This window comes from Paenibacillus sp. FSL R5-0341 (assembly GCF_037975235.1).
GTDB classification, from domain to species: domain Bacteria; phylum Bacillota; class Bacilli; order Paenibacillales; family Paenibacillaceae; genus Paenibacillus; species Paenibacillus amylolyticus_A.
Genome location: NZ_CP150241.1, coordinates 922,747 through 1,038,089 on the forward strand (window position 1 = coordinate 922,747; position 115,343 = coordinate 1,038,089).

The 115,343-nt window shown below is 45.8% G+C and carries 80 protein-coding genes, 3 rRNA genes, 1 pseudogene and 2 riboswitches (2 of these 86 only partly in view); of the genes and pseudogenes, 62 read left to right on the plus strand and 22 right to left on the minus strand.

The window, feature by feature from the left end; translation table 11 throughout:
- From MKX75_RS04200 to MKX75_RS04280, 17 genes are all read left to right on the plus strand, one after another.
- On the plus strand, positions 1-2,637 hold the 3' portion of the coding sequence (locus tag MKX75_RS04200; RefSeq protein WP_076333353.1) for an SDR family NAD(P)-dependent oxidoreductase. Its footprint begins 1,140 nt before the window's first position; 2,637 of the gene's 3,777 nt are visible here — the last part of the coding sequence; its start codon lies off the left edge, out of view; its stop codon occupies positions 2,635-2,637.
- Positions 2,638-2,661: 24 nt separating this feature from the next.
- Complete coding sequence (locus MKX75_RS04205) at positions 2,662-7,155, plus strand: SDR family NAD(P)-dependent oxidoreductase (protein WP_076333352.1); 4,494 nt, start codon at positions 2,662-2,664, stop codon at positions 7,153-7,155.
- Positions 7,152-8,369, plus strand: a complete 1,218-nt coding sequence (locus tag MKX75_RS04210) for a beta-ketoacyl synthase N-terminal-like domain-containing protein (RefSeq protein ID WP_076333351.1) — start codon at positions 7,152-7,154, stop codon at positions 8,367-8,369. Before MKX75_RS04205 ends, MKX75_RS04210 begins: the two co-directional genes overlap by 4 nt.
- A 14-nt stretch (positions 8,370-8,383) precedes the next feature.
- Positions 8,384-9,109, plus strand: coding sequence for a thioesterase domain-containing protein (locus MKX75_RS04215; RefSeq protein WP_076333350.1), 726 nt, complete (start codon positions 8,384-8,386; stop codon positions 9,107-9,109).
- 14 nt (positions 9,110-9,123) lie between these two features.
- A complete protein-coding gene (locus tag MKX75_RS04220; RefSeq protein WP_076333349.1) occupies positions 9,124-10,719 on the plus strand; it encodes a non-ribosomal peptide synthetase in 1,596 nt (531 codons plus the stop codon).
- Positions 10,697-11,353: a hypothetical protein gene (locus tag MKX75_RS04225; RefSeq protein ID WP_139331954.1), complete on the plus strand. Its 657-nt coding sequence runs from the start codon at positions 10,697-10,699 to the stop codon at positions 11,351-11,353. The genes MKX75_RS04220 and MKX75_RS04225 overlap by 23 nt, the downstream gene beginning before the upstream one ends.
- 11 nt (positions 11,354-11,364) lie before the next feature.
- Positions 11,365-12,036, plus strand: coding sequence for a 4'-phosphopantetheinyl transferase superfamily protein (locus MKX75_RS04230; RefSeq protein ID WP_076333347.1), 672 nt, complete (start codon positions 11,365-11,367; stop codon positions 12,034-12,036).
- 160 nt (positions 12,037-12,196) lie between these two features.
- Complete coding sequence (locus MKX75_RS04235; RefSeq protein WP_254847956.1) at positions 12,197-12,898, plus strand: accessory gene regulator B family protein; 702 nt, start codon at positions 12,197-12,199, stop codon at positions 12,896-12,898.
- Positions 12,879-13,028, plus strand: coding sequence for a cyclic lactone autoinducer peptide (locus MKX75_RS04240; RefSeq protein WP_303048975.1), 150 nt, complete (start codon positions 12,879-12,881; stop codon positions 13,026-13,028). Before MKX75_RS04235 ends, MKX75_RS04240 begins: the two co-directional genes overlap by 20 nt.
- Positions 13,029-13,280: 252 nt before the next feature.
- The gene (locus MKX75_RS04245) at positions 13,281-14,624 is read left to right on the plus strand and encodes a GHKL domain-containing protein (RefSeq protein WP_076333345.1); all 1,344 of its coding nucleotides are present in this window, start codon (positions 13,281-13,283) and stop codon (positions 14,622-14,624) included.
- Between the two features lie 30 nt (positions 14,625-14,654).
- The gene (locus tag MKX75_RS04250; protein ID WP_076333344.1) at positions 14,655-15,389 is read left to right on the plus strand and encodes a LytTR family DNA-binding domain-containing protein; all 735 of its coding nucleotides are present in this window, start codon (positions 14,655-14,657) and stop codon (positions 15,387-15,389) included.
- Between the two features lie 699 nt (positions 15,390-16,088).
- Positions 16,089-17,641, plus strand: a 16S ribosomal RNA gene (locus MKX75_RS04255).
- A gap of 311 nt (positions 17,642-17,952) precedes the next feature.
- A 23S ribosomal RNA gene (locus MKX75_RS04260) occupies positions 17,953-20,878 on the plus strand.
- A gap of 138 nt (positions 20,879-21,016) precedes the next feature.
- Positions 21,017-21,133 (plus strand): 5S ribosomal RNA (gene rrf, locus MKX75_RS04265).
- The 16S, 23S and 5S rRNA genes sit together here, the layout of an rRNA operon.
- Before the next feature lie 184 nt (positions 21,134-21,317).
- The gene (locus MKX75_RS04270) at positions 21,318-21,941 is read left to right on the plus strand and encodes a deoxynucleoside kinase (RefSeq protein WP_076333091.1); all 624 of its coding nucleotides are present in this window, start codon (positions 21,318-21,320) and stop codon (positions 21,939-21,941) included.
- Positions 21,938-22,594, plus strand: coding sequence for a deoxynucleoside kinase (locus MKX75_RS04275; protein WP_076333090.1), 657 nt, complete (start codon positions 21,938-21,940; stop codon positions 22,592-22,594). The genes MKX75_RS04270 and MKX75_RS04275 overlap by 4 nt, the downstream gene beginning before the upstream one ends.
- Before the next feature lie 278 nt (positions 22,595-22,872).
- The gene (locus MKX75_RS04280; protein ID WP_062837550.1) at positions 22,873-23,355 is read left to right on the plus strand and encodes a hypothetical protein; all 483 of its coding nucleotides are present in this window, start codon (positions 22,873-22,875) and stop codon (positions 23,353-23,355) included.
- 499 nt (positions 23,356-23,854) lie between these two features.
- Here MKX75_RS04280 and MKX75_RS04285 read toward each other — a convergent pair whose 3' ends face one another.
- The 7 genes from MKX75_RS04285 to MKX75_RS04315 form a co-directional block, all read right to left on the minus strand.
- Positions 23,855-24,598 (minus strand): MerR family transcriptional regulator, encoded by a 744-nt coding sequence (locus tag MKX75_RS04285; protein WP_339168540.1) that lies wholly within the window; start codon positions 24,596-24,598, stop codon positions 23,855-23,857.
- 166 nt (positions 24,599-24,764) lie between these two features.
- Complete coding sequence (gene thiE, locus MKX75_RS04290) at positions 24,765-25,430, minus strand: thiamine phosphate synthase (RefSeq protein WP_076333087.1); 666 nt, start codon at positions 25,428-25,430, stop codon at positions 24,765-24,767.
- Positions 25,430-26,242: a bifunctional hydroxymethylpyrimidine kinase/phosphomethylpyrimidine kinase gene (gene thiD, locus MKX75_RS04295; RefSeq protein ID WP_076333086.1), complete on the minus strand. Its 813-nt coding sequence runs from the start codon at positions 26,240-26,242 to the stop codon at positions 25,430-25,432. Before thiD ends, thiE begins: the two co-directional genes overlap by 1 nt.
- Entirely contained in the window at positions 26,239-27,051 is an 813-nt protein-coding gene (gene thiM, locus MKX75_RS04300; protein WP_076333085.1) for a hydroxyethylthiazole kinase, read from the minus strand. Before thiM ends, thiD begins: the two co-directional genes overlap by 4 nt.
- 512 nt (positions 27,052-27,563) lie before the next feature.
- Entirely contained in the window at positions 27,564-28,646 is a 1,083-nt protein-coding gene (locus MKX75_RS04305) for an ABC transporter substrate-binding protein (RefSeq protein ID WP_339168542.1), read from the minus strand.
- 42 nt (positions 28,647-28,688) lie between these two features.
- On the minus strand, positions 28,689-29,513 hold the full coding sequence (locus MKX75_RS04310) for an ABC transporter permease (protein WP_339168544.1): 825 nt from the start codon (positions 29,511-29,513) through the stop codon (positions 28,689-28,691).
- A complete protein-coding gene (locus MKX75_RS04315) occupies positions 29,500-30,267 on the minus strand; it encodes an ABC transporter ATP-binding protein (protein ID WP_339168546.1) in 768 nt (255 codons plus the stop codon). The genes MKX75_RS04310 and MKX75_RS04315 overlap by 14 nt, the downstream gene beginning before the upstream one ends.
- 158 nt (positions 30,268-30,425) lie before the next feature.
- Positions 30,426-30,528, minus strand: a riboswitch (TPP riboswitch).
- A 371-nt stretch (positions 30,529-30,899) separates the two neighbouring features.
- Here MKX75_RS04315 and MKX75_RS04320 point away from each other — a divergent pair.
- Complete coding sequence (locus tag MKX75_RS04320) at positions 30,900-31,097, plus strand: hypothetical protein (RefSeq protein ID WP_339170334.1); 198 nt, start codon at positions 30,900-30,902, stop codon at positions 31,095-31,097.
- An 87-nt stretch (positions 31,098-31,184) separates the two neighbouring features.
- Complete coding sequence (locus MKX75_RS04325; RefSeq protein WP_339168548.1) at positions 31,185-35,156, plus strand: DUF5695 domain-containing protein; 3,972 nt, start codon at positions 31,185-31,187, stop codon at positions 35,154-35,156.
- Positions 35,157-35,340: 184 nt separating this feature from the next.
- On the opposite strand, the gene MKX75_RS04330 is transcribed toward MKX75_RS04325, so the two are convergent.
- A complete protein-coding gene (locus MKX75_RS04330) occupies positions 35,341-36,288 on the minus strand; it encodes an AraC family transcriptional regulator (RefSeq protein WP_254847939.1) in 948 nt (315 codons plus the stop codon).
- A gap of 118 nt (positions 36,289-36,406) precedes the next feature.
- On the opposite strand from MKX75_RS04330, the gene MKX75_RS04335 reads away from it, so the two are divergent.
- From MKX75_RS04335 to MKX75_RS04405, 15 genes are all read left to right on the plus strand, one after another.
- Positions 36,407-37,726: an extracellular solute-binding protein gene (locus tag MKX75_RS04335; protein ID WP_339168550.1), complete on the plus strand. Its 1,320-nt coding sequence runs from the start codon at positions 36,407-36,409 to the stop codon at positions 37,724-37,726.
- A gap of 139 nt (positions 37,727-37,865) precedes the next feature.
- Complete coding sequence (locus tag MKX75_RS04340) at positions 37,866-38,738, plus strand: sugar ABC transporter permease (protein WP_083679658.1); 873 nt, start codon at positions 37,866-37,868, stop codon at positions 38,736-38,738.
- 6 nt (positions 38,739-38,744) lie between these two features.
- Complete coding sequence (locus MKX75_RS04345; protein WP_076333079.1) at positions 38,745-39,599, plus strand: carbohydrate ABC transporter permease; 855 nt, start codon at positions 38,745-38,747, stop codon at positions 39,597-39,599.
- 140 nt (positions 39,600-39,739) lie between these two features.
- A complete protein-coding gene (locus MKX75_RS04350; protein WP_076333078.1) occupies positions 39,740-40,615 on the plus strand; it encodes a radical SAM/SPASM domain-containing protein in 876 nt (291 codons plus the stop codon).
- 327 nt (positions 40,616-40,942) lie between these two features.
- Positions 40,943-41,611: a pectate lyase gene (locus tag MKX75_RS04355; protein ID WP_062837537.1), complete on the plus strand. Its 669-nt coding sequence runs from the start codon at positions 40,943-40,945 to the stop codon at positions 41,609-41,611.
- A gap of 44 nt (positions 41,612-41,655) precedes the next feature.
- Positions 41,656-41,764, plus strand: a riboswitch (TPP riboswitch).
- Between the two features lie 231 nt (positions 41,765-41,995).
- Positions 41,996-42,589, plus strand: coding sequence for an ECF transporter S component (locus MKX75_RS04360; RefSeq protein ID WP_036672660.1), 594 nt, complete (start codon positions 41,996-41,998; stop codon positions 42,587-42,589).
- A complete protein-coding gene (locus MKX75_RS04365; RefSeq protein ID WP_339168551.1) occupies positions 42,590-44,161 on the plus strand; it encodes an ABC transporter ATP-binding protein in 1,572 nt (523 codons plus the stop codon).
- Complete coding sequence (locus MKX75_RS04370) at positions 44,136-44,930, plus strand: energy-coupling factor transporter transmembrane component T (RefSeq protein WP_062837534.1); 795 nt, start codon at positions 44,136-44,138, stop codon at positions 44,928-44,930. Before MKX75_RS04365 ends, MKX75_RS04370 begins: the two co-directional genes overlap by 26 nt.
- Before the next feature lie 149 nt (positions 44,931-45,079).
- Positions 45,080-47,335 (plus strand): PQQ-binding-like beta-propeller repeat protein, encoded by a 2,256-nt coding sequence (locus MKX75_RS04375; protein ID WP_339168553.1) that lies wholly within the window; start codon positions 45,080-45,082, stop codon positions 47,333-47,335.
- A 130-nt stretch (positions 47,336-47,465) separates the two neighbouring features.
- Positions 47,466-48,275: an ATP-binding cassette domain-containing protein gene (locus MKX75_RS04380; RefSeq protein WP_076333075.1), complete on the plus strand. Its 810-nt coding sequence runs from the start codon at positions 47,466-47,468 to the stop codon at positions 48,273-48,275.
- Entirely contained in the window at positions 48,272-48,943 is a 672-nt protein-coding gene (locus MKX75_RS04385) for a methionine ABC transporter permease (RefSeq protein ID WP_076333074.1), read from the plus strand. Before MKX75_RS04380 ends, MKX75_RS04385 begins: the two co-directional genes overlap by 4 nt.
- A 46-nt stretch (positions 48,944-48,989) precedes the next feature.
- The gene (locus tag MKX75_RS04390; protein WP_083679657.1) at positions 48,990-49,847 is read left to right on the plus strand and encodes a MetQ/NlpA family ABC transporter substrate-binding protein; all 858 of its coding nucleotides are present in this window, start codon (positions 48,990-48,992) and stop codon (positions 49,845-49,847) included.
- A gap of 396 nt (positions 49,848-50,243) precedes the next feature.
- Positions 50,244-52,202, plus strand: coding sequence for a methyl-accepting chemotaxis protein (locus MKX75_RS04395; RefSeq protein ID WP_076333105.1), 1,959 nt, complete (start codon positions 50,244-50,246; stop codon positions 52,200-52,202).
- Between the two features lie 80 nt (positions 52,203-52,282).
- Positions 52,283-52,588 (plus strand): PAS domain-containing protein, encoded by a 306-nt coding sequence (locus tag MKX75_RS04400; RefSeq protein ID WP_076333072.1) that lies wholly within the window; start codon positions 52,283-52,285, stop codon positions 52,586-52,588.
- A gap of 178 nt (positions 52,589-52,766) precedes the next feature.
- Positions 52,767-56,006 (plus strand): response regulator, encoded by a 3,240-nt coding sequence (locus tag MKX75_RS04405; protein WP_175623780.1) that lies wholly within the window; start codon positions 52,767-52,769, stop codon positions 56,004-56,006.
- Positions 56,007-56,032: 26 nt separating this feature from the next.
- On the opposite strand, the gene MKX75_RS04410 is transcribed toward MKX75_RS04405, so the two are convergent.
- Both MKX75_RS04410 and MKX75_RS04415 read right to left on the minus strand, forming a co-directional pair.
- Positions 56,033-56,707, minus strand: coding sequence for a response regulator transcription factor (locus MKX75_RS04410; protein WP_062837527.1), 675 nt, complete (start codon positions 56,705-56,707; stop codon positions 56,033-56,035).
- 169 nt (positions 56,708-56,876) lie between these two features.
- Positions 56,877-57,722 carry a helix-turn-helix transcriptional regulator gene (locus MKX75_RS04415; RefSeq protein ID WP_076333070.1) on the minus strand — a complete coding sequence of 282 codons (846 nt, stop codon included), beginning with the start codon at positions 57,720-57,722 and terminating at the stop codon, positions 56,877-56,879.
- A gap of 138 nt (positions 57,723-57,860) precedes the next feature.
- On the opposite strand from MKX75_RS04415, the gene fabF reads away from it, so the two are divergent.
- Positions 57,861-59,099, plus strand: coding sequence for a beta-ketoacyl-ACP synthase II (gene fabF / locus MKX75_RS04420; RefSeq protein WP_339168555.1), 1,239 nt, complete (start codon positions 57,861-57,863; stop codon positions 59,097-59,099).
- 141 nt (positions 59,100-59,240) lie between these two features.
- On the opposite strand, the gene MKX75_RS04425 is transcribed toward fabF, so the two are convergent.
- On the minus strand, positions 59,241-60,470 hold the full coding sequence (locus MKX75_RS04425; RefSeq protein WP_339170338.1) for a nitrate/nitrite transporter: 1,230 nt from the start codon (positions 60,468-60,470) through the stop codon (positions 59,241-59,243).
- Positions 60,471-60,897: 427 nt separating this feature from the next.
- Here MKX75_RS04425 and nirB point away from each other — a divergent pair, with 427 nt between their 5' ends.
- From nirB to MKX75_RS04460, 7 genes are all read left to right on the plus strand, one after another.
- Positions 60,898-63,003 carry a nitrite reductase large subunit NirB gene (nirB, locus tag MKX75_RS04430; RefSeq protein WP_339168557.1) on the plus strand — a complete coding sequence of 702 codons (2,106 nt, stop codon included), beginning with the start codon at positions 60,898-60,900 and terminating at the stop codon, positions 63,001-63,003.
- Between the two features lie 20 nt (positions 63,004-63,023).
- Entirely contained in the window at positions 63,024-65,156 is a 2,133-nt protein-coding gene (locus tag MKX75_RS04435; RefSeq protein WP_339168559.1) for a molybdopterin oxidoreductase family protein, read from the plus strand.
- A 334-nt stretch (positions 65,157-65,490) separates the two neighbouring features.
- Positions 65,491-65,910 carry a hypothetical protein gene (locus MKX75_RS04440; RefSeq protein ID WP_339168562.1) on the plus strand — a complete coding sequence of 140 codons (420 nt, stop codon included), beginning with the start codon at positions 65,491-65,493 and terminating at the stop codon, positions 65,908-65,910.
- Positions 65,911-65,934: 24 nt separating this feature from the next.
- Positions 65,935-70,905, plus strand: coding sequence for a DUF4132 domain-containing protein (locus MKX75_RS04445; RefSeq protein WP_339168564.1), 4,971 nt, complete (start codon positions 65,935-65,937; stop codon positions 70,903-70,905).
- Between the two features lie 662 nt (positions 70,906-71,567).
- Entirely contained in the window at positions 71,568-74,279 is a 2,712-nt protein-coding gene (locus MKX75_RS04450) for a glycoside hydrolase family 3 C-terminal domain-containing protein (protein ID WP_339168566.1), read from the plus strand.
- A 147-nt stretch (positions 74,280-74,426) separates the two neighbouring features.
- A complete protein-coding gene (locus MKX75_RS04455) occupies positions 74,427-75,992 on the plus strand; it encodes a glycoside hydrolase family 30 beta sandwich domain-containing protein (protein WP_339168568.1) in 1,566 nt (521 codons plus the stop codon).
- Between the two features lie 278 nt (positions 75,993-76,270).
- Entirely contained in the window at positions 76,271-77,257 is a 987-nt protein-coding gene (locus MKX75_RS04460) for a WXG100 family type VII secretion target (RefSeq protein WP_339168569.1), read from the plus strand.
- 264 nt (positions 77,258-77,521) lie between these two features.
- Here the strand turns inward: MKX75_RS04460 and MKX75_RS04465 are convergent, their stop codons facing one another.
- On the minus strand, positions 77,522-78,310 hold the full coding sequence (locus tag MKX75_RS04465) for a formate/nitrite transporter family protein (protein WP_062837512.1): 789 nt from the start codon (positions 78,308-78,310) through the stop codon (positions 77,522-77,524).
- Positions 78,311-78,694: 384 nt separating this feature from the next.
- Between MKX75_RS04465 and MKX75_RS04470 the strand changes: the two genes are divergently transcribed.
- The gene (locus tag MKX75_RS04470) at positions 78,695-81,091 is read left to right on the plus strand and encodes an S-layer homology domain-containing protein (RefSeq protein WP_339168570.1); all 2,397 of its coding nucleotides are present in this window, start codon (positions 78,695-78,697) and stop codon (positions 81,089-81,091) included.
- Between the two features lie 36 nt (positions 81,092-81,127).
- Positions 81,128-85,471: an S-layer homology domain-containing protein gene (locus tag MKX75_RS04475; RefSeq protein WP_339168572.1), complete on the plus strand. Its 4,344-nt coding sequence runs from the start codon at positions 81,128-81,130 to the stop codon at positions 85,469-85,471.
- A 101-nt stretch (positions 85,472-85,572) separates the two neighbouring features.
- On the opposite strand, the gene MKX75_RS04480 is transcribed toward MKX75_RS04475, so the two are convergent.
- From MKX75_RS04480 to MKX75_RS04490, 3 genes are all read right to left on the minus strand, one after another.
- Positions 85,573-85,959 (minus strand): hypothetical protein, encoded by a 387-nt coding sequence (locus MKX75_RS04480; protein ID WP_339168573.1) that lies wholly within the window; start codon positions 85,957-85,959, stop codon positions 85,573-85,575.
- A gap of 25 nt (positions 85,960-85,984) precedes the next feature.
- Positions 85,985-86,203 (minus strand): hypothetical protein, encoded by a 219-nt coding sequence (locus MKX75_RS04485; protein ID WP_339168574.1) that lies wholly within the window; start codon positions 86,201-86,203, stop codon positions 85,985-85,987.
- A gap of 422 nt (positions 86,204-86,625) precedes the next feature.
- Positions 86,626-87,615, minus strand: coding sequence for a zinc-binding dehydrogenase (locus MKX75_RS04490; protein WP_339168575.1), 990 nt, complete (start codon positions 87,613-87,615; stop codon positions 86,626-86,628).
- A gap of 181 nt (positions 87,616-87,796) precedes the next feature.
- Between MKX75_RS04490 and MKX75_RS04495 the strand changes: the two genes are divergently transcribed.
- From MKX75_RS04495 to MKX75_RS04515, 5 genes and pseudogenes are all read left to right on the plus strand, one after another.
- A complete protein-coding gene (locus tag MKX75_RS04495) occupies positions 87,797-88,657 on the plus strand; it encodes a LysR family transcriptional regulator (protein WP_339168577.1) in 861 nt (286 codons plus the stop codon).
- Between the two features lie 14 nt (positions 88,658-88,671).
- Positions 88,672-89,772: pseudogene (locus MKX75_RS04500) on the plus strand (beta-eliminating lyase-related protein).
- A gap of 318 nt (positions 89,773-90,090) precedes the next feature.
- Positions 90,091-91,479, plus strand: coding sequence for a discoidin domain-containing protein (locus MKX75_RS04505; protein ID WP_339168578.1), 1,389 nt, complete (start codon positions 90,091-90,093; stop codon positions 91,477-91,479).
- A 153-nt stretch (positions 91,480-91,632) separates the two neighbouring features.
- Entirely contained in the window at positions 91,633-92,103 is a 471-nt protein-coding gene (locus MKX75_RS04510; RefSeq protein ID WP_339168579.1) for an SMI1/KNR4 family protein, read from the plus strand.
- A gap of 31 nt (positions 92,104-92,134) precedes the next feature.
- Complete coding sequence (locus tag MKX75_RS04515; RefSeq protein ID WP_264935335.1) at positions 92,135-93,013, plus strand: LysR family transcriptional regulator; 879 nt, start codon at positions 92,135-92,137, stop codon at positions 93,011-93,013.
- On the opposite strand, the gene MKX75_RS04520 is transcribed toward MKX75_RS04515, so the two are convergent.
- Together MKX75_RS04520 and MKX75_RS04525 are read right to left on the minus strand one after the other, a co-directional pair.
- Positions 93,010-93,999, minus strand: a complete 990-nt coding sequence (locus MKX75_RS04520; RefSeq protein ID WP_339168581.1) for an aldo/keto reductase family protein — start codon at positions 93,997-93,999, stop codon at positions 93,010-93,012. The two genes, MKX75_RS04515 and MKX75_RS04520, sit on opposite strands and share 4 nt — an antisense overlap.
- A gap of 105 nt (positions 94,000-94,104) precedes the next feature.
- Complete coding sequence (locus MKX75_RS04525; protein WP_339168583.1) at positions 94,105-95,139, minus strand: PocR ligand-binding domain-containing protein; 1,035 nt, start codon at positions 95,137-95,139, stop codon at positions 94,105-94,107.
- A 305-nt stretch (positions 95,140-95,444) separates the two neighbouring features.
- Between MKX75_RS04525 and MKX75_RS04530 the strand changes: the two genes are divergently transcribed.
- Both MKX75_RS04530 and dhaK read left to right on the plus strand, forming a co-directional pair.
- Positions 95,445-96,587 (plus strand): glycerol dehydrogenase, encoded by a 1,143-nt coding sequence (locus MKX75_RS04530; protein ID WP_076333049.1) that lies wholly within the window; start codon positions 95,445-95,447, stop codon positions 96,585-96,587.
- Entirely contained in the window at positions 96,587-98,356 is a 1,770-nt protein-coding gene (gene dhaK / locus MKX75_RS04535; protein ID WP_339168584.1) for a dihydroxyacetone kinase subunit DhaK, read from the plus strand. The genes MKX75_RS04530 and dhaK overlap by 1 nt, the downstream gene beginning before the upstream one ends.
- A 343-nt stretch (positions 98,357-98,699) precedes the next feature.
- Here the strand turns inward: dhaK and MKX75_RS04540 are convergent, their stop codons facing one another.
- Both MKX75_RS04540 and MKX75_RS04545 read right to left on the minus strand, forming a co-directional pair.
- Entirely contained in the window at positions 98,700-98,864 is a 165-nt protein-coding gene (locus tag MKX75_RS04540; protein WP_083679650.1) for a peptide-methionine (S)-S-oxide reductase, read from the minus strand.
- On the minus strand, positions 98,842-99,474 hold the full coding sequence (locus tag MKX75_RS04545; RefSeq protein WP_076333047.1) for a LysE family transporter: 633 nt from the start codon (positions 99,472-99,474) through the stop codon (positions 98,842-98,844). The genes MKX75_RS04540 and MKX75_RS04545 overlap by 23 nt, the downstream gene beginning before the upstream one ends.
- Positions 99,475-99,915: 441 nt before the next feature.
- Between MKX75_RS04545 and MKX75_RS04550 the strand changes: the two genes are divergently transcribed.
- From MKX75_RS04550 to MKX75_RS04580, 7 genes are all read left to right on the plus strand, one after another.
- Positions 99,916-100,953, plus strand: coding sequence for a siderophore ABC transporter substrate-binding protein (locus MKX75_RS04550; RefSeq protein WP_076333046.1), 1,038 nt, complete (start codon positions 99,916-99,918; stop codon positions 100,951-100,953).
- A gap of 16 nt (positions 100,954-100,969) precedes the next feature.
- Positions 100,970-101,995: an iron chelate uptake ABC transporter family permease subunit gene (locus MKX75_RS04555; RefSeq protein ID WP_076213211.1), complete on the plus strand. Its 1,026-nt coding sequence runs from the start codon at positions 100,970-100,972 to the stop codon at positions 101,993-101,995.
- Entirely contained in the window at positions 101,992-103,056 is a 1,065-nt protein-coding gene (locus MKX75_RS04560) for an iron chelate uptake ABC transporter family permease subunit (RefSeq protein ID WP_076333045.1), read from the plus strand. The genes MKX75_RS04555 and MKX75_RS04560 overlap by 4 nt, the downstream gene beginning before the upstream one ends.
- The gene (locus MKX75_RS04565) at positions 103,053-103,805 is read left to right on the plus strand and encodes an ATP-binding cassette domain-containing protein (protein ID WP_339168587.1); all 753 of its coding nucleotides are present in this window, start codon (positions 103,053-103,055) and stop codon (positions 103,803-103,805) included. The genes MKX75_RS04560 and MKX75_RS04565 overlap by 4 nt, the downstream gene beginning before the upstream one ends.
- Before the next feature lie 482 nt (positions 103,806-104,287).
- Entirely contained in the window at positions 104,288-104,875 is a 588-nt protein-coding gene (locus MKX75_RS04570) for a hypothetical protein (protein WP_076333043.1), read from the plus strand.
- Positions 104,876-105,283: 408 nt separating this feature from the next.
- Complete coding sequence (locus MKX75_RS04575) at positions 105,284-106,462, plus strand: alanyl-tRNA editing protein (protein ID WP_339168588.1); 1,179 nt, start codon at positions 105,284-105,286, stop codon at positions 106,460-106,462.
- Positions 106,463-106,570: 108 nt separating this feature from the next.
- Complete coding sequence (locus MKX75_RS04580) at positions 106,571-107,875, plus strand: DUF1963 domain-containing protein (protein WP_339168590.1); 1,305 nt, start codon at positions 106,571-106,573, stop codon at positions 107,873-107,875.
- 82 nt (positions 107,876-107,957) lie between these two features.
- Here MKX75_RS04580 and MKX75_RS04585 read toward each other — a convergent pair whose 3' ends face one another.
- Together MKX75_RS04585 and MKX75_RS04590 are read right to left on the minus strand one after the other, a co-directional pair.
- Positions 107,958-108,305, minus strand: a complete 348-nt coding sequence (locus MKX75_RS04585; RefSeq protein ID WP_076333040.1) for a DUF1801 domain-containing protein — start codon at positions 108,303-108,305, stop codon at positions 107,958-107,960.
- Positions 108,302-108,877, minus strand: a complete 576-nt coding sequence (locus tag MKX75_RS04590; protein ID WP_175623779.1) for a GNAT family protein — start codon at positions 108,875-108,877, stop codon at positions 108,302-108,304. The genes MKX75_RS04585 and MKX75_RS04590 overlap by 4 nt, the downstream gene beginning before the upstream one ends.
- Positions 108,878-109,132: 255 nt before the next feature.
- On the opposite strand from MKX75_RS04590, the gene MKX75_RS04595 reads away from it, so the two are divergent.
- The 3 genes from MKX75_RS04595 to MKX75_RS04605 all read left to right on the plus strand — a co-directional run bounded on the left by MKX75_RS04595 (position 109,133) and on the right by MKX75_RS04605 (position 113,338).
- Positions 109,133-109,588, plus strand: coding sequence for a GNAT family N-acetyltransferase (locus MKX75_RS04595; protein WP_076333039.1), 456 nt, complete (start codon positions 109,133-109,135; stop codon positions 109,586-109,588).
- Between the two features lie 345 nt (positions 109,589-109,933).
- Positions 109,934-111,286, plus strand: a complete 1,353-nt coding sequence (locus tag MKX75_RS04600; RefSeq protein WP_153028307.1) for an amino acid permease — start codon at positions 109,934-109,936, stop codon at positions 111,284-111,286.
- A gap of 297 nt (positions 111,287-111,583) precedes the next feature.
- Positions 111,584-113,338, plus strand: coding sequence for a HAMP domain-containing methyl-accepting chemotaxis protein (locus MKX75_RS04605; protein WP_339168592.1), 1,755 nt, complete (start codon positions 111,584-111,586; stop codon positions 113,336-113,338).
- A gap of 241 nt (positions 113,339-113,579) precedes the next feature.
- On the opposite strand, the gene MKX75_RS04610 is transcribed toward MKX75_RS04605, so the two are convergent.
- Positions 113,580-114,491 (minus strand): LysR family transcriptional regulator, encoded by a 912-nt coding sequence (locus MKX75_RS04610; protein WP_062837487.1) that lies wholly within the window; start codon positions 114,489-114,491, stop codon positions 113,580-113,582.
- Between the two features lie 333 nt (positions 114,492-114,824).
- On the opposite strand from MKX75_RS04610, the gene MKX75_RS04615 reads away from it, so the two are divergent.
- Positions 114,825-115,343, plus strand: partial view of a 2,3-butanediol dehydrogenase gene (locus MKX75_RS04615; protein ID WP_339168594.1) — the start only. Its footprint extends 525 nt past the window's final position; only the first 519 of its 1,044 coding nucleotides appear in the window; it begins with the start codon at positions 114,825-114,827; its stop codon lies beyond the right edge, outside the window.

Sequence of the window (115,343 nt, forward strand, 5' to 3'; positions counted from 1 at the left end):
TCGGCTTTCTATATTCCGGACCGTTCTGTTCCGCTGGAAGAATATGCGCTTGCAGGTATTAGCTCTTTTGGCATGACAGGTACAAACGCTCACGTTATTCTTCAACAATATAGCTGTTCGGTGCCATCCAAAGTTAAGGAGTTGCCACTGAATTTAAAGAGTTACTGGTTTCCATTGGATGAAAATTCATTCACAGTACAAGATGATCTTCAACGCTTGGAAACGGATGAGTGGCTTATCGTGCAGTTTCCTTTACACAGTAAAAGACAATGGGAGATTCATGAACATCAGTTCAATGGAAAACATCTGCTTGTGGGTACAAGTATCTTCGAAATGATAGCCCAGGGATTAGGTTGTACACCATACAATCTTGAGCAGTATGACATTAATGGTCTTCATATTATGAATCAGATGGCGGTTCAAGATGGCCCCCTAACGGTTCTATTCAAACTTGATAAGAAAACCTTAAAGGTGGTTGTAACATATACGACTGCAGGCGTGTTGAAGACCTGGCTTCAGTTTGAATTACATGATAAATCTTCAAGGCACAAGCCGGTAATAAGAACAGCTAACGAGCTGGATCAGGCTATTAGAGCAGGAGAACTTATGGAAGTCGCTGTAACAAGCCAAGTCGGAGGCGAAGGAGGAGAGGATATTGCTGTATCCCGAAGATGGGATGTAGTAGATCGCTTATGGACTAATCAAGAACATACAAGAGCTGTAGTTAAGCTGAGACCTCCTTCAGATTACAAAGTGGAATTCTCAATGTATAACTTTTATCCCTCCATTCTCGATCCTGCCTTCAATGCACTAAATCGAATGGCTGAACCGGAACAAATTGTGTTTCCTTGGTATTGGACTGATATCCGTTTTGAGCAGTTTGCACTTATAGGAGAAGAGTTCTATTCCGAAATAGAATTAGTAGATCGTACTATGGATGAAAGAGGAAACGTCATCCTCTCACTTAATATTAGGTTGTTCGATGGACAGTGGAATCTTATTCTATCTGCTGATCATTATAAAGTGAAAAATGCTCTTAACAAGGAAGAATCAAGCTCTTACTTTAAGCAGAAAGAGATTATACCTGCAACGTTTCCACATCACTCGTATAGTGCATCCGAAGCGATCCATTTTGTACATGAATCCTTGCGTTCACAGCTCGAAATTGATAGTCCAATAGCATATTTTACAGACCTGGCAGAAATCAGCGAGAAGGCGATGGAGCTTCGAGAGAAAGGTATTATAAAACACGTATACCTGTGGGACCGGAATTATACAGATATAGATCGTATTGCGGATGAGACGTATACCCTTGGAAAAGTGCTAATTGATCTAAACCAAATACTGCATATGAAAAAGTTTTACTATGTAAATTCAGGAGTTTTAGGATACACAGGTAAGAAGAGTGAATATGCAAAAATGAATGCTCTAAATCGTTCCATTGCTATGGGAGCCTATGCCTTAAGACTGGAAGTGAATAGTGAAGTCATTGTTGTGGATACAGATCATACATACTCAACGGATGTGGGGCGAGTTGACTATGGGTCGGAGCAACACATTATTCATCGGGAAGGTAAGTTCTATATCCTGCGTTTGAAGAATTTGAAATTAGATGAATCATCTCAGGACAAATTCTCTGAAGGTACTACTGTACTGATTGTTGGGGCTAGTTCTGGAATCGGTGAGGCATACACAAGAAATTTGGCTGACCGATATGCTGATATCCAAATTATAGCTGCAGGAAGAAGAGCTGCGTGGGATGGTCTGCCGTTAAGGGATAATGTAAGTTATCTTAAGTTGGATATATCTAATGAGGAAGAGGTTTCTGCTTTAGCTGCTCAATATCATGGCAAGCTTGATTATATCCTGAATTTTGCAGGTGAACCGGCTCAGGGATTGTTTATTACTAAGTCCAGGAATGAGTTTTGTTCGAAGACAAGAGGCAAAATAGAAGGTTCATATCTGTTGGGAATGTATTTCCCAGAAGCTAAAGAAATCATTCATTTCTCCTCACTAGCTGGTGTTATTGGGGCAATGGGACAAGCGGAGTATTCTATGGCTAATGCGTATCAATCGGGCTTGCCTTTAACTAATACGAACGTAAGAGTTCTTAATTTAACGGGTTGGCAGGATGTAGGTATGTCAGCAGGCATGGAAGATTATTATTTCGAGAAATTAACAAGTGCAGATGGCATTCCACTATTAAATCTATTTATTCAATCGAATACCAAGTCAGCTTCTATCTTTAAGTTAAAACGTGTAGCTGATGAATATTCTTCTCTCTTCAGTCCTGTTCTGAAAATGCAGAAAAAGGAACAAGTAGAGAAGGTAAGCGTAGGTTCTAATCGTGTGGAAGATCATATCGTAGCAGCATGGCAGAGAACCTTGGGTGAAGATGATTACGACTACAATGTTAGTTTCTTCGAACAAGGTGGGGACTCCATTACGATCGTACATTTATGTGATGAATTGAATCTAGCGTTTCCGGGACAATTCGATGTAACCACATTGTTCTCTATTGCAACGATACAGGGTCAAGTTGATCTTATTAATCAGCTGGACAACCAGGAGGCAATGGCAGAACAGAGCGATGGTCATTATGATGCAGCAGAGATGTTAGCATTTCTCAATAAATAATAATCATGAAAGAGGCGATTGAACATGAAGGCGAGTGAGTATATCTTCGGTCAAATTCAAAAGGGCCAGCTCGATTCAGCAGTAGGCAAAGGTTTGTTAGAAGAGATTATTCCAGATGATATTGCCATAGTAGGTATGTCATGCGAATACAGTGACATCAAGGATACATTTGAGTTTTACCAAACTGTTAAAAACGGAAAACAGGGGTTTAAGGAATTTCCCAAAGGTCGAATTGGTTATATTCCCGAAGATCATACTTATCTGCACAACGGAGCCAAACATTTGAAGATTACACCTGAGGAATTTTTGGACAGGCTGTGTAAAGAAAAGGGATCGTATCTCGAGGATATTGATACCTTTGATTATGACTTTTTCGGTATCAGTCAGGATGAGGCTAGATATATTGATCCCACGCATCGTTTGGTTATGAAGCACTCCTATCTTGCTCTGGAGGATGCAGGTGTTCGCTTATCGGATGTTAAGGATAGTAAGACGGCTATCTATATAGGCAAAGACAAATCCATAACAGCAAGTTATCGTTCTGAGATTGAAGAAGATTCCAATCATATTAACTCAGGGAACTGGGAAGGCATACTGGCAAGTCGTCTCAATTATATTTATAACTTGTCTGGAGGTTCATTTGTAGTTGATACAGCTTGTTCCTCCTCACTGGTTGCTGCACATCTGGCATTGAAAACACTTCGGGATAAAGAAATTGATACAGCAATTGTCGGCGGTATTGCGCTCGGACTTTTCCCGCGTCAAGGTAGTGTACTTGATCAATACAGTAATGTGGAGACACCACGTTCCTTCCTGAAAGTATTTGATGCTGAATCTCAAGGAACAATCTTTGGCGAAGGTGTAGGTATTGTCATTCTTAAAAGGTTGAAAGATGCCTTAGCAGACAATGACAACATTTATTCAATTATCCGTGGCAGTATGATTAATAGTGATGGAAAATCCAACGGTTTGACTGCCCCTAATCCACATGCTCAAAAGGATCTTCTACTGGATGCTTATACAAGCAGTCATATCTCACCTGAAACGGTAGATTACATTGATGCACATGGAACGGGTACGAAACTGGGTGATCCAATTGAAGTTAGAGGGCTAACGGATGCATACAAAAAATATGTGAACAAACGCGGTTTTTGTGCACTGACAAGTTTGAAAGAAAATATTGGTCATACCGTAGGAGCAGCAGGGGTAGGCGGATTGATTAAGATGTCACTTGCGCTTCGCAATCAGGAGATCTTCCCAAACCATTCTTTTGAAGCTCCGAATGAATATATCAAGTTTGTGGACAGTCCATTCTACATTCCTACCCAGGCTGAGAAGTGGATTAAAGGAAAGTACCCGCGTCGAGGAGGAATCAGTTCCTTTGGATTCAGCGGTACCAATGCTCATGTGATTCTTGAGGAATATGAGCATGCTATAAACGAGTCAGATAATGATCAAGTTGCCTTTCCATTTGTTTTCACTGCACAATCATCTGATCAGTTGATCAAAATGTTGTACAAGTATGTGAAACATGAAGAATACATGAGTGAATATAGGCTACAAGATATTTCATATACCCTTATTCATAGAAGAAACTGGTTTAATACAGGAGTTGGTTTCCAGGCTAGATCGATGGAAGAATTTTCAACAAAAGTAAGAGCTGCGATCACATTGTTGGAAGACCGAGTGCCAACAGAAGGAATCTTTACGACGAATGACCAAGCAGTAACAGCTGATATGAAAAAACTTATCCACTATCAATTGAAAACAGACTATAGAAAGTTTGATCTGAACGAACTTATTCAACTCAAACTGGATGGGCACGAGACGACATTCGACGAATACCCGTATCTGAAAGCTAGAACTGTAACATTACCAGGTTACGAATTCAAATCTGATATTCTATGGGCTACAGTTAAACGATATAGTCCGCCTGTTCAATCAGGTCCGAGTCTGCCAGTGAAAGCGACATTGATTCAAAAGCAAGTTATTAGATCCGCCAAATCGGATGTATACCAAGTGAACCTATCCCCAGATGATTGGTTTGTAGATGATCATCGGATTGGAGGTAAGCGCACGTTCTCGGGTACCACGTATACCGAATTGGCTGCTGAGCTAGCTTCCTTATATTTTGATGAATCTGCGTTTACGCTAGAAAAATTGTATTTCAAAAATTTGATTCAGCTAGATGACAAAACAGATAAACGTTTCCTGATTCATGTTAACAAGCTGTCTGCCAAGCAACTGGATATTGAGGTTCTCTCATACGAGAATGATGATCTAGAGCAGTATATGACTCATGCGGTCTTTACACTTAAACCTCAGGAAGCAATGGAGAAGCATAAGCTTGATTTGTCCTCAGAAGTACACAATCAATTGAAGCCTACAGCAATGGGAAGTACAGAAGAGGAGAATAATTTCTTTAAAGGACGTTGGAACTTTATCGCTCAGGACTTCCGGATGGTTCATATGAACGATTCAAAATTACTCCTCTCACTTGATCTGCAAGAGGAATTCCTCGAAGATTTGGAAGCCTATCATCTGCATCCTTCTATGTTGGATGGAATTCTGGGGGCAATGGTATATGAACGGGCTCAGGCTCGCCAGAAGACCTACCTTCCTTTGTCTTATGGTAGGTTTACCTATACAGGAGTAAGGTTCACCAGAAAAATGTATTCCGTCACGGAGCTTCTTTATGACATTACAGGAGATCATGATGTAATCACTGCGCATATTCATGTGTACAACGATCAAGGAGATCTCGTTGCTTATGTGGATAAATATATCATGAAGTCTTTTGCCAATATGTTATTTAAGCCGTATCTTCATACTATTGGGTGGGAACGTTCAACAGTTGAGTTCACGAATAGGGAAGTTGAACATGGGGCGGACAAACAAGTATTGCTTATAAGTAATGATCGGGTTGTCACGCCTGAAATTCCTACAATAAGTCGTGTGAATTATAATCAATTAGATCGGATAACAACAGGGAATAAATATGATGTAGTCGTTTATGCACCATGGATTGGATTGGACATAACTGATCCAGGGAAAATTGAAGAAGAGCTGTTGAATTACTTCCTATTCGCCAAGACAGCCAACAAGTTGCTAAAGAGAGGCGGTAAATTAATTTTTGCAGCCGATCAGGGTCTTGCTTTGGAAAAAGACCAGCTTCAAGTTAACCCCCTTCAATATGCAATGCTGAGCTCAGGTCGGATTGTGGGTTTGGAGAATACAGGTTTTGCTACACAAATGATTCAGATCACCGAGTTTAATATCGACGAGTTGTTAAGGCTTGCTGCTTTCAGTGAACTGGATGGTAAGAAAGTCATTGCTGATGATGGAATCATATACGAAGAATCTCTCATTGAAAATAAAGATTTAAAACATAGACCCGTAAACTTGGTGAAGAATGACTGCGTTATTGTCACAGGGGGATACGGTGGCATAGGACTTGAATATATTGAGCAGCTACTCGATATTAATGCTGAAGTACACATAGCTGTATTGGGACGTACAGATATCCAAGCCGTCCTCGCTTCCAAGCAAGAACGCACACCGTATGAAGACAGCAAACTTAATAAATTGAATAAGCTGATATCTAAAGGGGCTAACCTGAAATTCTACCCTTGCGATATTTCACATGAGTCTGATGTACAGACAGCGATAACTACAATTCAAGCGAAATATAATATAGCCGGAATTATTCATTTGGCGGGAGTGCCAGAAGAAGGCATGTTGTTCACCAAAACGGAGGATGATTTCAAAAACATTATAGCACCTAAGGCTACCGGAACACTTTTGCTCCGCAAGTATGTTAATGCAGACAAGCTACAATTTTTTGTTACCAGTTCTTCAATGACTACAATTACAGGTTCTGCAGGCCAATTCTCTTATACCGTTGCCAACGCATTTTTGGAAGGAATGGCACTATCTGATTCGTTGATAACAGCAATTCAGTGGCCGGGATGGAAAGAGACTGGAATGGCCCTTAATTTCGGAGATTTGGATGCCGCGGATGAACATCTCTTAATGAAGTCTGTTTCTAACATGGAAGGCGGGGAATATATTAAACTTTCGCTTCAGACGGGAAACTCCGGTTTTATTGCAGGCGAATTTAACACATCTAAGATAGAAGAGTATCTAGGTGGTTATATCAATCTACCAGACGTTTACAGTCGTGGGAAAGGTCGTCCTAATTCAGAAGGGGAAGCGGTGGAAGATCGCCCATACCAGATCAAAGATTTTGGTTCTTTAACTGTTACTGGGACAGATCGTCAGGATGATGTTGAGAAATTTGTTACCGTTGTATTCGCTTCAGTGCTTGATCTTGATGAGATAGATGTGCATAAGAGCTTTACCGATCTAGGTGGAGATTCTCTAAAAGCATTTGGTATTTACGGGCCCATTGCAGAGCAATTTAACATTGATATAGAAGTGGCTGATGTCTTTATCTACCCAACCATTGTGCAGTTAAGTGAGTATGTGAAAGAGCTGATGGAAGAGGCTGCGGCATGATTAAAAACAGCTCTCGTGTCGTCATTGTAGATTACCGCTGTGATATGCCGGCTATGGACGATTCGCAAGCGGAGCAGCTTCTCCAAAACAAGGATAGGCTCTGGGAAAACAGAATAAAGCAATTGAGTGACCGGTTCAGTCAAGATTTCCACGGAGCTAACTCATTCGAAGGAATCTTCTATCCTTCAATTGAAGAAAGATTTGATTTAGAAGGCATAGATGAAGAAAAAACAAAATATTTGCTCTCCAGTGAAAGAATCACATTATCGTTGTTCCAGTCACTCATCAATCAGAATGTCATGACAACGAAACACGACGTGTTGGTATCAAACGGAAGTGCACAGACGGACTTGATATCCAAATCGGCCTACTTGGGAATGCAGGGCGTTGATTTCATGAAGGCTGTAGAGTTACTTGATCCATTGGCGTATCTGAAAATGCTACGTTTATCCAGGCCGCCAGCAATTCAAATGGTAAGCGAAGCATCAACTTCAGGTATTGGCGCTTTATATAGCGGATATAACGCCGTAAAGAAAGGGAAGTTTAATACAGCCTTGGTCGGTGGTGCTTCCGCTAGTACGATGCCATTTCCACATGAGTTATCCAAATTTGGGTTCGGTTCTGATCGATTCATTCAACCGTTCGAACAAGGTGCTTCGGGGCACTATTTTTCAGAAGGAGGCGTTGCCTTTCTACTTAAAGAAAGGCAGCTAGCCCTTGCAAATGGAGATCATATTCTTGCTGAAATTAAAGATATCACCGTAGGCACTATGGGAAGTCCTGTGATTAACCGCAATGCAGTTAAAAAACTGGTACTTCAATCTCTGGCAGATGCCGGTGTACTTCCTACAGATGATATATTTATGGACTTGTATGGCAGAGGTAATGAGATTGATGATACTGCTGAGTTCTCCTGTTTAAAAAATGTGCAGAAGGTATTCCCTGGTTTAAAGGGAGGATATCTTAAACAACATGCTCAATATATGATTGGATATTATGGATTAGTAGGATTATGCCGTTTGCTGGAATCGAAGAAAAATAAAACAGAGTTGCAGGGCGGTTATGTTAATCAGCCAAACTCATATATAGGCAAGATAGAATCGGACCAATGGACGACTCAAGTGAATGACTACCACTGGATTACAATGCCCATGTATTCCATGCATGGTAACGTTTATAACTTAGTAATTAATATGAACGGTAATGAAGGATAGAGGAGGTAGTAGACATGCAATTGATATGTTTTCCTTATGCTGGAGCTCATGTAAATGTATTTGTTGAATTACAGAATCAAATAAAAATTAAGTACCCCCATATGCAGGTAATGTCTGTGGAATATGCAGGACATGGGAGACGATTTTCTGAGACATCGCATCTGTCCATTCAAGAGAATGCAGCTGACCTTTACACGAGAATCACAGCAACAATGAATAAAGATGAAGAGATCATTATGCTTGGATACAGTATGGGTTCAATTGTTGCCTATGAAGTTGCAAAAATGCTAATCAGGGAGGGGTACAACGTTGTAAAACTGATTTTTATGGCCGCCACCCCACCTCATCGTATAGATATTCGACACGAGGATTTATCAGGAGATGAGGAACTTCTTCTGCGTTGCAAACATTACGGATTGATTAAAGAAGGGCAGTTTGATTCTGCACAGATGCGTAAGCTTTTTTTACCAGCGTTGCGAAATGACATTAATTCAGTTAATGCCTACAATGTCGTCAACAATTATCAGAGCCATACATTTGATGAAAAAGTTCAGATTGCTGTTTTTCTAGGTCAACAGGATCTTTCTGTCACTGATGAAGATCATTGGACAGACCTTTCAGAGAATGATGTACAGTATCATTTCTACCCTTCTGGACATTTCTTCTTATATGATCACCAGAATCAAGTCAGTCTGGATGTTATTGATTTTATTACAAATTCGAATACTACTATTTTCTGAGGAGGGGTTAGGATATGAGTTTACTTGGAATGCTGCAGCAAAGTGTGGAGAGGTATAAAACCAAGATTGCCATTTCTGAAACGAATCGTACGGTTACTTATGGAGAGTTGAATGCTTTGTCCAACCAGTACTATGACTGGCTAAAAGAAAAAGGGATATCTGTTAATGAGATTGTTGCTATTGAGCTGGAGCGAAGTATAGAAGCTATTGCTGCCATGATCGCTATATTAAAACATGGTGCAGCATATACGGTTATCAATAAAGACTATCCAGAGACTCGTAAGGAGTACATGAGACAGACACTGGATATTAAGATAACAATCGAATCTGTTTTTGAGGTAGACCATCAAAGAATGGAAGAGTGGTCATGTGTAACAAGATCAGATGATCAAATGTGTTATGTCATTTTCACTTCGGGAACAACATCACTTCCTAAGGCCGTAGGAATTCCTGATCGTGGAGTGGTGCGATTATTACATGAAGAACGTTTGGAATGGGATCCATCGAAAACAATTTCCCATATAAGCCCTCTAGAATTTGATGCTTCAATTATTGAGATCTGGGGGGGATTACTTAGTGGCATGACCATTGCACTACTTTCCAAAACAGAGGTTCTGAACATTTATCTGGTTGAAAAACGAATTCAACAAGAAATAGATATCATGTGGGTAACGAGTTCCTTGTTTAACTTTTGGGTGGATAAAAAACCTGAAATGTTCAAGAAATTAAGTCATGTTATTGTGGGAGGCGAGCAACTAAGCTTGTCCCATGTACAAAAGGTTCTGCCGTTTACTAAAGTTATCAACGGATATGGACCCACGGAGAATACTGTTTTTACTACAATAGATGTAATGGAAGGTTCAGTGGATGAGATCGCAATCGGAACCCCATTCTTTGAAACGCAAGTATACATCGTAAATGAGCAAGGTCAAGAAAGTAACGAAGGAGAACTTTACACAGCAGGGAAGGGAGTCGCCTTGGGCTACCTTGGAAACTCTGAGAAGAGCAAAGAATCATTTATTATTTGGAATGGCCTACCTGTGTATAAGACGGGCGATCTGGTACGGATGAATCCAGACGGCCGAATAATCTATATGGGAAGAAAAGATACCCAGGTTAAAATTAATGGTTACCGAATTGATCTTCAGGAAATCGAATCTACTGTAAAATCTTTGGGCATCTCCAACTGTCATGCTTTTGTTCAGGATAAAAAAATCTACCTTGCTGTTACAACACGCCAAGAGAATATAGCAAGCCAACTAAAGCGATTACTTCCTATTTATATGATCCCGTCCAAAATAGCTTATGTTAGCGAATTGCCTTTGACAGGAAACGGTAAGACAGACACCAAAACCTTGTACGAGCATTATTTTCTTACAAAAAATAAAAGACTCATTCGAATTTTACAGCGGTATTTGAATGCGGACATCACTGAACAGACAAATTTGTTTGAGTTTGCCATCGATTCAATTACGATTTGGGAGATTGCAAGAGAGATTAATCATTCGTTCCACAGCGATCTCAGCTTTTTTGATATTATTGAGAATCCAACAGTTAGCGAGATTACAAAAATGTTAGGAGAAGAATATGATGCAGCGTACAATTTATGATTTTTTGCTCCGAAAGTATGAGCTACATCAAGCGGGTCAAAATCCTTCATTTAGAAAAACATTTACGGGAAGTATGAGGTGGTATTGGGGATTAAAACTGATAGTTGTAGGTGTATACATTGCTCTCTTTCTCCATTATGTAGGAAAGGATCAGTTTCTTCCGACGGAAACATATTGGTTTATTGGGGGAATTGCGCTCTCATTATTCGTTATTACGTTATCCTATCTGAATATTTTTACAGCCTGGTTTGCCATCATGCTTGGAAAACATCGTAAATGGATAGACAATCTATTAATTATTACAGGTATTATCTTATGTATAAAACTCCCTGTGTATACGTTTGGAACTGGTGATGTTAATTATTTAAATTTACAGGATTCACTTCTTCTTCCCGGTATACTGATGATTGCTATGGGGCTCTATCGTAAAGTTCATTATAGATCTTCAAAAGTAGTACCTTGGTGTGCAGGCGTGAGTCTCTTGATTTCAGCAGTTATTCTTGTTAAGTTTCCAATGGATTCAATTGGCCAGAGTATTTATCTTGGATTTATAATGTTGGTAAATGCAGGTTTTATCATTGATTTGCTAGTGCTCTATATGTTGCACTTCAAATCAAGAATGATAGCACATTGAGGTGAGTACGTATGATTAGTCCAAATCTGATTGCAATCAGTGAGCAAGAGATTAAGGCTGGTGACATCTTGAGTCCGTATGAACATGAAATCTACGATAATATAACCAATGAAGGCAGAAGGAAAGAGTTTTTGGTTGGGCGATATGCTATTAAAAAAAATCTGAAGGATCAAATTCCCTCATATCATGGGGAGATGAATAATATCTCTGTTGAATATGGGAGCCTGCGTTTTCCGGTGATTCATGATAATTTGTTCGAAGTAGGATTAAGCCATTCCAAGACATATGCTTTCTCAGTGCTTTATAGCAAGGATAACGTAGTCGGAGTAGATATAGAAACTATACGTTCCGATATTCCAATTGAAGAAATGCTTAGTAAAGCTGAGAAAAAGCTTATAGAACATCGTTATCCATCCTTTCAATTTGCCTATATGTTTTTCAGTTGCAAAGAAGCACTGGGGAAAGCGTTGAAAATGGGGCTCTTGGCTGATTATTCAATCTATGAGATAAGTGAAGTTGTTTCAGAAATTATACATGGACAAGAAGTATTTCGGATACAATTCAAACGATTTCCGTTCCTTACAGCATATAGTTTTATGAAAGATGAAAAAGAAATCTGTAGTTTGGTTGTACCACAAAAAGTCGATGTAAAGGAGGTACTGGGATTACTCATTGCTTCCTGAGTCAAGAAATAGATAAACCACCACCAATTCCGTAGTCGTGAAGACTGCGAAATGGTGGTGGTTTTGTCTTTTCATGCAGTTACGTGACATTTTGAAGCGCTTATGACATATACAATGGCAGATCATATACGGTTGTGACGGAAAGGAATAATAGTATGAAATGAACGGATATATAGGTCTTTATTCCCTTAATATTAGTACCAGAGAGGTGATCAACATACAGGAACAAGCCGCAGTACATATAAGTTTAACAGAATCATTGGCTAGTAAAATTGCATTATGGATTAACAAGGAGCGTGAAGGAGAACACATTCAATACTTAAAGATGAAGCTTGGTATTGAAACGTTATTGATTAATATCACTAAAAGTGTTTTGGTTTATGGTTTAGCTCTCCTATTAAATATGCTTATGGAAACGTTAATTGTACATGCAACGTATTATGCAGTCCGTCGTATATCATTTGGATTGCATGCCAGTACAAGCTTCAGATGCAGCATGATCAGCATCATCTTATTCGTTGGTTTACCTTACATATGCTCGTACATAATGATTAACAACTATATGGTTTTGATTACTGGAATGATTTCTGTAGTACTTCTGTATCGTTATGCACCAGCAGACACCGATAAATTCCCACTACTTGGAGTGGAGAGAAGAAAGAAACTGAGAAAAGCTTCTGTACGAACAGCAGCTATTCTCACTTTAATTGCTCTGTTATGTCCAATTCACACGGTGAAAACATTAATGATGGCAGGCATGTTGTTACAGATCATTTCAATTCTTCCCGTAACATACAAAATACTTAAGAGGAGTGTTAGAAATTATGAAAAATATGAAACAGATGTTGTTGGACGGATTTAAGAATAATGTAGCGAAATCAATGGAGGTAATGGCCATTAAAAGTGGAGAGATTGCGATGGAAACGAGTTGTGGTTTCTTACTATATGAACCTACAATACCTGAAGAGCTTCTTAAACTTAACAAAAATTAATTAGCAAGATATCTAATTATACTATTATGAATTCATTATCAAATATTATTAATGAGAACATATTCCCTTTATTTGAAAAATAACAAGTGTAAAATAATAAATAGCCGTAGAACCTTGTGCTTAGAAATAATAGACACAATGGTACATCGGCTTATTTTTTTTGGATTTATTGACAGTTCAAAGCCATTTGGTTAAAATTTCTTTTAAAGTATATATTATATAAGGGTATTTTTTCTAAAGAGGAGATAACATATGGATGTTTTAATGGGTATTTTTCTCCAGACACTTTTTCTTACAATAATCATATTTTTGATATTAGTACCGAGAGGGAGTATACGTTTATTTTTTATTCTTTTCATAGGAGGACAGGTAATTGGTTATGCTTTTTTCCCGTGGATAGGTGCTTCTAGTACGCTTATTATTTTGTTATATTTCTTCATTTGTTTGCAATGGAATTTAAAGAATGTGCTGCTTAGTATAATTTCACCTGTGATCTCTATTTTAGTATCTGTTTTAGGCTCATATATCTACGATACATTAAGTATAAGTTTAATACATATCTCACCAAACACTTATCATTCCAATTTGTGGCTGCTATTTCTTCAATTAATGGTATCTGGTTTAATATCAGTGCTTATTCTTTTAGCGGGCAGGTACTTGTTAAAAGGTATAAAATTAAAGAAAACAGTATTGAAACGTTACGGTGTATTATTTAGTTTACTCAGCGTATTTACTGTTGTGATTTTTTACATCAATATATGGATCGGACAACAACAAGGTTTCTCAGATGAGAATATTCAAGCCAATAATATTCTTTTTATATTCTATTTTATATTGTTAATCGGAGTTTTTGTTGCTTTGACCCGAACAGTGATGAAAGAGTCATCACTTCAAAATCAACAGGAACAGTATGAACAGTTAACAGAGTACACGGAAAACTTGGAACACTTATATACAGACATGCAGAAATTCCGACATGATTATATTAATATTCTTCTGAGTATGTCTGAATTTATTCGCAATAAAGATATGGATCAGTTACAAGCGTACTTTGAAGAAAAGATTATGCCAATTAGCCAAGGAATGCAGTCTAATACATATAAGTTGGGGGCATTACATAATCTGAAAATACAGGAGTTAAAGGGTGTCATCTCTGCAAAAATGATTAAGGCACAAGAATTGGACATTGATGCAGTAATTGAAGTGATTGAGCCTATTGAACACATCAGTATGGATTCCGTGCAACTATGCCGATGTGTAGGAATTCTATTAGATAATGCTATTGAAGAAGCGATTCATTGTGATAAACCGATTGTGAATTTAGCACTAATTCGTAACGAAAAAGGAGTATTAATTGTGGTCACGAACAGTTGCAGAGAAGAAACTCCTGAATTGTACAAACTTTTTGAAAAAGGCTTCTCAACCAAAGGTAACAATCGTGGACTCGGTCTTAGCAATTTAAAAGAGATGGTTTCGCAGTGTAAGGGTGTTGCTCTAGACACCGAACGCAAAGAAAAAACATTTATTCAGATATTAGAAGTGCTCGAGTCCTCGGCCCACAATGATGTGAAGAGATTGTCTAGTAGAGTAATATAGAATAACTCATTTTAAGTGGGGGGAAAGGCAATGTTGGAGATTTTTATTTGTGAAGATGATGAAGAACAGCGTAAACGTCTAACTAAATATGTGACTGATTATATTATGATAGAGAACTTAGATATGAAGGTTGTTATTTCCACTGCACATTCTAGCGATATTATTGAATATCTCCAACAAAATAATACAACAGGTCTGTACTTCCTGGATGTAGATATACAGGAAGAAAAAAGTGGGATTGCTCTGGGAGCGGAAATTCGTCAATATGATACTCAGGGAGCTATTGTCTTTGTGACGACACATTCAGAGTTGACCTATCTAACATTCACTTATAAAGTTGAAGCAATGGATTACATTACAAAAGATAATTTTACTGATATACAAAAACGAGTTATCGAATGTATAAATACGGCAAATCAGCGATATGTGCAAAACCAACAAAGCAGTCGTAAAGTATTCCAAACTAAGTCTGGTGATAAAGTCATCAGTATCGAGTACAACGATATTCTATTCTTTGAAACTTCCTCACAATTACATAAAGTGATTCTTCATGCTAAAAATCGTCAAGTTGAGTTCTATGGGAAATTAAAGGTTTTACTTGAGATGGATAACAGATTTTATCGCTGTCACAACTCTTATGTAGTTAATAAAGATAATATCTCAGAAATTGATTTTGCTACTAGGGAAATTCAAATGGTTAATGGTCAGATATGTTATGCGTCCAGTCGGTTTTTGAAAGGTTTAAAGGATATAGTTCAAAAGTGAGTATAATAGCCCTCCTTTGTTATAGCTGTGAACAGTCTATAACAAAGGAGGGCTATTAATTTGTTTAAGTGAAAAGCGAATCTATTTCTCCATAAATTTGATAATACCACTTATAGAATGATATATGAATGAACCGAAATTATCACCGGATGTCTACAATGTATATCATATAAAGAATTACCCCCGTTATACATTGATTATGTTAAATAAGCTTGAACGTATAAGTTACTTAGTCTTGGTAAAGATGATGTTCTGAGATGATTGAGTTTGAATTAATGCCTGAGACCAGGGATTTACAAGGCAGAAAAGTACGGAAAGGTAAGAGGGGCTGCAGTTAAATAAAATTCAATTAATAAAATGTTGCAATTAGTGATGTGGCGTGGTATATTATTAATCCGGCCAAGAAAACACGATAAACACGGTACGGCAAGCGAATGAAATAAGCTTCGAAAGAACTTGAAAAAAGAGCTTGCAAAGTTGGTTCGGACATGATAATATATAAGAGTTGCTGAAGAGAAAGACATTCGGTAATGAAACAAGTTTGATCTTTGAAAACTGAACAACGAGTGAGTAACGATCTTGCTTGCAAGATCGACGCTGAGAAATGGGTACAAGTCTTCGGACTGTATGATTTCGAAGCATAAATGAGATTTTTAATCTCGTCAGATTCAAAATGAGCTTATCGCTCTTTTCAATACTTTATTGGAGAGTTTGATCCTGGCTCAGGACGAACGCTGGCGGCATGCCTAATACATGCAAGTCGAGCGGACTTGATGAGAAGCTTGCTTCTCTGATGGTTAGCGGCGGACGGGTGAGTAACACGTAGGCAACCTGCCCTCAAGTTTGGGACAACTACCGGAAACGGTAGCTAATACCGAATAGTTGTTTTCTTCGCCTGAAGAGAACTGGAAAGACGGAGCAATCTGTCACTTGGGGATGGGCCTGCGGCGCATTAGCTAGTTGGTGAGGTAACGGCTCACCAAGGCGACGATGCGTAGCCGACCTGAGAGGGTGATCGGCCACACTGGGACTGAGACACGGCCCAGACTCCTACGGGAGGCAGCAGTAGGGAATCTTCCGCAATGGGCGAAAGCCTGACGGAGCAATGCCGCGTGAGTGATGAAGGTTTTCGGATCGTAAAGCTCTGTTGCCAGGGAAGAACGCTTGGGAGAGTAACTGCTCTCAAGGTGACGGTACCTGAGAAGAAAGCCCCGGCTAACTACGTGCCAGCAGCCGCGGTAATACGTAGGGGGCAAGCGTTGTCCGGAATTATTGGGCGTAAAGCGCGCGCAGGCGGTCATTTAAGTCTGGTGTTTAATCCCGGGGCTCAACCCCGGATCGCACTGGAAACTGGGTGACTTGAGTGCAGAAGAGGAGAGTGGAATTCCACGTGTAGCGGTGAAATGCGTAGATATGTGGAGGAACACCAGTGGCGAAGGCGACTCTCTGGGCTGTAACTGACGCTGAGGCGCGAAAGCGTGGGGAGCAAACAGGATTAGATACCCTGGTAGTCCACGCCGTAAACGATGAGTGCTAGGTGTTAGGGGTTTCGATACCCTTGGTGCCGAAGTTAACACATTAAGCACTCCGCCTGGGGAGTACGGTCGCAAGACTGAAACTCAAAGGAATTGACGGGGACCCGCACAAGCAGTGGAGTATGTGGTTTAATTCGAAGCAACGCGAAGAACCTTACCAGGTCTTGACATCCCTCTGATCGGTACAGAGATGTATCTTTCCTTCGGGACAGAGGAGACAGGTGGTGCATGGTTGTCGTCAGCTCGTGTCGTGAGATGTTGGGTTAAGTCCCGCAACGAGCGCAACCCTTATATTTAGTTGCCAGCATTTCGGATGGGCACTCTAGATAGACTGCCGGTGACAAACCGGAGGAAGGTGGGGATGACGTCAAATCATCATGCCCCTTATGACCTGGGCTACACACGTACTACAATGGCCGGTACAACGGGCTGCGAAATCGCGAGATGGAGCCAATCCCAACAAAGCCGGTCTCAGTTCGGATTGCAGGCTGCAACTCGCCTGCATGAAGTCGGAATTGCTAGTAATCGCGGATCAGCATGCCGCGGTGAATACGTTCCCGGGTCTTGTACACACCGCCCGTCACACCACGAGAGTTTATAACACCCGAAGTCGGTGGGGTAACCGCAAGGAGCCAGCCGCCGAAGGTGGGATAGATGATTGGGGTGAAGTCGTAACAAGGTAGCCGTATCGGAAGGTGCGGCTGGATCACCTCCTTTCTATGGAGAATCGTTTCCTGCAACGGAAACATTCAAATATGTAGCTAAGCTACAAAACACTCACTCGTTGCTCAGTTTTGAGAGCTCAAACTCTCAAACAGCTTGCTTTTGCATGGAGCTTGTTCTTTGAAAACTAGATATCGAAACGAAACAAACGCGAATTAGAACATTCCTTTTTAGCTGAACTTGTGTTAAACAAGTTTAATAAATTGGTACTTAATTGCTTTTGCGATGGTATTGGGTGGGAGCGACTTTTGGCTTTGGACGTAGTCCAAAACAAGGGAAGCGAGCAGTCAAAACCGGAGCAATATGGTTAAGCTACTAAGAGCACACGGAGGATGCCTAGGCGCTAGGAGCCGATGAAGGACGTGGCGAACAACGAAACTGCCTCGGGGAGCTGTAAGCAAGCTTTGATCCGGGGGTGTCCGAATGGGGAAACCCAGCTGGGGTAATTTCCAGTTACTCATAACTGAATACATAGGTTATGTAGAGGCATACCAGGGGAACTGAAACATCTAAGTACCCTGAGGAAGAGAAAACAATAGTGATTCCGTCAGTAGCGGCGAGCGAACGCGGAGAAGCCCAAACCAGAGAGCTTGCTCTTTGGGGTTGTGGGACGTCTCACATGGAGTTACAAAGGAACCGATTAAGCGAAGAGGTCTGGAAAGGCCCGCCAAAGAAGGTAAAAGCCCTGTAATTGAAAGTCTGTTCCCTCCGAGACGGATCCCGAGTAGTGCGGGGCACGTGAAACCCCGTATGAATCCGGCAGGACCATCTGCCAAGGCTAAATACTTCCTAGCGACCGATAGTGAAGCAGTACCGTGAGGGAAAGGTGAAAAGCACCCCGGAAGGGGAGTGAAATAGAACCTGAAACCGTGTGCTTACAAAAAGTCAGAGCCCGTTTTAGGGGTGATGGCGTGCCTTTTGTAGAATGAACCGGCGAGTTACGTTCCCGTGCAAGGTTAAGGTGAAGAGCCGGAGCCGCAGCGAAAGCGAGTCTGAATAGGGCGATGTAGTACGTGGACGTAGACCCGAAACCGGGTGATCTACCCCTGTCCAGGGTGAAGGTGCGGTAACACGCACTGGAGGCCCGAACCCACGCATGTTGAAAAATGCGGGGATGAGGTGGGGGTAGCGGAGAAATTCCAATCGAACTCGGAGATAGCTGGTTCTCCCCGAAATAGCTTTAGGGCTAGCCTCGGAAAACAGAGTCGTGGAGGTAGAGCACTGATTGGGTGCGGGGCCCGCAAGGGTTACCAAGCTCAGTCAAACTCCGAATGCCATAGACTTACTTCCGGGAGTCAGACAGTGAGTGCTAAGATCCATTGTCAAAAGGGAAACAGCCCAGACCATCAGCTAAGGTCCCCAAGTGTGTGTTAAGTGGGAAAGGATGTGGAGTTGCACAGACAACCAGGATGTTGGCTTAGAAGCAGCCACCATTGAAAGAGTGCGTAATAGCTCACTGGTCGAGTGACTCTGCGCCGAAAATGTAACGGGGCTAAACACACCACCGAAGCTATGGCTTGATGCTTTGCATCAGGGGTAGGGGAGCGTTGTATAAGGGTTGAAGGTGTACCGTAAGGAGCGCTGGACATTATACAAGTGAGAATGCCGGTATGAGTAACGAAAAGATCAGTGAGAATCTGATCCGCCGAAAGCCTAAGGGTTCCTGAGGAAGGCTCGTCCGCTCAGGGTAAGTCGGGACCTAAGGCGAGGCCGAAAGGCGTAGTCGAAGGACAACAGGTCGAAATTCCTGTACCACCGTAAGCCGTTATGAGCAATGGGGGGACGCAGTAGGGTAGTGACGCGGACTGATGGATGTCCGTCTAAGCAGTAAGGCTGATGTGTAGGCAAATCCGCACATTGTAAGGCTGAGCTGTGATGGGGAGTGAAAATTACAGTAGCGAAGGTCATGATCTCACACTGCCAAGAAAAGCCTCTAGCCAGGTGATGGTGCCCGTACCGCAAACCGACACAGGTAGGCGAGAAGAGTATTCTAAGGCGCGCGGAAGAACTCTCGTTAAGGAACTCGGCAAAATGACCCCGTAACTTCGGGAGAAGGGGTGCCCCGGTAGTGTGAATAGCACGAGGGGGCCGCAGTGAAAAGGCCCAAGCGACTGTTTAGCAAAAACACAGGTCTGTGCGAAGCCGTAAGGCGAAGTATACGGGCTGACGCCTGCCCGGTGCTGGAAGGTTAAGGGGAGTGGTTAGGAGCAATCCGAAGCTGTGAACCGAAGCCCCAGTAAACGGCGGCCGTAACTATAACGGTCCTAAGGTAGCGAAATTCCTTGTCAGGTAAATTCTGACCCGCACGAATGGCGTAACGACTTGGGCGCTGTCTCAACGAGAGATCCGGTGAAATTTTAATACCTGTGAAGATGCAGGTTACCCGCGACAAGACGGAAAGACCCCATGGAGCTTTACTGCAGCTTGATATTGAATTTGGGTACGATCTGTACAGGATAGGTGGGAGCCTTTGAAACGTGAGCGCCAGCTTGCGTGGAGGCAACGTTGGGATACCACCCTGATCGTATCTAGGTTCTAACCTGGTACCGTAATCCGGTGCGGGGACAGTGTCAGGTGGGCAGTTTGACTGGGGCGGTCGCCTCCTAAAGAGTAACGGAGGCGCCCAAAGGTTCCCTCAGAATGGTTGGAAATCATTCGAAGAGTGCAAAGGCATAAGGGAGCTTGACTGCGAGACCTACAAGTCGAGCAGGGACGAAAGTCGGGCTTAGTGATCCGGTGGTACCGCATGGAAGGGCCATCGCTCAACGGATAAAAGCTACCCTGGGGATAACAGGCTTATCTCCCCCAAGAGTCCACATCGACGGGGAGGTTTGGCACCTCGATGTCGGCTCATCGCATCCTGGGGCTGAAGTAGGTCCCAAGGGTTGGGCTGTTCGCCCATTAAAGCGGTACGCGAGCTGGGTTCAGAACGTCGTGAGACAGTTCGGTCCCTATCTGTCGTGGGCGTAGGAAATTTGAGAGGAGCTGTCCTTAGTACGAGAGGACCGGGATGGACGTACCGCTGGTGTACCAGTTGTTCCGCCAGGAGCACCGCTGGGTAGCTATGTACGGACGGGATAAACGCTGAAAGCATCTAAGCGTGAAGCCCCCCTCAAGATGAGATTTCCCAGTATGTAAGACCCCTTGAAGACGACGAGGTAGATAGGCTGGGGGTGGAAGTGCAGCAATGCATGGAGCTGACCAGTACTAATCGGTCGAGGGCTTATCCAAATATGCAATTGATCATTCGCGTGTTTCGTTTCGAATCTAGTTTTCAGAGAATGATCTCTGAATATGCGCTGAACCATTCATCCACACAGTAGTGGCGGACCGAATGGAACGCGAACGCATTTGTTACACAAATGCTCGTTTGGTGGCGATGGCGGAGGGGTTCCACACGTACCCATCCCGAACACGACCGTTAAGCCCTCTAGCGCCGATGGTACTTGGACCGCAGGGTCCTGGGAGAGTAGGACGCCGCCAAGCAATATAAAGGCACACTTGATGATATCGAGTGTGTCTTTTTTATTTTATATATGTCATTCGTTCTGATTTGACTTGTTTTATACATAAAATACTGGCGTTCCCATCCTTGAAGCTGTGATACAATAGGTGAGGTCTATATAGAAAACGGAAACACGCATAAGTACGAGGAGGAACAGTGAACACGATGAAATCAGCCCCGTTTATTGCCGTGGAAGGTCCGATCGGAGCGGGGAAAACAACGTTAGCAACGATGCTTTCCCATGAATTGAACCTTCCGTTGGTTAAAGAAATCGTAGAAGAGAACCCATTTCTGGCTTCCTTTTATCAGGATATCGACGAGTGGAGTTTCCAATTGGAAATGTTTTTTCTGTGTAATCGGTTTAAACAACTGGAAGACACGGGCGCACATTATGTGGAGCAGAATACCCCAGTCATTTCAGACTATCATATCTATAAAAATATGATTTTTGCCGATCGTACCTTGAAGGGAACGAAGCGGGACAAATATCATCAAATCTATCATCTGTTAACAGATGATCTGCCGAAACCCAATCTGGTGCTCTATATTGAAGCTGAACTCGATACGTTGATGTACCGCATTAACAAGCGTGGGCGCTCATTTGAGCAGGACATGGACCCGGCATATATGGAACAACTAATCGTTGATTACAAAACAGGCATGGACTATCTGGCAAATAGCTCGAATCCACCAGTAATCATTAAGGTCAATGCGGAGCAACTCGATTTTGTGGAACATCCTGAACACTTCAGGCAGATTGTTAATCAGGTAAAGGAGTATATCATATGAATAACTATGGCATTCCAGCTAATGCATTAATTACGGTAGCAGGTACGGTTGGGGTAGGCAAATCCACGTTAACGGCTGCACTTGCGCAGCGTTTGAATTTCAAGACCTCTCTGGAGCAAGTGGATCACAATCCTTATTTGGAGAAGTTCTATCATGATTTCGAGCGTTGGAGCTTCCATCTGCAGATTTATTTCCTGGCAGAGCGCTTCAAGGAACAAAAGAAGATTTTTGAACTGGGTGGCGGATTCGTACAAGATCGTTCCATCTATGAAGATACGGGCATTTTTGCACAGATGCATGCGGATCAAGGAACCATGTCTGCTACAGATTTCGAGACATACAGTAGTTTGTTTGAAGCAATGGTGATGACACCTTATTTCCCACATCCGGATGTACTGATCTATCTGGAAGGCAGTCTGCCGTCGATTTTGAGCCGCATTACGGAACGCGGACGCGAGATGGAAATTCAAACGGATCGTTCGTACTGGGAGCACATGCATGAGCGCTATTCGGTATGGATTAATCAGTTTACGGCATGCCCTGTGCTACGCTTGAACATTGATGAGTATGATGTGCATGATCCGGCATCGGTGGATGCTATTTTGGTACAGATTGCAGCTGTTATTCAGCCTTCCAAAGAAGCTCAAATATAAATAAAAGATGTAAGCAACGGCAAACATCCCTTTCACAGCTATTAGGCTGCTGGAAGGGATTTTTTTATGCACCAAGGTGAGAAGAGATGCTTATAGACAAATGTATAATCGTTTATTTGAGTAAGTATGGAAATATTCACCTGATATATCTATTCTATCATAATGAATACTCATCACGAAAAGTAGAAAATTGTTGAATATTAGGTCTTTTTGTGGTTTCATAGGAAAGGTGAATTCTGGAAAAGAAGCATATGCATGACTCAGGAGGGAAAGACAACGTGGAAGAGAAACAAGGAATTAAAATCGGTATGCCGATCATTGGTGGCTTAATTGCAGCCATTCTGGGAGGCATCGTATGGGCAGCTATTGCTGCAATGACCGAGTATGAGGTAGGATTAATTGCAATTTTGATTGGAGCACTCACAGGCTACGCTGTCGTGTTGTTCTCGAACAAACGAATTGCGACGGTACATAAAGTCATTGCCGTACTGTTTGCGCTCGTCGGCATTTTGCTGGGGAAATATCTGACGGTGGTATACTTTACTTCCGAACTGTTTGGTGATGTAAGCGTGATGGAACTTGTGTTTGATAGCGAGATGATCAGTGCGTTTGTGGAAACCTTCCAGGACTATTTCAGTCAACCGATTGATTTGTTATTCATCGTGCTTGCGATTGTGTCTGCATGGCAGATTCCAGGCCGGATGGCAAGAACCAGTCTAGCTACAGATGCATCTTCATCGGATCACGCACCAAGAGCTTAATCCAATAGTACGGTGGACACTGGCAGCAAAATGGAGAGCGTTTGACAGAAGAAAAACGTAGTAAAGAGCAGCTACTTTAAAAGATATTTATAAAGTACTCAGAGTGAGCAGCAGTTAGGCTTGTTCATATTGCGGCTGAGTTACTTCCATACACAAAAGGGACGTGACGCCTGAGAGGGCGGACGTCCTTTTTGTGTGTATACTGGGCAGTAGGCGGGATATCCGCTTATAATGGCGTAGTGACTCGGATCGATCCAATTTATTTACAATGTAACCCTAGTATATATTCAGCATCTTCATAAGGTTAATTGCAAGAAGGACGGTCACCACAGGAGTATGGTTTAAATGTCCTGATGTCATTTACAGCGAATAAAGCTGATAACGAGAGATTACTTTTACCACTACGGACAGAGGTCTAAGTTCAGACTATTCTTTACGGTGCTCATCTGACGGTAATGAGCGTTGAATAATACGGTATGTGGTTGGAGACAGGGCTATATTATTTGTTTTGGTCAGAAAATACAGCCATAGCATCTCTCATAAATACTGCCAAACCATCACCAAACTGATCAATATTGCGTGTGAATCGTTCATCGTCCACGTACATCTGACCGAGTCCTCTGAAGACTTCAGGAGAATAGTTCCCCATCCGGTTCAGCAAGGTGTACCATTCTTGAATACCGGCCTGTGCCTCGGCAGATGCTGGCTCTGTGTGACGGAGTGCGGCCAGACGTTTGTAGATTTCGTTCATTTGTTCGGATAGAGCATTTTGCTCTGTGTTTGATTTACTGTGCAGCTTCTGATTTGCCTGATCCACGGCTTGGTCTCCCCAGCGCTCTCGCGCTTCCTGTTCATATGGATTCTGGCTAAAATCAAATCCTTCGAATTGTTCTTTGGCTGTCATTTTAATTTCTCCTCTCACGTGTAAAACCGTTCTATCGATGGTCGCAATCATTTGGTCCAAGCGTTGTCGCTTCTCCAATAGAATAAGTCGATGCATGTTTAGCGCTTCTTCTGGATTGAAGGAGGGGTTGGTTATAATGTTTTTGATCTCCTTCAGAGAGAAGTCGAGTTCCTTGAAAAATAATATCTGCTGCAACCGTTCCAGGTTGGCATCTGAATATAAACGATACCCGGCTGAAGTCACTTCGTCCGGGGTTAACAGCCCGATCTCATCATAGTGATGCAGTGTGCGCACACTGATCGAGGCGAGTTCAGCAACTTCTTTTACCTTCATGGCCATGTGAGAAACCTCCTTACAACATCGATTGTACAGTGTCACGTTACGTGAGAGTCAACAGTTGAAAATGAAAAACAAGATGCGAGCATGGAAGCTGCATCTTGATTATAGATTGGTGAGTAGATGTGACTGGATTAATATGATATACAGTCACTGCAGGGAAGCATGGCTACGCCTGCATCCCGCGCACTGCCGCAGCGAACTGCGCAGCCGCTGCGCGCACGTCGGCCGCGCCCGCGATGGCGGAGATGACGGCTACGCCGTCGGCTCCAGCCGCCATCACGGCGGCCGTGGTATCGGGCGTAATGCCGCCGATACTCACAATCGGAACTGCGATGCCTGCGGCGCGCAGTTCCGCCACCCCTGCGGGGCCCAGCACAGCGTGGGCATCCGCTTTGGATCGCGTCGGGTACATGGGCCCGACGCCAAGATAGTCGGCGCCCGCCTGCACGGCACGGCGCGCCTCATCCACAGAGTGGGCGGATACGCCAAGCATCCGCCCCTCTCCAATGCGGGCGCGTACCAGCGCCGCGTCCGTATCTTCCTGGCCGACATGCATGCCGTCGGCCTCCACCGCTACAGCCAGCTCCACATCATCGTTCACGATGAACGGGACCCCGTGCTGGCTACACACCTCGCGAAGCCGCATCGCTAGCGTGATGCGAGCTTCGTGAGCCAGGGCGCCAGTTCCCTTTTCACGGAACTGGAACAGCGTGATGCCACCAGCAATGGCCTGGCGCAGCACTTCCACAGGGTCCTGCGTTGTATTGACGCTGCCCATCACCAAATACACCTGCATCGCGCGTCGTACCGCTTCTGTATCCCAAGGGCGCATCACTGCTCACCCCGCTGTCTGCGCTGATACGCAAAATGATTCGTTGGCCCATGTCCGGCCCCAATCCCCAGCTCATCTTCGATGGCTGCCTGAATGAATGCTCGCGCGGTCGTAACGGCAGCCAGAACAGGTGAACCCTTGGCTAACTCTGCGGTGATCGCAGCAGAGTATGTGCATCCTGTTCCGTGTGTATGACGTGTTACCACACGAACATTCTCCAGATAATGAAAAGACTGCCCATCGTAGAGCACATCCACGATCATGCCACTTCCTTCATCATGACCACCTTTGACCAAAGCATACGTCGAGCCCATCTGTACAATTCGTCTTGCGGCTTCTTCTCGCTGACTCAGATTCGTAATGGCCATCCCAGTAAGCAGTTCCGCTTCAGGAATATTAGGTGTTGTGATCAGGGCATGGGGCAATAGCTCCGTAACCAGCGCCTGTACCGCTTCCTGCTGGAGCAGGGGGGCGCCGCCTTTGGCGACCATCACGGGGTCGATGACCAGATTAGACCAACGATATTGCTGCCATTTCTCAGCAACTAGCCTAATAATCTCGGCACTATATAACATGCCGGTCTTCGTTGCGGTTGGTTGAAAGTCCTCGCCGGTCGAGTCCAATTGCTGGGCAATGCCATCGTAAGGGATGGGAAAAACGCCCTGCACACCTGTTGTATTTTGGGCAGCAATAGCGGTGATAACGGTCATGCCGTATACCCCAAGCTCTTGGAATGTTTTCAGATCGGCCTGAATTCCTGCGCCGCCCCCGTTATCGGAGCCTGCAATGGTTAGCGCTTGAGCAATGCTCATACTGCACCTCCACGGATCTGACGGATCTGTGCGTGCTCCGCCAAGAGGTCGGGTGTCACTTGTGCCAGTTGATTCAACAACTCAATCTGGAAGCTACCCGGTCCCTGATGAGCCGTTCGCTCTGCCGCCAGTTCAGCTGCTACACCATAAAACGCGAGCGCTTCAACAACACTGCCTAGAAGATCGGCTTCTGATTCCGCTATGGCTGTAAAAGCGCCAATCACCGAACTGAGCAGACAACCTGCACCCGTGACCTGAGTGAGGAGGGCATGTCCATTACTTGTGAGGAATGTGGATTGTCCATCGGTAATGATATCTTCTTTTCCCGTAATGACCACGACACAGCCGAGTTGTTGTGCTGCCCGCTCAGCAATTCCAATCCGGTCACCTTCACCTGATCCTGCGTCTACACCTTTGATATTCCAGCTCTCACCGATGACATTGGCGACTTCCGCCACATTGCCGCGCAGCACCGTGAGGCGAAGCTCACGAACGAGCATCTGCACGGTTTCCGTGCGATAGGTGGTTGCCCCTGCGCCGACGGGATCAAGCACCACAGGTACATGATGTGTATTAGCCGATTGACCTGCAAGTTGGATCGCCTGAACGACTTTGTCATCGAGTGTACCGATGTTGAGTACTACAGCTCCTGACATCTTGGCAACATCAGCGACCTCTTCATGAGCATAGGCCATAAAAGGGGACGCACCTAGTGCAAGCAGGCCATTGGCTGTGAAGGGAGCCACGACAAGGTTGGTGATGTTGTGTACCAGCGGATTTTGCGTACGAACACGTTCCAGATAAGACATATAATTTCCTCCTTGTTATGAAGTAACCCCATCGGCGGAAGGCCGATATCTGGGGTCACTCAGCAGAATAATAGGATATGAGTCTCCTTGTTGAGTAGGGGCGCAGACTGTAATGTCAGGTCCTCCTTTTGAAATGTAAGGAACATCAGACACGTTATTCTCAGAATCTCCTGACCAAAACGCTGCAAACAGCTATTTATTCTGATATAACATGTTTCAGGTTCTTTAGATTTCTGCAACCGCTCCAAATCCCTGAATAGGACGCCTCAGATTCGTTAGCGGTCGTAGATGCTCTGTTTCGATCAAGTTAAGGAGCGTTTCAGCTCCCAGTAGGCTTGAAGATAAGCGCTAATGTACATTACCAAATACATATCAACAAGCCATCCAAACGCATATCAATCTTCCGAAATGCACATCAAGCCACTTAGGATTGTTATAAATTTTGATCCTCCTATGCTTGCTTCAGGCTAATCCCATTTCTTTCAATCTGTTTGTGTTCAGTCACTTTTCCTTTATTTACGTTGCTCTCCTTGCAGATTAATAAAAGCATCCTCGGCTTTCACCGATGCAGGAATCAATTCAGTTGCTACGAGCCATGCACGTACATTTTCCCACGACGCCATTTCCTGCTGACCAAACGGTTGACCTTCTTCATTCATGAGTGGTAGTAGCATCGCCAGGCTTTTGGTTTCGATCTCCGGGTCAAGCGGAGACGTTTCATTCTCATGAGCGAGCAGAATATTCAAGGCTTCTTCTGAATGCTCCGTTACATATTTCTGTCCTTCCTGGATCGCTTTGACGAACCGGGTAAGCTGATCTTTTTTTGCTTCAATGCCAGCTTCACTTGCGGTCAGGACCAATTCATAATAATCGGGCACACCATAATCAACGGGGTTAATTGATTCCATGGCATGTCCTTCTTTCTCCAAAATCAATTGTTCATGGTTAATAAAACCACCCATAATCGCATCCGCCTGTCCGGAAGCCAGCGAAGGAATCAGATCGAACCCAACGTCGACCAGATTTATGTTGTCGGGATTGCCGCCATTATTGCTGATCATCGTGCGTACCATCGCCTCATACAGCGGAATCGAAGAATAACCGACAGTTTTTCCTTCAAGATCCTTGGGGGAGTTCACGTTGCCATTCGCTTCGGTCAACAGATGCACAAGCGGGTGGCGAACAACAGCAGCAATGGAACGTACAGGAATGTTCTCACCACGTGCGAGCAATATTTGGGGTTGGTAGCTCAGAGCCAGATCAATTTTCCCGGCAGCAACAAGTTTGAGTGAATCATTGGTATCCGCAGGCATCTGAATTTCGACATCCAGACCTTGGTCTGCAAAGTATCCTTTTTCCTGAGCAACATAGATGAAGGAGTGTACTGCGTTCGGGTACCAGTCGAGCATGATAGACAGTTTATCTATGGCGTCTGATGCTGGTTCGGTTGCAGACTTGTCAGTTTGTTGTTCGTTGGTTGCAGAATCTGTTGTTGGCGTATTTTGGCTAGTATTCGTGGTGCTGCATCCGCTAACGATCAGGAAAAGGCTAATGAGCATGATGGGAAGCAGGGAGTAGATGCCTTTGTTATTCATAAATGAAGGTCCTCATTTCATCGTTTTGTTTACCTCTAATTTTTATCCAACTTTTCTTTTACTTTCATGACGCAGTATGCTAAACCGTTTCTCTATCCAGGCAATTAATACAAACAAAACGATTCCCAGCAGGGATAACAGCACAATAGCGGCAAACATCGCATCCGTGTTCATGTTGCTGGACATGCGGCGGCTGAAGTATCCGAGACCTTTGCTGCCACCAAGCCATTCCCCAATCGTTGCACCAACCACGCAGTACACCACAGACATCTTTAGCCCCGAGAAAAAAGAAGGGAGTGCCAGCGGAACCTGGAGTTTGCGAAAAATATCCCACTTGCTGGCACCCATGGTGAGTAGCAGTTCACGCTGCTCCGGATCGCCTTGGCGGAGTCCGTCGTAGGTACTGACCACAATGGGGAAGAACGCGATCAGGAACACCACGGCGACTTTGCTCCACAGCGTGTAACCAAACCACAGGATAAATACCGGGGACAGAGCAATCAGCGGGATCGTCTGACTGATCACAATGAAGGGATACAAGGCCTTTTCAATCGATCGGTTCATATGCATGCCTGTCGCTAGCATAATACCGGTCATTATGGACAAGCCAAAACCAACAAGAACCTCCATAAAGGTAGCAGGCAGATGTATGGTCAGCAGCAGATGACGATGCTCAACGAGTGAACCTGCGATGGCCGTTGGTGCAGGAATGATGAAGGAGGGCACCCATCCCATACGCACAATCGTTTCCCATATCGCCAGTAAAGAGAGCATGAGCAGAATAAACAAACCATATTGGGAAAACCACTTCGACATCCACTTCGAGCACCACGTCCGGACGCTGACCTTACCTCTATCGCTTCGCATGTAATTGTTCCTCCAGTTGTCGTCTCATCTGCACAAGAGCCGGTTCGTAGATCATGTCCGAATACCTTGGGCGTGGCAAAGGAACCATCGTTTCCCTCAACTGCTGACCTTGCCCCTCTGGAGTTAATAGAATGATACGATCACTTAACAGCAGGGCTTCTTCAATGTCATGTGTAATGAACAGCACGGTTTGTCCAAAGTCCTCCCACAGCTCCAACAACCAGCGATGCATTTCTCGTTTGGTTAAAGCGTCGAGTGCACCGAAGGGTTCATCCAGCAACATGAGCTGCCCGCCTGTAAGCAAGGTACGCAGCAGTGCCACCCGCTGCCGCATGCCGCCGGATAACTCATCCGGATAGGCCTGCTCATAACCGGACAAGCCGAACTTTGCCAATCCCGCGATGATATCGGCTCGTAGTTTGTCCTTGTCCTGACGGCCTGGTGCAAGCTCGGCAGGCAGCATGCAGTTCTCCATGACGGTACGCCAGGATAACAGCAGATCTTTCTGCGGCATATAGGCGACTCGTCCGAGCCGTTGTCCTTGCGGTACATCAGCAATATCGATGGTGCCGACGGTTGGCTCATACAAGCCTGCGAGCAGCTTGAAGAGTGTGCTTTTACCTGATCCGCTGGAGCCGATGAGCGAGACAAATTCTCCTTGTTGAACCTGAAGCGACACATTGGCGAGTACGGGTAAATCCTTTTTTTCAGGAAAAGCGAAGCTAACGTTCTCAATGGTTACATGGTTGGTCATCTGATCCTCACCCCCTTGATGCCAGACTGCTACAATAACAACGGCATGCTGTACTCTGCAAAAGAAACAAAAAAGACCCACCCATTTCCGGAGAAATGAGTGGGTCTGTAAGTTAAATCCGCAATTTATCTTCACATACATGAAAAAATTCCGCTTACTAAAAGGCCGCTCCACTTCCCTCCGCTGGTATGATCCAGATCAGGTTCAAAGGGTCCGAATAGTTCTATTCGTCTCAGCCGCAGGGCTCCCCTAGTGCAAAAGTTCAAGATATGCAGTTGTGTGTTCAGCATATATCACTTGAACATGAACTGTAAAGAGGCAGCATGATGGATTTCTTGAGATGAGCGTGGAGTCACATCCTGGGAGTGAGGTTGTAATCATACAAATTTCAGTTGGAAATGATGATTTCATCGACCTGTAATGATTTGTAAAATGAGGATGTTGAATAGAACAAGGAGAGGTTCCAATGAGAAATAAAATAATGGGAGGCGCTGAATGATCGCATCGAGGGGGCTGAACCCAGCCGGGCCATCCGTAATTTTCGCATTGCTGCGGGTCAAGAAGAGGGAGAGCACTATGGCATGGTATTTCAGGACAGTGATGTAGCCAAGTGGATCGAAGCAGCGTCATACCTGCATGGACATGATCACATCAGAGATACGTTTGGTAAAGTTGCCATTCAGCGCGGACCTTTCATGTATTGCCTTGAAGAAACGGATAACGGTGCAGGATTATATCGTATTCAGTTACCCGCATTAGCGGATTTTGAGGTGAACAGTGGTGGGGGAGGGACAGCAACAAGATGGAGAGGAGGTGATTCGCGCGGCTGAAGTTAAAAGGGCAAAATGAAGAACGGCTATAAGTCGTGTAACAGCCTATGAACGTTAACGATGAGTCCATATGAGGAGGCCAAGTTCATGAGGTTTAAAATGATGTTGACCGCAGTGTTATCCCTGGCGGCTGCGCTTGTATTTGCTACGGATCAAACGTATGCCCACGAGTTGTCCACTGACAAGCTCATTCTCCAGACGGGAAGTCATGGTGAAATCTCTTCCATTAAGATCAAGGGCGATGCTTTTCCGACGGAATACGTTATGAATCCAACCGTTGCACCAGAACAAAATACAGCAGACCACCAGTGGCTTGGTGAACTGATGTTCACGTATCGATTGAATGGTGGGGCGTGGACCAAAGCCTGGACCAATCTGTCGGCAGATGGTCGGACGATCACGAACTCCGGTAATCAGGTGACGGTGACGTATGCCAATGCATCGAATGCCCAGGGGATTCGCAATTTCAAAGTGATCGAGACCTATACCACCCAGACGGATGGATCCATTCTGTGGAAGATTGAAGTGCAGAATACGAGCGGCCAGAAGCTGGAGATTGGTGATTTCGGTCTGCCCTTGCCATTCAATGAACAGTGGACTTACGGTGATGCGATATATGAGACACGGGTTGTTACACACTCGTTTGTTGGCAACAACAGCTCCTATATTACGGCCAGCCGTCCAAGCGGCATTGGTTCTTATCTGATGCTGATTCCGGATGCAACGACGGGAGCAGGATTCGAGTACCAGGATCGGTGGCGTAATGAGGAACATCCGGGTAGCAAGTGGGCCTGGAATCCGGCAAATGAAGGCAAATGGATTGAAGGGCTGAACGTCTTCTATATTCATTCCAACGTGATCAAATCCACCAACCGGGGATATCTGCCAAATACGAGCCTGGTTCTGGAAGCAGGCCAGTCCAAGACATACGGATTCAAGTTCCTGGCTGTTTCGGACGAACATGCTGCGAAAAATGCACTGTATAACGCGGGACTTATTGATGTAACCGTAGTTCCAGGCATGATCGTGCCGACCAATCAGAAAGCAAAGGTGGATCTGCGTACGTCCAAGACCATCACCAAAGTGCAATATGCCAATGGCACGGTTGTACCGTTAAAGGAAAGCAAGCCTGGCGATCATAAAATCTATGAATTGCAGTTCAGCCAGCTGGGACCCAATAACGTGACTGTGGAATATGATGGTGGCAAAAAAACGGTACTGCAATTCTACGCCATTGATCCCGTCGACAAAGCGTTGCAGGATCATTCGACCTTTATGGTGGATAAAACCCAGTGGAACCTGCCGGGAGATATCCGGGACAAAGTGTTTGATGACTGGATGATGAATACCAAGTCCAAGCGCAATGTGTTCAACGGCTACTGGGGTTGGGGAGATGACTGGGGACTGACGCATGGACAGTTTCTGGCTGAAAAGAACACCCTGACACCCGTTGCCCGGGAAATTCGGGCCGTGGATGATTATCTGGAAACAGCGATCTGGACCAATCTGATGAATGGACATCATGAAGATTATCTGATTCACGATTTTCTGATGCCCGAGCCGAATACAACACCTACCTACCGTGGATATGCTTATCCACATGTGTATAACACATACTTCAGCATGTATAAAATTGCGGATTTATACCCTGACCTTGTTACTTACAAGCATGACAAGGAAACTTATCTGCTGCGCGCTTATAACATTTTTAAAGCCCTCTACGAAGGGCCTGTCGCCTACAACTGGAACACCGGGCTGATGGGAGAATTGACGACTCCGGATATCATTCAGGCTTTGAAAAAAGAAGGATATGACACGGAGGCCAACGATATTATCACGAAAATGAGAACGAAATACGGGAATTTCAAGAATACGACGTATCCTTATGGTTCGGAGTATAGCTATGACAATACAGGCGAGGAAGCCGTATACACGCTAGCGAAGCTGCATTCGGATCAAGTAACAGAGCAGAGTAGAGCATTGGAGATAATGGGCAAAATCAACCTCAAAACCCGTGCTTCCCGTGGACACATGCCGGTGTGGTATTACTACACGGACCCGGTAACGATTACCGGGGAGAATTGGTTTAACTTCCAGTACACAACCTCACTGGCCGGATACGCCATGGATGACTGGATTCGGTTCCATGAAGGCACCAAGCGGGAAGAACAACAGCGCTTGTCCTATGCCGCGAAGATTGCTAACGTAGGGGCCATTAACTCGGGACAGATTAGTGCTGACCCAGACAATTTTGGTGCAGCTTCCTGGACGTATCAGGCCGAGAAAGGCAACTATGGTACGAATGGAACTGGCGGTGGAGCCAATGTACCGTTATTGAATGGTTGGCGCGGGATGACAGGGGAAGCAGACCTGGGCCTGTTCGGCGCATTGCAGACATTGAGTGCAGATATTGCAGTGGACCCGATCTTTGGACTGACAGGTTACGGTGCAGATGTCACGCTGACGAATGGGCAATATAACATCACGCCATTAGATGGATTGTTCAAGCGACTTAATCTGATTACTGAAAAGCTATACATTGAACTGAACAAAGACCAGTATACTGGGGCCAAACTGGCTGTAGCGAAGGATTATGTCTGGCTGGATATGAAGAATCTGACACCAGGCCAGCCACACCAGACGTCCATTACGTTCCAGGGTTTGAAAACAGGCACATATCTGATCAAGGTGGACGGTCAGGTGAAAGGCAAATTCAATGCCTATCAACCGGTGAACACGTTGAAGGTAGATGCAGGTACAGCAGCGTCTTACAGCGTGGAGCTTACGCCTACGACGCCGGATGCCAACGCAGCTCCGGTCGTAGACGTGGGCGCAGATTCCTCCATCACGTTGCCTGACAAGATCCGTCTTCAGGGAACGGTTACTGATGATGGACTGCCGAGTGGTCGGTTAACGTTGGCATGGAGTTTGGTCAATGGACCGGCAGGAGCGCAGGTCTCTTTTGCATCGCCAACTTCAGCGTATACGCAGGCAACCGTTTCGGCTGCTGGTGTGTATACATTCCGTTTAACGGCTAATGATTCGATATTATCGGCAAATGACACCGTGCAAGTGATCGTGAATGCTGCACCGCCACTTCCGGAGAAGATGGCACAGTACAATTTTGATGAGAATACAGGCACAGCTGCCGCGGATTCTTCGGGTAGTGGCAACCATGCGACTGCCAAAGGTACAACTTCCTGGGTAACAGGCAAAAAGAACCGTGCAATTAGTCTATCCGGTACGGATGGTTATGTGCAATTGCCTGAGGGCATTGTCAGCAGGGCGGATTCTATTACGATTGCAACTTGGGTGAAGGCGAATGCTCTCAGTGATTTTACCCGCATTTTCGATTTTGGTTCAGGGACGGGAACCTATATGTTCCTGACACCGAAGGTGGGGAGTAATATGAGATTTGCCATCACCACTGGAGGTAATGCCGCAGGCCAGGAGCAAACGATTAATGTGCCCGGTCTCCCAGTGGGCGTGTGGAAACATGTGACCGTTACACTGACAGGCAACACGGGAATCATCTACGTGGATGGTGTAGAAGTCGGGCGGAATAACAATATGACGTTGAAACCGTCCAGTTTGGGTCAGACCAAGAATAACTATATTGGCAAATCACAATACCCTGATCCGTATTTTAACGGACTCATCGATGATTTCCGCATCTATAGCCGTGCACTGAGCGCAGCTGAAGTGGCAACCCTTGCATCTAGCACTTCGCTGGCCTTGAATGGGGAGGATGAAGCTGTTATCCTGCCGGATCTGAGTGAAGAGAACACACCTCAACTGGGCGTTAGTGAAGTGGAAAGTGTGGATGTGACGGCTGTGGTGGGTGAAATACCAACGTTACCTGCCGTTGTAACTGTGACGTACAGCGATGGTACAACAAATGACGTTGCAGTGGTCTGGAATGAGATAACGACTGAGCAATTAGCAACGGTGGGCACGTTCATGGTTGAAGGAGCCGTGGAGGGTACGGAACTGAAGGCGCAAGCGAACGTGACGATCATTGCTGCAACGGGAGAGGAGACAGTGGAGGGTGGAATTTAGATGGATGTAGCCGTTAATCGTAACGTAACAGGTACTAGGTAGCATCCCATATTCAACATCTGATAATATCATGCATTATTGCGGATTACACATGAAGAAGCGTCCGATTTGTCCGAAGATATGCGTTGCAGAGCAACGTGATCTCGACCTACCGGGCGCTTTTTGCTATACAATTTGGACAGACTTATAGCGACTTGGGTTTGTATTCGGTACCGGTAAATTTGTTGCGGAAGTTGGAGGGTGAGATGCCTTCTTTTTTGGAGAAGCAGGAAGAAAAGTAGGATACATGATTGAAGCCGATCTCCTCGGCAATGCGAGCGACGGACCAGGCGGTTTGCAGCAGCAGCTTTTTGGCCTGTTCTAGTCTGTAGTGTAGCAGATATTCCATCGGTGTCATGCCGTAGACCTTCAACATACTTCGGGCCAGATAGTTTGGGTGATAGTTGAGTTCCTTTTGCAGCAAAGGATTGGAGATCGGAAGTGAGTAGTTATGGCGGATATATAATTCAATCTTCTCAGCGATGCGAATGGCCGCTACATCGGACAGGGAGGATAGTCCACGATCCAGATGCTGCATGAAATGCTGAAAGCTCGCCTGTCGTTTCCAGTTTCGCATGGATTGTGGCTCCTGATCAAGCTGTGAAAAGTGTTCCAGCATCTCCATTTCCTTGGGTGAAATTCGCATATGTTTCGGGATGAAGATGGAGCATACATCGCAATGATTCAGATATGCGCTTTTCTTGTGTGTTTCAATGAGCTGGGCCTGATTCGCCAGACACTCATCCATATCGGAGGCTTCTTTCCAGCTGCCATAGGTTTGAAAATGAATCCAGAGTAGTTCTGTCTCCGTTTCACATGCAGAACTGCCGTAATGGTGGCCATCAGGCATGAGAATCAAGGCGTCTCCTTCCTGAAGTCGCCATTCCGTTCCATTCTCGTTGACGGCGAGAGCACCACGGGTAACAACGATGAGATCAAATACACCGATGTCACTGCGGCTGATATGATATTCACCAGCTTCGTAGTACGCACGTCCACAATCGATAAAATAGGGAATGGGCGGGGTGATGAAGTGAAGTATGGGTGAGTCCAATCCGGCACCTCCGAACAGGTTGGAATATTTAAAATTCATGTTGGCATCGAGCATTTATTTTTCATGATACAGCAAGTAACATAGAAAATAAAGCGCTTACGAAATTGGCTTTATCCTTCATTTGATTCATATCACAACCTTGGGAAGGGGATTTTACATGAAGAAAATGCTGGTTTGGTTAGGGGTATGTATTCTTGCGGTGATGACGGTCTTGGGTGGATGCAGTACGACAAAGGAAGCATCCAACGAGTCATCTGGAGGAAACGGAGGAAACGCACAAGGGGGAGCGACCAAACTCATTTTCTGGACGTTTGTAGATGCGCATCAGAAGTTCTATGAGAGTATGGCAGAGCAATGGAATCAGGAGCATCCAGATCAACAGATTGAATTGGAAGCGACCACGATTCCATACGACGATATGCATACCAAGCTGCTGCTTGCATTACAGTCGGGTGTAGGTGCACCGGATCTAGTAGATATTGAGCAGAGCAAATTCCCCAACTTCATGAAAGGCGTTCCGCAACTGGTGGATCTGACAGACATGATCAAGCCAGAGCTGGATAACATTGTACAATCCCGTGTTGAGATCTACAGCAAGGAAGGCAAGTATTACGGTATTGATTATCATGTTGGTGCAACCGTCATGTATTACAACCAGGAGATTTTGGATCAGGCCGGTGTGAATGCGGATGACATCAAGACCTGGAGTGATTTTGAGCAGGCTGGGAAGCAGGTGCTCGCGAAGACAGGCAAACCGATGATTACATTTGAGGGTAACGGCAACTGGTCCTGGTGGCCAGCCATCAGTCAACAGAAATCGGATCAGGTGGATGCAGACGGTAATGTGACGGTGAACGCGCCTGTGAATGTGCAGACGATGAAATTTTTCCAACAGATGGTCAAGGAAGGGGTAGCAGCTGTCGCTCCTGGGGCGGGTCATGATACGGAAGAATACTTCGGTTATATGGACCAAGGCAGTTCGGCGGCGGTATTTATGCCATTCTGGTTCATGAATCGGTTCACGGACCATATTCCGGATCTGAAAGGGAAAATGATCATTCGTCCAATGCCGGCATGGGAAGAGGGCGGCAACCGTTCAGCAGGTATGGGTGGAACGGCAACGTCCATTACGAATCAGTCCGGTGCTGTGGAACTTGCCGAGCAGTTCCTTGCTTATGCGAAACTGTCCAAGGAAGGTAATCTTCAGATCTGGAAACAGCTTGGATTTGACCCGATCCGTACGGACGTATGGACCGATCCAACCATGAAGGAATCGAACAAATACACGGATTACTTCGGGGATGATATCTTCGATACGCTGCTGAGTGTAAAAGACGAGATTGCTCCGGTCAATATTCGGGAGAAGTCACCGGAAGTGTTCGATGCCGTACGTAATAAAGCCATGCCAGATATTTTCATTAATCTGAAAGATCCTGAACAGGTATTGAATGCTGTGCAGGCTGAATTAACCCGTTGAGATAGGAAAGGCTTAAACATCAATTACATTTCTTTCATACAGAGTATACGGTTCATTCCAGGTTGGAGGTTGGTCCAAAGTGCAGCTGCAAAAGGAAACAACGGTTTCTGTACGCGCCACCAGACGGCGGAGAGTACGGATGAGTGCTAGAACATGGGCGCCGTATCTGTTTGTACTACCGTTCATTTTGTCTTTTCTCATCTTCTTTGCCTACCCGTTATTTCGAGCCGGGGTTATGAGTTTCCAGCAGGTGCTCCCCGGAGACGTACAGTTTGTGGGGCTTGAGCATTACGGCAAGCTGTGGAATGCCGATTTTCGGGCAGCACTGTGGAATAGCACGCGTTACACGTTCTGGACGCTGCTCTTGTTGGTTCCTATCCCACTCGTGCTTGCTGTATTGCTCAATTCAAGTCGCATGATGGCTCGTAATGTGTTCCGCTCTGCTCTGTTTATTCCGGCACTGACCTCCGTTGTTGTAGCGGGGGTTGTGTTCCGGCTTATCTTCGGCGAGCTGGATGGTGCGCTGATGAATTCCATCCTGAACCTGCTGGGTATTCCGAGCCAGCAATGGTTGTACAGTTCGTCCCTTGCGATGGTCGCACTGGTTGTCCTGGCAGGTTGGCGCTGGATCGGGATTAACATGCTGTATTTTCTATCGGCATTGCAGAGCATCCCCAAGGATCTGTATGAAGCGGCAGATATCGATGGAGCGGGTGTGCTGAACAAATTCACCAAGATTACCGTGCCGATGCTCAAACCGATCACGATCTATGTGGTGACGATTACTTTGTATGGCGGATATGCCATGTTCACGGAGAGTTATATGCTCTGGGCAGGCAAACCGTCTCCACAAAATATCGGGTTAACGATGGTGGGGTACATCTACCAACAAGGTTTCCAGTATTTCAATCTGGGATTCGGTGCAGCAATTGGCATTACGCTGTTGGTGATTACACTCGTGATCAGCATGCTTCAGCTGACCGTACTCGGCATGTTCAGGAAGGAGGATTAGGACTTGATGCACAAATGGGGAGTCAAACTGAATGTGGCTTCACTGCTGTTACTGGTGTTGTTCGTGATCTTGGGTATCTTGATGCTATTTCCGTTATATGCGCTAATCCTCGCTTCGCTGAAACCGGCAACGGAACTGTTTCGATATGGACTCAATGTTCGATGGGATTGGGCGTTAATGAGCTTCGAGAATTACAAATCGATCTTCACCGGAACGGGAGCAGCAGGGAACTATTTTATATGGTACAAAAACAGTCTTGTCATCACGGCATTATTCACGGTATTAAGTCTGCTGTTCTCCTCCATGGTCGGATATGGGCTGGGGGTCTATCGGTTCAGGGGTCAGAATCTGATCTTCACCCTGGTGCTGGTTGTCATGATGATTCCGATGGAAATTATCCTTCTTCCCTTATACGAACTGACGATTAAGCTGAAGCTGATCAATACGGTGTGGGGCGTTATTCTGCCTTTTATCGTGGCACCTTTGCCCATCTTCTTCTTTAGGCAGTTTGCCCAAGGTTTGCCGAAGGACTTTATGGATGCAGGACGGATTGATGGTTGTAAGGAGTTTGGCATCTTCTTCCGCATTATGGTGCCCTTGATGGCTCCGGCATTTGGGGCGATAGCCATTCTGCAGGCCATGAACAGTTGGAATAACTTTCTCTGGCCACTCGTGGTGCTTCGGACAACCGAACAATTCACTTTGCCGATCGGACTCGCGTCTTTTGTATCGCCACTGGGCAATCATTACGAAGAACTAATCGCTGGAGCCGTGCTTGCCATTGTACCGATTCTGATTCTGTTCCTGTTCTTCCAGCGCTTTTTTATCTCAGGACTCACGGTTGGCGGGGTCAAAGGATAATGGCATAAATCTTTAAACCCGTAAACAGTTCAACAATTTACCTGAGCTCCCTAACCCGATATAATAGTGGTGGCGCATATTGGCCGGATCACAAATGCAGGTGGGATTGTTCTCCCTCCGAAGCAGAATGGGGACCCGAGTTGAAAACGTTCAAAAAAGTATATATTGAGATCACGAGTATCTGCAATTTGGCATGCAGCTTCTGCCCGCAGACACAGCGTGCCAAAGGATTCATCGACCCTGAAGTCTTCAACAATATACTGGATCAAGTTAAACCACATACCAACCATATTTATCTACATGTCAAAGGTGAACCCTTGTTGCATCCCAAAATAGATCTGCTGCTCGATTCCGCACATGCGAAGGGACTCAAGGTGAACATTACAACGAATGGTACACTGCTGCCCAAGACTCAGCACAAATTGCTCGGCAAACCGGCGCTGCGCCAGATGAACTTCTCTCTGCACAGCTTCGATGGGCATGAGGGTTCAACCGACCGTGACGGGTACCTGAGCAATATTCTGTCTTTTGTACATGAGGCTGTTAAGCACAATGTCATCATTTCATTCCGGCTGTGGAATCTGACGCAGGATAACTTCACGAATGCTCAGATGAACCGAAATCGGGAGACCCTTGAAGTACTGGAACGTGAGTTCAATCTGGACTTCCGCATTGAGGAAAAAGTAGTTCCGGGCAGCGGGGTCAAAATTGCCCCGAATGTATACCTGAATCAGGACCATGAGTTCCAGTGGCCAAGTCTGGATGCACCTGAAGATGACGGCAAAGGCTTTTGCCATGCGCTTCGCAGTCAGGCAGCTGTACTTGTCGATGGAACGGTGGTTCCATGCTGTCTCGATGGCGAGGGTGTCATTAACCTTGGTAACGTACACGAGAAGTCATTCTCGGAGATTATTGAGGGCGAGCGAGCGAACAATCTGGTGTATGGATTTTCCAAGCGGGAAGCTGTGGAAGAGTTGTGTAGGAAATGCGGGTATCGTCAGCGATTTGGAGCATAGAATATATTAGTGAATATACTTAACTCTCTATAAGATCACGTTGTCTATAACAGATGATGTGGTCTTTGTTGTGTTATTGAGGCTGTAAATAGAGCATATCCGAAGTTGATATCGGTACATCACAAGTAGACATGATACCGCAAAACATGCTGAAACATCAGGTCCTATGCTGGAAAATGGTTACGTGACCTAATGATTATTCTCGTAACATTCCTTTATTTGGTAGGATCAGGGTAGGTTCCGAAGACAGAGATTTCTTTCTTAGTTTATATGAAGACAAGTCTCTGCTTGAACCCATTCAATCCAAATAAGGGAGGATGTTTATTTATGAAAAAGATGTTGACGGTATTGTTGTCGGTAGGTCTGCTTGCTTCTGCATTTGGTGCAATTCCGGTGTCGGCAGCTCCCGAGATTGTAAAGACAACAATCATTGTTCCTAAAGGAACGACGTATGATGGGAAAGGCAAAAGTGTTGCCGCAGATCCCAAAACATTAGGAGATGGCAGCCAGGCCGAGAACCAGAAGCCTATTTTCCGATTAGAAGCAGGAGCTACGTTAAAAAATGTTGTGATTGAAGCACCGGCAGCCGATGGCGTGCACTGTTATGGCAATTGTAATATTGAGAATGTAACCTGGAAGGATGTCGGTGAGGATGCGCTCACGCTGAAATCCGCAGGCACTGTAAATATCACGGGTGGTGCGGCGTACAAGGCCTATGACAAAGTGTTTCAGATGAATGCCTCCGGTACGATCAATATTAAAAATTTCAAAGCGAATGATATTGGCAAGCTGGTGCGTCAAAATGGCGGAACATCCTATGCGGTCACAATGAATGTGTCCAACTCTGACATTTCCAATGTAAAGGATTCCATCCTGCGGACAGATAGCAGCTCTACTGTAGGTAAAATCACAAATACACGTTATTCCAAAGTGCCAACGCTGTTCAAGGGCTTTGCTTCAGGAAAAACGAGCCAGTCTGGAAACACGCAATATTAAAGGATTGCCACAATTACCCATCTGATGTACATTAGAAGCAATGAAATAAGTGAACCGGGAGCTCAATGAAGTTGGGCTGAGAGAGTGGCCTTGTGCCGCTGACCGTACATCTGATCTGGGTAATGCCAGCGTAGAGAACATGGATTTACAATGTGTAAGGGTGAAATGTGCAAATTAATGGGGAAAACAACATGACTTCTTTTAACTGCGGTGGTTGGTCTGCTGCAACGGAGAGGGAGTGATTGATATTCCGTCTTTTCGACATCCATCCCATACATCGTTGTGAGGATTGTATCCTGTGCGTAAGGCCTGCCCGGAACCGGGGAGGCTTTTTTTGTTTACTTTTATAACCCCCACAGGGAGCAGAGGAAGGAAGTAGAGAACATGGCAACAACAGCAGGCAACAAACGATTGAAACTAACGGATATTCTGGTAACCATCGTGATCGCAGTGGTGTTTGGAGTGATCTACAAGATATGGGGACCTACGTATGACCTGATGAAACCATTCGGCGTTCATGCGGAGCAGATGATCTACGGCATGTGGTTTATGGCAGGCACATTTGCATTTGTCATCATTCGTAAACCAGGCGTGGCGATTCTTGCCGAAGTTGCGGCTTCAACGGTAAGTGCCTTTCTGGGCAGTGAATGGGGCATGTCCACACTTGTATACGGTCTGTTGCAAGGACTCGGAGCCGAGATATTCTTCGCTGCATTTTTGTATCGCAAAACCAATCTGTTTGTCACCTGTCTTGCAGCCATAGGTGCAGCGGCGGCTTCGCTCTTGCTGGATTACCAGTACGGGTATATTGATTCACTCTCCGCGTGGAACTATACGTTATTTATCGGGTTCCGCTTCATTGGAAGTATTCTGATTGCCGGAGTGTTCGCTTATTATCTCGCCAAAGCATTGGAACTGACAGGTGTAACACGTTCGCTTAGACCAGTATCCAAACAAGATTATGAGGCTCTGGATTAGATGAACGGTGAAGGGAATTCGCAAGCGGTAAGTGTGACGAATCTAAGATGCAAGTTCCCGGGAGAGAAGGCCTTGGTATTTCAAGGCTTGTCTCTCTCTGTGCGTCAAGGGGAGAAAGTGTTGTTGCTTGGACCGAGTGGCTCCGGGAAATCGACGTTATTGCAAATATTGAGCGGTCTGATACCACGTTCAGTTGAGATCCCGATGAAATGTGATGATATCCAGATTCCGACAAAGGCGGGAGTGGTCTTTCAAGACCCGGATACCCAGTTCTGTATGTCCTATACGGATGAGGAGATCGCATTTGTGCTGGAAAATCGAAATATTCCGCGTGAAGAGATGGCGGGTCTGATTGAATATTATCTGGATCAGGTGGGGTTATCCTTTGAACAAAATCGGACATTAATCCAATCGATGTCTCAGGGGATGAAGCAGCGTCTTGCGATCGCTTCGATGCTTGCCATGGACCCGGAGGTGTTGTTTCTGGATGAACCCACTGCACTGCTGGATGATGAGGGGACTTCCCAGGTGTGGGATACCGTCAAACGGATCGCCAGTGACAAGACGTTAATTATCGTTGAACATAAAATTAATGAGATTGTCGATATGGTCGACCGCATCGTTGTGTTATCACCTGAAGGAAAGATCGTGGCAGATGGGCCAGCACAGCAGGTATTCACGCATGAACGTGACAAGCTGAAGGCTTATGGAATCTGGTATCCGGGTGTGTGGGATGAGCACGAGCAGGCAGCTAAGGAGGAAGAGGGAAGTAATTCTGGAGAGCTTCAAGTGTGTGTGGATCAGGGCTTTCCGAGCTTGGAAGCACAGCAATCGTCTGGTTTATCTGAGACAAAGGGGACATTCCCCGTATCTCACGTATCATCTTTATCGCCTGTAGCGCCCCTCTATCAGCCTGCACTGGATTTGCAGCAGTTTACCGGATGGCGTGGGAAAACATCCTCCATTCAGGTGGAACAGGTCAAGGTATGGCATGGAGACTGGATCGGTGTTGTGGGAGCCAATGGTGCAGGCAAGAGTTCATTGTTATTATCCCTGATGAATATTTTGAAGACGACAGGTCACTATGAGGTGGATGGTCATCCCTCTGGTAAAACGGAGCAACTCGCAGATCGAATTGCGTTTGTATTTCAGAATCCGGAATTTCAATTTGTGACCAACACCGTCGCGGAAGAAGTGGAATTCTCCTTGCTTGGGGGCACGCTTACTACGAAAGAAAGACATGACAGGACTGAGCATATGCTCAAGCAATTTGGGCTAATCGATCTGTCCGAGCGTCATCCTTACCAATTATCGATGGGGCAGAAACGACGCTTGAGTGTTGCCTCCGCACTGGTGAGAGAGCAGCGTATTTTGCTGTTGGATGAACCTACATTTGGACAGGATGCCCGTAATACGTTCGCCATGTTGGCACAACTGGAGCAATTGCGGCGTGAAGGAACAGCCATCGTTATGGTTACCCATGACCGTGAGATTGTAAAAAGATATTGCACCCGAATCTGGACGGTGGATGACGGGAGGTTATCTGATGCAACTGTCGTTTCCTCACCGTGAAACCTGGCTTCATGCCGTCAATCCCGGCTTGAAGATGATTATTCTGACATTGATGTTTGTCTTCGTTATCCTTATTCACAATCTGAATGTAATGGCCAACGTCGCGGTAGCTATGATGCTGTTACTGTGCTGGACAGGCCACCCGTGGTACAGATTGATGCTGTACGCATCACCATTCATTCTGGTATTTATCTCTACGTCTACAGGTATGATGATGTTTGGTAAGGGAGAGACCACGTGGTATAAGTGGGGACTGATTCATATTACAGAAGAGAGCTTCTATCGCGGACTACACTTGGGATTTCGCTCGCTGAGCATGGCAGCGGCGGGCTTGCTGTTCGGACTGACAACGAAACCGGTAAGACTGTTTTATTCCCTGATGCAGCAGTGGAAGCTTCCCGCCAAATATGCCTATAGCTTTCTGGCGGCGATGCGCATGATCCCGATTTTGCTGGATGAATTCCAGACGCTCCGTTACGCGATTCGCATTCGTGGAACAAGGCAACGCGGCTCTCGCTGGAACGTGTATGGTACGCTGAAGCGTTACGCTATTCCGCTGCTGGCACAGAGCATTCGCCGTGCACAGCGAATGGCCGTAGCGATGGAAGCGAAGGGATTCACGGATGGCGCGAGCCGAACGTATTACATTCAGATTGGCTATTCGCGAGCTGATCTGTGGTTTGTATTTTATTATATGCTCACCTTAACCGCTGCTTATTACATGGGGGTCACTTTTCCTTATCATGCTACGATGGTGGATGTAAGGTAATACGGGAAGATGAAGAGAAATATATTGAGGTAAACGGTAACTATTTCCTGATCATAGGCGTCTATATGGAAATAACTTCTAATGGATGGGGATGAACGAAAGTGAAGACGGGGCCTGACTGGCAGAGAACAGGGTATAAATGGATTACCATGACTGGATTATCTGCTGTGCTGTTGACGGGATGGATGCTCCTGGATTCCAAAATGGTCGTGCTTGGAGGACAAGCTTCTGCTACAACGCCAAAAGCCTTGGGGGCAAGTCCCCAAGGCTCATCAACACAGTTGGTCTACAAACAAGGTGAACCTGTTATGCTCATGACCGACATCCCTCTGTTCAAAAACAGGAGGGATGGCACTGTGGCTGTTGACCTGATGGGGATTGAATACTATACGACGAAAAGTGAAAAGTATACCCTGGCATCGGTTCGTGGTGAGTGGATACAGCTCAAGTCATCCGAGCAAGGAGACTTTTGGCTGCCAAGTTGGTATGCGCTAAAAGGGAGCAGAAGCATGACGAAAACGGCTCCCCAAAGCTTCACGCTTCAATCGGGCAGTAAGCTGTATTTGGCCCCGGGTAGTGCTTCAACCTGGTCTTTTGAGAAAAGGCTAACAGATAAAGCTGTTATTGTTGCGGCGTGGGATGGCTGGTATGGCGTCTCCATTGCCCCTCGAATCTGGAATAAGGAATCGTCCACTTATCGCCCTGTACTGCTCTGGATCAAGGAAAAGGATATAGATCAACGAATGAATGTGGCTGATGGCTGGTTCGATCAGGAGGCATCGCTGCAGACTTCGGTTATACGCCATCTGACAGATATTAAGCTGAATAAGGCAACCACCTCCAAACAAGTGGCTGAGTGGTTAGGCGAGCCGGATTGGAAAGAGAGTTCAAGCAATCTAAATTACACGGGTTATTCAATGAGTATTGGACAGACCTGGAGATATGAGCGGGAAGATGGGCAATATCTGGTCACATTCAACAAGAATGGCAAGGTGGTCAGGACACGCTGGAATCTACCACAGGATAATCGAAATGCTGTTGTTTCCGATTGGAACATCAGTCGGGCGGATGAATATGGGTTCACAACAAAAATCTATGGCACAACACTGCCGACGACAATCCCTTGGGAACCGCTTTGGACGAACCAGGGGGATATTAACTACACTTTTTTACAAGCAGCCACGGATGACGTACTCCTGATGAAAGGGGATGACGGTGGATTTAGCGGGGATTACTACGAAGGTTCCATATATGCCCTTGACCGACATACCGGTCAGAAATTATGGGGGATTAATGGAGGCTTTGGAAGACAGCAGGCAGAGGTGGATACAGCACGCCAATACGTTACAATCTACAGCGATTATGACCCTGATAAGAAAAAATACGTGGATCGTATTCGTCATCTGAACTTGAAGAACGGAAAGGTCACATGGGAGTACACCCCTAAGCAGAATGTTAGACTGAATGGCATTACCGCTGCGAAGAACGTCGTGGTTGTGGACAGCCCCGTTTTTGAGAGCTCAAGCAACAGCTGGTTGACGGTTCTGGACAGTGCGAATGGAAAAACATTGTGGACGCGAAAACTGGCTAAGGGTTATGAATTATTGAACAAGAGTGCAGATGACCCTTATGTGTTGTACTGGGAAAAGAATAAACTGGTTGCAGCCGATCCGCAATCGGGCCGAACCGTATGGAGCTTGAAGGCCAAACGATCCACCATAGAACAACTTGGGAATGATCCATATTTTGATGGGATCGAACGTATGAATCCCTTTGCAACCACGAATGCCGAAAGATGGATATCGCTGGATAATCAATGGCTACTGCTTGATCTGAACACGGGCAAGAAACTTGCAAAACTTCCTGCTCGGGCAGGACAGAGATTTGAGGTGCTGAATGATGGCATGCTGTTGATCCGGGAGAACAAAAACGGCGATCATTACGGAAAATATGAAGATTTTACAACCACCCTGTACGATGCTAAGACAGGCAAAGCACACTGGACGCTCAAGGGCAAGGTTGAACGAGGCCTGGTGGAAGAGGATCAGTTGTATGTGATTAAGAACGGCTATCCAGCGGCTTTGGATTATAAAACGGGGGAGACGCGTTGGAGTGCCAAAGATTCGATTGCAACGCTAAGGTATCCAACGAATCAGGGAAGTTATCTGATCATTGATGATCAGTTGCTGTTGCCCATGGACGAGAATTTGCTCGTATTGAACAAAAGGAATGGAGCATTGCTAGGTCGTGTACATGACGTTGTGATGGGAAGCCCGGAGCACCGGGACCGGGATGCGAAGAATGGAACGATTAACCGAATTGGAAATGAAGTATATGTGGGTTCGTCCAACGGACGTTTTCGTGTATATGAAGCCAGCCTCCTTCAGGAGGCAATCTCACCTTAAAAGCTTGTCTCGTAAGGGATGTTGATTTATTATAAATGAACAGGCTTGCTCGCGCTCCGGTTATCGGCTGTGCGGGCTTTCTTCATGTGTTCTTAAGAACCATGCATGATCATTCACGGGAGGACTCTCCATGATCTCATTATATGGTGTAAGCAAACGTTATAACGAGCGCGGTTCCCGTGCAGATCAGGGATTCGAAGCATTAAGCTCGGTGTCCCTCGAAGTGGGACAAGGAGAAATACATGGCATTATCGGATCGAGTGGAGCAGGCAAATCTACACTTCTACGGATGCTCAACGGATTGGAAAAGCCGGATGATGGTGAGGTTGTTGTGAATGGGCAGAACCTGACTCAGATGAATGAACAGAGTCTGCGTCAGGCACGAAGATCCATTGGCATGATCTTTCAACACTTCAATCTTGTCAGTAACCGAACGGTGAGTGGCAATGTCTGCATGCCATTGGAACTCGCGGGTATATCTCGTGCGCAGAGAGTTGAACGTGGACTTGAGGTACTGCGGTTTGTTGGACTGGAAGACAAGGCAGATCAATATCCTGTTCAGCTTAGCGGGGGACAGAAGCAACGTGTGGCGATTGCAAGAGCACTTGCCAGTCGTCCGGATGTGCTGCTCTGTGATGAACCGACCTCTTCGCTTGATCCACAGACCACGAACGGTATCCTGGATGTGCTTCGTCACATCAATGAAACGCTGGGCGTGACCATTGTCGTAGTGACGCATGAGATGGAAGTGGCTCGTAGACTATGTCATAGGATATCGGTCATGAAGGATGGGCGACTCGTTCGAACGTTGTCTAAAGCGGAAGTGAGCAGTATCCCTGCTCCACAGCCTGATCTGCTGACCTCCTTGCTTGCGGGTGACGAATACGGGATGACAGGATCGTCTTGGTTACGTCAGGCAGAACAGGAGGACAAGTCATGAAGATACCTGAGTCTGTGCTAAAGTATCAGCATGAGATATGGCAGGCGATCGGAGAGACTTTTGTCATGGTAGGCATCTCCATTGCGGCAGCTGTTCTGATTGGGTTACCTCTGGGTACACTCCTGTACTTATTCCGGAGAGGACAACGGTATCAGAATCAAACGTTGTCCTTTGTACTCGGTAGTGTCGTCAACATCATTCGTTCGTTTCCGTTCTTACTGCTGGTTGTATTCATGATTCCATTCACACGGATCGTCGTGGGAACGTCCATCGGTACACTGGCGGCAACCGTGCCACTCTCGGTCATTGCGATTGCCCTTTACGCGAGACTGGTGGAACAAGCGTTGCTCGATGTACCGCGGGGAGTGGTTGAAGCTGCTGCTTCCATGGGGGCATCGACGATGCAGCTGGTGGTGAAATTCCTTTACGTGGAGGCACGATCTGGCCTTGTACTGGGAATCACAACAGCTACGATTAGCTTCATCTCCTACTCAACGGTGATGGGCATTGTAGGAGGTGGCGGGGTTGGCGATTTTGCCATTCGCTACGGTTATCAGCGCTTCGAAACGGAGATTATGGTATTTACGATCATCATTATGATTATCCTGGTACAGATGATCCAATTCACAGGTAGCAGACTGTCCCACTGGCTGGATCGCAGATCCTGAACGGTTGGACCGTGCATTATCACGAATAACCAATACAGATTATACGATGAGGGGTAGACACGAAATGAAAGCAAAAATGATGCTTATGTTGCTCGCAGTGATGCTGGTTGTAGCTGCTTGCGGACAAAAAGAAGAAACACCTGCGGCAGAAGGAACAAATGAAGATACTCAGGCAGCACAAGAAGTTACGCTGAAAGTAGCCACGTTGATTCCACCGATGACAGATGTACTGGATATTGTAAAACCGTTATTGAAGGAAGATGGCGTCAACTTGGAAGTTGTCGTGCTGTCCGATAACGTTCAGCCGAATACGGCACTCGCGAACAAGGAAGTGGATGCAAACTTCTTCCAGCACGTACCTTACATGACCCAATATAACGAAGCGAACAATGCAAATCTGGTGGCAGTACAACCTATCTATAACGCCATTTATGGAGGTTACTCCAAAAAATATAAATCCATTGAGGAATTACCAGAAGGTGCAACGGTCGCGATTGCAAACGATCCGTCCAACATTGGTCGCTCTCTTGTAATGCTGGAGCAGAACGGACTGATTAAGCTGAAAGAGGGCGTAGGTTTTAACGCCACGCAGGCAGACATCACCGAGAATACGAAGAACTTCAAGTTCGAGGAAGTGGACTTGTTGATGCTGGCACGTATGATGGATGATGCTGATCTGGTAGCCATGACTCCGGCATATGCCAGCCCGCTCGGTCTCACACCGAAAAAGGATGCACTGTTAACTGAGAAAGATGATTCCCACTTTGCTATCACTATGGTTGCTCGTGAGGACAACAAAGACTCCGAAGCTATTCAGAAGCTAGCTAAGCGCATGGCGGGTCCAGAGGTCAAAGCCTTCTTCGAAGAGAAGTACGCAGATATTGCTATCCCGGCATTTGAATAGAGAATATGTAGTCCAAATGTGAACACCCTGTGAGATCTGAGCGATAACGCTTGGGTCTTTTTTTTATGGAATCCGCTAGGCTATTAATAAGTGTTTAGAAACTTAACAATTTGGTCATACCGCTGATTTACTTTATTTAATAGTTTTTTCGTATAATTTGTTTGAAAGTAGTTCTTTAGGATTATAAATTAAGAGATTCAAGTGATTTATTTGGTGCGAAAAATGTCTTTTGCGAGAGGTAAGACCTAGTTTTTAATATCTTGAGTTTAATATCTTGAGGAAGAGGAAAGTTGACCTGCACTTTATGAGAGCTAGATCAAGCAGAACTATAAATTAATCTGGAAGAGGTAGAGAAATTTGTCCCGAAAAAATAGAAAATCGACCTGGTTCAACAAGATGCATAAGAACTTTAAAACGAAGCTGGTGGTGTCCTTTATTGCGTTCTTGGCCATTCCTTCGTTAAGTATTGGCGTTTTATCGTATAGCAGTGCGAAGGATGAAGTGGAGAAACAAATTTTACATAGTGCGATGGAAAACGTGAACCTTGCCAGTGCAACCATTGATCTTTCGATCAATGCCAAGCGCAATCACATTCAATACTATGCGAGTACACTGGCACAGGAATTGCGTCAAGAAGATGCCGAGGTTCAGGTCGTGAATGAATTGAAGGGGTACGCTGCGCAGAACACCGATATCATCACCATAGGTGTGGGAACGGAAGCGGGTGTGTATCTGATGTCCTCCGATGCGGAGATGCCCAAAGATTACGATCCGCGAGTAAGACCGTGGTATACGGAAGCGATGGGAGATCCGGAACAGGTGATTGTTACAGATCCTTATATTTCTGCCGAGACGAATGAGATCACCATTACGATTGCCAAGGCACTGAATGATCAATCGGGCGTGGTCCAACTGGATCTCGATCTGTCCAATATCAGTACCTTGGTGAGCGGCATTAAAGTAGGGGAACAAGGTTATCTAATTCTGCTGGATGCCAGCGAAAAGTATATCTATCATCCGACGGTACAACCCGGTACAGATGCAACAGAAGATTTTTGGACACAGGTGTATACGAATGAATCTGGAAATTTCAACTATACCTTTGATCAGGCTGATAAAGTCATGTATTATGCTACGAATGCATCCACGGGATGGAAGGTCGCTGGCACCATGTTCTCTTCTGAAGTTGAGGATGCGGCTGCGCCTATCCTGAATCGAATGATCATCGTCATTGTGTCTTGCCTCGTCGTGGGTATTTTGATTATCTGGCTGGTGATGCGATCTATCATTAAACCGATCCGTCAGTTAAAGGACCAGGCGATTCAGGTGAGCGAAGGGGATCTAACCCAAACGATTACTTCCACAAGCCATGATGAAATTGGTGAACTGAGTGATGCGTTTGGCAAAATGCAGCATAATCTGCGTGTGTTGATACAGAATGTGGAGAACAGCGCCAGTCAGGTGGTCATCTCATCGGATGAAATGACTCAGAGTGCGGAATCAACCAGTGCAGCCAGTGAACAGGTAGCGCGAGCCATTCAGGAAATTGCGAGTGGTGCGGAGAAGCAGACCCAAGGTATTGACCATAACCATCAGGCCATGAATGAAATTACGATCGGAATTACACGAATAGCCGAACGTTCCATACAAGTTGCTGATTTGGCAAAACATACAACCGTACAAGCGGAAGAAGGCGGCAACACCGTCAAGCAGACGGTGGGTCAGATGCACTCGATTCAAGAAACGGTAGCACAGACGAATCAGATCATTCAGGCTTTATATGAACGATCACACCAAATTTCAGCGATCACGGAGTTAATCGGAAGTATAGCCAAACAGACCAACCTGCTCGCGCTGAATGCCTCCATCGAAGCTGCTCGTGCAGGTACGCATGGGAATGGATTCGCTGTTGTGGCAGCAGAGGTCCGGAACCTAGCAGAGCAATCTGGGCAGTCCGTCAATGAAATTACCGTGCTGACTACGGCAGTACAGGAAGACATGGCCGCTTCCGTTCGCATGATGGAGAAAGTGACCACAGAGGTTGGAGAGGGCATGGAAATCTCTACAGAGGCGATTCGGAAGTTTGAACGTATTCTGGATAGTATGCGGGAAACGACACCCCAGATTGAAGAGATTGCAGCTACTTCTCAAGAGATCACAGCAGGTGTTCAGGAAGTATCTGCTGTGTCCAATGAGCTGGCAGGCATTGCTTCAGGCAACGCCGCGGCATCCGAAGAAGTGGCTGCTTCCTCAGAGGAGCAACTGGCAGCAATGGAGCAGATTTCTGCCTCGGCTCGGGGCCTTTCTTCCATGGCTGAAGAGCTGCAACGCCTCATTAGACAGTTTAAATATTAAACGGGCATGTAGCAGCAGTATCAGAGAGTATCACACAGGGATGGCATCACATCATGTTTCATCAGAGGGAGTGGATAACCATGCAACTAGAACTCAGAGCCTTCTTACTGCTAACGGATGCGGTTATGATTACAGATGAGGATGGTGTGATCCTTGATGTGAATTCCGTCTATGTCACTAAAACGGGGTTCTCACGGGAACATATGGTAGGTCAGCCTGCTCGATTGTTAATGGATACCCACTGGAGAGGCAACCAGACCTGGTCTGGCGTAGCCAAACTGATGAAGGCTAATCAGGAAGTGTGGGATGCCCAAGTCACGATTACATCGGTACATCTGGATGATTCTCTCTTTTATATCAGTATATTTAATGATGAAATCTCATAAAAAAAATCGTTGTTTTGCGATAAGTGTATGTTAGCTGAAAGGGTCTGTTACTTTCAAAAAAAAGGTCAATATCGTCAATTGAATAAGGGAGCCTGGCATACTATGATCTGTATACTGGGGAACTGCGACCGTGAATCTGGCAACATTCATTGAATGCAAGAATTCCTGAATTCGTATTGTGGACGGTGACCATTTGCTACGCGATCTTGTATTAAATTTCACGCTGATTTTGATCTTTGTTTTCCTGATTCATCACTATCTGAACCAAACAAATGCAACGCGCACGTCTTCCATTACGACTCGAGTGATTATTGGCATTGCACTGAGCATGTTGGGTACAGCCTTATATTATTTCTCCATTGTACTAAGTGATGGTACCATGTTGAATTTCCGGGCCAGTGTGTATCTGCTCGCCTCTTATTTTGGTGGGAGTGCCTCCACATTCGTTACTTTTGCATTCATGTGGATTTTTCGAATTAATATGGGGCGTAATCCCTTGTTGGAGAACTGGCAGTATGCGTTATTAGAGTTGTTCTTTGTTGTAGCCATATGCCTGATCTTCAAGTACGTCAGGGGATTTATGCAGAAGTGGTTGTTCGGATCGTTACTGCTGATTACTGTATATGAGTTGATTGTACTTAAGACATATTCTCCTTCTCTACTAGTGATGGGGATGATTCTCCTTTTTCAATGTATCTGCTTTTTGGCGATTGTACTATTCCTGTATTATCTGAACCAAAATCATCGATATAGGCGATTGGTCATTCAAAGGGATCGGGAAATGCTGGAGATGCTTCGTATGCAGCCCGGGTTTACGTTTAAAATCCATAAACAGAACGGGAAATTCGAATACCTTCTGCTTGAAGGAGAGATGCTCGCCCGGTTGGGTTTGGATATGAGCAGTCTGAAGCATGATTACAAGTTGGGCACCCTGAACATTTTACCTAAAGAGAAGGTTGAGTTTCTACGAAAGCAGTTTAATCGAGCATGGGAAGGGGAATCTTTTTTTTACGAGATTGAGCATGAAGGTTACTATTCACTGGTGAAAGTTCGCCCTCTGCGAGAAGATGGTGTAGTGAAGTATGTCGTGGGATATGGACTTGATATTACGGAGCACAGAGCAGTTAAACGAAGAATTCAAGAGAGTGAAGAGCGATATCGAACACTTGAGCGAGTGTCGGCAGACTGGTTTGTCGGTATGGATAGCAACAGGTGTATTGTGTCGGTTAATCAGAAATTTCTGGATGTTCTCGGTCTCGACAGGCACCAAGTGATCGGACGTCAGCTTGAAGAAATGTTGTTCATTGAGCAGTTGGAGCACTGGTTGTTGATTTTCCAAAAAGCCTTACACCATAATATAGTCCAGGAGACGGAATTGAGTTTGATTATTGGAGAAGGTCATGAGCAGCATGTGCGGGTTCACCTATACCCGGATAAAGCGCTTAACTCAAGTGAGAAAATTAAGGCGGTTATTCATGATATTTCGGAACAGTATAAACGTGTTAAGGCCGACAAAGCGAACCAGGCGAAAAGTGAGTTTCTTGCCTTTATGAGTCACGAGATTCGTACCCCACTGAGCGGTATTATCAGCTTTTCGTTGTTGCTTCAACGGACAGATCTATCCCCACAGCAATTGGATTATTTGAGTAAAATCAATGCGTCCTCCCAAACCCTGCTTACTCTCGTGAATGATATTCTTGATTTTTCAAAAATTGAGGCAGGTAAGCTGACTTTGGAGAAGGTTTCTTTTTCACCAGAGGATGTATTCAAGCGTGTGGCAGATCAGATCGGTGTGGCCATCGGGCACAAAGACATCGAAGTGATCTTTACGACCGATTCCGATCTGCCGTTAACGGTGATTGGTGATCCGTTCCGACTTGAACAGGTGTTATTGAATCTGCTGAGTAATGCGATTAAATTTACGGAGCATGGATATGTCACATTGCGGGCAGAGGTGCTTTCATTGGAAGCGGAGCAAGTTCAGGTCCGTTTTGAGGTAGAGGATACGGGGATTGGAATCTCACCTGAACAACTGGAACGGCTTTTTGTCCCGTTTACTCAAGCGGAACCTTCGACGTATCGAACATATGGTGGTTCTGGACTTGGGCTGGTGATCTGTTATCTTCTGGTGACCTCCTTGGGAGGAAACTTGCGTGTGGATAGTGTGCTGGGAGAGTACAGTCTGTTTTCGTTCGATTTGATATTTGAACTTGCAGATACGGAAGAAGAGAGTTCATTTCTGCAAACATTCCCTTTGCTATATTGTGTGAATGATGTGGTTATCATTGAAGAGGATGAACGGATGGGCGAAAGCCTGAAGCAGATGCTCTACTCATTCGGGATGAAGCCAACGCTGTATCCTTCCTTGAACCATATGATGGAGAGCGATTGGTGTGTACCTCATGCAGATGGGGCAAGTTCCCTGTTAATAATGATGGATATGGATGCAGAGGACACCGTCAACGGGTCGTCATGGGACAATTTCATGAAACGATTGAATCGAACCCAATTTCAAATGGTGGGTTATACCCATGCTTTTAGTGAAAATGCCCTATGGAGTGAGGAGAGATCCTTTCGCCCGGATATCATGATGATCAAACCGATTACACGTCTGGGGTTGTTCGAAGTTTTACTTGCACTTCAAGGTGAAGGACCACTGGAGAACCATCGGAGGGTAGAAGGCGATGAACCCTATTTGCTTAAATCCAAAGGCCACATTTTGATCGCTGAGGACCAAGAAATCAATCAACTGGTTATTCGAGCGATGCTGGAACATATGGGATTCGAGGTGACGCTGGCAGACAGTGGCACAGAGGTTTTGAAGAAATTGGGTGAACAAACATGGGAATTGATTCTAATGGATATGTACATGCCCGAAATGAATGGAATTGATGCAACGCGACACATTCGCAAGATGAGGCAATATGATCGTACGCCCATTATCGCGCTAACTGCGAATAGTCTACAAATAGATCATGAGACTTGCTTTGAGGTTGGTATGAATGCCATCCTGACCAAACCGATTCATGAACAACAGATGACAGATACATTGGAAACATGGATTGATGTGAAAGGCATGCGAGAGATCAGCGGAATTGATGCAGATAAGGCGATTAGGCAGATGGACGGCAAGCCGCATATTCTGCAATATGCGCTCACGAAATTCAGAATGGAGTATGGCCCGTTTCAGAAAAAACTGACGATTAAGCTTCAGCAGCAGCAGATTGCTGCTGTGATCCGCAGCGTTCATTCACTCCGAGGCGTAGCTGCCAATCTGCATGCAGTGGACCTGTTACGTCCGGTTCTTCAACTTGAATCGCTCTTGTCCCGTCCGTTATTCGAAGAAGAGGAACTGAATTCGATATTGGAGAAGGTGCAACAGGAGATTGATAGAATTACCGAGTCTCTGCCATGGTGACCGAGCTGAATGAAGCTGTGTTGTTTCTAAGGTGTGAACTTATATCCGACCCCCCAGATGGTTTGAATATATTGGGGGTTTTTCGGGTTGTCCTCAATTTTTTTGCGAAGCTTGGTAATGTGCACATCTATGGTGCGGTCATTAATATAGGCATCAATACCACGAATGGCTTCAATCAGGGCATAACGACTGTAGACCTTGCCCGGATTGAGGACAAATAGCTTCATGATTTCAAATTCGGAAAACGTCATTTCCACTCGCTGGTTATTCAACAGTACGGTTCTGCGGGCCAGGTCGAGAGATATTCCGCTTTCCTGTTCAGTGACAACAGAGTTGTTCAATATGGAGTAGCGACGTAATACAGCCTCAATACGAGCCTTCAGTTCCTGCATGCTGAAAGGTTTGCATACATAGTCATCAGCCCCGTCTGTTAATGATCGAATCCGCTCCGCAACCTCGGTTAACGAAGAGATGACGATGATGGGGATTGCCGTATGTTGGCGCATAAGAGAGCAAGGATTTTTATCTCCCGAATCAGGGAGCATCAAGTCAAGAAGCAGGATATCAGGCCGCGCTTGAAGCTGTAGAAGACCATCTCTTGCGTTATCGACACGGATAACATCATACCCTTCACCTTGCAAATACAGGGATAACGTATCACCTAACATGTTGTCGTCCTCTATGATAAGCACTTTGGTCATGATATTCCTTTCTGAATCCACTTCGTGTAGAAGAACTAAGATCCATGGGTTAGCTTAATATACCTGATAATGTATACCCTGATAATTAAATCACGCAACAGGGGGAGGTCAAGATTCCAACATGACTCGCCAAGAAGGGAGAGACTCCGATTCTATACTTGCCAAGATATCAGTTAGCTTCACGCTCAATCAGGCGCATCAGTTTGCGCTCGGTAGCGGTCTCTGGTGCCGGCGTGTATACACTGCATCGCAGATCGGAGCTGCCTTGAACCTGCAACGAGGTCAGATCAAACAACATTTTGCCTGCTTTGGCATGTCTGAACTCGATTAATACATCCGGGGCACTGCTGACACTGCTCTGTTTCCAGAGGGTATGAAAATCGGGATGTCTGTTCATCATGTCATCCAGAAATAAATTATACCATTCATCATCGACATACTGACCATAATAAGCACGAAAAATCGCCAGAAATCCGCTAACAAAATCCTCCCAGTTCACCGCGAGCCTGCGAAACTCCTTTCGATCAAATAACAGACTGATCATATTCCGCTGTTCGAGGGGAATCTGTTCAAAATCCATAAAAACATGCCGGGCTGCATCATTCCAGCCGACAATGTAACAGCGTCGATCCGAGATCACGGTAGGGCAGTGGTGAAGTTCTTGCAAGATTTTCTGCAGGGAAGGGTGCAGTTGAACAGGTTCTTCTTCCAGCGTGGGTAGCTCCGAGTGATGTTCCATCGCGAGCGAAAACAGATATTTTCGTTCATCTGCAGTAAGCTTTAGTGCTGAAGCAATGTTATCCAACACGGAATGGGATACCTGAATATCCCGACCTTGCTCCAGCCAGGTATACCACGTTGTACTTACTCCTGCCAGTTGGGAGACTTCTTCTCTCCTCAGCCCAGGCGTTCTGCGCCGACTTCCAGTAGGTAAACCAACCGATTCGGGTGAAATTTTGGAACGCTGTGTTTTCAGAAAAGTAGATAGGGCCTGTAGCCTGACATCGTAGTTCAATCCATCACCTTCGATCCTCATTATCATGGTAGTCATTATACTATTATAATTGACAACTTGTAATAGGATATTCAAAAGTGCACTATTAGTGGCAGAGCATAAGAATAAGGTATATAACAGCGCTGAAGGAGGATGGATATGGAACGAGTCGTGATTACAGGAATGGGAGTCATCTCTCCTTTGGGAAATGATGTAGATACATTCTGGAATGGATTAATAGAGGGCAGATCAGGGATATCGCCCATAGAGCATTTTGATACAGCTTCGTATAAAACCAGAATCGCTGGAGTGGTCCGTGATTTTGATGGTGAAGAGCGATTTGGACGCAAGGAAGCAAGGCGCATGGACCGATTCGTTCAATTCGCTGTTGCTGCTGCGGATCAGGCTGTATCGCAATCCGGTCTCGTGATGGATGAACTGGACCGTGAACGGGTAGGTGTATATATTGGTTCAGGCATAGGTGGCATCCAGACATTAATGGAACAAGGCAAGGTTCTGTCAGATCGGGGACCTGCGCGGGTTAGCCCAACACTGGTACCTATGATGATATCCAATATGGCTGCGGCTATGGTCAGTATGAGGTTTGGTTGCTGGGGGCCGACATTGTCGCCAGTAACGGCTTGTTCCATTGGCAATACAGCCATTGGAGAGGCTTTCCGGTTAATTCGTCATGGCGGAGCCGATGTTATTATTGCTGGTGGAACAGAAGCGGCTGTAACCGAAGTGTCCCTGGCAAGCTTCGGTAATGCGACAGCGTTGTCTACACGAAATGAAACGTTCCAAGCAGCCAGCCGTCCATTTGATGCGGGGAGAGACGGTTTTGTCATGGCGGAGGGCGCTGGAATTCTGGTTGTTGAGTCACTATCTCATGCACTGGGAAGAGGGGCGAATATTCTTGCCGAAGTGATTGGATATGGTGCCAGTTCAGATGCGTATCATATGGTAGCTACCCATCCGGAAGGGCGGGGTGCATATCTTGCAATGAAAGCATCGCTGAAAGAGGCTCAGATTGGACCGGAAGACATTGATGTGATTAACGCTCATGCTACCAGTACGGAGGCGGGTGATCTGTCCGAGACGAGAGCCATTAAACAGCTTTTCGGAGCAGCCGCCTATGACATTCCGGTTACGGCGAATAAATCGATGACGGGACATATGCTTGGTGCAGCAGGTGGTGCAGAGGCGATCTCACTTATTCAAAGTTTGCGGCATGGCATCATTCCTCCAACTATCAATCAAGAGCAGAGAGATCCCGAATGTGATCTGGATTATGTACCGAACGAGGCAAGAAGAGCAGATTTGCGGATTGGGATGTCTAATTCCTTTGGTTTTGGTGGTCATAATGCCGTTATTGTTCTTCAAAAATATTCATCTTAAGCAAAAAAAGCAGTCTTAAGCAAAAAAGCAACCTTAAACAGAAAGAACAGCGTAGCCCCATCGGGCTGCGCTGTTCTTGGGTTAATCCAGGATCATCCACATACACCGTACCATTGGTTAACGGCCGAGTGGTTGTACGCCTCAGGACGAGAGGGATGTCGATTCAGTCATGCCTTTGTTGCTTCGGCTCAGCCAGCTTACACGCCAGCGGGATTGCATGAAGAGAACAAGGATTAGGGAAGCTGCTGCAATCAGGCTAAGAATGACAAAGCCTGGTGTATAGGATTGATAGCTGCTATACAGTTGACCGAGAATCAGCGGCAATGCATATCCGCCCAATCCGCCAGCGGCACCTACAATGCCTGTCATTAGACCAATCTCGTTACCGAAGCGTTGGGGAACCAGTTGGAACACGGAGCCATTTCCTGCTCCCAGACACATCATGCCGAGGAACAACATGACTACGACAACAGGAAGTGGTGGCATGAAGGATACACCGATCAACATGATACAAGCTCCTGTGTACAGGAAAGTTAGCATGCGGGTTCCGCCAATTTTGTCCGCCAAGTACCCTCCAACAGGCCGGAAGAAACTGCCTGCGATCACACAGAAGGTGGTAATGTCTGCGGCACGAACAGGAGAGAGTCCGTATTGGGTGTTGAAGAAGATGGTGAGATAGTTACATAATCCAACGAAACCGCCAAAGGTTACACAATAGAAGGCACAGAATACCCAGGCATCTTTTTGTTTAAGCAGACTTCCGTATTGAGACAATTTCTTGGGTTCAGGCCGGTTAGGGCTATTTTTGGCAAAGATAGAAAAGAGAATAAATACGATAGCGATCGGTATAATAGCAAGTCCGAACACAACTTCCCAGCTGCCAAAATGCGTAGCCAAGCGATTGGCAAACAACGTCGCAAGTACGGTTCCGCTGTTACCCGCCCCGGCAATACCCATGGCCAGACCCTGATGCTCTTTGCCATACCATTGGCCTGCTAGAGGTAGCGCAGCAGCAAAGGAGGCGCCTGCGACACCGAGCAAGAGTGCCACCACGTACAGTTGGCTTAAAGAGTCGACCCATAGCCAGCCGAGTAACAAAGGAACTAAGGTAACGAGCATCCCGATCTGTGCGGTCAGTTTCGGACCAATATAATCAGACATGAAGCCAAGCACAAGGCGCAGGATGGAGCCGCCGAGAATAGGCAATGCGACCAGATTGGCCTTTTCCAGCGGAGTCATCGGATAATCCAATGCAATAACAACTGCGAGTGGACCAAGCATCCCCCATATCATAAAACTGATGTCAAAATACATAAACGCCCCGAAGAGGGTGGGCTTATGCCCGCTTTTCCAAAAACTTTTGCTCTCCATCATCCAACATCGCTCCTCATCCAATTGAGATCTTCGTGATTTGTCTATGTGCTTGTTGAGGCAGAAAAAGGCCGCAATTCGTCCAGATAAGAACGATTTGCGGCCCCGTTGCCGACAGGCGGTACACGTCATTGTGTTCCCGCATCTGAGTTGATCACAGCACTGTGATTTTGATTCAAATTATAATCAAGAGAAAATAGAGATGTCAACAAAAATTACACGTAATTTTAAATATTTCATTTTTAAATCGTATTTCACATTTATGATGTTAATTTAGTTGACATATGATTGAGATTCCCTTAATCTGAATCTAATATGAATCCACACAATGGCGTGTGGATTCCGGAGGCAACGGTGCCCTTTTCCGAATTATGGAGAAGGGATTTTTCTGTTTATTTTCAGGTGAGAGAGAGATAGGGGGCAGCCCATGAGCAGAAGCAAACTGGTGATTATCGGGAATGGCATGGCTGGAGTGAAGTGTGTTGAAGAGATTATCGCACTGGCGCCTGATACGTATGAGATTGTAATTTACGGCAATGAACCCCGTCCCAACTACAATAGGATCATGTTATCGAAAGTATTGCAGGGGGAGCATTCGTTACAGGATATCATTATCAATGATTGGACCTGGTATGCCGAGCATCATATTCGGTTATGCACAGGTGAAACAGTACACCGAATTGATACCCGCGGAAAATATATAGAGACTGCATCCGGCATAAAGGAAACGTATGATGTCCTGATTCTGGCAACAGGGTCTTCACCGTTTATCCCACCTATTCCTGGAATGGATAAAGAGCGGGTCATGTCCTTCCGGACCATTGATGATTGTACGCGTATGTCTGACTATTCCAAAGTATATCGAAAGGCTGCAGTCATTGGTGGTGGATTGCTTGGACTGGAGGCTGCACGCGGGTTGCTGCATCTGGGGATGGAAGCCGTGGTGGTCCATAACGCACCTTACATTATGAATCGACAGCTCGATCAGAAGGCCGCCGTGATGCTCCAGCAGGAGCTTGAAGACCAGGGTATGTCCTTTCTTTTGGCCAAAAATACGCAGAAAATTACCGGACGATCGCAGGCCCAGGGGCTGCTGTTCACAGATGGTTCCAAGCTTGAAGCTCAGGTTGTCATTGTCGCGGTAGGGATTCGGCCAAATGTGGATCTGGCCAGACGAAGCGGAATCGCTACCAATCGGGCAATCATGGTAGATGACTATATGCGCACCAGTGTACCGGATATATACGCAGTTGGGGAATGTGCCGAACATCGGGGAATCAGTTATGGTCTGGTGGCTCCCTTGTATGAGCAGGGGAAAGTACTCGCACGTACGCTCTGTGGACAGGAAACGTCTGAATACAAAGGGTCTATTCCTTACTCACAGCTGAAGGTATCAGGGGTTGATGTTTTCTCGGCGGGCGATATCAGTGGGGAGGGCATGCAGACCGCAATTCAACATCTGGATGGTATTCGAGGCACATACAAAAAAGTGCTGATGCAGGCTGGCAAAGTGCGTGGAGCCATTTTATTTGGAGATACAGCCGAAGGGACGGCATTGCTTGGACTGGTGCAACGAGGTGCGGATGTGGCGGAATTGGCTCCGCGTGAAGGGGCCCCGGATCCGGCTGAGATGGCTGCTGCGGCATTACCGGCTCAGGAGACCGTATGTGCCTGCAACAATGTGACCAAGGCTGCGATAATGAAGGCCATTCAGGAACAGGGCCTGGAAACGGCAGATCAGGTGAAGGAGCAGACCAAGGCGTCAGGTTCATGCGGTGGCTGTCGCCCGATGGTGGCTGCTCTGTTGAAACATACGCATAACCTGAAAAATAACGGGGGTACTGGAGTAGTAGCCACATTGGATAAACCTGCTCCAATGCCTGTATGCAGTTGTACTGCGCTTGGGCATGCAGAACTGAAGGAAATGCTGGCTGACATCATTGTTCCAGAGACAGACCTACCTTTGATCTTGCAGAAACTGGGATGGGGTTCGGAGCTTGGCTGCGCGGTATGTCGTCCAGTGATCCACTATTATTTACAAGTGTCTGCTCGAACGATACATGATCAAGGAATCGAGAGTATCCAAGAGATTCAGGTGCGCTGGGATGATCAGATCCCGTTGTCTTCCTATGCGAGGGATGCGGGTGGCTTGGCAGCACAGCTTCGTACGAGTTGGATTGGTGCAGCGATGCCGTCGCCCGTGAATATAGGCGTCGCACCAGGGCCGGGATCATTGGTGAGCGCACTTGTGCAAGATATTGGCTTGCTGGCATCACCAGCTGGATGGGAGATCTACGCAGGCGGTCATGCAGAGCATCCGGTCAAGCAAGGTGGCTTGCTCGGGGTGGCTGAAACAGAGGTGCAAGCGGCCGAACTCGCATCAGCCTGCCTTCAATGGTATCGCCAAACCGCCTGGTATGATGAGCCACTATGGGCGTGGACGGAGCGATTGGGATTCATGTCGATTCGGGAAACATTGCTGGATGACCAGTTGCAGAAGGAACTTGCAGCTACACTTCATGCTGATATATAGATGAAAGGCGGGGATGGAAGATGGGATTATCCGTAAGTTCAGAACCAACAGCCTCCAGGCTCTATGTAAAGGAAACTCAGTGTCCGTATTGCAGTGTGCAATGCAAGATGACTGTTGAAGAACTGGCTGCACCTGTCGCAGGCCAGCGTCGTGGTGAGTATACCGTTCAGGGCGTTCCGAATGAAGCCTCTCAGGGCAGGCTGTGTGTGAAGGGCATGAATGCTCATCAGCATGCACTCAGTGGGCAACGATTAATGCATCCGTTAATTCGTCGCAATGGCGAGCTTGAACCCTGTTCCTGGGACGAAGCCATTCAGACCATTGCAGAGCGGTTTCGGCAATTGAAAGACTCATACGGAGCAGATACAGTCGGAGTATACGGAGGCGGATCTTTGACCAATGAGACAGCCTACCTGCTTGGCAAATTTGCCAGGGTTGCATTGGGTACGAAGTATATCGACTATAATGGACGGTTTTGCATGTCAGCTGCAGCTTCAGCTGGCAGTAAAGTGTTCGGGATGGACCGTGGCTTGACGTTCCGTCTGTCCGATATTCCCAAGGCGGGCTGCATTGTACTCGCAGGAACCAATATTGCGGAATGCCAACCTACCCTGTTGCCCTACTTCAATCAGGCCAAGGAGAACGGGACATTCATTATCGTTATTGATCCCCGCAAGACGGCAACTGTAGCCATTGCCGATCTCCACTTGCAGGTCAAGCCCGGCATGGACGCATTGCTAGCGGATACCCTGTTGAAGGTGATTATGGATGCCGGATTGGCAGACCCTCATTTTATAGGCGAACGAACGCATGGATACGAACAATTAATGCAAGGGTTGGCTGATCTGCAGCTTGAACAGGCGGCACAAGCATGTGGGGTGGATCTGGCCCTGATTCGTCAGGCGGCGATGACTTATGGTGAGGCAAAGACCGGTATGATCATGACAGCGCGTGGTGTGGAGCAGCAGACAGATGGGCATATGGCTGTCAGACACTTTCTGAACCTCGTGCTGGCGACTGGCAAAATTGGCAGAGAAGGCTGCGGATATGGTGCCATCACAGGTCAAGGTAATGGGCAAGGCGGACGGGAGCATGGGCAAAAGGCTGACCAGCTGCCGGGCTATCGCTCCATTGAAAATGAAGCTGATCGTGCCTATGTGGCATCCGTCTGGGGCGTGGACCCTGCAAGTTTACCGGGTAAAGGGGTTTCGGCCTATGAGATGATGGAGAAGATTCATGATCAGGAGATTCGGGGATTGCTTGTGATGGGCTCCAACCCGGTTGTATCCAATCCCAATGTGCGTTTGGTGGAAGAAGGTCTGCGCAAGCTGGACTTTCTGATCGTGGCAGACATGTTTCTATCCGAGACAGCGCGAATGGCTGATCTGGTTCTCCCGGTTACGTCTTATATGGAGAATGAAGGTACACTGACCAATCTGGAGGGGCGTGTTCTGCTGCGTGAACAGGGGCGACCTGCACCAGGAGAAACGCTTGATGATTGGGATATATTATGCCGGATTGCTGCGCAACTGGGCAAAGATTCTTATTTTGAATATGACAGTGCTGAGGATATCTTTAATGAGCTTCGGGTGGCGAGTCGTGGTGGAGTCGCTGATTACTATGGCATTACCTACGAGCGTTTGCGTAACGAGAAAGGGATATATTGGCCGTGTTCTGCCCTCGAGGATCAGGGAGAAGGACTACTGTTCGGTGAACGATTCGCTCACCCGGACGGCAAAGCCGCATTCACATCCGAATCAAGTCCAGGCTGGAACGATATATCACCGGAATTCCCCTTAATTCTCACCAATGGGCGTGTGCTCCCTCATTATCTGACAGGGGTGCAGACACATCGTAGTCCGGCGCTGGCAGCCCGTGAATTGGAGAACTTCGTTGAACTTCATCCGGCTACCGCTGCTCGTCATCGTATTCACGATGGAGAGTGGGTCGAGATTCAATCGGTGTACGGGAGCTTCACGGTTCGTTCGCGAATCAAGGATTCCATTCGGGAGGATACCTTGTTCGTACCGATGCATTGGGGTGGCGTTCAGAATGTGAATCGGGCAACCCGACCGGAGCTGGACCCGTTCTGCCGAATGCCTGGGTTCAAGACAGCAGCCGTAACCATTCGACCGTTGCGATTGGCGAGATGATTCTTACAGATTACAGGTAACAGGTGTCATAATCTGCTCTAAGCGTAGCTTAGCGGCTGCGCAGTCCCATATTTATATGAGACTGTGCAGCTTTTTTTGCGTATATGTACGCAAGTAGGCCATAGTTCCGTGGTTCCACGTAAACATGAGGATTGGCTCATGAATATGGATTGAATTTTAGTTATGATGTTTATTAGGGGTACATATGTACGTATTTTTGATTATATTTTGAGGCCGATAACAGTTTCGAGTTTAGGTTATTACGCATCGTGGTATAGATATCGGGGCTTATGGAAGCTTCTTCAAATAGGGCAGGACATAGGGAGGGAACACGGTGAACATATGGATAACGGTAAAAAGTCTAGGTAAGCGCAAGCCGGCACTTGCCAAACAAGCTGCCGAACTTCCGGAAACAACCCATACGCTGAGGCAGCTCATTGAGAATATGGTGGCTCTGCAAGTGAAAGCTCTTCAGGACAAGAAGCAACAGGCAGAATTACTCGCCTACCTCATGCCGGATGAGATTGAGACGCAGGGAGCGACGGGGAAAGTTGGGTTTGGCGCAGTATACAATGAGGGCATCCCTGATCTGAATGGTGCGATGGAGACAGCTATAACCGCCTATGAGGATGGGTTGTACAAAGTGTTTCTCAACGATGAAGAATTGCAGGAACTGGACAAGTCCATGGTTATACAGGACGGCGACAACGTGGTGTTTGTTCGTTTTACAATGCTTGCCGGACGTCTGTGGTAGAGAACGATGAAGGAGGAGAACAGGATGAATCAGGAAGATCAAGTACAGGTGTATATGGATGAATTGCAGGATAGAGCCAAGTCGTTAACAGGGGTACAGCTTGAGCTGGCAAACTATGTTGTGGAGATCGCCGGGTCTACGTATTTGCGTGGAGACGAAAAGATGTTTTTGAATACAGAAAAGTTGCTTGAAAGGCTGGCTGCAGAAACGCAGCAACCATTATTCCAGCCACTATTGGATGTGCTCCGGCATCTGGCGAGCGAGTCATTGGTTGCACGATTCGGTTATATCGCTGAGCGTGCGACTCGTTTTCCATATAGTAACCACTATGAACGTCGGCCTTTCCGCACATCCGATCCGGAGCAACATGTAGAACAGGTCATCCGCAAACTGATGGGATTGTTCCGAATGGAAATGAAGAATTTCTCCCTGAGTGAATATGTGTCACTGCGTGAGTACAAGCTGGATTATCTGCACGAGATCCGTTGGGTTCTGGCGGATTGTATCGCATATGAACTGGATCATGAGGGCGGAGATATGAAGCAGGCATTGCACGATATTATCTATGGTGACAATCAGACGGCGCTGTTAACCCATGAAATGATCAAAGGCATATTCATGAGCGATCAGGTGGATGCCTATCAGATGGTGGGTGAGCTGCTCGTTGCAGCAAGGTTGCAGGAAGGGCTGCGCCAAAGCATCGTGGAGCGGATGGATGAAGGAACACTGGAAGCCTATATTTACATATTAAAAATCATCATCGACAACAACCTGATCCGTTTCAGTTCGGTGGTAAGAGCACTCGCCGTATGGACGGGAATTGGCATAGAAGCAGCCAATCAGCGTGTTGCTGCACAGCTCATTGAACAGGCGTATGAGGCGCTTGTGCAACCAGAAGTGCGCGAATCCTGGCAGCAGGAAGCGAACGCCAACAAGCTCTTTATCAGCTTGTGGGCGACAGCGGTCATTGAAGAGAATGAACTGACGAGCAAGATCATCGAGATTATGAATCAAGGCCAATTATATCAAAAGATTGTTGCCCAATACGTACTGGCTAACAGCCAGAACAGAGAGCTTCGTTTGCACATTGCACGTCGTTATCTGGAGGCGCAAGATGCTGAGTTGATGCACTGGATTGTGACCAATTATGATGCGATGTATATGTACAACTGGAGTTTCGAGAATGGAGAGAATCAGCGTAGTGTCTACGTGTGGCCATTGCCTGCGCTTGAAGATAAGGCATTGAGACGTCAGGACTTTGATCAATTCAAACAGATGCTGGCTGTCATTCCAAAAGGCGGATCAGGTGGACCATCGGGTGTACTTGAGTATGTTCACTACCGGATTGATACGGATGATGTAGTGAAGAAATTATTATATCTGGCCGCTTATGATATGGACCCGGAATGGATCGGCGAAGTCATCGCAATCAAGGACCGTTTGAGCCCAGAACTGCGCGGGGAACTGTTGTCCCAGTTTGTTCAGCATCCCGATAATGAGGTGCAAAGACAGTTTGTGTTTGAGAGTTTGTCTGATAAAAGCATCAGTAATCGGGAAAGTGCGCTCTCCAAGGCGAAGCAGCTCACGTTGACGGTTGAAGAGATGAAACAGATGGAGGCGCTGATGAAGCTCAAGACAGGCTCACTTCGTCAGAAGGTCATCCATGTATTGTTACTACAACCCGTGGACCAATTGACGGTTTCACTGAAGCGACTTTTGCAGGCCAAGAGTGAGTTGCAGCGTCTAGGCGCGCTCGAATTGTTGACGGAGATTGCGGCAGATCCGGATCGGGCAGATCAGCAGGAGCAATTGCAGCCATTGGCACAGCTGATTGAGACGCCAACCGCGAAGGAACAGAAGTTGCTCGACAAGCTGACGGATCAGGGGAGTCGCTATACGGCCGCTAATGGGTTTAATTTATTCGATCCGAAGCGACGTGAGCCATTGCTGGATGAGAAGCGTGACCTTAAAGGCCACAGTCCGAAGGATATCTTTACACTTTCTCTGGATAAGACCAGACCATTCCTGCAGGGGCTCGATGAATTAGTGCATGAACACAGGGATCATGAGTATGAAGTGGAGTACTATGCTGGCTACAAAGACACGTTGTTAGTCGGAGCGAGTCTTCGCTCCAAGGTTCCGTATGGAGAGCGGAATGAAATGAAGCAGATGGAACAGTTCCCGCTACATGACATATGGGAAAACTTTATTCAACATGCTGGGTTTAGCAGTGTGGAACTGATGCAGCTATACATGGTTATACAGCTCCGGGATTTCAATGGCAAATTGAGTGACCATTACAGTTACTTCCATGATCAGTATGGCTATGAAGAACTGCAAAAGATTCCGTTATTGGAAGGCTGGCGCAAGACGTTTGCTGAACAGACCTATCCTCTGGATGACATCGAAAAGCTGCAGCAGATGCTGGATTCGTTAACATATAAGGATCAGGTAGTGGCACTGATATCGGCGGCATTTCTGGATAGCGATCCGATCGACGCGTTTGAAATAGCTGAGAAAACCTGGGCCTCCATCATCGCGAGTATGCCTGCTGATCGACTCGAGAAAGAGTCAGGCATGCTTCATATTCTGACTGGGCCTTGGAATTATGTGGTTCGTGGCAAAATCCATGACGATAACAGCTTCAAACGTTTCTTCCAGACAGCCTACCAGTTCGCCAGTCTTGTAGAAAATAGTCAACCGTTGTCCTTGCTGTCACTTGAAGATTTCCTGCGCGCGTACCAGCTGAACCTGATTGATGAACAGGAGATATATCGACAGGTTCTGGTCGGTGGGAATCGTCTGATGTTTATTCGGGACTTAACATCCACTCGTACAGAAGTGATCGCAAGTGATCCCAAGCTGATTCATTTACGGGATACGGTCGTTAATCGGATTTTGGAGATCGAGCTGACCCGGGGAGAACTCTCTACAGAAGTAAGTACACTTGCCATGAAACTGGAACGAATTGAAGGCATGGAACACTGGGTACATCTGGTCTCGGCGATGGATCAGGATACATTTGTCCGTGGATATATCTACAGTTATGGGGACAACACAACACGTAAAGAGACGTTTAGCTATCTAATTCAGAATTGTCATCCACGGGATGGAGAAGATGAGAAGCGTCTTGGAGAATTACTCCAGAAGTATCCGGTGAATGAGAAAAAATTGCTGGAAGCGGCTATGTACGCCCCGCAGTGGATGGAGATTGTTGCAAAACATCTGGGATGGGAAGGTCTCCGCAGTGCGGCATGGTACTTCCATGCCCATATCAATGAACGCTTTACTGCGGAGAAAGAAACCATCGTGGCCCACTATTCTCCAATCTCACCACAGGACTTTAATGAAGGTGCGTTTGATATCGCTTGGTTTGAAGAAGCCTATGCTGCTGTCGGGGAGGAACGGTTCAATCTTTTATACGATTGCGCCAAGTACATTTCCGGGGGAGCTAACCACCGCAGATCCCAATTGTTCGCAGATGCTGCACTGGGCAAGCTTCGATTGGACGATATGCGTGATTCCGTGTCAGACAAGCGAAACAAGGATCATTTGTTAACCTACAGTTTGATCCCATTCGCCGTAAATCGGGAACAGGATCTGCGTGAGCGATACGACTTCATTCAGAAGTTTCTGTTGCAGAGCAAGCAATTCGGTGCACAACGCCGTGCCAGTGAAGGTGTAGCATCACAGATTGCACTGGGCAATCTCGCTCGTAATGCAGGTTATGCTGATGTTACGCGGCTGATGTGGGACATGGAAGCACGTAAGTTGGATGAGATGAAATCCTTCTTTGAACCTCATGCATTGGATGCTGACACGACAGCACAATTGGTCATTGATGAGGAAGGCCAACCCGAAATGGTTATCGTTAGCAAAGGCAAGACACTCAAATCTGTACCTGCCCGGTTCAAAAAAGATGGATATATCGCTGAACTGAAAGAGCTCAAATCGGATCTGGTGGATCAGTATCGCCGGGCACGGCAGGAGCTGGAACGTTCGATGACTGCTGGAACATCCTTTACACGTGAGGAAATTGCCAGTCTGATGCAAAATCCGGTTATACATCCGCTGGTAAGAACGCTTATATTTCAGTCAGGTGACAAGACGGGACGATTCGATGTATCATCCAATGGTTTGGTTGCTCCTGGGCCGGAGGGTACGAACCATGCACTATCGGAACAGGATCAACTGTTGATTGCTCATCCGCTTCATCTGTATCAGAGCGGAAGCTGGAGTGAATTCCAGCGGGATCTGTTCACCCGTCAGGAGCGTCAGCCGTTCAAGCAGGTATTCCGTGAGCTGTATCTTCCTAACGAGGACGAATTGGCTAATGGTACGGTATCTCGTCGATACGCCGGGTATCAGATTCAACCGAAAAAAGCAGTAGCTCTGCTTAAAGGACGCCAATGGACTGTCAGTTATGAGGAAGGTCTGCAGAAGGTAAGTTACGAGCACAATCTGATCGCGAATCTCTATGCCATGGCAGATTGGTTCTCACCAGCAGATACCGAGGCACCTACCTTGGAGACGGTGCAGTTCTACGATCGTAAGAGCTACAAATCTGTAGCGCTGCAAGATGTGCCGCTGACGTTCTTCTCGGAAGTTATGCGTGATATCGATCTGGTGGTCAGCGTTGCACATGTGGGAGGCGTAGATCCGGAAGCCAGCCTGACAACAATCGAGATGCGTCACGTCATTGTGAACGAGTCGTTGCGTCTGCTGAAGATCGACAATGTACGTTTGGACGGGAATTACGCACGAATTGATGGTGAATTGGGTGAGTATGCTGTTCATCTGGGGAGTGGTAATGTGTTCAAACAAGCTACAGGTGCACTTCATATTGTTCCGGTGCACAGTCAGCATCGGGGGCGAATCTTCCTGCCATTCCTGGATGAAGATCCGAGAACAGCTGAGATTTTGTCCAAGGTGATGTTGCTCGCCGAAGATAAAAAGATCAAGGACCCGCAGATTCTTGCACAATTACAGAACTAGAAGTGATTGAACAGAAGTGAGCCGCCCCTCTTGGGGCGGTTTTTTATTTGCTACTCCGATTTTAATGTAACTTCGAATCTCAATATAACGAGTGTAGAACAAGAATCATGGACGGAAAGTGGACAATATGGAGCAATTCCAACATAAAGGCAGCTGAAGAACCTGTTAAAAGGGACCTCAGTTGCTTTTATATTTTCGGATATTTCAATCGGACGGATTGGTTCCGGTTTCAAATAGACTTAGGACCCAGAACGCGTCGGCATATTCCTTAATCTGATAATTAATTGCATTAATTGGTTGATCGGGAGTGGGTCGAACCGACTGTTTTTAAAAGTAAAGAATTTGTTCGAAAGTAGTTACGGAAATGTAAATAATTCGTTTTCTTGTTATGTTATCTGAATTATGAATATGGTGATTCCAAAGAACTAGGCTCGCTCCAAACGGTCTTTTACCAAATTTAAGGGGATGTAATTCGCAATCAGGTCGGTTAACGTTAGGAAGCGAAATCTGCTGACTTGCTTGCAGGCTGCAGTTTCAGAAGCCATGTGCAGGACGACCTGAATGCTTGAAAGACTGGGATCAAGCCAGTTTGCATTCCCTTGTATACATGTATTCAATATGTGCACAAGAAAAATGATCAAGAGAGAAGGAGAGCTTACAACATGAACAGAAGACTCAATCTGATTTTCCTCAAACGATGGTTTATGCTATTAATCATCGTGGCGGTTGCGGCTATGCCGCTACACGCCTTCGCCGCGGAGGCGGAATCCGGGGCCGATCGTCCTTGGATGAACAAATCCTTGACTGCGAAGGAACGCACCGAGCTGCTGCTCAAGGAGATGACGCTGGAGGAGAAAGTTGGATTCGTAACCGGTAAAGTCAATAACTATTATGGTTTCTATAATGATGGATTGGAGCGCCTCGGCATTCCGGCATTACAGATGGCAGATGGACCCGCAGGGGTACGTGTAGCCAACCCGGATGTGCAGGACAAAAAGTCCACGGCGCTGCCTGCACCGATCGCCCTTGCGGCTTCCTGGGATACCGATCTTGCCAAGAAATATGGCGATCTGATCGGTCAGGAAGCACATGATACAACACATAATGTAGTGCTTGGTCCTGGGCTGGACATTGCACGTACACCATGGGGTTCCCGGAACTTCGAATCACTCGGGGAAGATCCGCTACTGGCTTCCGGTATGGGTGCAGCGTATGTGGACGGGATTCAAAGTAATCCGGTTATCGCTACTGCGAAGCACTATATCCTGAACAACCAGGAGACGGAACGTTTCACGACCAATGCAACAGCCAGCGAACGTGCCATTCAGGAAGTCTATGCACGTCCGTTCCAGGCGATGGTCGAAAAAGCGGATCTCGGTTCGGCCATGTGTTCATTTAACCAGGTGAACGGTACATATGCTTGTGAGAACAAGGAGATGCTGACGGATGTCCTTCGGGATCAGTTTGGCTTCGAAGGGTTCGTCATGAGTGACTACGGTGCAAACTTCAGCACAGCCAAGTCCGCCAATGCGGGTCTGGATCTGGAGACACCTGGGGAGCCGTATGGCAAATGGGGAGACAAATTGCTGGAAGCCGTGAACAATGGCGAAGTCAGCGAGCAAACCATTGATGAGAAGGTTAGACGCATCTTGCTTCAAATGTTTGATAAAGGGCTGTTCGATAACCCTGTAACGAATACACAAATCAATGCCAAGAAAGACGGCAAACAGGCACGTGAAATTGCGGAAGAGAGCATGGTTCTTTTGCAAAACAACGATAATACACTGCCACTTTCCAAGAAAAATGTGAAATCCATCGCTGTCATCGGACCGGATGCAGATAACGCATCTGCTGCTGGTGGAGGTAGCAGTCTGGTTAACCCGACGTATACCGTAAGTCCACTGCAAGGCATTCGTAACCGTGCCGGAAACGGTGTGGATGTTAAATATGCAGCCGGAACCGATCCAATCTCCGCAGGAGATGCATTTAATGGACCATCGGCCGTACCTTCCACTCTTTTATCGCCTGGGGATGCTCGGGAAAGTGAAAGAGACTATGGTACAGATCGTGCGGAATACGGTCTGCGTGCGGAATACTGGACGAATACAGACATGGAGGGTAACCCTTCTCTGGTACGTACAGATAATCAGGTCAACATGAATCTTGGATTCTACAACTATGAAGGTTTTAATGCACAATCTTCCAAGCTTCCAGTGACACCAACGAAGTTCAATGCCAAAATGTCCGCTCGTTGGACAGGGGCAATTACGGCGCCTCAAACGGGTGAATATAAACTTTCCCTGACGAGTCTCGGTTCTGCGAAACTGTATGTGGATGATGAGTTACTTGTAGACAATCAAGGTGAAACATTGAGTACAACAAAGAAAGAAATCGCGTTCAAAGAAGGCGAGTCCCACGATATTCGGATTGAGTATCGTACCGATTTCCCGTTACAGTCCAATCATGATATGGGCGCACAGGTTCGTTTTGGCTGGGAAGCTCCAGAAGACGCTGTTGATATCAAAATGCAAAAAGCAGTCGATTTGGCGAAAAAATCAGATGTTGCCGTCGTGGTAACACGTACGTATGACAGTGAAGGTTATGTAGATCGTTCTGATCTGGAACTGCCAAATAATCAGGAGCAGCTGATTCGCAAAGTAGCGGCAGCCAATCCGAAAACGATCGTGGTGCAAATGAGTGGTCGCGCTGTCGAGATGGACTCCTGGCAAAAAGAAGTGCCATCCATCCTTCAGGCTTGGTACGCAGGTCAGGAACAAGGTAATGCAGTGGCACGTGTGCTGTTCGGTGATGTGAATCCATCTGGTAAGTTGCCGGTGACGTTCCCATCAGATGATTCCCAGACCCCTGTATCCACTGTGGAACAATTCCCAGGTGTGAATGGGGTGGGTAACTACTCCGAGGGTGTTTTTGTAGGGTACAAAGGATATGACAAAGAAGGCATGACACCGGCGTTCGCCTTTGGACACGGACTGTCGTATACCGATTTTAATTATCGTAATCTGCATGTGAAAAACACAGGCAAAGGTGACAAAGAAACCGTAGAAGTATCCCTGAACCTGCGCAATACCGGTAAGGTTACCGGTGCAGAAGTCGTACAGGTCTATGTGGGCAATCTGCCAACCAAAGTGGAGACACCAGAGAAACAACTTGCTGGCTGGGCGAAGGTCGATCTGAAGGCAGGCAAGCAACAACGGGTTAACATTCAACTGGATCGCAGCGCATTGTCCTACTGGGATGAAACATCGCATGAATGGGTAATGCCTAAGGGTAAAGTCCAGGTGTATGTCGGCAGCGCGTCGGATGATATCCGTCTGACAGGCAGTGTGAATATCGGAAGCAAGTCCGGTAAATAAAAGTGCAATAAGGAAGATCGAAAAGCTAATCTTCCCATTAAATATATCTGCGTGAAATGCAGTTTGTTCTAAATTTATATATATAGCGAAATGAGTCGTGGCCGAATGGCCGCGGCTTTTTCCACAATGGAAGGAGAGTGAAGCGTGATGAGCATAGGCTGGCGAGAGCATCCCAAACGATGGATCATCCTGTTAATCGCTGTTTGTTGTGTCGGTGCAGGAATCTGGCTTATCCTCAACCGAAGTGAACAACCCGCTCCTCCACCAGTTGCGGATAAACAGAGAGCGGCTGAAGTCTGGTTAACCACGGGAGATCAGCAAAATCTGCTTACCTCACAGAAACCCATTCCAATTACAAATCACCATGATGCAGACACAAGCACTTCAGAATCTACAACGCAGAAGTCTGATACTTCCCCGTCAGAGTTTACGATACAGATTGATCCGAACAAGACGTATCAGACCATGGATGGATTTGGCGCAGCGATGACGGGTTCATCAGCACATCTGATTAATCAGCTTCCAGTGGAGCAGCAAGAGCAACTGCTGAAGGAACTGTTTACGACGGAAGGGCTGAACATGGATATGGTGCGTCATACGATTGGTGCTTCCGATTATTCGGTTGATGAATCAGGAGAGGCTTCAAGTTATACTTATGATGATATCGAATCTGGTACGGACTATGACATGGCACACTTTTCGATCGATAAGGATCAGGAAGTTGTGAATATGCTGGAGCGTGTAGCTGGTCTTGAAACGGATCTTAACGTACTTGGAACACCGTGGACGGCCCCGGCCTGGATGAAGTATGGGGAGAAGACCAATAACGGCTGGTATCTGGATTATAACGATCCCCAGGTGTATGAAGCGTACGCGAGATATTTTGTAAAATATATTGAAGCTTATCAGGCAAAGGGCATTCCCATCTACGGGATTACGTTGCAAAATGAACCGGAGTTCACCTCGGATAAATATCCGAGTATGAGTATGGGCGCCGAAGAACAAGCCAGGTTCATTCGGGATTACCTCGGCCCGGCTCTACAAGATGCGGGACTTGATACGCGAATCATCACTTATGATCATAACTGGGATCAGGCGGTCGAATATACCAGCAAGGTGCTCGGTGATGAGCAGGCTGCTGCCTACATCGATGGATCTGCTTTCCATTGTTATGCAGGTGATCCATCTGCCATGTCGGAAGTGCATGATCGCTTCCCGGACAAACATATTTATTTTACCGAATGCAGTGGTGGGGAGTGGAGTCCTGATTTTGGCGAGAATCTGAGTTGGCAGATGTCCAATCTCATCATTGGTGCGCCGCGCAACTGGGCGAAGAATGTGCTGCTCTGGAACATTGCACTCAATCCACAAGGGGGTCCCACGAACGGTGGCTGTGAGAACTGCCGTGGGGTTGTGACGATTGACCCGGAGCGTGATGAAATCACTAGAAATGTCGAATATTATGCGCTAGGACACATCAGTCGTTATGTACGTCCGGGAGCCGTAAGGATCGATTCCTCACAAGAACAAGGCAAGATCGAGAACGTAGCTTTCCGCAATCCGGATGGAACGATCGTGCTGGTTGCAGCTAACACGGGTGAGGTAGAAGTTTCCTTTGATGTAGTTATGGACGGAGATTCATTTCAATATGTACTGCCTTCCAAATCGGCAGCAACCTTCCGTTGGAACTCAAAAAGGGGAGTAGAACGTTGACTCAAGCTTGGAAATTATGGGTACAGATTGAATGATGGACATGGTAAAATACACGTAGAGTTTTTCAAATTTGATGTATTAAATAAGTCCGATCTCAGGATCGGGCTTTTACATAATTTTTTACTTTTAATAGAAAAGGAGAATACGTTGGACAGGTTAGTCGTTGCATATCGGGAACAGGATCATGACAAGTTGGTCGAGATCTGGGAGTGCTGTTCGAGAGACAGCATCATCGGATAACCTCGGGATATAAATGACCAGGATGAGGAGTGTGCAGGATGACACAGATCAAGGTGACACCGGAACAACTGGAGACGGTCAGTGGGCAGTTTGCTCAGGCGCATCAGCAATTATCGGGCTTCATGTCCACGCTGGATAGCAAGATGAGTGTCATGCGCAGCAACTGGGATGGCATGGAGCGGGAGCGTTTTTATAACGATTATTCAACAGCTCAAGGCACGATGAAATCTGTTCTGGAACTGGTTCTGTCCATTCAGTCGGAGCTTAAGAAAATTGCCGAGCGCTTCCGCACGACAGATGAAGAGGCGGTGAGCCAGGCAATCATGACGGCGCTGACCGCAGCGCAGGCGCTATCAACCATGGGCAAAAATAAAGGCGATAGTCTCGACAAAACGCCAGGCCCACCAAAGAACATGGATGAATGGGATGAGAAGGATGCCGAGAAATACCAAAACTATGAGGAAATGCTGAAGAAAGCCAAAGAGGTGGGTGATGAAGAACTGGCGCAGCAGATTCAGGCCAGCATGAACATCATTCGGCTTCAGTATGAAGATGTAATCTATCAGACTGACCCGAATACGGGCAAGACGGTGAAAATTACCGAGGATTCCATCGTGGGTACGTATCAGGTGAAAAGCGACAAGGGCGAAACGACCACCATCAGTCTGGATAAACAGGGCAATGTGGTGGACTATAGCAAGGATACGGAAAAGTATAAGTATTCGGAGCAAACGCACACGACCAGTCAAGGAGAGCATCTCTTTGGCAAAGTGGCCCAAACGGCTACAGCCTACGGCATTGGTCTGCTGCTCACAAGCAAGACGGGCTCTGCCTTTACGGAACACGCCACTGGACTCGGTTCTTCCTTCGTCGCGGACAAGTTCCTGTTCTCTGTTCCGGAAGAAGGCGAGACACGTACGATGATCTACCGGACCAATAAGGATACGGGCAAAATGGAAAATATGATCGTGGTCACGCGTGGCGACAACGATATTGAATATACTCCGTGGCGGGATTACTATTAAGCCACGGATGGGGTCGGCAAGCGGGCAACGCAGGGATACCGGATTGCTGCCTGCTTGTCGACCCACAGCTTTTAGCCATGTGGTTGGATGACACATGGCTAAAAGTATGGAGGGCAGGCGGCTTATCCGTGAGCCTGCCCATAGAGAAACACCCCGGCAACCTTCTCCCTGAGATGGGAAGGTTGCCGGGGTGTTTTGGGTTTTCCTTACCGAGTAGCCACGGTCAATGGACCGGGCAGACAGGAAGTCTTTTTTTGCCAAAGCTTAATGCGTCTCTTCATCCAGAAACGGTTTGTTCACCGCATAATACATAAAGCCCATCAGCAGCACACCGCCCACCAGATTACCCAAGGTCACGGGAACCAGGTTGTGAATCACACCTTCGAATGAGATTGTCCCCGGATGGTTCAGCACAAGCGCAATCGCGAACGTACACATATTGGCGATGCTGTGCTCATATCCCGAGATGAAGAAGCAGAACACAAAGAGCATCATGGCGAACATTTTGGCTCCATTCTCCTTCATGAACATCGGCACAAAGAACGCCATACATACAAGCCAGTTACACAGGATTCCCCGGAAAAAAAGCTGCATCGTCGGAACTTCCATTTTGTGCTCCACCACGCTCAACAGAAAACCGTTCACCTGGGACGAGTCGAACAATCCGGTCAGGTAGATTAACAGAGCAAACACGGCTGCGCCCATCAGGTTACCGCTATAACTCGCAATCCACAGCTTGACCACTTCGAACCAGCGCAGCTTCTTCCGCAGCGCCGCATACGTGTAATAGAACGTATTGCCTGTGAACAGGTCACCGCCACCATAGGCGATCAGGATGATAGCCGCACCAAACGTAATTGCTGCCATCGGATAGGTGAATGGGGACTGCTCCATATAAAAGAAGTTACCTGTCTTAAACGCCACGATGACGCCGAATCCGATAAACATACTGGCCAGCATGGAGCGTGCAAGGTACCTGATTAAGCTTTGTTTATAAATCTTGTGTTTCTTCAGAGCGAGTTGTTCCACATTGCGTAGAGCTTCCGTTTCCATAATTATCCTCCAGTAGCTGAGTTGAATGATTGCATTAACTTACAAATCTCACCAAGTTCCTTTTATTATAACGATTTTTGAGATAGTAACACGCTTTTTCAGAAAAAGAATATATTTAATCAGTTTAAGTTATTTTGGATGAACACATATAATATGGGTTTATATTTTTTGTGATTTTTGAATATTTATTTGCACATTTTTCTCTTGTTGAAAACCAAAAATTTATATAGAACAATGTATACCCATGTTAAGCGAAATCAGTGTGGATTCATTCTGTATAAGCTCCTTTGATCTGGAATTTTTTCTAGTTATTTTGTTCAGAAATTGTTCAGAGAATCTTGATAAGCTATGTGCCGAAAACGAGTTTTATTGGGAGGAACAAATATGAATCAGGATTGGAAGAAAGTGTTGCTGACTTCACTTGTAGTAGGCATGTTGTGGGGAACTCAGATTGTCAACGCAGCAGAGCAAACTGGAGAATCAACAGACTCCATATCGTCGGTATTTACAGATCAGACCGATATCCGCTCGACCTCTCTTCAGGCCGTAAAGGAAGCAGTAGAGAAAGGATTAATTTCGGGTTATCCAGATGGATCATTTCACCCAGACCAGCCTTTGACTCGAAGAGAAATGGCCGTGTTACTGGCTAAAGCATCACAATTAGAGCTTGATAAGACTTCCAACACTGGACTTAAACATTCAGATTGGGCGACTCCTTATATTGAAGCAATTCGTCAAGAGGGATGGATGACTGGAGATGCAACAGGCAATTTCCGTGCTAACGATCCGATTCGTCGGGAAGAGCTTGCTTCCATTTTGGTAAGAGTGACAGGAACACAAGGAGCAAAAGGAGGACAACAACAGACGCTTGCAGATGAATCCACGGTGAGTGGCTGGGCTAAAGAACAAGTACATACTGCGTTGAAATTGGGGCTATTGAATTCAAATGAGGGGAAATTTGAATCCAGAGCTCTCGTACAACGACAAGATATAGCGAAGGTTCTCGTAGATGTTTTCCAGACGGGTGAACGAACAGCTTCTTTGACTGCATTGGACGGAGATGTTGCCTATATGGATGGACGTCCTTTTGTGATCAGTCAGGAATTGCAAAGAATTTTGAATGACGAGAACAAAGAAGCATTGCAAAACGCAGTAATTACTTATGATGCACGTACACGTAACCTGTCTGCCTTATCAGAAATCCAGATTACCCAAGCAGGCACACTTCAAAATTACGTGACATTGAATTTGGTCGGTACCTCCTATCAAGGTGTAGTTTCAGTCTCTTCAAATCACGTTGCTCTGAAAGCTGATACTTTATCGAAGGTTGTATTAAGACCAGGCGTAAGTGCTATAACGATTGATGGTGATATCGATGCGGTAACTGTAGATACGACTGACAAGGTCACTGTTCTTGGAAGTGGGACGTGGAAGGAAGTTGTGTTGAAAAACGTGAAATCCATTATTCAATTACCGGCAAGTGTGAAAACGAATACAGTTATTCTTCCAAAGGGCGGCGTAACCTCACAGATCATTCGCAGTGCACCGCCACTGACCACACCATCCAGCAATACAGGGACAAGCAACTCCAATTCTGGCTCAGGATCTTCAACACCAGCTCCCACGCCGACACCAACTCCAGAACCTGATCCGCCGGTTATTGTACCTCCGTCTCCCGAGAATCAACCGCCTGTTGTTCAGTCTAGCATTTCTGACATGATGGTATATCTCGGAGATGGCATGCAAGAGATTGATCTTGGTGCTGTATTTACTGATGCGGATGAGGATGAGCTGAGCTATGAGATTACGGAGATCGATTCTAACATCGCTACAGCGAATATTCAGGGGTCAAAATTGAAAATTATGTCCACTGCTACAGGCCAAACAACGGTTACGGTGAAAGCTGCAGATGGAAAAGGAGGAAGTGTATCGGCTTCATTCATTTATGTGGTCAAACCGGTCTTAATTCCACCACCATTTCCACCTTTACCGCCATTTCCGCCAATCATCATTCCACAACCACCAATCAACCATGCTCCTGAAGTGGTAAAAACACTGCCAACTGTTGGAGTTGAATTGGGTACCGTGAGTAAGGCGGTTGATTTGACTAATGTGTTCACAGATATGGATGGCGACATTCTAACGTATACAGCAGAATCTTCTCATCCAGCTGTGGTAGAAGTGAGTGTCCAAGGAAATATATTGACTTTAGATCTCAAGAACGTTATTGGTTCCGCAACCGTTACCGTTAAGGCTACTGATCCCGCTGGTAAAGATGTTGAGACGACATTTACGGTTAAGGTTGAGGACCCGGATGCAGGAAAGGGCCTGTTTATTTCCGAGGTAGTCTGGGGAGAAGACACTACTCAAGCGATCGAACTGTATAATCCAACGTCCAAACCAATTGAACTCAGTCAGTTTGAAATTAAACGTAGTGATATAGACGATCCGATTACGTTTGCTTCTGGAACTATCATTGCACCTTATAAAACGATGGTCATTGCCGATGACTCTACAGATTTCCCGATTAATGAGGACGAGATTTATTATATGTCCTTTAATTTTGATATTGATCAACCCCAAGACATCACTTTGATACTCTATCACATTAGCGATGGAGAACCTATGGATACAGCCATCTTGAAGCCTGCGCAATCTTTAACAAGAACGTCAGGTAATGTTCATGGTGATGCAGATTATGACGGGGCACGGTGGATCCAACAAGGAGAGAACTATTACAACGGTCTGGGCAACTACACATCCTCACCTTCCATTCTTTAATTTTTGAAATATACCAGATCATGAAGGAGAACCTCTATGCCAAAAATAAGAAAGACTGTGCAGCTCGCTTTGATTGCGTTGCTTCTTTCCAACACTGTACCCGTATCTGCAGAACATGATAAGTCAGAGGCACAGGCTATGTCTGTGTCTGGCATATCCTCAGCTCATCATAACAATAGTAAGTTAAACGATGTTATGAATAGGGCTGTATCCATGGGATTCATCAAGGGAGATCCAGATGGAAACGTTCGTGCAGCTGATCCAATCACCCGTCAGGAACTGGCAGTTGTTCTTGCTCAAGCTCTGGGTCTCACACTGGACAAGTCAGTCTCAACATCTTTTACGGATGTGAAATCTACTAGCTGGTCAGCGCCTTCCATTCAGGCGGTCAAGAAGGCGGGAATTTTGCAAGGAGATGCAACAGGGCGTTTCCGTCCACAGGCCCAGATCACTGGACAGGAACTGGTAACAGTTCTGGTAAGAGTCACGGCTTTGGCTAAACAAGAAGTTCAGGGGGATCCCCTTCCTTCAGAATGGAAAGGAGCGAGTACGTGGGCTGCTCCATATATTCGAACTGCTGAGGAGGCTGAACTTCTAAGCGAATATCAGGGAGAGAATAAAGTTAAACAAGGGCTTGTTCGGGGCGAAGCCATAGGCATGCTGCTGTCGGCCATGTTCCCGGAAACCCGCTTGTCTGTCATTCAGTCCATTGAAGGAAAGCAGATTCAGATCAACGGTGTTGTCTATCAGATCTCCGAACAAGTGGAAGGCCTTCTTAATAATCGGAATAAGGCTGTACTGGCTCAGGCTGGAATACGTTTTAAGAATCGAAATCATACGCTCACCGAAATTAACGGGTTGGAAATTAGAACGGGTGGTCAAGAGGCGGCCCCAGGAAAAGCTGAATTTAGCGGCAATCTGCTATTGGATGGCGGAGACGCTGTAATTCATGGGGATCTAACCACGAAAGCAGATTTTGTTTCAGTGGAAGGGCTTACAGTCAAGGACAAGCTGACGATTGCCCCCGAAGTGAAACATGATTTTTATGCCAAAAATATCAATGTGGCACAGTCTGTCTTCGTTTATGGTGGCGATAGTAATACGGTTGTATTTGAAAATTCCATTCTCAATACTGTGGGTGTAGATAAAAGCGATGTACATGTTGCACTAACAGGGAATACCCGTACTCAAGAAGTTAACGTTAGATCAGACAGTATGATTGATATCGAGAAAACGGCTAATCTCCCGTTATTAAATATTCTCGAAGGTGCAAGCAAAGTGGAGCTACAAGGAGCCGTTGAGACGGTCCATGTGAATACATCCAAGTCTCTGCAACTTAACGGTAACGTCACTTTACAGCAACTCCATGTGGATGGGACAGGCGTTGTCAATATTAATGCAGCAGGCACCATTCAGCAGCTTCAAGTGAATAACCCTTCCACGCAGATTAATGTGGCGGGGAATATGAAAGTTTCAGATATTTCCTTGGCTGCCGGAGTCTCGTCTTCAGTTGTGAGTGGAAATACAGGAACAGCATCTTCCAATACGGTATCTCCTTCGTCAGGGGGAGCGAGTTGGGGGAGTGGAGGCGAAACATCTCCTGTTGTTGCTAATCGTGCTCCTGAACTACTGAAACCATTTGAAAGTCGCAAGTATACGCAGAATGGACAGGGAGCAACGTTAAACCTAAACAACTATGTGACTGATCCGGATGGTGACTTGGTCACTTATACGGTCAGTTCATCCAAATCTGCCGTTGCAAAGGTTATCCTTAATGGATCGCAATTAGATATTGTTCCCTTGGGGGATGGCACGGCTACCATAACGGTGACTTCCAATGATGGTCGTGGTAAAAGGCTGAGATCCACATTCGAAGTCTACGTGAATAGACCTCCTATTGCATCGCCAATTCCTGATCATGAATTGATAGCTGAGTCAGGTAGCAAGGATGTGGATCTCATGGTCTATGTTATGGATGATGAGAAATATGAATCGGAATTGCTGTACAGTGTAACGAACAGTGCTCCGGAAATCGTGGGCACAGAAATCGTAAAATCGAACTATGCTGAATCTGTATTAAGGTTAACGCCTAAAAAGGCGGGGGAAGTTGTTCTTAAAATTAAGGTGGATGATGGGCAAATTGCAGATGATGGCAGTACGGGAATTACTGAACTCGACATGAAAGTTGTTGTTCTGCCACCACTCAATCGTGCGCCTGTAGGCGAAGCGCCATCTAAGATAGAGGTATATCTGGGTGATGAAATCCCTGTAGTGAAATTAAATGAAATATATACTGATCCAGACGGTGATCCATTGACGTATAAAGCGACTTCATCCAATCCAGACGGGGTAACAGTAGAGGAGAATGCGGGTGAACTGAAGTTAACATCACTTCAAAATGGGACGTACACGATATCTTACACAGTGAATGACGGCAACGGAGGAATTACTGAGGATTTCTTTGACATCGATATTCTACTAGTGCCAAATCATAATCCGGTAGGAAACTCACCAGGTTGGGTTGAAGCATACTTGGGTTTCCTGACAGATCCTATCCCCTCGGTGGACTTAAATGATTATTATACAGATCCGGATGGTGACCCACTCACATTCAGTGCATACTCCTCTAATCCTGATTTAATTGTTGAGGAGGAAGCGGGTGTACTGAGCTTTACCGCTCTAGAATTTGGAGAATACATCATTTATTATTCAGTAGAGGATGGAAAAGGTGGTTCCATTTCAACCGCATTTCAGATAAGGGTTAATCCTAAGCCTAATGCTTCTCCGGTGCTTACTCAGAATCTACCTGCTCAAACGTTGTTTGTAGGCAAGGAAGATGCGGTCATTAATCTCTCGGAATATTTTAATGATCCCGATGGAGATACATTAGAGTTCCATACACCACTTGATTTCAATAATCTTCTGATCGCAGCGGTGGATATTCAAGAAAACAAGCTGATTATTCATCCAAGACAGGTTGGTAAATTTCAAGCTAATATCAAAGCAAAAGATATGTATGGAAAAGAAGCGACAGCCTATATTGATATTGAAGTTCTTGAATCTGGAAATATCAGTTCAATTCCGGATCAAACGGTAACATGGCCTTGGTCTGCTCTGAATCTTGACCTGACATCGTACCTGATGAATTTTGATACAGCCACGTTAACGGTGGATGCTTCCTCCGCAGATACCCATATTGCGACAGTCTCTGCCAATGGTTCACAGATAGCTGTTGCTCCAGTTGCTGAAGGAAATACGACAGTGACGTTAACGGTATATGATCAGAAAGGGCGTAGCGAACAAGCGTCCTTTGGCGTGACGATACAAGGCGAGCCTGCTGGCCCTAACTTGGCCCCTGAGGTAGTAAGTAGTATTTACGAACAAGTTTTGACACCAAATGTAACGAATGAGCGCACGTTTGACCTGAGTCAACTATTCAGTGACCCCGATGGAGATGCGTTGCAATTCACGATAAGCAATAGCTCAAATGAAGCGGTGAATGCAAGCATTAATGGTAACCAGATCATACTAAAACCGGGGACTGGAAATGTAATTGCTCCTCTAACCATAACAGCAAAGGATGGAAAAGGTGGACAGGTAGATTACACCTTCAACGTTCGCACTGCTTCTCTGGTTAACGGTGGGGTCATGCAGATCAACACGAAGTCCGGTGTAATAGATCCTCTGACTCTTACAGCGTCCAATTGGTTTCCTGGACAGACGAGTTTTAAAGTATATAGCGGTACGCCAGATTCAACGTTTACAGGACCGAATACGATTAATTCTTCCCAGATCCCTTTGAGTGTATCTCCATTATTATTCTGGATCATAGGGAATGACGGTAGGGCCGTGGTCGTTCAGGTGAACTCGAAAAATCAGGGCACGTCAGAGTTGTTCTTCTCTCAGTATGCAGATGCGGGAGATGGACGGAGTGTTGTCCAACTTTATTACACAGGTGATGGAGATCCGTCGCATAAAGCAACCGGATATCAATTGGAAGTTCATCAGTGGATGAAAAAGACATCCACAATGAAAGTTACAACCAAAAACATATTAGATGTTACTTCAGGATTACCTTATTTAAACATCAATTATACTTTTTACGACTTTTTCGATATAACGCCAGCTTGGTACTACAATGATGAGTTGGAATTGTATAACCCGAATGAGTATAATGTCGTTGCTTTGGTCCTCAAAAAGGATGGACGAATTGTAGATGTCCTAGGTGATCCAACTTCACATGATCAATTTATGCCTGCTGGCGGGACGTTTATCCGAAAACGCGGGATATATACGGGTTCACAACAGTTCTCATTAACCGGTGAATGGAATGAGTTCCCTAAAGGAACTCTACAGTACGTGGACAAACATACACCGTAGATTTTGGGTAAAAACCAAGAAATGAAGTTCGCTAAGTAGTGCGTTTCAAAATAATGATATAAAGAATCCTCCATGCTCTAAACATGAGCATGGAGGATTTTTTATTTAACCGGATATGGATACATGCAGGACCTGAGAATCTCGATCTTTTGTTCCTCAGTCCGTTCATGCGGTGCCAATTCTGCTCCATAAGAACGTTCCAGCTTGGCGCGCATGAAACGCTCTGCATGTTCGTTTGCACGAGAGTGAAGTTCTTTGGCGTACTCACCAAATGCGCTGACATCCCGTACCTTCTCCAGTACGCTGTTGAGCAGTGGACTACCTGAATAGAGCAGGGATTCAGTCTCTTCGCATTCAAACTTGAGAAACAAAATAGCTTTTTGCAGGGCATTGATTTCACCTTGGGTAAGGTAAACAGGCTGCGTAGTGTCTTCTTTAGATTCAGTGAAATCAGGCTGTTCATTACTATTTTGATTTGTATCTGACATTCGATTGTTTACCTCCTGACTGAAATTAGGACTGGGGCGGAAGGAGGATAGGACGGGCAGCCAGCGCTTCTTCCACAATCTGTTCAGGCGTCAGGTCTCGGTCATCCCAGTAAATCAGATTACTGATCTCTGCATGAGGCACCTGCTGCTGTAGCTCCGTCAACATGTCATCCGATTCCGCTTCCGTCCCTTCAGCGTCCATCAGCTTGCGGACTAATTCTACCAAATACAATCGATTGTCCATATGTATGTACACCTCCTGAATGGTTAATAGCGTGAACAAACTAGAGCGAGCGCTAACGAATCTGAGCCGTCTTATTCAAGGATTTGAAGCGCTCGCGGAAATCTAAGGAACCTGAGACACGCTATATCCGAATAAACAACCGTTTGCAGCGGTTTTGCTAGTGAATTTTGGGAAATAACGTGTCTGATGTTCCTTACATTTTAGAAAGAGTACTTTAAGGCCAAATAAGACGTCCTGTGTTCCTTAGAAAATCGCAGATTCATCATCAGCCATGATCAATCAGCTTGAACTTCAAGATCTCTTGGATGCTGACATCCATCATCGTATAGCTTGCCTGAGTTTGAAGATTCACCCTAGTCTTGTATTGGCATGATCCAACTCAACTCAATTCGATCTATTTTAAAATGGACTACAATCTGTCATCATTCAATTCGTATAGCCAGATTGCCAAACTGCTCGCCTTTTTCCATACGCTCGAATGCTTTCGCTGTATCCTGCAACGGATAAACGCCATCGATTACAGGATGTATGTCATGTTGCTCCACCCATTGCAGCATCTGGACAAACTCCTCACGGCTGCCCATAGAGGTGCCGATCAGACTGATCTGTGGGAAAAAGATAGAGCGAATTGGTATGGACAGATCATCCCCTGAGCTTGCTCCATACATCACGATACGTGCACCTGGTCTGATTATATCAAAATATTTCGGGAACATGGCTTGTCCGATGCTATCCAAGATCATGTCCACAGGTTCCAGATCGTTTTGCAAACGCCAATCGCCATGACTATCCAATGCATGGGTAGCACCTAAGCGCAGTGCCTCATTTCTTTTGGCTTCACTTCTGGAAGTGACAGTCACCTGGGCACCAGCGGCTACCGCCATGAGTAGGGCATAGGTCGCTACACCACCGCCAATGCCGGGGATGAGGAGATGTTCACCTTGCTTCAATACGCCGCGAGTAAATAAGGCGCGATAGGCCGTCAGCGCGGAAAGGGACAATACGCCTGCTTCCTCCCAGGATAGGTGGGCTGGCTTGGGCAGGGCATTTTCGGCAGGCAACGTTATATATTGCGCCAGTGTTCCATCCATAGGACCACCCACAATATCGGGTACAATGGGCACTTCAGATGCATGTTCCCAACCGAGTGTAGGATGGATAATGACTTCATCTCCTATCGCGAACCCTCTTACGCTTTCGCCAATCGCTACGATAATACCTGCTCCATCGGAACCGGGAATGAGCGGGGTGTCCTGGGTTCCGCGTGCTGCCATGATGAATAGATCCCGATGGTTGATTCCAGCGGATTTTAGTTGGATTAGCACTTCCCCGGCTTCTGGTGCCCGAGATGTTGACTCTGTATATTGAAGACCTGCAAGGCCGCTCTGGCCTGAATGAACGATAGCTTTCATGTTCAATATTCCTCCTGTCTATGTAGCTAGAATTCACTACTGAGCCTCATTGTACAGATGGAGCAGATTCACGTAAAATGAACAAAAATGATTGTCAGTATCATTGAAAATAATAGATAAGTATTTTGCATGAATCAGATGATGCAGAATGCCGATATAACGACGAGCAGGTGATCAGGATATGGATGCAGGTGATTTGAAAATATTTCAGGCGGTTGCCCGCGAAGGTAGTATCAGTAAAGCTGCGCTCGCACTCAATTATGTACAATCCAATGTGACCACACGGATCAAACAGTTGGAGACTCAGCTACAAGTACCGCTGTTTCATCGTTCCAATCGAGGGATGTCGCTCACACCGGCGGGAGAGAACCTGCTTGTGTATGCAGATCGAATTTTGCAATTATTATATGAAGCAGAGCAGGCCACGCAAGTGGGGAACCCACCAGCAGGCTTACTTCGTTTGGGTGCGATTGAGACAGCAGCTTCCACTTTTCTGACGCCACTCTTGGCTGAATATACTTCATGCTACCCGGAGGTACAGCATTCGCTTGTCACGGGTGGGACGCATGAACTGAACCAGAAGGTGATTCAACATGAATTGCATGGCGCATTAATATATGGCCCAATCGATCATCCTGAGCTGAACTATATGAAGATGTATGACGAAGAAATGGTGCTGGTCGCCGAACCTGGAACACATGAGTTGCATGCTCTATTGTCCAGGCCGATGTTGTTTTTTGAGATCGGATGCACACATCGGGCTCAGGCGGAATCTTTTTTGAGAGATCAAGGTATCCACTCACTGAGCGTCATGGAATATGGAACACTGGACACGATTCTAAATGGTGTATCTGCCGGGCTCGGCGTATCATTGCTGCCAAGATCTTCAGTTACCAAAGCAGAATTAAGAGGCGAGATTGCAGTGATGTCGTTGCCCGATCCTTATTACCGGTTGGAAGTAGGATTTGTGTATTCCCGTGGTGAACATATATCTAGTGCGCTGAGCGCTTTGGTACAGATCATTACAGAACCAGAACTATAAAGGAGTGAGTGATCTTGGAGGATACTACGTTAACGCTCGCGGAAGCATTTAGTCAGGCAGACTTTATTATTGGCGGTCATGGCATTCGCAAAGTGAAGGTGCTTCAGGATGTACTGGAGCAGATCGATGGGGAACTGTTCAGTGACCACTACGGCAACGGTCCCGTCATTGAAGAGTTTCAGCAACAGATGGCAGACGTTCTGGGCAAGGAATCGGCGGTGTTTTTCCCAAGCGGAACGATGGCGCAGCAGATAGCATTACGGATCTGGTGTGACCGCAAAGGAGTAAAGCGAGTAGCTTATCACCCTCTATGTCATCTGGAAATCCATGAGGAAGACGGTCTGAAAGAGTTGCACCAGATTGAATCGATTTTGCTTGCGGACAAGGATCGTTTGATTCGATTAGAAGATGTACAGGCGCTCGATCAGGACATTGCCTGCCTGTTGTTGGAACTGCCGCAACGCGAGATTGGCGGCCAATTGCCAGCGTATGAAGAACTGGAAGCGATCTCGGCGTATTGCCGTGAACGCGGGATTAAACTGCATTTGGACGGGGCGCGTCTGTTCGAGATTACTCCCTATTATCAGAAGACACCTGCGTAGATTTGCAGTCTGTTTGATACGGTGTATGTGTCCTTTTACAAAGGCATTGGGGGCATTGCGGGGGCCATATTGGCCGGAGACACGGATGTGATGCAAGAGTCGAAAGTATGGAAACGGCGGCACGGCGGAGATCTGATCGGCCTCTATCCGTATATTCTGAGTTCCCAGTATTATTTCAATGAACGGATTGGCAAAATGGAGCTTTATTACGAGCAGGCTCAAGAACTCGCCTCCCTACTGAATGCGTGTCACGGAATACATACATTGCCCGAGGTCCCTGTATCGAATATGTTCCATGTTCACTTTGCGCTGGCTGCTGCCGAAGTCGAACCGATTCTTGTGCAAATGGCTCAGCAGCATGGTATAGCAGTAACTTCGTATTTGAACAAGACGAGTGGGAACAGCTGTGCTTTTGAATTTTCTGCGGGAGATCGTTATGAGCAAGTTCCCCAGGATAAGCTGCGTGCAGCACTGGAATGGTTGGATCAAGAGCTGCGTAAACAGGTGAGATAAGAATTCTGAAAGAAATTTATGTGCGAAATCAACTAAATGTTGTTAATCTACCTTGTCCACATGCTGGACAGGGTATTTTTGTGCACTTATTTACAGCTTCCTATGCAAACCACTTTCATGAACGAGCATATGTCATTAGTCCAAAGTCCGATTTTTATCACAGGATTAACTTGAACAAGTGCATGAACCTGTAGCAAAAACAGGTATACCGATGTATTCCAATATTTTCTTTATCATGTAAAATATTAAAGGTAATATATTCCAAACAAGGAATGGGGAGCGAAACGAGAGCTGTTCATAACATTCGGGGAAGAAAGGATGAAGATTATGTTTTCACGTCAAAAATGTACGCTAGCTGTAATGTCACTCGCCTTATCTGCAACACTGCTGGGGGGAAGTTCCGCATGGTCTGGAGATGCGTACGCAGCTGAATCCGCCGAGTCAGGTGTATCGATCACTGCTGTATTATCCGATATGCCTTCGGAATTGAGATCATCCATTGAGTGGGTGTACACCAATCGTATGATCAAGGAAGGATCGGTCAATCGGAAGAATCTGATCTACGATCAGATTTTTGCAGGTCAAGGAACCATTAACTATGTTGTACGCTGGCAATCGACCAAGAATGTGACCCTGCAACAGCGTAAGGATATCGAGAAGATGCTGGGCCGGCAAATGAATAACTGGACGAAACATTTGAAGGGTTATGATGGTTGGCCTTATGGGGATATTGCGGTTAAAGTAGTCGGTTGGGCAGTAGCGAATCCGGCACAGATTCTGGACAAGCAATCAGATGAAATCATATATACAACCACAACTGTGGATGAGCTGAGCAAGTCTGATCCGAAAATCCCGGCAGCCTTGCCTTATGCGCCTAACGCGTTGTCGCGATTTGAGCATTTTACGAATCCGAACTATGCCTACCCTGGCGGTTTGGACAAGCGGTTTGACATGTACCTGTGGGGAACGTCCAACTTCGGCGGCGGTGCTGGCGGAGACTGGGGGCAGCGGGTTTCCGATGATTACATTTTGAGAACCGTAAACAACACGGAAATCGAAATTACCGAACATGAAATTGGTCATGGCTTCGGCATGCCAGATTTCTATGAAGTACCGGATCGTCCGCCGGGTGGCTTCCCCATGCCAACGATTATGTGGGCAGGCAATTCATCTACGATCACGAATTGGGATGCCTGGTTACTGCGATATACGTGGAGCCAGTTGAAGAAGGATACCGCACGTTTCCCGCTTGCACCAGCCACCAGTCAACCTGTTAATGTAGCTGCGAATGCGAAAGTGACGACATCGTATGTTTCTCCATGGGAAACGATTGCTGCGCTGAATGATGGGCTGGACCCTGCACATTCCAACGACCGTACACAGGCGGTGTATGGGAACTGGCCAGAGATCGGTACACATTGGGTACAATATGATCTGGATCGTACGTATACGGTATCACAAACGGATGTGTACTGGTTCAAGGACAACGGCGGCATCGACGTACCTCGCTCGTACAAAATTCAATACTGGGACGGAAAAACATGGCGTGATGTGAAGAACGCCAAAGGCCGTGGGACTCGTGCAGATACGTACAATACCACGACTTTTGATCCGGTGAGCACCACGAAAATGCGTCTTCAGATGGTATCCAATGATGCTGCTTCCACAGGCATTCTGGAATGGAAGGTAACGGGTATTGCGTTGTAAGGTATAAGTTGTTAGTAAGAATGGATCTGACTACACAGCGGCTGATCAGTGGCGAAAGTCCTGATTCAGCCGTTTTTTGCAGGAATAGATAGACAAGTGACGAAAGGTACATTTTAAGATTTTGTTGAACACGTATTAAAAGGGGGAGTTCAAGTGGCGTCAATAGAATTGCAACCGATTCGTGATCTTTTGGCCAAAGCTTATGATACGACAATGGGAGAAGGGTGCACTCCTGAAACGCAACAGAGCATTGGGGATTTTGAGCAAAAGCATAACGTGAGATTGCCCTCAGCGTACCGTGCGCTTTTGCTCGAATTCGGTGCATGCAACTTCGGCGATCCTGCCTTGTATTCGGTGAAAGAACTGGACTGGGCCTATCCCGAGTTTCTGGAAGCCTATCGTGAATATGAGAAAGAATATGAGTTGCCAGCTGACCTCCAGCCTTTCCCGATTGGTGGATTTGGTGAAGGAAGTATGGCTATACTGGATCAAAGCTCCGGCAAGGTATTGATGTTGATCCACGATGCAGGAGAACTGCCTCTTCGGGAGATTGCTGTGGATTTTAATGAACTAATGATAATGCTGGCTGAGTCGGCAATCTGGGTTCAGGAACAGATGAATTAACAGGATAGACGGAAGGAAGCACAGCAGACGTATGGATATCCGAAAGTTAAGATACTTTATCACCGTGGCGGAGGAGCTTCATTTCCACCGTGCAGCAGAAAAATTAAATATGACGCAACCACCGTTGAGCCAGCAGATTCAGAATTTAGAGGAAGAGCTTGGGGTAAAGTTGTTGGAACGCACAAGAAAAATGGTTCGTCTGACACCAGCAGGTGCCGTATTTTTGGAACAGGCCAGACTCATCCTGGCCCAACTTGATCGATCTATTCAGCTTACACAAAAGGCAGATCAGGGTATCATCGGGCATATAACCGTGGCGTTTGTGGATTCGGCTTCAGGGAGCATTATGGTGGATGTACTCAGGAAATTTCGCGCTGCGTACCCGCAGATTGAATTGACATTACGTGAGATGACTTCGTCCCAGCAATTGCAGGCACTGGAAGACGGACAGATCCATATTGGATTTCTGCGCTATCAGGAAGATACCCGCCATGTTTCGTTCCGTCCCTGTCAGATGGAAACGTTGATTGCCGTGTTGCCAGATCATCACCCGATGGCTTCTCAGACTCAAGTTTCAATTCGAGAACTGGCGGATGAAGATTTTATTTTATTCCCAAGGCATCTGGGCTCTCCGTTCCATCGTCTCGTTCTGGATTATTGCAGAGCACATGGCGTAGACCCTCGAATTACGCAGGAAGCGATCCAGATGTATACGATTGTGAATCTCGTTGCGGCTGGCATGGGCATTTCCATTGTTCCATCATCGGTGGATGTGTTCCAGCGAAAGGGTGTAGTCTTTCTTCCATTACAAGAAAATCCGCCCTCCGTACCGTTGTACACGGCATGGCGGACGGATATGAATCAGGAAGTGGTATCCCGTTTTATGAACTTTGTTGATGAATGCGTTTAACCCGTCTTGGCTGGATCACGCTCAATCCAAGGATTCAATATTTCATCAATACGAGTCATGATCTCAGGGTCCAATTTCACATCAGAAGCTTTTACATTTTCCAATACCTGCTCCGGCCGGGATGCACCGATAATGACGGAACTGACATACGAATGCTGAAGCACCCATGCCACAGCGAGTTGGGGGAGCGTAAGACCAATCTCTTTAGCGAGCGGAACAAGCTCTTGCACAGCGGTAAGAACATCTGCGCGTAACCACTGACCAGCCAATTTGTTGAAAAAGGGTGCTCCTGCCTCTCCGGCTGCACGTGATCCGGTGGGTAATGCTTCGTTAGGCACATATTTGCCTGATAGTATGCCCTGAGCCAGAGGAGACCATGTGATCTGTCCCAGTCCTACTTGATCGCTTGCGGGTACGACTTCTTGCTCAATCACACGCCATAACATGGAATATTGGGGTTGACTTGCAATAAAGGGCACACGAAGTTCCCGCGCCAAAGCGGCTCCTCTTGCGATCTGATCCGCGTTCCATTCGCTTACGCCAATGTAGTGGACTTTGCCCTGACGCACCAGATCGGCAAACGCAAGAAACGTTTCCTCCAGAGGAGTATTGTAATCATAACGGTGAGCGTAATAGACATCGATATAATCAGTCTGTAACCGACGTAAGGAACCATGACAGGCTTCCATAATGTGTTTCCGGGAAAGTCCGCGGTCATTATGACCAGAGCCGGTGGGGTGACAGACTTTGGTGCACAGTTCAATACTTTCTCTTCGTACATCCTTAAGAGCCTGTCCTAACACGGATTCTGCCTTGGTATTGGAGTATACGTCTGCGGTATCGAATGTGGTAATACCTGCATCCAAAGCGGCTCGCACACAAGCTTCTGCTATTCCATCCTCGACTTGCGCTCCATGCGTAATCCAGTTGCCGAGTGAAATCTCACTGACGGTTAATCCACTGTTTCCTAATTTGCGATATTCCATTCTTGCCGCCTCCCTAAGTCATCTGGACTCCATTGTAGCAATGGCAGATTAATAGGTGAAATATCTTTTAAACCCATCTTTGATACGAAAAAGATATCAGTGAATTTACATTTTCTCTTGAATGTATTTGCGATAGAGAGCGGGCGTAATCTCCTCGAACTTTTTGAATATTTTGATAAAATATCCCGATTCATTGAATCCCAGCTCATCACTGATCTGTGAGACAGGCATGTCGGTGACCTCCAGTAATTGCTTGGCCCACTTGATTTTGAGTCGTGCCAGGTAGGTTGTGAAGTTCTCACCGGTTTCCTTGGCAAACAGCCTGCTGAAATAACTCGGACTCAGGTGGCATAGATCGGCCATTTGTTTGAGTGAAACCTGCTCACTCTTGTGACTGTGAATGTATTCAAATGCAGGCTGGAGCACCGGGCTGGAGCTTTCCGCATCACTTGGGCTGTTTTTGAGATAGGCATCCGCAATCGCATTGGTCATCTCTTTTTTGATCGACTCGATATTACGAATGGAGTAACCCGGCAGAATAGTGGAGAGGTTCAGTGACTCCTGATTGCCTGACGCTTTCTCGAACATTTCCACTAACAGATTTTTGTTGAGCGCTTCTTCTACAATATAGTTGCAGAGCAGGGATAACATGTTGGAGATTTTCACAATCTCTTCATAAGTCATCACAGGTAGCTGGGCGTAATCGTCTTTTAATTCCTCCAGCTTGGCTGCATGCATGGGCACGTTCTTGGATGTAACAATCTGCTCCAGATCACTACCCTTTTCCGGGTCGGCGAGTTTCACTTGTCCTGCCATGACGGCGCCGATATATTTGCCATCAATCGTGATCGGAATCGCGATATCAATAATATTGAAATGGCATAAATACACATAAGGCTCATTTAATCGAACCGCTTCCAGACCACCGCGCGAATCACATTTTTGGCAGTAGGAGAGAAGTTCGGGGTCTTTGCGTACATTCTGGCAGAAGGCCTGACAGCTGCTGTGACTGGTTATGGGAATACCTTTATAGTCAACAGTGAGGATCGCAAGTTTGGTAACTGTGGCGAGAGAATCTTGTAGACGCTTCCATTTATTAAGGTCGAGAATTTTATTGATATGCAGATATTCTTTAATCATTGGATGAAACCTCCATAGCTAACCTGATTCATGATGTAGGCCGTTAAAAGTTAGCAAGTTGTACATATTAAGATGTAATGATGACGGGTAATGTATAATGGGAGGTCAAAATTCAACCATCTCATGACAATAACATACCATGATTGCGCTAAAAAGCAAAAAATTACGATTGAAAATTATAATAATTTGTTATCAAAGTCCACTGTAAACCTGCTGCTCATGCGTTATATTAAGGTCAATTGTAAGAAATTAAAATTTGATCTAATGACTACACTATTTCATATCCTTAGGAGGCATATATTAATATGAGAAAAGCATTTATCAGCCCAACCAAATATGTACAAGGCGAAGACGAATTGTTGAACCTGGGGTACTTTGTTAAATCCTTCGGAGAATCTGCCTTGTTAATCGCACATCCGGATGATGTACAGCGTGTCAAAGCAAAGCTGGATGCAACAGCCGAGAAATTTAATATTACGTTTGTTGAAAGCGGTTTTAAAGGGGAATGTTCCCGTGAGGAAGTTGCTCGTCTGCAAGCGATCGCGAAGGAGAAAGGATGTGACTCTACCATCGGTCTGGGTGGCGGTAAAGCCATTGATGCAGCTAAATGTGTAGCTGAAGGCGAAGCACTGATCATCTGTCCAACGATTGCGGCAACAGACGCACCGACAAGTCACTCGGCTGTATTGTACACACCGGATGGTTCTTTCGATGACTATGCTTACTTCAAACAAAGCCCAAGTGTGGTACTCGTTGATACAACGGTAATCGCTAACGCACCAACACGTTTCCTCGTATCCGGTATGGGAGATGCGCTCTCTACATACTTCGAAGCAAGAGCAACAGCGAAATCCTATTCCCGTGTAAACGCAAGTCTTCCAATGGGTTCCCGCGAAGGATATACACCTTCTGCAGTTGGTACGAATGCGGCACTTGCACTGGCAAAACTGTGTTATGAAATGCTGCTGACTGACGGTGCGAAAGCAAAAGTAGCGAGTGACAGCAACGTTGTGACTCAAGCGCTGGAAAACATCGTTGAGACTAACATTCTGTTGTCAGGTCTTGGATTCGAAAGCGGCGGTCTGGCCGCAGCACATGCAATCCACAACGGTTTGACTGTTCTTGAGGGCACACATCACTTCTTCCACGGTGAAAAAGTATCCTTTGGCACAATTGCACAACTCGTGCTCGAAAATGCACCAACCGAAGAGCTGCATGAAGTTATGGACTTCTGTCTAGAAGTGGGACTGCCGATCAGCTTGGCGGACATCGGTGTAGACACGATTAGTCAGGAAGAGCTGTTGAAAGTGGCAGAGATCGCTTGTATTCCGGAAGAATCCATTCACGCGATGCCGTTCCCGATCACCGTTCCTGAAGTGGCTGCTGCCATTGCAGCCGCTGACCGCATGGGTCGTGAGTACAAAGCAGCTCGCCGGGAGGCAAAATAATGAAGAAAATTATTAACCAAGCAGAAAATGTTGTTATGGAAATGTGTAACGGGATTGCGCTCGCGCACCCGGAGCTTGTGTTCCTGAAAAAATATAAAGTCATTAAACGCAGAGAGATTCAGGCCGATAAAGTCAGCCTGATCAGTGGCGGTGGCAGTGGACATGAACCAGCTCACGCAGGTTATGTGGGAAAAGGTATGTTGGATGCAGCGGTATGTGGAGATGTGTTCGCATCTCCTTCCCAAATCCAGGTGTACCAAGCAATCAAGGCAACAGCCAGCAACAAGGGTACACTCTTGATCATCAAGAATTACAGCGGCGACATGATGAACTTCAAGAATGCAGCGCATCTGGCTGAAGAAGATGGCATCGATGTACAATATGTGCGTGTTGAGGATGACATCGCTGTACAAGACAGCTTGTATACCGTTGGGCGTCGCGGCGTTGCCGGCACTGTACTGGTTCACAAGATTGCTGGAGCAGCAGCCGAAGAAGGCCGCAGTCTGGCAGATGTGAAATCTGTTGCTGAGAAAGCAGCTCAGAACGTTCGCAGTATTGGTTTTGGATTCACATCCTGTACTGTGCCAGCCAAAGGCACACCGACCTTTGAAATTGCTGAAGATGAGATGGAATTTGGCGTAGGGATTCATGGTGAGCCAGGGATTCGCCGGGAAAAAATCGTATCTGCGGATGAGTTGGCAGGACGTATGGTTGAAGCGTTGCTTGCAGACATGAAGCTGGATACGGATGCTTCTGCTGAGATTGCAGTGCTGGTGAATGGTTTTGGCGCAACGCCACTGCAAGAACTGTACCTGCTCAACAATTCCGTTCAACGTGAGCTTGCAGGACATGCAGGTCTGAAGGTCGCTACTACGTTTGTAGGCAACTACATGACAAGTATTGATATGGCGGGTGCATCGGTTACGATCCTGAAACTGGATGATGAACTGAAGTCATTGTTGTTCAAGGAAAGTGATACCCCTGCATTTAAAGTATCTGGCCCTCCGGTAGCACAAGTGGCTTATTCCGAAGCGCTGGAAGCTGTTGTGGGTGAAGACGCTCCCGTATCTTACGAAGTGGAGACCGATGCATCAGCTGCGGTAATCGAAGGCAATCAATTCTCCCTGGATAATGTCGTCTATCTGATCGATAAAATGGGTGAGATCATCATCAAGAACGAAGTGCCATTCTGTGAACTGGATTCCCATGCCGGGGATGGCGATTTCGGTATGAGTGTAGCCAAAGGCTTCCGCCAGTTGAAACGCGAATGGAATCATATCATTAACGAAGATAAGAAAAACATCGGTTCGTTCCTCGACGCATGTTCATTGGTCATCATGGAATATTGTGGCGGAGCATCCGGTCCAATCTGGGGTTCAGCATTCCGTGCGGCTGGCAAAGCAGTAGGGGACAAACAGCAGTTGAACGTTGCTGAATTTGCTGACATGATCCATGCAGCTGTGCAGGGGATTCAATCCACAGGAGAACGCTCCTTCGGACGTGGTGCTGTTGTAGGCGACAAAACCTTGATCGATGCACTCGTTCCGTGTGCTGATTCCTGGACGCAAAGCGCGGAGTCTGGCGATGACTTCAAAACCGCATTTGCCAAAGGTGCAGCAGCTGCCGTTGACGGTGCGAAGAAAACGGAAGATATCGTGGCACGTATGGGCCGAGCAGGTACTGTCGGCGATCGCAGTCTGGGCTACCCTGATGCTGGCGCGTATGCGCTGGGTGTTATTTTCACAGAGCTGTCCGAATCGATGAAATAAGGAATCTTATCGTTCTAGATGAATTGAACTAAACATTTACACGAGAACGTAGAGGACAGAAACAACCTGAAAAAGCGGAGCTAAAAGCTTTCTGCAAGAAAGCTACTTCGGAAGCATACACTTCGCCTTTATCCCCAGATTTTCCCCTTTGTAAAGCCTAATATAAAAATCTGGGGATAACAGCGATCAGAAGGTTGTTCTGTCATCGGAGTGGCAAGTGTAAATATTCTTTAGTTCAATTTATATAGATGAATTATTGAAAAAATGAATAAAAGAAATAGGACACTCCTAAAGCAATTAGGATTGTCCTATTTTTTTGAATATCGTTTAACTCCAGAATTTTTTAATCACTTCGTGCTTCAATAGCTGTCACAACCGGCTCAAGGAAGCGTCCCGACTGGTCTAAATCTGTCTTTGATTTCTCTGCAATAACGCGTTGTTCCTCCGCATGATATAAAATGACGGCACGATACTGACTTTTTCGATCAAAAGAATTGAATGAGGCCAACTACGAATTCGTACACAAAATATAGAGAGAACCCAAGTAACATAATTCCAGCAATGACCGAAACCCAACGAATCATTTGGCGGCTCATTACTTTTCTTGTTACTGAAACAATAGATAACAGGCCTAAATCATGAATCAAAATTCCGCTCATCACTCCAAATGCTGCAATGGCAAAGCTTCCTGAGTGGGAAGAACTATAGGATTGGGAAAGAACCGCACCAAATACGGAAACCCAAAATACTAAGTTACCAGGTGATACTGCAACAAGCAATCCGTTTCGATATGTACTAAAAAATGACTTCTGTGTCTTTTCATCTGCCGGGGTGATATCTTTATCGGCATTTTTGATTGAATCGTAACCCAGATATGCGAGGAACCCTGCACCTACGATCCAGAGAGGCGTTTGAACATACGGCAAGGCCAGTACGGAAGCAAAGCCGAAGTACAGAGCAAGTATAAGTAAAATATCAATCGTCATGCCACCAATACCTACGGCCCATCCGTGAATAAACCCATTTTTCAATCCTTGCTTTGTCATTTCTACTGTAATTGCTCCAACAGGCATGGCTATGGCAAGACCGATTAAAAAATACTTAACATAAATATCCATTGAACATTTCCTTCCACATCTATGATTCATTTTTACTGTATACAATAAAAGTGTATTTTTTAATTTACAATATACATTTGGTAATATCAAGCGGTCACTCAATAAAATGGAGTTCAGATGGATGCATATTGTTCAATGTACATCATTATAAAATGTCGATTTTTTATGCATATAAATACATAGAATAGAATATTTGGTTCATAATTTCGCCATGAATTAAAACAATTAGGTTGTTGAAAATGCCTTCTAACTTGTTATAATATAACCTATTGATATTGATAATCACTATCATTTGTTGTTTTGTTACTCTGCACTATAGTGAAAAGGGGTTAAGATTATTTTCTAAATTTACGTCTGAGGAGGTATATGATACTGAGTTTATCCAACGCAGTACGCTGCTTGGGAATCCAAATTTTCTATATCTAGGGGGATATAAATTAAATGAGAAAGTCTATTTCTTCAAAATTAATGTTGATCATGGTTGCAGCTTTAACTTTGGTGTTGGCAGCTTGTTCAAGTAATGAACCTGCTACGACGGATACTGTGAATACAGAGGCTACAACTTCCGATGCTGCTACTACAGCTACACCCACAACTGTTGAAATTACGGATGCTCATGGAACGGTAACTGTGCCAGTAAATCCAACGAAGATCGTTGCTCTGGATAACAGAACATTTGAGACTCTGTCTACTTGGGGCGTCAAATTAGCAGCAGCGCCGAAGGATGTAATGCCTGCGGATTCACCGTATGTGGCGGATGAATCGGTACAAAATATTGGAAATCATCGTGAACCAAATCTTGAACTATTGGCTTCGATACAGCCTGACCTTGTCATTGTTGGTCAACGATTTGCTGGATTCTATGAAGATATCAAAAAATTAGTGCCTAATGCAGCAGTGATTGACCTTAACATTGAGCTTGAAGAAACAGCATCACCTGGAGATAACTTTGTGAATGGACTTAAAGATGCAACAACCAATTTAGGGAAAATTTTCGAGAAGCAAGAAGAAGCCAGCCAACTGATTGCTGATTTTGATAAAGCTATTGAAGAAGCTAAGGCCGCTTATAATGGTGAAGATAAAATTATGAGTGTTGTCGTTTCTGGTGGAAACATTGGTTTCTCGGCTCCTCTTACTGGACGTGTGTGGGGACCATTGTATGACATTTTCGGCTGGGTTCCAGCACTAGAAGTGGACAAATCTTCTTCTGATCATCAAGGTGATGATATTTCTGTTGAAGCGATCGCCCAAAGCAATCCGGATTGGATTTTCGTACTGGATCGGGATGCAGCTGTATCTGCTGAAGAAGGTGCCGTTCCGGCTCAGGACGTTATTGATAACTCACCTGCTCTGAAAAACACAACAGCTATTACTCAAAAACAAATCGTTTATGCTCCAAACGACACATACACCAATGAATCGATTGAAACTTTCTTGGAGTTGATTAACAATCTTACGAAAGCTCTAGCTAAACAGTAAAAAGGAGTATGCTGCAGTGCAGAAAAATTTAATACCAAAATTAGCTGGGGTTGAGAATTCTCAACCCCAGCGTCATAATCCGAAAAAGCTATGGACCATACCTTTTATCATTGCGATTATAGCCACTATTATTTTAGGCATTACATCACTGCTTATTGGAGTCTATGACATACGAGGACAAGCCGATGGAATGGAGATGTTCTTCATTACTCGTGTCCCAAGAACTGTTGCATTAATGCTTACCGGTGCCGCCATGGCAATGGCTGGACTGGTCATGCAGCTTATTACACAGAATCGCTTGGTGGAACCTACCACAACAGGAACAATGGAATGGTCAGGTCTGGGGATCATGTTTATTTATCTGGTCTTTCCTGCACCGAGCTTAACACTAAGAATGACTGGTGCAATCATTTTTTCTTTTATAGGAACGATGATTTTTTTTATGTTTCTAAAGAAAGTTAAACTCCGTTCGTCTTTAGTTGTCCCGATTATTGGGATGATGCTTGGAGCAGTCATTTCTGCATTTTCAACTTTCGTTGGACTTGTATTCCAAATGACTCAAAATATTGAAAGCTGGTTTGCAGGCTCCTTTTCATCTGTGCAAATTGGCAGGTATGAATATTTATGGCTCATTGTATTGGTGACTATTCTTATTTTTGTTTTTGCTGATCGGTTGACTTTAGCTGGTCTTGGAGAAGATGTCGCTACTAGTCTTGGTGTAAATTATGACAGGATCATTCTTTTGGGTACTGCGCTTATTTCACTGGCCGTTGGAATCGTTGCAGCTGTCATTGGGAACTTGCCTTTTCTAGGGTTAATTGTCCCCAATATCGTTTCCATGTTTAGGGGTGACGATCTCAGGAGCAATTTGCCATGGGTGTGCTTATTAGGGATGGGCAGTATCATTGTTTGTGATATCCTGTCTCGTGTCATCATCATGCCTTTTGAAATACCTGTCTCCATGATCCTTGGAACAGTGGGAGCCGTCGTATTTATTGTCATTTTGTTAAGACAAAGGCGGTCAACAAGGAGGGTAAGATGAGCGACTTAGCAAGTAGAAATCCACTGAATATCGAAATCGATTCTAGCCGTCGTCCTAAAAAAAGATCAGCTAGAGCCTTCCGTACCAAGAAAGAAGAAAAGCGCTATTGGATTTTGCTGATAACATTGATTGTTCTGGGCGTTTTTGCATCAGTTGGGCTACTGATTTATAACAATCCGGTCCCGGTATCGTCTCCTTCGTTTATACCTGTTGTTACAAGAAGAGTAGTTGCTCTGGTTTCAATGCTGATCGCTGCAATCTGCCAAAGTTTATCCACGGTTGCATTTCAATCGATTACGAATAACAGAATTATCACTCCGTCCCTTTTAGGTTTTGATGCTATCTATTCAACCATTCATACGAGTACTATATTTTTCCTTGGTGCTACGGTATTTGTGAATTTTAGCGGTGTTGATTCCTTTTTATATCAAGTTGCTGCAATGGTCATCATGTGTTTGATTCTTTATGGATGGCTACTTTCGGGAAAATACGGCAATTTACAACTTCTGCTTCTAGTCGGTATTATCATTGGGACCGGGCTGAGATCCGTATCTTCATTTATGAGAAGACTTCTAGCACCGTCCGAGTTTGATATTTTGCAGGCAAGAATGTTTGCTTCCGTGAATAATGCGGATTCTGCCTATTTCCCGATTGCGATTCCTATCGTCATCATTACAGCGATCCTGCTGCTTGCTAATGCAAAGAGGTTAAATGTGTTATCGTTGGGTAAGGATGTCTCGACTTCCTTGGGAACTAAACATCAAAGTAGTGTGATTTATACGCTGATCCTGGTTTCCATATTGATGGCCATTTCGACGGCTTTGGTTGGACCACTTACATTCTATGGATTTTTAGTTGCGATTTTGAGTTATCAGGCCGCGCAAACCTATGATCACAGATATGTTTTCCCAATGGCTCTTGCGATAGGGTTTGTGATCTTAACCGGTGCATACTTTATTATGAATCATGTTTTCAATGCCCAAGGTGTTGTTTCCATCATTATAGAATTGGTTGGCGGCCTAACATTTTTAATTGTGATTTTAAGGAAGGGTTCTTTATGATACAGATCAATAATGTCAAAAAAACCTATGCAGCCGAGGTAGAGATCGGCCCTTTGAATATTCATATACCCAAAGCCGGTCTTACTTCATTGATTGGGCCCAATGGTGCGGGGAAGTCGACGACACTTCTGATGATCGGAAGACTTTTGGATTTGGACGAAGGTCAGATCAAGGTTGCCAATATGGATGTTTCCACGACCAAGTCAAAAGACTTGGCCAAGATTGTAACGGTTTTACGACAAGAAAATCATTTTGTCACAAGGCTTACCGTTAGGCAACTTGCCGGATTCGGACGGTTTCCTTATTCTAAGGGAAGATTAACGGATGAGGATGAAGCTATTATTTCTAAATATATTGATTTTCTAGACTTAACTGATCTGGAAAATAGATATTTAGATGAGATTTCTGGTGGTCAAAGGCAAAGAGCTTATGTCGCCATGGTTTTGTGTCAGGAGACGGAATATGTACTTTTGGACGAGCCTTTGAACAATCTGGATGTTGCGCGTTCTGTTCGGATGATGGAGCATTTGAGATATGCTACTAATGAATTCGGAAGAACCATTCTGACGGTTATGCATGATATCAATTTTGCCGCCAAATATTCGGATCGAATATGTGCTATGAAAGATGGCCAAATTGCTGCTTTTGGAACCGTAGAAGAAGTGATGGACCCTGAAATTTTAACAGATATTTTTGAAACTAAAATTGAAATTATCGATGGTCCGTATGGACCGATAGCGATCTATTAACCACAAGATTTAATGAAAAGTTGTTTGTTTAAATGAAGTAAAAAGCAGAGTGATTAATCACTCTGCTTTTTACTTCATTTTTTGCAATACATAACTCTTAGAAGGGAGTATCATGCTTTCTCGACTTGCTTTGCCGAGTGGAAATGAATCGAGAATGGAACGCACAACTGCAGTATATGAATGGTGCGTTCCTTATCTCGTTTTTTTCTATTTTCGTAACTTATAGGTTTAGACTTTCTTTTTTGAAAACATAAAGTAGCTTAATACAATAACCAGGATTCCTAAAACTGAGTATAAAATCTTAAATGTGTCATTTTCGAGTTGCGTTACAAAAATGCCACCGATTGCTATAGCCAAGATTAACAGTCCAAAGGGTACTTTATTCCTCAATTTATAACCTCCTTTGTATATATTTGGTTGAATTATATCATATTTTAGTATAAAATGTTTTAGTACCAAAAAATTGAAATGGAGGATATTTAATGAATAATATTATCAAGAAAACTTTTTCTGGTATTTTGGCATTAATTCTATTGTTTAACGTAATTGGCTTATCCTCAGCAAGTGCTAACAACGAAGAAAGTACATATCAGTACTCTGGTTCTGAGTTTGCGGAGTTGGAGAAAACCTTGTATCTTATTGAGGCAATCCCTGATGAAGTTGTTGAGAAAGGTGCTCAAGCAACTGCAAAATGGCTGAGTTCTTATACAGGTGATAAGTATATTACGGATGGAGATAAATTTTATAATCTATCAAAAGAAGATGTCATTAGCACAATGGGTGTTGTTGGCTGTACATCTGCAGTAGGATTGGCGATTGCTGAAAATCTTTTTGCTTTCGCAAAGATTGCAAAAATTAAGGATGTAATTAAAGCTGGTGGAGGCGTAACGAAATTTATCGGAAACCTTGTTCCAGCATTCAAAGTAGCTAAAAATGAATGGGGCTACAGTGCATCTTCAGCCATTGGTTATGCAGTTAAATTTGCAGCAAAAGATGCGGGACCTGAGTTAATCAGCGCAGCAATTGGATTCTTTAGTATTGGTGATATCTACTCTTCTTGTTTTGAATGAAGAACTAGTCACTAAAACCAAAAAATAAATATTCAAAAGGAATCTTGGGTTTGTTTCGGTTAAACGGGACTTACCCATTTTTTTTATTTTGACCCAATTTCAGAGAGATTAGGTGGAATTGTTCTCTTTTATAATTACATAGCACGTATATACACTTAAGCAAAGATTTTAATTTTTTACGGCGACTGTTTCTTGCTCATGCTATCAGGACGTAACTATGACATCTTACGTATCACGAAAAAATCGTTCCTTCATGGATCGAGTTTTTCGTATTGCACTAACTTACAAATCGTTCTTTTGGATACGAAGTGTAAGTCTTGCATGCCATAAATTGGCTTGAAGGTTCCAGATAGTGTAATCTGGAGATTATGAAAACCCATTTGAACGAGAAGGGATCGGGATGATTCAATGACGCAAAAAATCTATTATGACTCTGCTTACACCAGAGAGTGGCATACAACGATTACAGGCAGAGTGGACAAGGAAGACGGAGTATATGTCACGCTGGCGGAGACTGCTTTTTACCCGCATGGGGGTGGACAACCTTGTGATCTGGGGCAAATTGGCGGCATCGCTGTGCTGGATGTGAACATCGAAGATGGAGAGGTGTGGCATAAGCTGGAACGCGCCCCTGAACAGACTGAAGTACAATGTGAGATTGACTGGGAGCGAAGATTCGATCATATGCAGCAGCATACGGGTCAACATTTGTTATCGGCAATCACTCTGAAGTTGACTGAAGCGATGACGCTCAGTTTCCATCTTGGAACGGAGTATGACACGATTGATGTGGCGGCGGCTGAACTGGGAGCGGATCAATTGACTGCCATTGAACAAGAAGTGAATCGTCAGATCTATCGTAACGCTCGTATCAACACTTCATGGGTTACAGCAGAAGAGGCGGCACAATTGCCACTGGTGAAGCAGCCTACGGTAACAGAAGACATTCGCATCGTCGAGATCGAAGGTGTAGAGTATAACGCCTGCGGCGGAACGCATGTGTCGGCGATAGGTGAGATCGGCATCATCAAACTGCTGAAAACCGAAAAAGTGAAGGGCGGCACCCGCATTTATTTCAAATGTGGAACAAGAGCGCTGAATGAATTTACATCCACACAAAACGTGCTCAATAGCATCATGGTTAAATTAAAGACCAGCAAGGACGAATTGTTGGAGCGCATTGAGAAAATGGAGCAGGAGCAAAAACAGCTGCAAACCGAGCTGAATGCAGTGAAAACAACCAATGATGCCTATTATGCGGAGGAACTTCTGGCTGCTCGGCAAGGGCTGGTGATTGCTCAAGTCTTTGAAGACAAATCGCTCAAGGATATGCAGAGCCTGGCTACCAAGCTGACGGCAGACCATGAGGGACTTGTACTGTTCGCCAGCATCTCGGAGGCCAAAGTCGTTCTCGCACAGAACGGACAGCCGCCTGAATGGGCGTGTGGACCTTTCTTCAAAGGCAATCTTGGAGCCTACCAAGGCAAAGGTGGAGGTAGTGAAAAGATGGCTCAGGCAGGCTTTGCCAGCAGCGAAGATGCGCTCGCCTTTTATGAGTTCACCAAGGACCAGTTGGGACATCACTGATTCGCATTTTCTTTTACGACAGGCAGGCAGTATTGAAATATGAGTAAGGGACAAGCACGTCACATTGTGGCGTGTTTTCCATTGCCAATAGTTGAAGGAGGTTGGAATATGACAGAACGAATTCAGTGTATACGAGAAGGGTGTACAAATACCATTCTGCCAGCAACAGCGGCGAAAACGGGTGGCTATTGCATGCCTTGCAAGCAGGAGATGGAACGAGAGGAGCGCCAGAGATACACTGAAGCGAATCGACGTGACGTGAACTTGTATGCGGGGATCATAGACCCGGTGGAAATTTTGAAAATCATGCACGAACCTCAGGTTCGCGATCCGCTAATTCGTTATGTGCCATATGAACAATCTAAGGAACAAGTATATCTGTCCTTGTCTGTAGAGCAACAAGATCAGATGAAGGACTATGCGATGCAACGGATTCGTACAGGTGATGAAGATACAGGCAAAGACATTCTGGTATATCTGGTCTGCTACCATGATATATCGTTGACTGCCGAAATTCCTGAGCTGCTGGAACAGGAGATCTATTATCCTTCCATTTTGTATAAAAGTGCCTCGGGTGAGGCACGTGATCATCTCTTGCAGCAGGTGAATACCGATGATGAGAAGCGTAACCATATTTTGCTCATGCTTGCTCATATCAGTGATGATGTTGTTGTGCAGCAGTTCCGGCAGTGGAGACAGTCTCCGCCATCATGGACGAGTGAGTTGTACGTTGCACCAGAGCACTACACCAATGAAGCTGGTTGGGAGCTCACGAAAGACGGGCAGCGCAGGGAATTATTCATCACCCCAAGTTATTCACTCTATAAAGTAAAAGAGAATGAAGGAGCTAGCGTGGAATCATTCGGAGATTCATTCTCGTTGCTGACCCCTAGTGCCAATTGCTGTCCATGGTGTGGTAGTGCGTTAACCACCTTAATTAGTCTGGATGTTAAGCATCCAGCATTGAATGACGTTTCTTGGCATGCTCAGCAACTTCAGATACAGACTTGCGTGATATGCAGCAGTTATGGTGTGGTTTACATGGAGATGGACGCAGCAGGGGAACCGTTATGGAGCTCGCATAATGTTATGCATGTGGGAATGAACGAGATTGACCTAGACGACTATGGTAAACTTGCACAGGATGCTGGGCGTCAGTTTCAGATTGCGACTTCATCACGTCATGCGTTCCATGCCAGTGAATGGGCGATGGAGCCATCGTTATCTCAGGTCGGCGGACATCCGGGATGGGTTCAGGATGCGGAGTATCCAACATGTCCGGGCTGTTCCACGAGAATGAAGGCCGTCGCACAACTGGATTGGGGCGAAATTGAGGAATATGGTGAGGGCATGTATTACATGTTCCTATGTGAGCCGTGTCAGATGACTGCCGTATCCTACCAGCAATCTTGATAGCAGATTGCAACAACAAAAAGGGGCATCCCGTAAGTTCTGAACATAATGGGGGGCCCCTTTGATGTAACGCCAGAGCTTCCTACAAGTCCGCAGATGCCTGCTTTAACAAACCAGCCAACCATTCATAGTCCGGCGTATCTTTTTCCTTGAGCTTGATCGTTTTACGCTCTTCCGGGCCTTCGAATATTCCATCGGGTAGATCAAGTCCGGTTGCATGGAAGATGGTGAAAGACACGGCCTGTTTGGATGGCGAGATGACCGCAGCGTACTTTCCGTTTTTCAAAAAATGAGGTTTCTTGTATTGCACGCGTTCCTGCACGTCAGGGATGGTATCATGCACCAACTGACGCAGTTGTCCAGCGACTTCTACTTGCCAGGGGATCTGAATCTGTTCAATAAACGCAGTGACTTCTACATTCTTGGTCATGCTTGTTCACCCTCCGTATGGATTGGATTGTGTGCTTCCCATTCTGGTCTTAGGATTCCCATCATCAAGCGGTCGTAACGCTTCCCATCACGATATACAGCGGAGCGTGCCCGACCTTCCAACTGAAAACCAACCTTCTCATAGGAACGGATTGCTTTGGCATTGTAGGCGATGACATCGAGGCCAACCCGGTCCAGATTCATTTCATGGAATGCATATCGTAAAATAAGATTCAACGCTTCCGTACCATATCCCTTGTTGCGATGTTCGGCAAGTCCGATGCCAATGGCAAGCTGTCCGCAGCGGTTATTCCATTCAATACTGTGAATGACGACAAAACCAATCAGCGTATCCTCTTCATGCGTGCGCAGTCTAAAGTAGACTTCCTTGTTCTTCGTTTCGCCCTCATCTTCCAACTGTTTCTCTGAATAGGGAATGGCCAGATCAGTATCCACATTCCGAAGGTACTCCGGATCTTCGTTCCATTGCAGCATGGTCTGCACGTCTTCAGGACGTGGTGGCGTCATCTTTAATCGTTTGCTATAAAACAGGTTATCCGTAGTGAGTGTCATAGGGGTCTCCTTTAAATTAAGTTAAGCTTGCTTCACCGTAGTTTCACATGTAACTCTATGTATATTTCGCAATAGACCTCGCCCCTTTGGCATCTGATAGCCTCATCATAATGGAAATTACAGGTGAATCACAATAGCGTATTTCAGTGGATTTATGTGGTCTATTGTCATGAAACCTAACATGGTAGTAATATGAAATAATCGATATACATTCAATGACAGAACCAATAAAAATGTCGGCAGGAGTGATACGTTTTGGAGATCAAAGTGGATGATTTGAGTGGAGCACAAGTTAAAGCATTAATCGCAGAGCACTTGCAAGGGATGGCAGCGGACTCCCCACCAGAGAGTATTCATGCGTTGAATCTGGATGGACTCAAGAAGCCCGAAATTACTTTCTGGTGCGCATGGGAAGGGGACGACTTGCTCGGTTGCGGGGCTATCAAAGAACTTAATTCGGAACATGCAGAATTGAAGTCGATGCGTACCGCTTCGGCTCATCTGAGAAAAGGCGTAGCGAGAAAAATTTTGGCCCATATTATGGACGTTGCTGTAGAACGTGGTTATAAGCGAATCAGTCTGGAGACGGGCTCAATGGACTCATTTATTCCGGCACGGAAGTTGTATGAAGATTTCGGATTCGAATATTGCGAACCCTTCGCGGATTATATATTGGACCCGAACAGCGCATTTATGACGAAAAGAATCTAAATTGATCCATATGAGAAACCAGTATTCTGTTTTTTTACAGGACGCTGGTTTTTTAATTTTGCAACATATCATACATATTGAAATTTGGAAAAAGAGTACAATACACTCAATGACGCAACATAGACCATGCTATGAAAAGGGTGGAGGTAGTGGTGCTTGGATGATTATACGCAGATTGCTTCGTGCCATTGTGGGGTATAAAACATAGGTTGTGTCCCTATTCGTTTGGGATGAATTGGCCATAAGGAACTTCTGGGCTGATTGATGGACAATAGGGTATACTGGACATTATGTCTATGAAACAAGACAGCATTACAGACGTTTTTTACATCAGGAGGACTTGAATTGGCTCAGACAGAAGGAACACTACAGAAGAAGCTTAAACCAAGACACATCAGTTTTATGGCTATGGGTGGTGTCATTGGAACCGGAATTTTCAAAGGCAGTGCAGAGACGATTGGACTCGCTGGTCCGGGCGTGATCGTCACGTACATTTTTGCCGGATTATTGCTGCTGGTCGTTATGGCCGCGATGGCGGAGATGGCTACGGTGTACAAGAACAAAAATATGAAAGACTTCGTGCAGGAAGCATTCGGTAGCAGAGTGTCCTTTGTTATGGGATGGATGTACTGCTTTCTATGGTTATCGGTGTGTGTCATTGAAGTGATTGCCGCCGGGAGCTTTTTGCAGTATTGGTTCAGTGAAGTACCGCTGTGGATGCTGAGTCTGGCTTGTGCGGCGTTCATTATACTGGTTAATCTGCTCAGTGTGGGTGTGTTCGGGGAATTTGAGTTTTGGCTAGCCGGGATCAAAATTGCCATGATCATTATTTTTATCTTCTTGGGTGCAGGATTGATCTTTGGCATTATTCCAAGTGATAACACCCCTTATCTGCAAAATTACACGCAAGCAGGTGGGTTCTTCCCGAACGGATGGTCATCGATCTTCTCGGCACTGCTTGTGGTCATGTTCTCCTATGGGGGATCGGAGCTGATTGGTCTGACCCTGACCGAGACGGAAAATGCAGAAAAGGTTATGCCCAAAATCGTAGGCAATTTCATGCTCAGAATTATTCTGTTCTTCACCTTGCCGATTCTCATCATCTGTGGACTCATCCCTTGGAATGAGATCGGGCCGGAGAGCAGTCCGTTTGTGCAGGTGCTCGCCTCTACGGGACTGCCGGGAGCGGCACACATTATGAACTTTATTTTGGTGACGGCGGTTCTGTCTGCTGCGAATTCAGGGATCTACGGTGCATCCCGGATGATGCACTCCATGGCAGTAGGCGGGGAAGCTCCAAAGGCATTGTCACAGACGAATCGCAACGGCAGCCCTGTTAACACACTTCTGGTGTGCTCGGTCGTACTGCTTGGAGGTTCTTTGCTTGGCCTGTTCGCGCAGGATCAACTGTTCCGGGTATTGCTCGCAGTTCCGGGATTTGTCGTAATCCTTGTGTGGATCTGTATTGCCTCATCGCAGTTGAAACTGCGGAAAAGATATCCGGTTCAACCGACCTTCAAAGTCTGGGGATTCCCCTACATAACCGGAGTCGTTGTACTATGTCTGAGTGTGATTGCGGTGATGTTTGTGTTTGATGAAGGTAATCGGTTCAGTATTAGCATCTGTCTTGCCGTGCTTGCGTTGCTCATTATCTGGTCCCTGATTCGATTCAGGAAGACAAATGGACGAACAGTTTAATATTTGTGACATTAACATGTAAAACACCACAACATCTCGGCGCTCGCGTCGGGGTGTTTTTTTCTATCATTTTTTGCTGCAAGGAACGTAAACAAATCCTAAGAAATGAAGCCTAAATGCAGCTCCAATGATCAAAGCTACCACAGCCATGATAGCGTTTTTATGTAAACCCAATATTTTCTTGCCTAAATCGACATATTCGTTTACTATTTTCCCATACTTAGTGCTTCAAGCATGCGTTTTTTGGGTAGCGCCTAGTCAAAAAGGCTTGGGTTCACGGGAGAGGAAGAGGAGCGGATGATCGGTTTTTTTAGAAAACGTTTGGTTGTACGCATTGTTGCAGTAGTTACATTGGTCATTACGATAATAGCCGTTGGAAGCATGCTGTTACAGGTGGCTAATATGAAGCTAGCTGCGCAGGAGGCCATTTCGAGTTACAATATCCAGATTGCTCAGAGTTATGTGAATCAGCTGGATACAGCATCTTATGCCGAGTTTGCCAAGGACCCCAAGGAGAATGACGAATTCTTGAAGATTCGTGATGAACTGGATGACTTTCGTGTAAGTATTGGTGCAATGTATGTGTATTTCGTCAAAATAGATGACAAAGGTACGCCACTTATTATGGTTGATGGCATGAAGGATGCAGATAAAGCCTCACCGATTAATGAAGTAACGGATGTGCCGCAAGATGCTGTTCAGAAGCTGTTGCAGGGGCAGACAGCCAGTTCTTCGATTATTAACAATGAAGAGTACGGTGACTATATTTCCTCTTACGCTCCCATGCTGGATAGTAATGGGGCTGTAACAGGTGTGATTGGTATTGATACGGCGGTATCGGTGATCGGAAGCATTGAGTCAGATATTATGAAATCAAGTATTCCCTTCTATGCTTTATTGTTACTAATTACACTTATAGGCATTGCTGTTGTCATGTGGTTTATCGTAAGGGGACTGCGACCACTTCAACCGCTGAAGGCGAGTGTGGAAAAAATGGCACAGGGTGAGCTTGCAGAAGCGAATCAAATTTTGACGTCGTATCGTTTGCGGAGCGAAGATGAGATTGGAACGACATACCAAGCGATGATACATATGTCCGGAAATTTGAATAAAATTGTAAGTAACATGGTTGAAGGGGTAGCCGTAACCACAGATATTTTATCGGAATCAACCAAGGAATTTAATCGCAGTACCGAAGAGATGCTTGAGATGAGCAAGACGGTTGATCAGTCTGTCGAACAGATTAGACAGGGTGCACATACTCAGAAGCAGGGTGCGAGCGATAGCGCGCATGCGATGGAAGAAATCGCAAAAGGCATAACGGATATATCCGAATCCTCGATGGTTGTATCAGATGCGGCAACAAGCGCGCTTGCTACGGCGGAGTCGGGTAAACAGAGCATGTCACTGATGAAAACACAGATGGAGAGCATCTCGAATGTCTCAGGTGAAGTTGTAGCGATGGTTCAGGTGCTGAACAACTACTCCGAGGAAATTGGTGGTGCGCTGCATACGGTTCGTGATTTTGCGAGTCAGACGAAGCTGCTTGCGCTTAATGCATCCATTGAGGCAGCACATGCAGGAGAACACGGCAAAGGTTTTGCGGTTGTGGCGGACGAAGTTCGGAAGCTTGCGGAGGCTTCAAGCACATCCATGGAACTGATCTCGAACCTGCTGCTTCGCATTCAACAAGAATCACAGCAGATCGGCTCACGGATGGGCGTTACCGCAACGGAGATTGGGCAAGGTGTTACGATTACCGCAGAAGCGGAGCTAGCATTCGCCCATGTGGTTGATGCGTTCCAACTGGTGACCCGTCGCATTCAGGAAGTCTCTGCGGCGGCAGAGGAAATTTCGGCAGGATCGGAAGAGGCTGCAGCCTCGGTCAATACGATCTCCCAGATTTCAGCCGGGGTGTCAGATCATTCGGATGAAATCTATCGCTTGATGCGTGAACAGTCGGCCATGTTCAACAGGGTGGCGCAGACCTCCACCATGCTGGAGCAGCAGACCAGCGAGATGAGCGAAGCCGTGCGAAAAGTGAAAGTATAACTTGAGTAAAGTGTAGCAATAGTAACACAAGAGGTAGTTAGAAAAGAGTCTGATTTGTTGTACAACCATTGTAACAAAACAAAGCAAAAAAAGTGTTCCACTCCTGGAGGAGTTGGTGTCCATCCCAAACTTCCTTCAAAGCGTGGAGCACTTTTTTTGCGTCAGCATTTTGCATAATTCGAATCATAACGCTCACGGTTGATTGAAAGACGCTCAGGTGATTTGTGAAAAATGCTCACATTTATACCATTAAATGATCCAGCTCAATTGCCTGTCTGAAGCGTCGGGCGAATCGTTCTGCGGCTACGGCGCACTCCTTGGATTCCGTCTGCACGAAGCCAATCTGCATTTTCGGTTGATCAATCCCAGCGATCTCAACCATCTTCACCAGACCTTCTTTCCATAATTGATTTTGGTGAAAGGAAAAGTCATGACCAATTGTGGCGGCGATATCGTTTCTTAATACCATATTGATCGCTTCTGAATTATTTGTTTTGAAGAGAATGGACAGAGGTCCGTGATCATAGGTGAATTCCTGGATGAAGTCTTCGATGAAACCGTCTCGATAGAGTGCCAGCTTGTGTTCTTTTAATTGATTCGGTGTAACACGGCTGTGCTTGGCAAGTTCAGACAGGTGATGCGTACCGACGACCAGCTTGCCCGAGTACATGGGACTGAAGTGAAGTCCATCAAATTCCCGCAATTGTTTGGCATAGATCGCGATAAAGCCCAGGTGGGTTTTGTTGTTGCGGATATCCTCGATAATTTCCATGGAGCCTTTCTCTTCAATGGAGATGTTAAGATGGGGGTGCTCATGCTTCATATCCGCAGCAGACTGGACAAGATAAGGCATGACACTTGGAAAAGTAGCCACATGAAGCTCTCCCGTAAGAGAGGAGGCTTCTGCGTTCAGGGATTTCAATTCATCAATCCGCTGTAAAATGTCCAGTGCCTTGGCAATGAATTGTTTGCCTTCGGGCGTGGGATGAGTTCCCTGCCGCGAGCGTTCGAACAGGATCAATCCAAGTTCTTTCTCCAGACGGTGAACCGATTGGCTGATCGCCGATTGTGTGACATGCAGGTGCTCCGAGGCGGCGGAGAATGATTGCGTCTTCGCAATTTCAACGACATATTCGAGCTGTTCCAGATTCATGATTTCATCTCCGTTTAGCATTAATATAACTAATGTTAACATTAGTATCTATAAATGTGAATAATACATGAACAGAGATATAATATATAGACAAGCCTTATAGTTCTTTAAGATATAAGTAGAACTTTAACTTTTACACCAGAAACGCAGAGTGCAGAACCAATCTGAAGAAGCAGAGCGTGCGCCTTTATCACCGGATTTTTCCCTTGTATCAAGGGAATGAAGAAAATCTGGGGATAAGAGTGATCGAAAGATGGTACTGTAATCAGGGTGATCAGGTGTAACATATCTAGTTCAACTTATATAGACAATCATATAAAGGGGATGAGCTTCATGAAAGCAGCAGTATGGTACGGCCATAAAGACGTTCGTGTAGAAGAGCGGGAGATTCCGGTTGCTCAAGCAGGTCAGGTCAAAATCAAAGTGGAATATGCGGGGATCTGCGGCAGTGACTTGCATGCCTATCATCATGGTGTAGGGATTCAAGAAGGCGAGAATCATCCGCTCTCAGGACAGAAAGCACCGTTGACATTGGGTCATGAATTTGCAGGAACCGTCAGTGAATTGGGGAGTAATGTAAGCGGTATCAGTGTAGGTGACCGTGTTGTGGTAGAGCCGTTGTACCATTGTGGAAAATGTGAGTACTGTATCCAGGGTCGTTACAACCAATGTACTCAATTTGGATTCGTTGGACTGAATGGTGATGGTGGCTTTGCAGAGTATGTTGTTGTTGAAGCATACATGGTTCATCCCATACCGGATAACGTATCTTTCGAAGAAGGTGCGCTCGTAGAGCCTACAGCAGTAGCCTTCCACGCGGTTCGTCACAGCAAGCTGAAAGTGGGGAACAAG

Bases quoted from the DNA above. Each gene is read 5' to 3' on its own strand.
- MKX75_RS04205 (WP_076333352.1), top strand. From the start codon at position 2,662: ATGAAGGCGAGTGAGTATATCTTCGGTCAAATTCAAAAGGGCCAGCTC.
- MKX75_RS04210 (WP_076333351.1), top strand. From the start codon at position 7,152: ATGATTAAAAACAGCTCTCGTGTCGTCATTGTAGATTACCGCTGTGAT.
- MKX75_RS04215 (WP_076333350.1), top strand. From the start codon at position 8,384: ATGCAATTGATATGTTTTCCTTATGCTGGAGCTCATGTAAATGTATTT.
- MKX75_RS04220 (WP_076333349.1), top strand. From the start codon at position 9,124: ATGAGTTTACTTGGAATGCTGCAGCAAAGTGTGGAGAGGTATAAAACC.
- MKX75_RS04225 (WP_139331954.1), top strand. From the start codon at position 10,697: ATGATGCAGCGTACAATTTATGATTTTTTGCTCCGAAAGTATGAGCTA.
- MKX75_RS04230 (WP_076333347.1), top strand. From the start codon at position 11,365: ATGATTAGTCCAAATCTGATTGCAATCAGTGAGCAAGAGATTAAGGCT.
- MKX75_RS04235 (WP_254847956.1), top strand. From the start codon at position 12,197: ATGAACGGATATATAGGTCTTTATTCCCTTAATATTAGTACCAGAGAG.
- MKX75_RS04240 (WP_303048975.1), top strand. From the start codon at position 12,879: ATGTTGTTGGACGGATTTAAGAATAATGTAGCGAAATCAATGGAGGTA.
- MKX75_RS04245 (WP_076333345.1), top strand. From the start codon at position 13,281: ATGGATGTTTTAATGGGTATTTTTCTCCAGACACTTTTTCTTACAATA.
- MKX75_RS04250 (WP_076333344.1), top strand. From the start codon at position 14,655: ATGTTGGAGATTTTTATTTGTGAAGATGATGAAGAACAGCGTAAACGT.
- MKX75_RS04270 (WP_076333091.1), top strand. From the start codon at position 21,318: ATGAAATCAGCCCCGTTTATTGCCGTGGAAGGTCCGATCGGAGCGGGG.
- MKX75_RS04275 (WP_076333090.1), top strand. From the start codon at position 21,938: ATGAATAACTATGGCATTCCAGCTAATGCATTAATTACGGTAGCAGGT.
- MKX75_RS04285 (WP_339168540.1), bottom strand. From the start codon at position 24,598: ATGGCCATGAAGGTAAAAGAAGTTGCTGAACTCGCCTCGATCAGTGTG.
- thiE (WP_076333087.1), bottom strand. From the start codon at position 25,430: ATGCGCCCTTGGGATACAGAAGCGGTACGACGCGCGATGCAGGTGTAT.
- thiD (WP_076333086.1), bottom strand. From the start codon at position 26,242: ATGAGCATTGCTCAAGCGCTAACCATTGCAGGCTCCGATAACGGGGGC.
- thiM (WP_076333085.1), bottom strand. From the start codon at position 27,051: ATGTCTTATCTGGAACGTGTTCGTACGCAAAATCCGCTGGTACACAAC.
- MKX75_RS04305 (WP_339168542.1), bottom strand. From the start codon at position 28,646: ATGAATAACAAAGGCATCTACTCCCTGCTTCCCATCATGCTCATTAGC.
- MKX75_RS04310 (WP_339168544.1), bottom strand. From the start codon at position 29,513: ATGCGAAGCGATAGAGGTAAGGTCAGCGTCCGGACGTGGTGCTCGAAG.
- MKX75_RS04315 (WP_339168546.1), bottom strand. From the start codon at position 30,267: ATGACCAACCATGTAACCATTGAGAACGTTAGCTTCGCTTTTCCTGAA.
- MKX75_RS04325 (WP_339168548.1), top strand. From the start codon at position 31,185: ATGAGGTTTAAAATGATGTTGACCGCAGTGTTATCCCTGGCGGCTGCG.
- MKX75_RS04330 (WP_254847939.1), bottom strand. From the start codon at position 36,288: ATGAATTTTAAATATTCCAACCTGTTCGGAGGTGCCGGATTGGACTCA.
- MKX75_RS04335 (WP_339168550.1), top strand. From the start codon at position 36,407: ATGAAGAAAATGCTGGTTTGGTTAGGGGTATGTATTCTTGCGGTGATG.
- MKX75_RS04340 (WP_083679658.1), top strand. From the start codon at position 37,866: ATGAGTGCTAGAACATGGGCGCCGTATCTGTTTGTACTACCGTTCATT.
- MKX75_RS04345 (WP_076333079.1), top strand. From the start codon at position 38,745: ATGCACAAATGGGGAGTCAAACTGAATGTGGCTTCACTGCTGTTACTG.
- MKX75_RS04355 (WP_062837537.1), top strand. From the start codon at position 40,943: ATGAAAAAGATGTTGACGGTATTGTTGTCGGTAGGTCTGCTTGCTTCT.
- MKX75_RS04360 (WP_036672660.1), top strand. From the start codon at position 41,996: ATGGCAACAACAGCAGGCAACAAACGATTGAAACTAACGGATATTCTG.
- MKX75_RS04365 (WP_339168551.1), top strand. From the start codon at position 42,590: ATGAACGGTGAAGGGAATTCGCAAGCGGTAAGTGTGACGAATCTAAGA.
- MKX75_RS04370 (WP_062837534.1), top strand. From the start codon at position 44,136: ATGCAACTGTCGTTTCCTCACCGTGAAACCTGGCTTCATGCCGTCAAT.
- MKX75_RS04375 (WP_339168553.1), top strand. From the start codon at position 45,080: ATGACTGGATTATCTGCTGTGCTGTTGACGGGATGGATGCTCCTGGAT.
- MKX75_RS04380 (WP_076333075.1), top strand. From the start codon at position 47,466: ATGATCTCATTATATGGTGTAAGCAAACGTTATAACGAGCGCGGTTCC.
- MKX75_RS04385 (WP_076333074.1), top strand. From the start codon at position 48,272: ATGAAGATACCTGAGTCTGTGCTAAAGTATCAGCATGAGATATGGCAG.
- MKX75_RS04390 (WP_083679657.1), top strand. From the start codon at position 48,990: ATGAGGGGTAGACACGAAATGAAAGCAAAAATGATGCTTATGTTGCTC.
- MKX75_RS04395 (WP_076333105.1), top strand. From the start codon at position 50,244: ATGCATAAGAACTTTAAAACGAAGCTGGTGGTGTCCTTTATTGCGTTC.
- MKX75_RS04400 (WP_076333072.1), top strand. From the start codon at position 52,283: ATGCAACTAGAACTCAGAGCCTTCTTACTGCTAACGGATGCGGTTATG.
- MKX75_RS04410 (WP_062837527.1), bottom strand. From the start codon at position 56,707: ATGACCAAAGTGCTTATCATAGAGGACGACAACATGTTAGGTGATACG.
- fabF (WP_339168555.1), top strand. From the start codon at position 57,861: ATGGAACGAGTCGTGATTACAGGAATGGGAGTCATCTCTCCTTTGGGA.
- MKX75_RS04425 (WP_339170338.1), bottom strand. From the start codon at position 60,470: ATGGAGAGCAAAAGTTTTTGGAAAAGCGGGCATAAGCCCACCCTCTTC.
- nirB (WP_339168557.1), top strand. From the start codon at position 60,898: ATGAGCAGAAGCAAACTGGTGATTATCGGGAATGGCATGGCTGGAGTG.
- MKX75_RS04435 (WP_339168559.1), top strand. From the start codon at position 63,024: ATGGGATTATCCGTAAGTTCAGAACCAACAGCCTCCAGGCTCTATGTA.
- MKX75_RS04445 (WP_339168564.1), top strand. From the start codon at position 65,935: ATGAATCAGGAAGATCAAGTACAGGTGTATATGGATGAATTGCAGGAT.
- MKX75_RS04450 (WP_339168566.1), top strand. From the start codon at position 71,568: ATGAACAGAAGACTCAATCTGATTTTCCTCAAACGATGGTTTATGCTA.
- MKX75_RS04455 (WP_339168568.1), top strand. From the start codon at position 74,427: ATGAGCATAGGCTGGCGAGAGCATCCCAAACGATGGATCATCCTGTTA.
- MKX75_RS04460 (WP_339168569.1), top strand. From the start codon at position 76,271: ATGACACAGATCAAGGTGACACCGGAACAACTGGAGACGGTCAGTGGG.
- MKX75_RS04465 (WP_062837512.1), bottom strand. From the start codon at position 78,310: ATGGAAACGGAAGCTCTACGCAATGTGGAACAACTCGCTCTGAAGAAA.
- MKX75_RS04470 (WP_339168570.1), top strand. From the start codon at position 78,695: ATGAATCAGGATTGGAAGAAAGTGTTGCTGACTTCACTTGTAGTAGGC.
- MKX75_RS04475 (WP_339168572.1), top strand. From the start codon at position 81,128: ATGCCAAAAATAAGAAAGACTGTGCAGCTCGCTTTGATTGCGTTGCTT.
- MKX75_RS04480 (WP_339168573.1), bottom strand. From the start codon at position 85,959: ATGTCAGATACAAATCAAAATAGTAATGAACAGCCTGATTTCACTGAA.
- MKX75_RS04485 (WP_339168574.1), bottom strand. From the start codon at position 86,203: ATGGACAATCGATTGTATTTGGTAGAATTAGTCCGCAAGCTGATGGAC.
- MKX75_RS04490 (WP_339168575.1), bottom strand. From the start codon at position 87,615: ATGAAAGCTATCGTTCATTCAGGCCAGAGCGGCCTTGCAGGTCTTCAA.
- MKX75_RS04495 (WP_339168577.1), top strand. From the start codon at position 87,797: ATGGATGCAGGTGATTTGAAAATATTTCAGGCGGTTGCCCGCGAAGGT.
- MKX75_RS04505 (WP_339168578.1), top strand. From the start codon at position 90,091: ATGAAGATTATGTTTTCACGTCAAAAATGTACGCTAGCTGTAATGTCA.
- MKX75_RS04515 (WP_264935335.1), top strand. From the start codon at position 92,135: ATGGATATCCGAAAGTTAAGATACTTTATCACCGTGGCGGAGGAGCTT.
- MKX75_RS04520 (WP_339168581.1), bottom strand. From the start codon at position 93,999: ATGGAATATCGCAAATTAGGAAACAGTGGATTAACCGTCAGTGAGATT.
- MKX75_RS04525 (WP_339168583.1), bottom strand. From the start codon at position 95,139: ATGATTAAAGAATATCTGCATATCAATAAAATTCTCGACCTTAATAAA.
- MKX75_RS04530 (WP_076333049.1), top strand. From the start codon at position 95,445: ATGAGAAAAGCATTTATCAGCCCAACCAAATATGTACAAGGCGAAGAC.
- dhaK (WP_339168584.1), top strand. From the start codon at position 96,587: ATGAAGAAAATTATTAACCAAGCAGAAAATGTTGTTATGGAAATGTGT.
- MKX75_RS04545 (WP_076333047.1), bottom strand. From the start codon at position 99,474: ATGGATATTTATGTTAAGTATTTTTTAATCGGTCTTGCCATAGCCATG.
- MKX75_RS04550 (WP_076333046.1), top strand. From the start codon at position 99,916: ATGAGAAAGTCTATTTCTTCAAAATTAATGTTGATCATGGTTGCAGCT.
- MKX75_RS04560 (WP_076333045.1), top strand. From the start codon at position 101,992: ATGAGCGACTTAGCAAGTAGAAATCCACTGAATATCGAAATCGATTCT.
- MKX75_RS04565 (WP_339168587.1), top strand. From the start codon at position 103,053: ATGATACAGATCAATAATGTCAAAAAAACCTATGCAGCCGAGGTAGAG.
- MKX75_RS04570 (WP_076333043.1), top strand. From the start codon at position 104,288: ATGAATAATATTATCAAGAAAACTTTTTCTGGTATTTTGGCATTAATT.
- MKX75_RS04575 (WP_339168588.1), top strand. From the start codon at position 105,284: ATGACGCAAAAAATCTATTATGACTCTGCTTACACCAGAGAGTGGCAT.
- MKX75_RS04580 (WP_339168590.1), top strand. From the start codon at position 106,571: ATGACAGAACGAATTCAGTGTATACGAGAAGGGTGTACAAATACCATT.
- MKX75_RS04585 (WP_076333040.1), bottom strand. From the start codon at position 108,305: ATGACCAAGAATGTAGAAGTCACTGCGTTTATTGAACAGATTCAGATC.
- MKX75_RS04590 (WP_175623779.1), bottom strand. From the start codon at position 108,877: ATGACACTCACTACGGATAACCTGTTTTATAGCAAACGATTAAAGATG.
- MKX75_RS04605 (WP_339168592.1), top strand. From the start codon at position 111,584: ATGATCGGTTTTTTTAGAAAACGTTTGGTTGTACGCATTGTTGCAGTA.
- MKX75_RS04610 (WP_062837487.1), bottom strand. From the start codon at position 114,491: ATGAATCTGGAACAGCTCGAATATGTCGTTGAAATTGCGAAGACGCAA.